The sequence below is a fragment of the Pseudothermotoga hypogea DSM 11164 = NBRC 106472 genome (assembly GCF_000816145.1).
GTDB lineage: Bacteria > Thermotogota > Thermotogae > Thermotogales > DSM-5069 > Pseudothermotoga_A > Pseudothermotoga_A hypogea.
Genome location: NZ_CP007141.1, coordinates 1,843,698 through 1,959,040, shown reverse-complemented (window position 1 = coordinate 1,959,040; position 115,343 = coordinate 1,843,698). Strand labels below are relative to the sequence as shown.

Genomic DNA, 115,343 nt, shown 5'->3' with positions numbered 1-115,343 from the left:
CTTGCTCGCAAGGGCTGTAGCTGGTGAGGCAAACGTACCGTTTTTCCACATAAGTGGTTCAGATTTTGTGGAGCTGTTCGTTGGCGTCGGCGCCGCACGTGTCAGAGATCTCTTCGCCCAGGCGAAAGCGAACGCACCCTGCATCGTTTTCATCGACGAAATCGATGCCGTCGGACGACACAGGGGTGCAGGTCTTGGTGGTGGGCACGACGAGCGAGAACAGACACTGAACCAACTTCTCGTCGAGATGGACGGATTCGACATCAACCAGGGCATCGTGGTGATGGCTGCCACGAACAGGCCCGACATACTCGATCCCGCGCTCCTCAGGCCCGGTAGATTCGACAAGAAAGTGGTTTTGGACGTACCAGACGTGAAGGGAAGAGAAGCGATACTGAAGATACATACGAGGAACAAACCCATCGCCGAAGATGTTGACCTGAAAGTCCTCGCACAGCGCACCACAGGGTTCGTGGGAGCGGATCTGGAAAATCTGGTGAACGAGGCGGCGCTTCTTGCGGCGAGGGCTGGAAGAGACAAGATCACGATGGCCGATTTTGAAGAAGCGATAGACAGGGTCATCGCCGGACCTGCGAGAAAGTCCCGTGTGATCAGTCCAAGGGAGAAAAGGATCGTGGCTTACCACGAAGTAGGACACGCCATCGTTTCAAGCTTGTTGCCAAATGCTGATCCGGTTCACAGGATCTCCATCATACCTCGAGGTTACCGCGCCTTAGGCTACACTCTGCAGTTGCCGGCTGAAGACAGATACATTGTCACAAAGAACGAGTTGCTCGACCAGATAACGGCTCTGCTCGGCGGACGCGCCGCGGAAGAGATAGTTTTCAACGAGATCTCGACCGGCGCTGCGTCCGACATCGAGAGGGCCACAGAACTTGCCAGAAAGATGGTTTGTCAGCTTGGAATGAGCGATAAGCTTGGACCTTTGGTGTGGGGTAAGACCGAACAAGAGATTTTTTTGGGCAAAGAACTCACAAGGATGAGGAACTACAGCGAAGAGGTCGCGAGTGAGATAGACGAGGAAGTGAAACATATAGTGACCGAGTGCTACGAGAGAGCGAAACAGCTACTTCTTGAGCACAAAAAGCAGCTCGACGAGCTGGCGGAACTTCTGCTCGAAAGAGAAGTCATAGAGGGCGAAGAATTGAGAAAGGTGTTGCGTAAAGAGCTGACAGAGGAAGTGATGAATGGTGAAAAACTTGGAACGGTTGCTCGGAACGAGCAAAACAGTTGATTTCACCATTGATGAAAACTTGGCGTGGCGTGAGGATCGAGAGATGGAGATTCTCGAACTTGCGAGTACGTCTGGACTCTGCGCTCAAGTTTTTCATGTGGGTTATGATTTGATACAACCGTATCTTGACGAAGAAGAAATTTCGGTGGTTGTAGAAGCAAACGTCAGGCACCTTTTGCCAATCAGAGTTGGCGAAGCCGTCGCGGTGGGTGTCAAAGTCATCGGAGTGGTTGAAAACAAGATCAAACTGCGTGGAGTCGTCATGAAAGGTGAGAAGAAAATTCTCGAGATGGAGTTTGTAAGGGCGGTCATCTCAAGAAATTATCTCAGGAGGACGGCCCTTGAGAAGACCACGTGATGCGAGAGATCTCAAGGAACAGAACCTCGTTGCGCGTTCGAAAGCGGGCGAGAGGTACGTTGAGAAGATAGAAACGAAGGGCGACCTGATGGTCGCCCTTGTTTATCCGAACGGTTACGAACTCGCCGCCTCGAACCTTGGCTTCAACCTCGTTTGGAAGTATTTGAATCAGCTGGAAAGGGTCCGCTGTGAACGCTTCTTTTTCGATGAGAGCTTTGAAAGGTTTTACTCCATTGACAGTCTAACGCCCATCGACCAGTTCGCTATTTGGGCTTTTTCTTTCCATTTTGAAAACGACATCGTGAACATCATGAAATTGCTCTTGCGAAAATCCGTGCCACTGAGAAACGTCGATCGTTCACAGTCACATCCGATCATACTGTTCGGTGGCGCACTCTGTTATACTGAGCTTCCCTTGCTCAACGTCCTTGCAGACGTGATACTCCACGGAGACATTGAATCCATGTTGCCTCAACTCAACGAAGTGCTCCATCCCACTGGCAGATCAGAGCTGCTGCGAGCCTTCGCTGGTCTTCCTTTCGCCAGCGTACCTATACTTGGGAAGAAATGCGAAAGTGTCTCCCACTGTGCCGATCTGGATTTCTTTGTTCCTGTGTCGCCATTGATCTGCAGACTTGGCGAGTTCGCGCACAAACTTCTTGTCGAAATAGAGAGAGGCTGCATTCACAGATGTGCTTACTGTATGACGGGGAAACTGAAAAAACCTGCGAGATTTTTGAGTCTCGAGAGAATCGCCAGCGTCTCACAGAAGCACGATTCGGTTGGTTTGATTGCTTCCAACGTGACGGATTATCCCTGGTTGGATGAACTCATTGATTTACTTGAAGAAAGCAAAGTTTCCGTCTCGGTTTCATCTCTCAGAATGGACCGGCTGAGTGAGCGTTTCTTGAGGTTCTTGAGGAAACACCAAAAAAGTTTCACAGTTGCTTTAGAGAGTCCAAGCGAAAGAATCAGAGCCATCATGAAAAAAGATTTGACAGAAGAACAGGTCGAGAAAGCGTTTCAGTTGGCGAAAAAAGCGGGCTTTGAGGAAATCAAAGTCTACTTCATGTTCGGTTTTGAGGAAGAATCCGAACAGGATCTGATGGCCATCGGGGACATGGCAAAGCACCTGCTCGAACTTGGTTTTAAAACAGTCAAACTCTCGATAAACCCTCTCGTACCAAAGCGTGGCACAGAGTTCGAGAAACGCGCCATGCAGGATGAAAAGATCCTGAGACAAAAAATGAAGATCATATCTTCATCCCTGCCAGTGAGAGCGAAAGTACATTTTGAAAGTCTCAGACACAGCAGAATTCAGTTTTTCATAAACAGTATGGACGAAGATATAGCAGAGGAACTCTTGATGAAAGTTCAGCAAGCTGATTCACCGGAGCGAGTCATCAACGATGTGGCGAGAGCGGTATAATCCAATGTGAAAACTGATTCATCAAGCAGGGGGAAGGACCTTGAGAAGGGACCCAAAGCGATCCGATGGAAAGAAGACTTTCTCAGATCTGCTCAGATCCGCCCTGGAACTCTTTGCTACGCGTGGCTATCACGGCGTTTCTATCCCGATGATCTCCAGAAGGGCCAACGTCAAGCCGTCCACGTTCTACCAGTATTTCAGCAGCAAGGATGCAGTCTATGAAAAGTTGATAGAAGAAGCCTTTGAACTGTTCTCCGATGGTATGAACAACATCGACGACAGCGATTCGTACAGGATCGTGGAAAGCTTCATCAGATCGTATGCCAAATTCTTTTCCAACCACTTTCTGCATTTTCGGATATTGCACGAAGCCGTCTATCTGAAAAGGAACCTGAGAAGAAAACTGGAACAGATACTGAGATCGAGAGTCATTGAGAAACTCTTACCGAACGCAGATGAAAAAGAAGTGAGGGTAGCTGGTTGGTTCGTCACCGGTCCGATCAGGTTCGCGGGCATCTTCAAGTCGCTCTCAGGTGAAAGAGTGATCGAAGAATCCACGGTGAGAGACTTCACCGAATTCATCGTGAACGGTGTGGATCCAAACGATCACGTGCTGGACGAACGAGTTTTCAACGTCGATGTGAAACCGTTGGCGGTCGAGACCAGCTCGACGAAAGCGAAGTTGCTCCAAGCAGCGGAGAGACTCTTTGGGAAGTACGGCTATCGAAATACGATGATAAGTGATATCACCAAATCTGCCGGTGTCGCTGCGGGTACTTTCTATGTGTACTTCGAGAGCAAAGAGTCGATCCTCGAAGAACTCGTGATGTCCACAAACAGAAATCTGAGGCTCACGATAGCGAGCGTGATAAAGAACTTCACTGACAGACGTGATGCCGAAATAGCAGGTTACAACGCATTCTTAAGGTTTTTCTTGAATCATTCGAACATGTACTTGGTTGTCAGACAGGCTGAGTTCTTCAATCCGAACATTTCACGTAACTATTACGACAAGATCTTCGCCAGTTACCTTCCTCCGTTGAACAGGGCGATCGAGTTGAAGATGATAAAGCCCCTCAAGCCTGAGAACCTTGCCATCGGACTCATGGGTATTGGCCACTTCATGGGCGAAGACCTCGTTGTCTACAGCAAAACCTCTCCGGACCAGATCAAAGATTATCTTTCACTCCTCAGTGAGTATCTCCTCAAAGGAATACAAAAAAAAGGAGAAAAAGAAAGCAACAGAAAGAAATAGAGAGTACGGCGAAGATATCGGAGCCTATTTCGAAACTGCCGCCAGCCACAAATTGGCAACATCATTAAAGGACTTTTCCGAGTGTTGCATTTTTGTTTCACAATCTGGTATCATACATGATGAATCATGTATCAGATTGAATGGTGGTTCAGTTTACAGGAGGGACCAAAATGCAAGATCACGTAGGTATAGCCGGTATCGGGACCTATCTTCCAAAGCGCTATATGACGGCCAAGGAGCTGGCCTCGCTCACTGGAATCGACGAAGCAGTCATCGTTGAGAAATTCGGTGTTAAGGGCAAATACGTTCCAGGCGAAGAAGACACGACGAGCCATATGGGTGTTATGGCTGCGAGAGAGGCCATAAAGAACGCAGGGGTCGATCCAAGCGAGATCGACGTGGTCATCTGGAACGGTGCGCAGCACAAAGATTATCCCTGCTGGCTTGCGTGCACGAAGGTCGCTCACGAGATCAACGCGACGAGGGCGTGGGCTTTCGACATGGAAGCCATGTGCGGTTCGATGATCGTTGGGCTTCAGGTGGCCAGATCGCTTATGCTCAGCGAGAAGAACGTGAACACGGTCTTGCTCGTGAGCGGGTATCGCAACGTCGATCTGGTCAACCACAAGTACAAACCGACTTCTTTCATGTTCGACATAGGCGCCAGTGGAGCGGCACTGGTGCTGAAAAAGAACCACGGTGCGAACGTTGTGCTGGGTGTTTCGAGCATCGTCGATGGATCGTTCGCCGAAGACTGTATCGTGCCGGTGGGGGGAACCAAGAGGTGGCCAATCAAGACAGAAGACCTCAATGAATACTATTTCCACCTGGTCGATCCTGAAGCTTTCAAAGAAAAGCTGAACAGGGTCACTCTGAACAACTTCTACTTCGTGATCGACGATGCTCTGAGAAAGAGTGGTCTTTCAAGGAAAGACATATCCTACCTCGCCATACTGCACTTCAAGAGATCGGCACACTTGGAAGTTCTAACGCAACTGGGTTTGAGGGAGGATCAATCTTTCTACCTCGAAGACTACGGTCACATGGGTCAGAACGATCAGGTCTTTTCTCTCCAGGAAGGTCTCAAGCTTGGTAGGATCAAAGACGGTGATGTGGTCGTTCTCGTGGGGGCGGGCGTGGGCTGGACCTGGAACGCCGCCGTCGTGAGGTGGGGAAGGATCAGAGAACCCATAAGTTGGTGAGGAGGAATGGTTGTGAAGTGGGAAGAAGTTTACAAAAAGAAGTTGGTGGACATCGATAAGGTTCTGGAACTTGTTCAGAGTAACTCAACGATCGTCGTCGGTATGACTCCGATGGAACCCAAGCTCTTTCTGAGGAACCTTCACAGAGTCGCTGACAGAGTCGAGAACGTAACCGTGTTCACGTGTTTGAACATGGAGAGTTATCCCTTCTACATGAGAGAAGAATACAGCAAGAGCTTTCAAAACGCTTCTTGGTACTTCGGTGCCTCGAACAGGGAAGCTGTGAAGAACAGGTATGGAACGGTGAGTTACGTTCCGAACAATCTGCACCAGGCGGGAACGAATTTGTTAGACAGCAGAGACGTTGACATCTTCGTTGGTGTCGCTTCACCCATGGACAAAAACGGTTTCCTTACACTGTCTGCTTCTGTTGTTTACGAGAAGGACGTGATCGAGAAGGCAAAGAAAGTCGTGCTCGAAGTCAATCCGAAAGCCCCAAGAACGCATGGCGATACCCACGTGCACATCAGCGAGGTCGACTACTTGATCGAGGTTGACTACGATCTACCGGAAGCCGAGCTGGTTGAACCAGCGGATGTCGAGTCGAAGATCGCGCAGTACGTTAGCGAACTTATAGAGGATGGATCCACGATACAGATCGGAATAGGTGGTATCCCAAACGCCGTCGCAAAGCTTTTACACAGCAAGAAGGATCTCGGTGTGCATACAGAGATGTTCACCGAGTCCATGATCGATCTCTTTGAAATGGGGGTGATAACGAACAAGAAGAAAACTCTGTGGAAAGGCAAGTTCGTCTGTACGTTCGCCTTTGGAACCAAGAGACTCTACAGCTTCATCGACGATAACCCTTCGATCATGTTCCTTCGGGGCAAGTACGTGAACGATCCTTATGTGGTAGCCCAGAACGAGAAGATGGTCAGTATAAACACCGCGCTCATGGTAGACTTGACGGGTAACGTTTGTTCGGAAGCTTTGGGCACACAGCATTACAGTGGCACCGGTGGGCAGCTGGACACGCACCGTGGTGCTGTGAAAAGCAAAGGTGGTAAAGGTATCATCGCACTCAGGTCCACCGCTAAGAACGGAACAGTATCGACCATTGTGCCTCTACTACCACTCGGTTCTCCCGTGACAGTACCCAGACAGGAACTCGATTACGTTGTCACAGAGTGGGGCGTGGCGCACGTGAGGGGTAAAACCATCAGGGAGAGGACACTCCAGTTGATATCCATAGCTCATCCAGATTTCAGAGACGTGTTAACTTCGGAAGCGAGAAAGATGGGTCTAATCTGATGAAAGGAGTGAGAGTATGAAGAGGTTGTTCGTGGCGTTCGCGGTTGTGGTCGTGGCATTAGGCTTCGCATCAACCATCAAAATAGGTGCGGTTTTGCCTCTATCTGACATCACGGGCAGACAGGCGGCCAACGCCATGAAACTGGCCGTCAAGGAAATCAACGCAGCGGGCGGAGTTCTCGGTATGCCCGTGGAATTGTTCATCGTCGATGATGAGATGAAGCCGGAGAAAGGTGCCGCCGCGATCGACCGACTCGCGACCGTTGAAAAAGTGGACTTCTTCGTCGGTGGGATGTCCAGCGGTGTGCACCTGGCACAGATACCCATATTGAAGAAGTACCAGAAGATCACGGTATGGATTGGAGCGGCGTCGTACAGATGTGAAGAAGCGGTCGGTCCGGACGCAGACTGGTACTTCCATTTGCATCCTTGGGACTATCTGCAGGGAGAAAGCTACGCACACGGTTGGAGGGCGATCACTCAGAAGTATCCGCAGGTGAAGATCGAGAAGATATTCATAGCTTACGAGGAAGGTGCCTTTGGAACAAGTTCCTTCAAATCCTACCAAGACGAGTTCGAGCTCGCGAAGAAAGGTACCGGAGTCTGGGCTGGACTGATGAAAGACCTCAGGGGTGCCCCCTTCAAGAGTGTTGCACTCGGAGGCGGTGATTACAGAGCAGTCTTGATGCAGGCCAAGCAGTACAATCCAGATTTGTTCATATGGGCTGGCTACGACGCCGATGCGATACCCATCCTCATTCAAGCGAAGGAGATAGGTTTCGCTCCAAAACTCTTCGTCGGTGCACCTCCGGGATGGCCTGCCGATTTCGGTAAGAATCCTTTGTCACACGGTGTCATACTCTACGGTATGTGGGCACCGGCATTGAAAGATGTCAGCGCGATCGCGAAGCACTTCTGGGACGCGTACGTGAAAGAGTTCAACGAGGAACCTGCGACGTACTTTGCTCCGCTCGGCTACACGAATATCATGTTCTTGGTTGAGGGAATCAAGAAGGCTGGCTCACTCGACAAGGACGCCATCATCAAAGCTCTGAGGGAGATCGAATATGAATCTCCTGTAGGAGGCGTGCTCAAGATCTCCCCAAGCAGGATCATAAAGAACCAAGGATTCAGGGCTCAGAAGATACTGCAGTGGCAGAACGGGGTACAGCACGTCATCTGGCCGTTCGAATATCAAACGGCCGAGCTGATCTATCCATTCCCGGGTTGGACGGGCAAATGAACGATGCGGCTGGGCCGAACGCCCAGCCGTTCATTTGTTTCAAGAAGAGGTGAAAGCGCGTGAAGAAAAATTTCGTTGGATACGCAGTTCTCGCCATAGCACTTTTTCTCATCGCCTTGCTCAGACCGTACGCTTTCTTCTACGGTGTACAGAGAGGTAGCTTGTACGGTTTGGTCGCCCTTCCACTCGCACTCATACTCGGTATAGTGGGTCTCTTGAACCTGGCTCACGGTGAGTTCTTGACGTTGTCGCTCTACATGACGTACCTTCTGTTCAACGAGTGGGGGATGGATCCTCTGTCTTCTCCCGTGCTTACAGTACCACTTCTCTTGGTGGTTGGTCTTTTGATCTACAAGCTTGTGATAGAGAGATCTTTGAAAACTCATCATCTCAACCTCCTGTTGCTCACCTTCGGAGTCTCCATAGTCATGGTTGAATCTTTCAACATATGGTGGACTTCCAGACCGAGAAACATCTACGTGCCTTACGCATCGACCTCGGTCAACATCTTCGGTGTGTACGTCGGTGGCTATGAGTTCATATACACAATCGTAGTGGTGCTCGTGCTCGCAGGATTGTTGTTGTTCTTGAAGAAGACGCGGCTCGGGCAGGCGACTTACGCAGTTGGACAAAACCCCAAGGGTGCAGCGATTGTGGGCATCAACGTCAAATTCGTCTACGCTTTTGTGTTCAGCCTCGCAGCTGGGTTGGTTGCGCTGGCTGGTGCACTGTTGTCCGTCAGGAGTTCAATCTTTCCGCACGTTGGTGGTCCATTTACGATGAAATCTTTCAGCTTGACGGCGATGGCGGGTTTGGGAAACTTACCAGGCATAGTTCTCGCAGGGATAGTACTCGGCATCGCTGAAGAGTTCGTCAAGTCCATACCGGGTTACACGGGATGGGCAGACTTGGTCTTCTTCGTAGTCCTCATAGCAGCGATCGTGTTCAGGGCCTTCGGGAGGCGAGAAGGATGAAGTACTTCATGATATTGGCTGTTTGTGTTCTCTGCTTTCTTTTGCCTTTCTTCGTGGGTGCGTACCTGATTCACGTGCTCACTTCGATAATGATTTTTCTGTCTTTGGCTCTCAGTTGGGACATGATGCTCCGCACAGGACAGCTTTCGTTCGGGATCGCTGGTTTCTTCGGACTCGGTGCTTACGCTTCGATCATTGCCGTCGATGACTTTTCTATCGATCCGTTGTGGAGTATTCTCGTTGCTGCGGTGTTCGCTGCTCTCGTTGCTTTGGCACTCGGTTGGATCGTACTGAGACTGAGAGAGATCTACTTCGCCATAACGACGCTTGCGCTCTCCAGCGTTTTCATGATCTTCGCGAGAAACCTGAGCGATCTCACCGGTGGTTCAGCGGGGAAAGTCCTCTACGAGTCGATCTTCAAAGGAGATTCGATCAAGATCTATTGGCTGGTTCTCTCGGTGGCGCTCACAGTGATCCTCATTTCTGAGCTTTTTCAAAGGACAAGAATTCGCTTTGCGATCAATGCCATAAGGGACGATGAGATCGCCGCAAAGTGTTCTGGAGTGAACATCTTCAAGTACCTTCTGTTCGTCTTCGTGCTTACATCGGCGATTCAGGGCGCTGTCGGAGCACTCTACGCACAGCAGTATGCTTTCGTTGAACCTGAAAGCACTTTCTCAGCCAACTTTCTGCTCCTTCCGATGTCAATGGCCCTCGTTGGAGGAATCTACTCTACCCTCGGTCCAATAATAGGGGCCGTGGTGCTCGGCTTGGCGTCAGAATATCTCAAACTCATCATGCCGTACGGGCATCTGATAATTTATGGTTTGATTCTCATCTTCACGATCATGTTCTTGCCAAGGGGTATATACGGAACCATCGCCAACAAGATTGTGGTGAAGCGATAGGAGGTTCTGTGCCGTGCTTTTGAGAACGGAGAAACTGACGAAGAGCTTCGGGGGTTTGGTAGCCGTCAAATCCGTGGATTTGAACGTGAACCAAGGTGAGATACTCGGTATAATAGGTCCCAACGGGGCCGGTAAGACGACGTTGACCAACCTCATATCTGGTGTTTTATACCCCACCGAGGGGCGCATTCGTTTCGAAGATAAAGACATCACCTTCGTCCCCGCACACTTGCGCGCACGCATGGGCATAGCGAGGACCTTTCAGCTCGTGAGACCTTTGAGGGATTTCACCGCATTCGAAAACGTCGTGGTATCGTGCCTCTTCGCCAGAGGTGAGTCGTTGCGTGAGGCGCGCAAGTCTGCACGCAAGATATGTGAGCTCGTAGAGCTCGACCAACCTGAAAGGCGCTTGGACAGGCTCACGGTTTTCGAGCTGAAGAAGCTCGAGATCGCAAGGGCGCTTGGTTGTCAACCGAAACTCTTGATACTCGATGAGGTCATGGCAGGGTTGAACTCCGAAGAGATGCAGAGGATTATCCAGTTGGTGAGATCCCTCAGAGAAAAGCAGATCACAATTTGTGTGATCGAACACGTCATGAGCGTGATAAGCCAGTTGACCGACCGCGTCATCGTTCTGGATCGTGGTGAGATCATTGCGGAAGGACCGTACGAAAAGGTTGCACACGATCCTAAGGTCATCACTGCCTATCTTGGGGAGGAAGCATGATGTTGAGGATAGATGGTTTGAACGCAGCTTATGGAAGGATAAAAGTCCTCTGGGACCTTTCGTTGAGCGTTGGTTCAGGTGAGGCGGTTGGTCTGTTTGGACCGAACGGAGCGGGCAAGACCACACTCGTCAACTGTGTGATCGGCTTCTTGAAGCCCATCTCTGGGAAGGTACTCTTTCAAGACAAAGACATAACTGGCATGGAACCGCACGAAATCGTCAAGCTCGGCATAGCGTTAGTACCGCAGGAACGCGAACTGTTCCCCAACATGACCGTCGAAGAGAACCTCAGGGCAGGCGCGAACTATGTACCACACGCACGTGAAAGAATGCTTGAAGCCTTCGATTTGGTCTTCACACTGTTTCCCATACTGAAAGAACGGCTGAAGCAGAAGGTCGGCACGATGAGTGGAGGTCAACAGAGGATGGTTGCGGTCGCGAGGGCGCTGATGTCCTTCCCAAAACTTCTGATGTTGGACGAACCATCCGTAGGACTGCAACCTTCGATCGTATCAGAGTTGTTCTCGAAATTGAGGGAAATAAAGAATCAGGGTGTGTCAATACTGTTGATAGAGCAGAACGTTAAACAGGGATTGAAAGTTGTTGAGAGGGGGTACGTGATCGAAAACGGTAGAATAGTGTTGGAAGATTCTTCAACGAATCTCATGAACAACGAGCACATCAAGAAGGCATATCTCGGCTTGTAGAAAGGGGAGGTTACGTATGAGATTGCAAGGGAAGGTGTGCATCATCACGGGTGCAGCGAGTGGCATCGGTAGGGCAGCGAGCTTACTGTTCGCCAAGGAAGGGGCCGTCGTGTGTGCATGCGACGTCTCACAGCAGGCTCTCGACAAACTCGTCGAAGAGGCGAAGGATTTACCTGGTTCGATCGATCCTTACGTCTTGGATGTGACGAACAGAGAACAGGTGTTCAAAACAGTGGATGAAATCGCGAACAAGTATGGAAAAATCGATGTGCTTGTGAACAACGCTGGAATAACGAGAGACGCCCTGCTCGTCAAGATGAGCGAGCAAGACTGGAATGCGGTGATCAACGTGAATTTGACCGGCGTTTTCAACATGACGCAGGCTGTCGCTCCGCACATGATGAAGACACAGAAGGGTTCGATCATCAACACATCTTCCGTCGTTGGAATCTACGGTAACATCGGCCAAACCAACTATGCCGCAACGAAGGGTGGAGTCATAGCTATGACCAAGACGTGGGCCAAAGAACTCGCGCGCAAAGGTGCACAGATAAGGGTGAACGCGGTTGCACCGGGTTTCATACGAACTCCGATGACCGAGAAAGTCCCCGAAAAGGTCATAGAAGCCGTTTTGAGCAGAACGCCGCTCGCGCGCATGGGCGAACCGGAGGAGGTCGCGTACGTTTATCTGTTCCTTGCGAGCGACGAATCTTCTTACATCACAGGTCAAGTGATCGGTGTGGATGGTGGTCTGACGTTCTGAAATCTTCCCTGAGGGGGATGTACGGTGAAGAAACTGTTGGTGGTTCTGGTACTGTCGGTCGCGCTCTTCGTCTTCGCAGAGGTCGGTGTTTATCCAGACAAGATCGTGGTTGGAACGTTCCAAGCACTGTCGGGACCTTATGCGGTGATCGGTCAAGAGATGTCGAAAGGAATGCTGGCGTACTTCAACTGGATCAACAAGAACAACGGAGTCTACGGAAGGAAGATCGAACTGATCATAGCGGACGATCAGCTCAATCCAACCAAGACAGTCGTCGAGGTCAAAAGATTAGTGGAATCTGACAAAGTCTTCGCGATCGTCGGTGGACTGGGCACCTACGGTTGTCTCGCGGTGATGGATTATCTGGAGCAGAACAAGGTACCCTTCGTCTATCAAGGTGCAGGAACGAGCCTGCTCGTGGTGCCACCAAAACGTTACATCTTCGGAGTTCAACCCGACTACACACTTGAAGGTCAGTTGATCGCAAAGTTCTTCGTTGAAAACTTGAAAAAGAAGAAGATAGGCGTCATCTACATGGCCAACGATGTCGGTAAAGAAGGTTTAGCGGCGGTGAAGATGCGGCTCGAGAAGTACGGTATGAAACCCGCGCTCGAGATCGCTTACAACCCGCTCGAAACAGACTACAGTGCGCTCGCGGTGGATGTTTTGAAGGTATCTCCGGATGCCATCGTCATCTACGGTTTTCTCACCGACACGGTCAGGTGGATCAAAACGTTGAAGGATTATGGGGTGGACGCTGACATCGTGACAACCTATGCCAACGCTGACCCCAGTTTCATAAACCTCGCAGGTAAGTATGCCGAAGGCGTTTATCTGACGGGCTGGGTTCCGTTGGCAACCCCGGACAGACCGGAGTTCCTGAGGGACTATCAAAGGGCGGTGGCGATATTCCAAGAGAGCTATCCGAACCAGATCATGTCCTCGTACGCGGTGGCTGGATTCATCGCTGCCGAAGTGTTCGTTGAAGGTCTCGTCAGAGCCGGGCCAGATCTGACGAGAGAGAAACTCGTTGAGGCGCTCGAGACGTTCAATCACTGGGACGGAATCTTGGCCAAGGATATCACCTGGGGTCCAGGTCTCAGGCGCGGTAAATCGACGATGTACTTCATGAAGATCGAGAACGGCATCTTCACACCTGTAACGGATTTGATAGGACTCGATTGAGGAGGGGACCTTCCCCTCCTCTTTGTCTGGGGGCGTGAAACTTGGCACTCTTAAACATCGATTCACTGATTGTTCGCTTCGGTGGTCTTGTGGCTGTGGATAACTTCTCGATGAGAGTGGAAAAAGGAGAAATTCATTCTCTCATAGGTCCAAACGGTGCCGGAAAGACGACCGTCTTCAACGCGATAACGCGGGTGGTCAAGATTCACTCTGGAACCATCGTGCTCGATGGGGTTGAACTGACGCACGTTGCCCCGCACCAGGTGATTTCATACGGTGTTGCAAGAACGTTCCAGAACGTCGTCGTTTTCAAGTACTTGACGGTGCTCGAGAATTTCTACGTGGGGTACCATCACAGGATCGCTGGAGGATTGATGAAAGACTTGATTGTGACTAAGCGAAGGTCACTTGAAAACTACGAAATGTACAGAGAGGCTCTCAACGTGGCGGACTTTCTTGGTCTGAAGAGCAGGTTGTTGAGCTACGCGGGCAGTATCCCTTATTTTCACCAAAAACTCGTCGAGATAGGCCGCGCGTTGATGGCGAAACCCAAGATTTTGTTGCTCGACGAACCCGCGGCTGGACTCAACGAAGCGGAGACGAACCAGCTCGTGAGCATCGTACGGCGAATAAGAGATGAAATGGGTATAACGGTGTTGTTGATAGAGCACGATATGCGTGTGGTGATGGACATCTCCGATGTTGTGACCGTGATGGACTTTGGAAAGAAGATCAGTGAGGGTAAGCCCGAAGAGGTGCGAAAAGATCCAAAAGTGATCAGTGCCTATTTGGGAGAGGTCAACAGTGCTTGAACTCAGAAACGTGACGGTCAGTTACGGCCCCGTGGTGGCCGTGAAAGATGTTTCTTTGAAGGTCGAGAAAAGTTCCATAACGACGATCCTCGGAGCGAACGGATCAGGAAAGACGTCGCTTCTGCATGCCATCGTGGGATTGAACAAAATCGTGGCTGGTGAAATACTTTTCGAAGGCGAGAGAATAGACAAACTCGAGGCGCACGAGATCGTTCGACGCGGTTTGGTCCTGTGTCCCGACAATAGGATGGTCTTTCAAAAGATGACGGTCCTGGAGAATCTGCAGGCCGGAGCGTATTTGAGAAGAGAAGACCTATCCAAGGATTTCGACCTCGTTTTTACTCTCTTCCCAAGGCTCAAAGAGAGACTGAAACAGAGGGCGGGCACACTTTCGGGTGGAGAACGGCAGATGCTCGCCATTGCGAGGTCGCTGATGGCCAAACCCAAGTTGCTCATGCTCGACGAACCTTCGACGGGCTTGGCACCAAACCTTGTGAGCGAGATCATGAGGGCTATAAAGAAGATAAACGAATCAGGTGTAACGATTCTCCTGGTTGAACAGAGCGCCTACGCTGCCCTAAAGATTTCACATTACGGTTATGTTCTTCAAACTGGGAGACTCGTCATGGAAGGCCCTTCTGAACGACTCATGAAAGACAGCTCCGTGGTTGAAAGCTATCTGGGGGGAAGATGAGTGTTTCTGAACAGGTTGATCCTCGGTCTCTCAACGGGAAGTTTTTATTCTCTCGCAGCCATGGGTATAGTGCTCATATTCAAAGTAACGGGGTTGATGAATTTCGCGTACGGTAACATGGCAATGTTCATGGCGTACGTCACCTACACCTTCGTTTCTCTGGGTCTGGGAGCTTGGTCGGCCCTCGTTCTGACTCTGCTTGTGAGCATGCTGTTCGGATACGCTGTGGAACGGTTCACCCTGAGGCCCCTGCGCAAGCTTTCCCATGGATCGATGTTGATAGTGACCTTTGGTTTGCTCATGATCTTAGAGGGGTTGGCGACACAGATATGGGGAACGCAGTACAAATCGTTGCCCGAATTGATATCTGGCAGGCCCCTCATCTTCAGAGGTGATTTCGGCATAGTCGTTTTCAGAAGACAGGACTTGCTCTTGTTCGCCGTGCTCGCCGCCGTGTCTTTTCTAATGTTTCTGCTCTACAGGTTCACCAAAGTTGGTATAGCGATTCGCGCCGTCTCTGAGAACGAAAAGGCTGCCCAGCTGATGGGTATCGACCCCAACAAGGTGATCTCTTGGTCTTGGATGGTTGGAACTGCTATCGGAACGATGGTCGCCGTTCTCGGCGCTCCGAGGACGTACGTTTCTCCGACGATGATGATCTACTATCAAATACAGGGTTTCACAGCTGCGGTGCTCGGAGGGTTCGACAGCCTTTTTGGTGCACTGTGTGGTGGTCTTGCGCTGGGTGTGATAGAGAATCTCATCGGTGGTTACATCAGCAACGAGCTGAAAACGACGCTCTCTCTGGCCATCATCGTTGGCATACTGTTGGTGAGACCACAGGGACTGTTCGGCAGCGAAGAAATCAGGAGAGTGTGAGTGATGAGATGGCTCTTGCTTTTGATTCTGTTCTCGGTACCTTTCTTGCCGTCAGTTAGTGGTTTCGTCCTGACTCTGCTGAACCTGACTTTCATCTACTCGATCGCTGCGATGGGTTTGAACGTGATCATGGGTTATGCCGGGCAGATTTCGATAGGCCATGCGGCGTTCATGAGTGTTGGTGCGTACACTTCCGCGATCTTGGTACAACGTTTCTCTGTGCCCATACCGATTTCCGTACTGATCGCCATCGTTTTCGGCGCCGTTGTCGGCATGGCTCTGGGTTTTCCCGCTTTGAGACTCAAAGGCTTTTATCTGGCCATAGTGACGATGGGTTTCGTCGTCGCCATCGAGCAGTTGTTCGGGGCCTGGCAAGCGTTGACAGGTGGACACATAGGCTTGAGGAACATCAAGCTGTTCGGAAGCGACACAACGAGTTACTACGTGAACCTTTTGCTTTTGCTGGTATGTTTCTACTTTTTCCGTCTCCTCGTAAGAGGTAAGACCGGAAGGGCGCTTGCGGCCATGAGGGAGAACGAACTGGTAGCACGCATTTTTGGCGTGCATCTAACTTACCACAAGGTCATCGCGTTCAGCTTTGGATCGGCCTTAGCAGCGCTTGCTGGAGCACTCTATGCCCACACGATCGGCTACATAGCCCCGAGCCTGTTCGGGCTGGGTAAATCTTTGGACCTGCTCGCCATGGTGGTCATCGGGGGTCTGGCTTTGGAGATCGGACCCTTCTTTGGTGCGACGCTTTACACCATCCTTCCTTTCTTCTTCAGCAGGAGTGGCTTTTCTCTTTCGATCATCTTTGGAGCGATACTCATTCTCACGGTCTTGTTCATGCCGCGTGGCATCGCCTACCATGCGATGAACTTCTGGTTGAGGTGGGCAGAATTACCCATCGTCTGGCTCAAGAGAAGGATCGGAAAACCTGAGGGTAAGTTCGTCCAAACATCCCTTGCACGTTTGCACTACGTCGAATCGGGAGAGGGAAAACCATTGATACTCATCCATGGAAACTTTGGCTCTTTCAGATGGTTCAAGCCGATCCTCGGCAGAATCTCGAATTTCAAAACGATCGCACTCGATCTTCCCAATTTCGGTTTTTCCGACAGGACCATTCCAACGCTGGACAACTATGTAAAGGCCGTAGAAGAGTTCATCGAAAAGCTCCAGCTGAAAGATATCATCGTCCTTGCACACTCACTCGGTGGAGCGATAGGTATGAAACTGGCTTTGAAACGTCCAGACTTGCTCAAGGGTTTGATCTTGGTCGATCCGTGCCCGATCGATGGTCTACCCACACCCGCGGAGAATTTACCCTATCTTGAGCTGTACAAAAGGAACAGATCCGTGCTGAGAAGATCGCTGTACGGTTTGCTCAGGAATGTGAAAGACAGAAAATTCGTCGAGCAACTGGTGGACGATGCATTGAAGATGAATCCAAAAGCAATCTACGCACACGCTGAAGAACTCGGTAAATTTGACCTTACCGGTCAAACAGAGAATTACCGTGTGAAGACGCTACTGGTGTGGGGCGACATGGACCCGTTGCTCACGCATGAGCAGATGGAAAAAACTCGAAGAGCGTTGAAAGCCCAGCTCGTTATTCTCAACAACGTTGGCCACACGCCGTTCGTCGAAGCGACTGAGGATTTTTTGAGGAGGATAGAACCTTTTCTGAAGGAGGTTGGAACATGAAGTACGCAAAGATAATCTCTTCTGGTCTCTACGCTCCGAGCAAGATCATGACGAATCAAGAGTTCGAAAGACTCGTCCATTTCACCATCGATCCCTACTTCACAGAACAGATCGGTATCAACCATCGACGCCTCTCGAATGAAGAAGAAACCCCGACCTACATGGCTGCCGAAGCCGCCAAGCGCGCACTGGCGAGGATCAACATGAAACCTGAAGAGATCGACCTGATCATAGTGGGCACGGACACACCCGAAGCCATTTCACCACCCGATGCGGCGAGAGTACAGTATCTGATCGGTGCGCACAAAGCCGAACCTCTGGCGTTCAACGTTAACGCCTCCTGTGCAAACGGCGCATTGCTCTTGGACATCGCATCCCGTTACATAGCGCTCGGCGATTATAAAAATGTGCTCGTGATCGGAGTGTACGCGATGACGAAGTTCTTGAGCTGGAAGTACTCCTGGGAAGCGCTGTTTTCGGACGGTGCCGGTGCACTCATCCTGACGGCCTCAGATGAACCGGGTTATCTCGGCAGCGTCGCAAGGTGCGATGGTAGCTGGTGGTACAACTGGGGCATCTACATGGGAGCAGGCACGATGAATCTTCAAGGTTTTGAAAGAGGACTTCACAAGCTCGATCTGCGCGCGGCGTACCCAGCGACCGTGAACGAAGAAGGCTGGCCCTTGTTGCTCAACCGGCTCATGGAGAAATGCAACTTCTCGAAAGACGAAATAGGCATGATCTTTTTCACTCAGGTTCGAAAGAAGACCATACAGAAAGTCATGGAAACGATGGGCTTAGCAGAGGAAAAAGCGCACATGATCATGCATAAATACGGTTACACCGGATCTGCCTGCGTTTATATGGCGTACGACGATGCTTTCGATGAGGGAAAACTCAACGACCTCGAGGGCAAAGTTATCATCTTCCTCACCTCGGGTGTTGGTTATCAACAGGTGGCTGTGGCGTTCAGAGTGTGAGGTGAAGGGCATGTTCAAAACTTCGGATGGTGTCGAGATCGATTACGAATTTCACCCGGGTCGAGGAAGCGTTGTCGCACTCCTAAACGGTATTTTCATGAATATGAAAAGCTGGGACTCCTTGTTGAAAGATCTTAAAGATCGATATTCAGTGCTCCTTCACAACTTCAGGTGCCAGTGGACGTCTTCAAATGCGGAATGTTCTTTCGAAAAGCACGTTCAAGATTTGAAGGAGTTGTGTGACGCTCTGAAAATAAACAAACTGCACCTCGTTGGCACATCTTACGGCGGAGAAGTTGGAATGCTCTTCGCCGCCGAGCATCCCGAGATGGTCGAAAGCCTCGTGATCATAACCGCCACCGCGCGCGTGACACCGTACATCCGAAATCATGCTTTACTCTGGAGAATGGGCGCAGAGACGAAGGATCCTACCAAGTTCGTTCTGAGTTGGCTGACCGACGTGTACAGCGAGGCTTTCTTGGACGCGCATCCGGATCTGTTGAACACAATCGTCTCGAGGATGCAGAATTTCAACTACGACGGGGCCGTGATGCTGCTCGATTCTTTCCTCCAGATGGAACAAAAACCTCTGGTCGAGAAACTTCCATCGATCAATTGTCCCACACTCGTTGTGTGTGCCGAGCACGATCGAATCAAGCCACCACGTTTCTCACACGAGATCGCTGCGTCCATAAAGGCTGCGAACCTCGTTTGCGTTCCAGATTCAGGTCATGCCGTGGTGGTCGAGAAACCGAGAACGATCTTGAACCTCGTGATGGCTCATCTAAGTTTGCTGGGATGAAATGGTCGAAACGAGCCAGCTGAGATACTGCGTGTCAACTTTTTTCGCTTCGATTGAGATGATCGCCGGTGTCGTGTACGGATGAAGCTTTTTCAAAGCTTCGAAGACTTCGTCCTCTTTGAACTTGTCGGTCTTAAGGATCGCTGCCCACTCCTGATCTTCCACGATCTTGTCCTGCCACCAGTATCCAGATTGAATCTGGAAAGCGTTGAAACATGCGATCTTTCTTTCTTCGAGTAGTTGCTTGCAAACCCTCAGGCAGTCATCCTTGGTCGGGAACGTGGTGTAGATCAAAACCATGCATTCACCTCCAGAATTATTCTGCCCCAAGGATGATGTTGTCGGTGAAGGTTTGAAAATTCTTAACCTTTGCGATGTCGTTCATTGATCCACTTGAACCGTCGAGATCTTTGTGCTAAAATTGAATCGGTGTGGTAGAGACCTGGAGAAAGCCACATCCCTTTTGGGGTGTGGCTTTTTCTTTTGGAGGGATCGTCTTGCGCGTCGCTGTGATAGGTGCCGGTGTCGTCGGTTCACTCATCGCGAGAGAACTCTGCAAATACGATGTCGAGGTGTTGCTGATAGAAAAGAATCTGGACGTCGGCTGGGGTGTGACGAAGGCCAACTCCGCGATACTGCACGCTGGTTACGACGATCCGGTCGGAAGCGTTCGGGCCAGATTTTGCAGCGTCGGCAACGCTATGTACACCGAACTTTCTCGCGAGCTCGATTTTGAAATCAAAAGAACGGGTTCCTACGTGCTCGCTTTCAACGATGAAGAAACCGCCGTGCTTCACAAACTTCTCGTTCAAGGCGAGAAGAACGGCGTTCCAAACTTGAGCATACACGATCGTGAAACGATCCTCTCGAGAGAACCGAGGATCAATCCCGAAGTGAAGATGGGACTCTGGGCACCCACCGCGGGGATAACGGAACCCTGGATGGTCGCAATAGCTGCGGTGGAAAATGCGCTCGAGAACGGCCTGAAGCTTTTCCTGAACGAAGAAGTGGTTGATTTCGAAAAACAGGGAAACAGGATCGTCGGTGTCATCACGAACAAACAAGTTCACCGAGTCGATGTGGTGATCAACGCCGCGGGCCTGTTCGCCGATGAGGTCGCCAAGCTTGCAGGTGCCGAGTACGTGCCTCTGCATCCGAGGAAGGGTCAGTACATCCTGCTCGACAAGAAACTCGGTAACAGCGTGAGATCCGTTATCTTTCCCACTCCCACTGAGAAGTCCAAGGGTATACTCGTTCTGCCCACGATAGATGGTGGTTTGCTCCTCGGCCCCACAGCAGAGGATCTTCCGAGCGACAGGAAGAACGACTTGACGACCACCAACGAAGGGATTCAGTCCGTGAAGGACTTCGTGCTGAAACTGGTCCCAGAGATCGACTTCTCTTTGGTGGTGAAGACCTTCGCGGGATTGAGACCAGAAAGTCCGCAGAAGGACTTCTTCATCGGTAAAAGCGAGATCGTCCCCAACTTTGTCAACGCAATGGCGATGAGATCTCCCGGTCTCACCGCCGCACCCGCGATAGCAAAATACATCGCCGAAGAAGTGTTGCAACAGCAGATGAGAATCAATCTCACCACTAAGAAAGGTTTCAAACCAGAGAGAAAGGGCATAAGGAAATACGCTGAGCTGAGCCTTGAGGAATGGCAGAGGGCTGTGAAAGAGAATCCATCTGCGGGTCGAATGATCTGTTTCTGCAACGAGGTGACCGAGGCGGAGATAGTGGAAGCGATAAGAAGGGGAGCCAGGACGCTGGATGGGGTGAAGTTCAGAACACGCGCTATGTTCGGTCGCTGTCAGGGTGACTTTTGCATGAGCAAGATACTGAAGATCCTTGAGCGAGAACTCAAAACAGACGCTTCACAGATCGTTCTCAAGTCCCCCAACAGCTGGGTTGTCGATGGGAAGGTGAGAGAATGAAGACGGACGTGCTCGTGATCGGTGCGGGAGCTGCAGGTATGGCTGCGGCGATTGCGGCGGCGAAGAGGAACTTGAAGGTAGTCATCGCCGAACGAGACGAGATCACTGGTGGCATTTTGAATCAGTGCATTCACAACGGCTTCGGGCTGCATTATTTCAGAGAGGAACTGACAGGACCTGAATACGCGGAGCGCTTTCGAGAGCAACTGAGCAGATACGCTGGTGCGATAGATGTGTTGAACGACTGCCACGTACTGAGGCTCAACAGGGACAGAACGGCCCTGCTCGTCTCACCGAAGAACGTGTTCGAGCTCGAAGCGAAGGTGGTCGTGTACGCTGCTGGGGCACGTGAACGTCCCTTCGGTTCTCTGATGATTCCCGGCGATAGACCTTCTGGCATCTTCACCGCGGGTGTGGCACAAAGATTGATGAACATAGACAACAGAAAGGTCGGAAGGAAAGCTTTGATCGTTGGCTCCGGAGACATCGGCATGATCATGGCCAGGAGGTTGACGCTCGAAGGCATCGAAGTCGTGGGAGTCGTTGAGAGATTACCTTATCCGGGAGGATTGCTGAGGAACGTGATACAGTGCTTGAAGGACTTCAACATACCGTTGTACCTCTCCAGCACCGTGGTCGAAGTCAAAGGAAGCGAAAGACTCGAAGAAGTCGTCGTCGCAAGCGTGGATGAACAGTTCAGGCCAATTCCAGGTACTGAAAAGAGTTTCAAAGTGGACACGCTCGTTCTTTCGGTCGGACTCATCCCTCAGGTAGAGATGCTGAACGGTCTGGTCACGCTCGACAAAAGAACCAGGGGAATCGCCTGCTCCAACACGGGTCAATCCTCGAACGAATGGATCTTCGCCGCAGGCAACTGCACGGCGGTCTTTGATCTTGTTGACTACGTCACCAAAGAGGGAGAGCGTGCAGGCGAGTACGCCTCGAGGTACGTCAATGGAGAAAGATTCTCACTCGGTGTTCCCATTGTTCCCGGAGAGAACGTGATGCTCACCTTCCCCAACTACTACAACGATGTCGATGATCTCACGCTCTATCTCAGGTGCAAGAAGCCCATGGAGAAGGCGTTATTGAAGGTGGGTGGCTTTGAAAAGACTTTTGAGGACCTCATCCCAAGTGAGATGATCGTTGTGAAGATTCCGAAGCAGAAACTCTCGAACCTTGACAGGATTGAAGTCAAGCTCGAGGAGGTGTGAACATGGAGAAGATAGTTTGCGTCCTATGCCCAATGGGATGCAAAATAAAATACAGTGTTGAGGATGGAAAGATAGTTTCAGTCGAGGGCAACCGCTGTCCAAGGGGTCTTTCTTACCTCGAGGACGAGCTGAAAGAACCCAAGAGGATCGTTCCCACCAGTGTGAAGGTTGTTAATGGTGAACTTCCCCTTGCGTCGGTGAAGACATCCAAGCCCATACCCAAACGTTTGATACCGGAATTCATGGAGTTGGTCAAACAGGTCCAAATCGAAGCCCCCGTGAAGGTGGGCGATGTGATCCTGAAGAACGTCCTCGAAACGGGAGCGGACGTCGTAGCTACGCGTACTGTGAAAAGAGTCAACTCAGCTTAGCTTTAAATTCCACAAACTCTCCTCACTCGTCGAGACTGCCATCGCACCTTTCTTGAGCGCCTCCATCGCCTGCTGTACAGTTTTGATCAAGCCTCCCGTTATCACCGATATACCGGTTTCCTGAACTATCTGCTGGATCAGATCCGGGATCAAGCCAGGCAACACTTCTATGTAATCCGGTCGGTGCGATTTTATCTGTGCGATGCCTGTCGTGAGCGATTGTGAATCGAGAAGGAAGATCCTCTGTATGGGTACCAAACCTACCTTTTTTGCGACGGTTATCAAATTTCCCTTTGTGGTTATCATGCCATCAGCTAAGATCTGCGTCTTGAGGTATTCAACTGCACTCTCGTCCTTACCCAAACCTTTGATCAGATCCAGATGAACGAAGACTCTTTTGCCATGATCGTGCAGGTACTTTACCACATTCTTCAGACTCATCAGATCACCGTAGAGAAGAAAGACCGAGGTTGCCATGCTCTCGGCCGCTTTTTGTAGTTGTTCTTCACTTCTCAGTGCTGGCACAACGGGATGTGCGAAGTATTTTTCGTCCCTCACGTTTTCATCCACCCTTTCGCTCGTTCCACTGCTTTTTTCCAACCCTTGTACAGTTCTTCTCTCTCCTTCTCATCCATGTTCGGAACGAACTTCCTATCGAGTTGCCACTGTGACTCTATCTGTTCCATGCTTCCCCAATAACCCACCGCCAGACCTGCGAGGTACGCCGCACCCAAAGCCGTCGTCTCGTTCACCTTCGGTCTCTCCACTGGAACGTTCAAAATGTCCGCCTGAAACTGCATCAAGAAGTTATTCTTCGACGCACCCCCATCTACCCTCAAAGTCTTCAGCTCCGTCCGACACTCTTCGCACATCACCTCGACGACGTCCCTGGTCTGGTACGCAATCGATTCCAGAACTGCCCTGACTATGTGTTCCTTCTTCGAACCTCTCGTGAGTCCGAAGATCGCACCCCTCGCGTACATGTCCCAGTGGGGTGCGCCAAGGCCCACGAACGCCGGAACGACGTAAACACCGGCCGAGCTCGGAACACTCAGCGCCATCTGCTCAGTCTCAGCCGCACTTTCGACCATTCTCAGCTCGTCCCTGAGCCACTGTACCGCGGCTCCTGCTATGAAAACACTTCCTTCGAGCGCATAGGAAACCTCATCCTTCAACTTCCAGGCGACAGTTGTCAGCAGCCCGGAGCGTGAGAAGATAGGTCTATCACCGATGTTCATGAGTATGAAACAGCCCGTACCGTAAGTGTTTTTGACCATGCCCGCTCGGATGCACATCTGTCCAAACAGTGCTGCCTGCTGATCTCCAATGTCCGCCGCAATGGGTATCTCAACGCCGAAGATATCCTTGTCCGTCACACCGTACACGTAGCTTGAAGGAAAGACTTGAGGCAACATCGAACGAGGTACACCGAAGATATCCAAAAGCTCCTGATCCCAGCACAGATCGCTTATGTTAAACAGCATCGTCCTCGAAGCGTTGGACACGTCTGTGGCGTGAACCTTTCCGCCCGTCAAGTTCCATATGAGCCAGCTGTCCACGGTACCGAAGGCAACATCTCCTCTCTTTGCTTTCTCCAACACATCGGGCACGTTCTTCAAGATCCACTGAACTTTCGTGGCAGAGAAATACGCGTCGATCACCAGACCTGTCTTGCGTTGTATATAGTCGGCGAGGCCCTGTGCTTTGAGCTCATCGCAGATGTTCGCCGTTCTTCTGCACTGCCAGACTATCGCGTTATAAACAGGTTTTCCCGTTTTTTTGTCCCACACGATGGTCGTTTCTCTTTGGTTTGTAATACCTATTGCGGCTATCTGGTTGGGCTCGACGTCGAATGTGCGAAGAAGCTTCTTAGCTACACTGACTTGAGATTCCAGGATGTCGTAAGGATCGTGTTCCACCCATCCGGGTTTCGGATAGATCTGTGGAAACTCCTGATTCACCATACCAACGACATTTCCGCTCGAATCGAAGAGTATGGCGCGAGAACTCGTCGTGCCCTGATCCAGCGCGAGAACGTAACGTTCCTTCATTCATGCGCACCCCCAACAAAGAATCAAAAAAGACCACACCCAACTTGGGACGTGGTCTTCTCCTCTTCTCCTCCACGCACTCATATTTTACAACAAAACCTTTTTCGTTTGATTTTTCGAGATCGACTCGGCGGATTCGCCTGACTTAACGTTACTCTTGAAGCAGGAAAATATTAACGCATCCTGCATCCGTTTCACGACGGAAGCTCGGTATAATAGAAGCGGAGTCCTGGAGATCCTTTCTTACAAGGAGTGTTAGCGATGGGGTGGATAGTTGGCAAGAAAGAGCTTGAAATCGTGAATCTCGTGCGTGAGCACCTCGAAAAGGTTAGCACGACGCTGGTGAGTTTGAAGAACCTGCTTGAAGCCTATCTGTCCCAGCAGTTTGATCGTATTACAGAACTCGCCGAGGAGGTTCGTGAGTTCGAACACGAGGCAGACGTTGTGAGAAGAAAGGTTGAAAACATCATGTACAGCGGTGCATTCTTGCCCAACTTCAGAGGTGATCTGCTCGGGATCATCGAGGCGGCCGACAAAGTCGCGAACAAGGCTGAATACGTGGCCGATCTTCTCGAGATCGAAAGACCCTATATTCCAGATTCCCTGAACGAGGAAATCAAGGCGTTGCTCGACAGGTCCATCGAGACTTACGATGCTCTCAAACAGGCGATAGAGTATCTTTTTATCGATTTGAACCGTGTCATGGAGTTTGTCGATGCGACGGAAGTGAAAGAGCACCAGGTGGACGGCATCGAAAGAGATCTGCTGAGAAAGATATTCTCCCTGCAGGATATCTCCCACGGTCAAAAAATGCATCTCAAGGATCTGATAAGAAGTCTGGCGGATATCGCAGACAGGGCGGAGGACTGTTCAGACAGGGTCCAGATCGTCTCACTCAAGAGGAGGGTGTAGTTTGGGAATCCTGGGTGAAGAATTCGAAAAGTTGGTTCAGATCATGGAAACACTGCGCTCCAAACGTGGATGCGAGTGGGATCGCAGTCAGACACACGAATCTCTGAAGCCCTATCTGATCGAAGAAGCTTACGAACTACTGGACGCAATCGACGAAAAGAACGACGCAAGGATGATCGAGGAACTGGGAGATGTGTTGCTTCAGGTCATCTTTCATGCACAGGTCGCTAAGGAAAGGGACGCGTTCGACATTTTGGACGTGTTGAGAACGCTCAGCGAAAAGCTCGTAAGACGTCATCCACACGTTTTTGGTGACAGTCCAGGCTATTCTTACGAGCAGTGGGAGCGAATCAAATCCCAGGAGAAAGGAACAAGCAAGTCTTCAGCGATTGGCAGTCTGAACAAAGCGCTACCTGCTCTGAGCCTTGCAAGGAGGATTCAGGAGAACGCAGCAGCGGTCGGTTTCGATTGGCCAGATGTCTCGGGAGCTATGGAAAAGGTCAGAGAAGAAGTGAGGGAGCTCGAGCAGGCTATCCAGCGGGGGGATCCAGGATCAATGGAGGAAGAGCTTGGGGATTTGCTCTTCGCCGTTGTCAACGTGGCGAGGTTTTCGAGCGTCGATCCTGAGGTTGCGTTGCGCAGGGCGACTGAGAAGTTCGCCAATAGGTTCGCAATGGTTGAGGATTTTGCAAAGAAGCGTGGGCTCGAGTTGAAGAAAATGACTCTCGAACAACTCGATGCTCTCTGGGAAGAAGTGAAGGGAGGAGAGTGAAGTGAAGAAATTTCTCATCATTGTCATCATGGTGTTCTTGGCATTGAACCTTTTTGCTCAGGAAACGACGAGCAGTGCGACACCCAGCACGGTTGTTGTCGCAGAGGTGAACGGCAGACAAGTCACACAGGAAGAGCTCGACAGAGAAGCAAACCTGAACAGACTCTTGTTGCAGTTGCAGTCTCTCGACGAGAGGTTCTACCAGGTGCTCACAAGCACGCCCGAAGGTTTGGCACTCCTTCAACGCTACAAGAGGGAAGTGCTGAACAACCTGATCGATCAGATCTTGATCGTCCAGATCGGTGAGAAGATGGGTATCGTCGTTCCGAAGGAAACGATAGAGAAGCTCGTCGCGGATGAGTTGAACAAAACTCTTTCTCAGTACAACATGACAGAAACCGATCTGGATTGGTATCTCAAGAGTGCAAACCTCGGAGATCTGGAAACGTTCAAAAACAGGCTCAGATGGATCTTCACGGTCCAACAGACGCTTCAGCAGATATACCAAAAAGTAACGGAGAGTTCGGCGATCAGCGACGAAGAAGTGAAGAGATTCTATGAGGAAAACAAGGAGTTCTTCACCGTCGAAGAATCCGCGAAGCTTTTGAGAATCATCGTCGAGACGCAGGAACAGGCAAACAAGGTTTTGGAGAGGATCAGAAAGGGTGAGGATTTCTCCCAGATCGCGAGTGAAGTCTCGATCGATCCGTTGACGAAGGATAAGGCGGGCGAGCTGGGATGGGTCGAACGCTACAGTGGTCTACTGAATCAGGAAGTCGAAGAAAAAGTCTTCGCGAGCCCAGTCGGTGCGATCGTTGGTCCGTTGAAGACGAGTGGTGGATGGGAGATCTACCGTGTTCTGGAGAAGAAGCCCAAAGGTTATCAAGAGCTGGAGGAAGTCGCGGGCGATATAAGGGACTATTTGGCGCAGTCCAAGGCGAGCGAACTGTGGCAGAAATGGGTCCAAGAAGAGTTCCTAAAGTTCAAGCAGTCGAGCGACATCAAGGTTTATCTCCTGAGTGGAACTGAAACTGAAGGGGGATCGCAGCAGTAATGATGCTCAAAACCATAACGATGCAATGGACGGGAGACTCACTCATCCTCATAGATCAGAGAAAGCTTCCGCACGTCGTGGAAAACGTCGTGTGTAAGAGTTATGAAGAAGTGGCTCAGGCGATAAAAGACATGGTCGTTCGCGGCGCACCAGCCATAGGCGCCGCGGCGGCCTTTGGTTACGTGCTCGGCGCAAAGCAGTTCTCACACTTGAAAGGTGAACATCTCTCGAAGGCGATGCAACAAGTCCACGATGCGATCGCTCGGACGAGGCCCACGGCTGTGAACCTCTTCTGGGCCCTGAAAAGAATGCACGAGAAGTTCCTCGCGGCCAAAGACCAAGACTTCGTCAAAGCTCTCGAAGAAGAGGCCATGAAGATAGCGCGAGAGGACATAGAGACGAACAGATCCATAGGCCGACACGGTCAGACGTTGCTGAAGGATGGCGATACGATCTTAACCCATTGCAACGCTGGTGCCTTAGCTACGGTCGATTACGGCACGGCGTTGGGAGTCATACGTGCCGCCGTGGAGAACGGTAAAAGATTGAGAGTGTACGTGGATGAGACGAGGCCTTACTTACAGGGCGCGCGATTGACGGCTTGGGAATTGGTTCAGCTCGGTCTCGAAACGATCTTGATCTGTGACAACATGGCAGGTTGGGTCATGAAACAAGGCAAGGTGAACGCTGTCATAGTGGGGGCGGACAGGATCGCTGCCAACGGGGATGTTGCCAACAAGATAGGTACCTATACGCTCGCAGTTCTCGCCAAGAGACACGGTGTACCTTTCTACGTTGCGGCTCCCATATCGACGATAGATTTGAACGTCAAGGATGGCTCACAGATACCCATCGAAGAGCGTTCTCACAAGGAAGTCACGCACGTTGGCGACCTGAGGATCGCTGCCGAAGGTGTGAAGGTGTACAATCCAGCCTTCGATGTCACAGAACACGATCTCGTCACCGCGATAATCACTGAGAGAGGAATAGTGAGGCCTCCCTACGAAGTCAATCTGAAACGCATCATGGGGGTTGAACCTTGAGGATAAATCCTCTGGAAGATGGCAACATGAAGAGCCATCAGATCAAGAGCAAAAAGGTTTCGAAGAGTAAACTTTCGGCTCGGGCCAGTCAGGAAACCGGCTTTTTGGACGTGCTCGAAGAGGTCGAAGAAGAAACCTACAATCAGCTCTTGGAGAAAGCCATAAGGTCCGTGGTCGAGACGGGCAACGATTTGATTCGTTCGCCGACCGAGGACAACTTCAAGAAGTACAGAGAAAGTGTCAAGCAATTCTTGAAACTCGTCGAGAAGAAGCTCTACAAGATCGAAAGAGAGCGTGGAATAGATCTTCACGTGGTCGCGAGTCAGGTGAACGAAAAACTGAACGAGATAGCCGACGCCTTGCTTCAAGCTGAAAGCGGAGCCATCAAACTGTCGGCGAAGGTCGAAGAAATCTATGGCTTACTGATAAACATCTACAGGTGAGAGCTGTGAAAGAGATCTTAGAACGTCTCAAGAGTTTCCTTCAGACGAACGTGGGAAGTTCCTTGTGTGTCAGATCGCGTGAACAGAGCCTTTTGAAACGCGTGCGGAGAGTTGTTGCAGAACTCACGAAGGAGTATTTGATATTCACAGAACCTTCCATAGATGAGGTGCGCCAAGCGGAGGAATTCCTCTACACGGCTTCTGGTGATGGCATGAAGATCGTGGTGCTTGAGAAGTTCGAACGCTCCTCGATCGAGGCAATGAACGCGTTCTTGAAGACGTTGGAGGAGCCTCCCTCACACAGTTTGGTTGTGCTCACTTCAATCAAGTTTCGTGAATTGCCACAGACTGTTCGAAGCAGGGTCAAGGTGTTCGACCTCTTCGTTCCGAGAAGTTTCTACGAGGATCTGAAGCGTAAGATCTCGCTCGAACCAGAGCTTTTGCTCAAGCTTTGCAAAGCGGATTTCGATGTGACCGAGTACGTCAGCGAAGCTTCTGGCGAGATAGAAGCAGTTCATTTTGAGCCTTCTTCGTTCCTATCTCTTTTCAAGAGCGAAGAGGTAAAACCACAAGACAAGGTTCATGCGCTGCTCGCACTGAATGATCTTTTCACGCGCTTTCAAGCTGGACAGATCGACGATCGTAGTTTCGTCGAACTATACGTGGCGCTGGTTGAGCAATCTAAAAAGCTCGAACTGAACAAGTTGATCTTTGAACTCTCTTGGCTCTGCGAGATCGTTCTTGAACATCACGGGGTGAACGATTTGTCTGTTTATAGATGGTTCGACTCGATTCTTAGAAACAAACTTTTGAACTTCAACGCTCAGCTGACATTCGCGAACCTCTTGATCAAATTCAGACGCTCTGCAAGGAGGTGATACTGTGGACATGGTCGCTGTAGTCTATGCGGTGGAACTTCTACCGAAAGGCAAGTTACATTACTATGCAGACAATGGTGAAGACATAAAGCCGAACGATCTGGTGCTGGTCATGAGTGAGTTCGGACTCGACGTGGGTCGGGTCATGTTCGGCCCAAAGGAATTGAGCATAGAACAGATCGGTGCGGAACTCAAACCTATAATCAGAAAGCTCACCGACGAAGATCTAAAGCAGCACGAACAGAACCTGAAAGATGCCGTGGAGGCACACGAGATATGCAGACAGAAGATCAAGGAGCACAATCTACCCATGAAACTGCTCTACACCAGGTACATGTTCGATCGATCGAGGCTGGTGTTCTACTTCAGTTCCGAAACGCGCGTTGATTTTAGAGAACTCGTGAAGGACCTCGCGCGCATATTCAAAACCCGCATCGAGTTGAGGCAGGTAGGTGTACGCGACGAGCTCAAGTTCATGGGTGGTATAGGTTTGTGCGGCCTTCCAGTTTGTTGCAGTAGGTTTCTTCGCGAGTTCGACAGCGTGACACTGAAGCACGCGAAAGCCCAGCAGCTCATGATTAACACCGCGAAGATTTCCGGTTCTTGCAGAAGATTACTCTGCTGTCTCACTTACGAGTACGATTTTTACAAGGAAATGTTAGAAGGCATTCCCGACGAGGGTGAAACCTTCGTGTATGAAGGTAAAACTTGCGTGGTGCAAGCCATAGATGTGTTCAAGCAGAGGGTGCTCGCCATTTCTCAGGCAGAGGATGCCATGTTCTACGTGCCTTTCTCATTCTTCCGGGGAGGCGGTGAGAATGGTAGCGTTAGCTAAATTCCTCATCTTCATAGGTATTGTGCTACTGGTAACCGGGATGGTACTCTATGTTATAGGCAGGTTCACACCGCTTGGAAGACTACCCGGAGACATCGTGATAAAACGCGAAAGGTTCGTGTTCTACTTTCCCATAATGACGAGTTTGCTTTTGAGCTTGGTACTGACATTCTTATTTTTCGTAATTTCAAGGATCGGAAGATGAGACATCGGGAGGTGTACACATGGTCAAGAAATTCGACAAAGAAACAGTGAGAAGGTTGAAAGAGTTGGCACGCATATGTCGTGGCGATGTGTTGAAGATGACCTACGTTGCCAATTCCGGACATCCCGGAGGCTCCATGTCTTCGATGGAAATCTTTCTGAGCATCTACAGCTTTGCGAACGTCGATCCGAAGAATCCTTTCGATCCTTTGCGCGACAGAATCGTGATCAGCCACGGACACACCTCACCCGGAGTTTACTCCGTGCTCGGCAGATTGGGTTTCGTTGACATAGATCAGGTCATCGCGGGCTTTCGTCACCACTCGAGCATTTTCGAAGGCCACGTAACTCGTGGAATTCCAGGGATCGATTGGTCCACTGGGAACTTAGGTCAGGGCCTTGCTGCGGGTGTTGGTTTCGCGCTCGCGTCGAAGATCAAAGAACAAGATTATCACGTCTTTGTCGCGATGAGCGATGCCGAACAGGCGAAGGGTCAGGTTGCAGAGGCTCGCAGGATCGCCAAGAAGTACGGTCTTTCAAATGTCACAGTTGTGATAGACTACAACGATGCGCAGATCTCCGGCAGGGCTCGCGATATAATGGCTGTCAACATAAAGGAAAACTACCTCTCGGACGGTTGGAGAGTCATTGAAGTCGATGGTCACGACATAGAACAACTTTTGTACGCACTGAAAGAAGCCGTTGAAGACAAGGTCAATCCGGTAGCCATCCTTGCGCATACCGTCATGGGTAAGGGTGTTTCGTTCATGGAAAACAATGTCTCATACCATGGAAAGCCCCTCACAAAGGAAGAACTCGAAAAGGCGCTCGCGGAACTCGGTATCGAGAATGACGTTGACAAGTACATCGAGATGAGAAAACATTTACCGCTTGTCAAACACGAGCCTTTAAAACTCGGGTACGAGGTCAAGATAAACGTCCCCACAGCCAGAACTTACACGGAAAAGACTGACAATCGAAGTGCTTTCGGCAAGGCTCTTCTCGACATTGTGAAGGCCAACAAGAACAGCGAGACGCCTGTGGTCGTTGTGGATTGTGACCTTGCCTCTTCTGTAAAAACCGACCTTGTCATGAAAGAGGTTCCTGAAAGGTTCGTTCAGATAGGTGTGCAGGAACACGCCGCGGCAACGGTCTCTGGTGCCATGTCGGCAGACGGAATCGTAACGTTCTTTGCCGACTTCGGTGTCTTTGGTGTGAGTGAAACGTACAACCAGCACAGGCTGAACGCGATAAATCACACGAATTTGAAGGTCGTCGTAACACACTGTGGTTTGAACGTTGGAGAAGATGGTAAGACGCACCATGGACTCGATTACGTCTCCGCACCGGCGAACTGGCTCGGCTACAAGGTCATAGTTCCGGCCGATCCGAACCAGACGGACCGTGTTGTGAGGTATACCGCGTCGGTCTATGGGAACTTCTTGATCGCCATGGGCAGGGCGAAGCAATCTATCATAAAGCGCGAAGATGGGAAACCCTTCTTCGGTGACGATTACACCTTCGAGTACGGCAAGATCGATGTGCTCAGGGAGGGTGCAGAAGTGACACTCTTGGGTTGCGGTGCCATCGTCGAGAACTTGGTGGCTGCGGCAGACAACTTCAAAGGCAGAGTCTCTGTGCTGAACGTTGCTTGTCCGCTCGATCTCGACGAAGCAACGTTGAGAAAGTACTGCGATGGTAAGAAAGTACTCGTCGTCGAAGATCATGCCGCGCCACTCGGCTTGGCAGCGTTGCTCGCGAAGTTCATGATGCAAAAGAAGATCTTTCCTTCGCACTTCGAGCAAATCGCGATCGAAGAACACGTTGTCTCAGGTCCTTACGAGGCACTGTACGAACTCTACGGGCTCAGCGCGAAAAAGATCGCTGAGAAGGTGGCAGCGCTTCTGTCATGAGGGAAGAAGAGATCAAAAATCTCATCGATTTCATGAAACAACTCGGATACAACTTCTGTGATCCAAAGCTGCTGTTCACCGCGTTGTGTCACTCTTCTTATGCGCACGAAGAGAGACAGCGCGGAAGAAAGGACGTCGAATCCAACGAGAGACTGGAATTCTTGGGCGACGCAGTCGTAGATTTCTTGATCGCGGAACACCTCTACAAAAACTATCCTCAATCTCCAGAAGGTGTCATGTCCAAGATCAAGGCTGCAGCGGCGAGTGAAGATGCGTTGGCGCTCATAGCTAAAGACATCGGTTTGAACCGTCACATCTTTCTCGGTCACGGTGAAGAGCTGAACAACGGTCGGGAGAGAGAATCGATACTCTCGGGCGCGTTGGAGGCTTTGGCGGCCGCGCTCTATTTGGACGGGGGAATGAAGCCTGTAAAGGAGATCCTCGTTCCCCATATGGTTCGCTACATCGAACAGATTGCGGCAGGAAACATCGTTTTCGATCACAAAACGGCGTTGCAAGAGCTTGCCCAAGAGAAGTACAAGACCTTGCCGGAATACGTTCTCGTTCGTGAAGAAGGACCCGCGCACATGAAGAAGTTCTTCGTCGAGGTCAGACTGAAAGGTCGTTCACTCGCAACGGGCGAGGGTTCTTCGATAAAGGACGCCGAGAAGAACGCCGCGAGATTGGCACTGGAAAGACTGAAGGAGATGGAAGATTGAAGATACTACCCGTTTTTCTCCCGCAGAGAGGTTGTAAAAACAGATGCACCTTCTGTTCTCAGTGGGCCGTGACGGGCTTCGAAAGACCTTTGAGCTTCGATGAGCTCGATGAGCTCGTACAAAATTATTTGAAGACGACCCACAGCTTCGAAATCGCCTTCTACGGAGGCACATTCACGGCGTTGGACGAATCTGAACAGCTCAGTTATCTTTGCTGGGCGAGCCGGTACGTGCAGACTGGCATCTGTAGTGGGATAAGACTCTCCACCAGGCCGGACGAGATCGACGAACCAAGGGTGCGTTTCTTGAAAGAACACGGCGTCAAGTTCGTCGAGCTGGGTGTGCAGTCCTTTGACGACGAAGTGTTGCGGCTGAACGGTCGTGGTTACACTCAAAGCGATGTTTTGAAGGCGTGCGAGATTCTCAAAGAGTTTGAGATAGATTTCGGCATCCACCTCATGGTCGGTCTGTTGGGCGACGAGGCAATGAAGGACATTCTGAGTGCTTGGCAAACCACGAAGGTGAAAGCCAAGAGCTGTCGTATCCATCCGACGCTCGTGTTGAAAGGCTCGATCCTCGAGTCCATTTACCGGCGCGGTGAGTATGTTCCGATAGCTCTGCACACGGCGATAGATATCTGCAGTGACATGACCGCGGTGTTGGAGAGCCATGGCGTGCGTGTCATCAGGCTCGGTCTCTACGTGCCAACAGAGCTTTTGAAGAACGTCGTGGCTGGACCTTACCATCCGAGATTTGGCGAACTCGTCAGAACCAGGCTGGTTGAAAAGCTGTACAGCTTCTTGAACGCCAGCTCGATCGTTCACACCGAGAGGGAGTCGAGCTGGGTCTCGAAGCTCAACGTTCCCAAATCGAAGGGCAAATCGTTCGGTTTCCTCGCACAGGGAGAGTTTGTTCCTTGGCAAGACGCGCTCGAAAGCTACGCTGAAGAAATCTCGAAAGAGGTGGTACTATGTTCGAAGAGATGAAGGAAAATGTCTTGAAACAGATCAACGACGCGCAGGATATCGCTCAACTCGAAAGGATCAGGGTCAACTATCTTGGAAAGAAAGGCATCTTGACGGAACAGATGAGATCGATTGGGAAGCTTCCACCCGAGGAACGACCGAAGGTGGGTCAGGTGCTCAACGAGTTGAAACAAACCATAGAGCAGGCACTCGAAGAACGAAAGAAAGTCCTCGAAGCGAGGGAACAGGAAAAGAGCCTTCAAAAACTCTGGATCGACGTCACATTACCTGGCGCGATCAGAAAGGTGGGACATCCCCACCCGATATCGAAGGTTCTTGAAGAGATAGAGACCATATTCGTTTCCATGGGTTTCAAGGTCGTGGAGGGGCCAGAAATAGAGGACAGTTGGCACAACTTTGATGCTCTCAACACACCAGAATGGCATCCCGCAAGAGACATGCACGATTCTTTCTATCTGCAGGACAAACTCTTGAGGACGCACACTTCACCCGTTCAGATAAGAACCATGCTTTCAGAACAACCACCCATCGCGATCATTTCCCCCGGAAGAGTGTACAGGAGAGACTACGACGCAACGCATCTACCAATGTTCACGCAGGTGGAAGGACTGTACGTGGACGAGCACGTCAGCGTGGCGCATCTCAAATACACGCTCGAAATCTTCGCAAAACGAATCTTCGGTCCTGAAAGAAAGATAAGGCTCAGACCGAGCTACTTTCCATTCACAGAACCCAGCTTCGAGGTCGACGTCTCCTGTGGCATATGCGGGGGGAAGGGTTGTCCTTCTTGCAAGTACACCGGCTGGCTCGAAATTCTTGGCGCCGGTATGGTGCATCCGAACGTGTTCAGAAACGTTGGTTACGATCCAGAGAAGTACACTGGTTTCGCCTTCGGAATGGGAGTCGAACGCATAGCCATGTTGAAGCACGGTATAAAAGATATCCGAGACTTCGTGAGAAACGACGAGAGATTTCTCGAATGTTTCTGAAAGGGTGATCGACAATGCAGGTGCCTGTGGAATGGCTAAAAGAGCTGGTCGATATAGATGTTTCCGTTGAAGAACTCGCTCACAGACTCACCATGGCAGGAGTGAGCGTCGAGAGGATTTTCAATCCCTTCGCCTCGGGAAAGATCGTTTCCGCGATCGTCGTTGAGACTCGTCCACATCCCAACGCCGAGAAACTGAAGGTTTGCAAAGTCTTCGATGGCTCAGCCTACCACACGACGATCACTTCGGACATGAACGTGAAAGAGAATTGTCTCGTTGCGATAGCCTATCCCGGCACGAGGTTCGCCGATGGCACCGAGGTTCGTCAGACTAAGATCAGAGAAGTGCTCTCAGAAGTGGTCATGTGCTCTCTTCAAGAGCTTGGTCTGGAAGAAAAATCCGACCACGTTTACCTCATAGATGAAGATCTCGAAGTGGGGGTCGATCTGGTCCGACACTGGAAATTGGATGAGTCCGTTCTGGATCTCGACATCACTCCGAACAGACCGGACTGTCTCGGAGTCATTGGTGTTGCGAGAGAAGTCGCCGTCCTGCTCAACAAGAAATTGAAGCTGCCTGAGCCGAAAGTTGAAATCTTTGACGAACCTGTGGAAAAGTTCGTTTCGGTCCAGATAGAAGATGTTGAAGGTTGTCCCAGATACTGTGTAGCTTATGTCCGTTCTTCGAAAGTGAAGGACAGTCCACTGTGGATGAAGAGACGTCTCATGGCTTGCGGTGTCAGACCCATAAACAACATTGTCGATGCCTCAAACTACGTCATGTTGCTCACGGGACATCCAGTTCACGTTTTCGACTATTCGAAGGTCAAAGACGGGAGAATCGTCGTCAGATGCTCCAAGAAGGACGAAGAGGTGGTTCTGCTCGACGAGAGAACGTACAGATTGACAGGCATCGAGACGCTCATCACGGATGGTGAGAACATCCTTGCGGTTGGAGGCGTCATGGGCGCGCAGGATTCTGGCGTGGCGCAAAGCACCGAAGAATTGCTCCTCGAAGTGGCCTACTTCGATCCGGTGAGGATAAGAAGAACTTGTAGAGCACTGAACATAAAATCAGACGCGTCACACAGGTTCGAAAGGGGAGTCGATCCCAACGACGCGGACTACGTGATGAATCTATTGATCCACACGATCCAGCAGGTCGCAGGCGGTGTGAGCGCGAGAGGCTTAGTCGATGTCTATCCACGAAGGATCGAAAGAAAGTCTGTGACGTTGAGAAGAGAGAAACTGAGAAAGGTCCTTGGTATCGACGTGCCAAACGGTGAAGTTTTCCGCATACTCGAATCACTCGGTATGGAAGTTCGAACCACACAGGATAGTTGGACCGTGCTCGTTCCCACTCACAGACCCGATATATCGATCGAGGAGGATCTCATCGAGGAAGTCGGTAGAATCTTCGGCTATGACAAAGTTCAAAGTGAAGCTCCACGCATCCTTGCCTCAGCCGGGGGTTGGAGCGATTATCAGAAGTTCAGACGAAATATCAAACAGCTGGTACGATCCTGCGGGTTCAACGAAGTCGTGAACCTCTCCTTCTGTAAATCCTCCGTCGTCAAAGAATTGACCAAACAAGAACCTCTCATGCTGAACAATCCTATGGTCGAGGACATGGACAGTCTAAGGCCTTCTCTGCTCTTTGGATTGATCGACTGTGTTGCGTACAACATCAGAAGGCAGAACAGGGACGTCAAGTTCTTCGAGATCGCGAAGATCTATGGTCTCAAAGATGGTTCCATCTTCGAACGTGAAAAACTCGGCATGATCGCCTCGGGAAAGCTCGAAGAAGACGATTACACCGACACAAGATCCGTATCTTTGCTCTGGTTGAAAGGTGTGATCGAGGAGATTGGAAGGCATTTGAATTTGAACTTCGAATTCGAACCTGCGACCATCGATTGGCTCACGCCCGGCCGTCGAGCCTTCATCTACGTGAACAACCAACAAGTGGGTTGTCTTGGCATGTTGACTCGATCCTTCAACGAAGTTTACGACTTCAAAGGTGAGGTCTACTTCGCCGAACTGGACCTACAGACCCTGTACGAGAACTTCAATCCAGCCCGTGGGATCGTTACTCCTGCACCATTTCCGTACGTGAGAAGGGACGTTTCCTTGTTGCTTCCGGTGGGAAGCAGGGCCGGTGACATACTCAAGTTCTTGAGAACGTCACACGAGTTCGTCGAAAGCGTGGGTGTGAGCGACGTGTACACGGGCAAGGGTTTGGCTGAAAACACGATCAGCGTAACTTTCTACGTGATCTATCGTGCCCCGGACAGATCTCTCACCGACGAAGAAGTCAACGAGCTGTTCGAAAACACGATCAGGAAGGTTGAAGAAACCTTCAACGTGAGGCGAAGGTTCTGAAATGCTTCCATTCGAGTACGACAAGCACAAAGCCTTGAACGTTCAGAAGAAGTCGTTCATGAACTTCAATTTGATCTCCTTCGACGCAGTGTACGAACCACATATCGAAGAAAGCAAGCGCGTGTACGTCTACGAATTCCTCGCAAATGAGCCGAAGCTCGATTTGATTTTTGTGCACGGCATAGGAAACAGAAACATCTCTTACCTTCTCTGGTTCGCCGAGAACTTCAAAAAGCACGGTATCAACACCTACTTCGTGATACTTCCATACCATTGGTTCCGCGCGCCCAGCTCATGGCGTGGTGGTGAACCGTTCTTCTCGACTTCTCCAAAACACTGCAGTGTGATGTTCCACCAATCTGTGAAGGACGTTCGAAGGACCTTGGACTACGTTGAACAAAGTTCCCATCTTCCAAAGGCCATCATGGGTTTCAGCTTCGGAGGTATGATCGCGACGATGGCTCTCGCGATCGATGAAAGACTTAAAAAAGGCATTTTGGCCTTCACTGGTGGAGATTGGCGTTGGATCAACTGGTACGCACCCCACACGGAACAACTCAGAAAAGATTACATGGAGAAGAGCAATGAATACAACTGCCGTGACGAAGCAACGTGCGTGAAGAACAGATCCAACGCTTTCGAAAAGCTTGGCCAACTCGAGAAAATAGAAGACATATTCCAGCTCGAACCCGCGTGTTTCCACTACGATCCTATCTCTTACGCGAAGTTCGTCAGACAACCTGTGCTCTTCTTCAAAGGCTTGTTCGACAGGGTGATCATTTCCAGAAGCTCAGACGAACTGATCAAGCGTCTGTCCGATGTTCGTAAAATCTCGCTTCCATGTGGTCACAGATCCTCGTACTTCTTCAGACGTCTCATTCTGAGAAGATCGCTGAAATTCTTACTGGAGGATGAAAAACTTGATCATCGTTCGCTACGGTGAGATAGCGCTGAAAGGGAAGAACAGGAAGACGTTCGAGAACAAGTTGATCGAGAACATAAAAAAGACGCTCGCAAGAAAAGGTGTCGACGCGAAAGTTCGTTCCACTCAAGGTAGATTGATCGTCGATGCTTCACACGAGTTCTCCGAGATCATCAGGAAGGTCCCAGGCGTTGTTTCCGTTTCCCCAGCGTGGAAGATGGAGTACGAAGAGATTCCAGAGTTTCTTTCCACACATCTTCGCAACATGAATCCCGCTTCGTTCAAGATCGATGCGCGCAGGATCAACAAGGCTTTCCACAAGACTTCTCAACAGATCAACGAAGAGATAGGTGCCTTCGTCGTGCAACGCTTCGGTTGGAAGGTGAACTTGAATCAACCCGAACTCGCGATAGGCATCGAGATGATAGAAGGTCAGGCTTACGTGTTCTTTGAAACTAAGAAAGGCGTCGGAGGTCTACCGTCGAGCACTCAAGGAAGACTTGTTCTGCTCATGAGCGTTGGCATAGATTCACCCGTCGCAGGCTTCTTGATGCTCAAAAGGGGCGTCAGCCTGACGGCTTTGCATTTCGATCAAGGTCACGCGGACCTTGCACGACAAATGATCGACGTGCTGAACCAGTACAGTTCAGAACCGATCGAACTGATCGTTGTGAATCATTTGGAATACTTTCAACCTTACGTCACGGAACTCGAGCGAATGGGAAAAAGAGAATGGACATGTGTCATCTGCAAGGTGCTCATGCTCAAAAAAGCTGAGGAAATCGCCAAGGAAAGATCTGCACTCGGTATAGTCACAGGCGATTCGCTCGGTCAAGTTGCATCACAAACTTTGGAGAATCTGTTTCTCGAAAGCAGCGTTGTGAAAATGCCTATCTACAGACCACTCATAGGCATGGACAAGGACGAAACTGTGAGAATCGCCAGACAGATTGGGACTTTCGAAATCTTCGTCGAAGCCGCAAGGCACTCTTGCCCTTTCAGACCATCTTCTGTTGTAACCAGAGGTTCAACGTATGGGCTGAACAAAATACTCGAACATTTCAAGTCAAAATCTCTCTGGCAAGGCTGAGACCTTTAGAAGCTCACGGAGCAACTGTTGCCACCCTTCTTTTTACTCTCGTACTGCAATTCGTCGGAGCGTTTGAGTATCTCATCCACGTCTGTGCGTTCTTTCACAACGATACCGCCTATCGAGACGGTCACACGAACGATCTGATCGTTCTCGGCAATGTAAGAAGCGGCTATCAGATTTTTCAGTCTTTCTGCTATCTCCTCTATTTCCTTCTGTTCCTTCAATTCCACGACCGCGACGAACTCGTCACCACCGTACCTGGCCACCAGATCGCTGACTCTCAAATTCTTTTTCAATGTACCAGCGACGAACCGCAAGACCTTGTCCCCAACGTGGTGTCCAAAACGATCGTTGATCGACTTGAAATCGTCCACGTCGATGAACAGCACACCTATGATCCTCTCGAACCTCTCAACCTCGCTCAGCTTCATCTTGAGATAGTATTCCAAACCTCTTCTGTTCAAAACCTGCGTCAGCTCGTCCACGAACGCGAGTTTTCTCAGTTGCTTTATTTCGTTTTCAAGAAAGCTCTTTTCAACCTTTTCTCTGAACAACTCGATGGCTCCCACGACATCTCCAGACTCATTCACCACAGGTATACCCACAACGATCACAGGCACTCTGTAACCTTCCCTGTGGTGCAGGAATACTTCCGCAGTCTGAACAGTTGCTTCCTCCATCGCTTTCACTAATGGACACTTTTCCAAACAGAGCTCTGTGCCTTTGTCATCCACGTGTTTGAGGATGTTGTCTTGACAACGCGTTCCCAAGACTTCTTTCGCTTCGTACCCAGTTATCTCTTCACTCTTCTTGCTCCAGTACAGGATTTTCCTTTCGCGGTCAATGCAGTAGACACCGTCTGAAACGTTTTCGAAGATTTTCAAAAGCAGTGAGTCTTTCAAAATCTCGTCCACCGTGAATCCTCCTTGTTCTTTTCTCAAAAACGATTTTACAACAACGTCTCACACAACACATTTTTCCCTCAGCTTGAACTCTTCAATGATCTCTCTGACTTTGTCCAGTAGACTTCCTTTCAGTGGCTGAAGCGGTGGCCTCGGATCTCCCGCGGGCATTCCTAAAAGTTTCATCATCGCCTTGATCCCGACGGGGTTGACCAGAAGGTACGCCGCTTCCATCACGGGTTTGTACTTGAAAAAGAGTTCCCTGCACCTGACGGCATCCTCCCAACTCCCCCAAGGCTTCGACATCAATGCGAACTCTTTCGGTAAGACGTTACCCGTTACGTTCGCAGTGCCGTGTCCTCCCATCGCCATCAAAGGCAAGATCAAACCGAACTTTGGTGAATCGCAACACAGCACGTTCAACCTTCCTGACGACACCTCGATGTCTCCCATCAACTGCGTCAAACTCGGCGACGCTTCCTTGATCGCAACGATGTTACCTATGTCCAAGAGTTTCGCTATGGTTGAAGGATCGATGTTCGCCACGACTCTGGATGGATTGTTGTAGATCGTCACGGCTATGTTCACAGATCTTGCCACCGTTGCGATGAACTCGAAGATCGCTTCCTGTGGAGGCACTATATAAGGAGGAACCACGAGTTGAATTCCGTCCGCGCCGCACGCTTCAGCGAACTGCGAGAGTTCCACGGTGTCTTTCGTCGTTGAGCAACTCGTTCCGAAGAAGGCTTTGATCTTTCCTTTGCAATACTTCGCCATCTCTTGGATGATCAACTTCCTCTCTTCCATCGACAACGAAGTCGCTTCTCCCGTTGAACCCATGAATATCAACCCGTCCGTCTCATTCGCTACATGAAAATCCACCAGCTTCTTGAAACCATCGATGTCGACTTCGTCTCTCTCGGTGAATGGTGTCACGAGCGCGACCCAAGAACCCGAAGGCCTGACGAGCTGTTCCATACCGTTCGCCTCCTCGAGATCTTTTGTATTCAAATCCTACCACCTTGAAGCTGTTATCCCACCTGCGCCAACAAGATCATCCCTTTTCACGGGACCGTCCTTCGATGTTCATAATTTTGTTTCGAATTCTCAATGTTTATGCCCGTATACATATCAATGGGGGCGCTCCAGAGGAAAGATCATCCGGCCGGAAGTGGGAACCTACATTGGTTTCATTCTAATTCGTCTGGTCCTGCGAGTTATATCCTTAAAAGATATCCAGCGCTCCCGAGTGAAATCGACATTCCAACCAGCCTTTATCAACATGGGCTCAAATTTCCAAATAAAGCTGTTTCACCGACGAAAGTTTTTCTTCGAGTCAAGTTCTTCCAACCAGCACCGAACTTCGAACTGTACATAGAGTTTCAAGGTCCCCAACGATGGGACCTTTATTTTTTCTTCTTTCACCGTAGAGAAAATTCTTCTCCATCGATACACGCTCACGACCATTCCTCTAAAATCCTCCTTCGTCTTGCCGATATAACTAATGAAAACCAACGGGCCCGTTGGTGGAAGAATCCACCGCCAGGGAGGCGGTGAGAAGAACAGGGAGGTGCGGATATGCGTATCAACCACAACATCAACGCATTGAACGCTTGGAGGAGCATGAGTGAGACACAGTACTCGATGAGCAAAACGCTCGAGAAACTCTCCTCTGGTCTGAGGATCAACAGAGCGGGAGACGATGCAGCTGGTCTTGCGATAAGCGAAAAGATGAGAGGCCAGATCAGAGGTTTGAACATGGCAGTCAAGAACGCACAGGACGCCATATCGTTGATCCAAACAGCAGAAGGAGCACTGACAGAGGTCCATTCGATCCTTCAGAGGATGAGAGAGCTCGCAGTTCAAGCCGCATCCGACACCAACACCAACGTTGATAGGAACCAGATCCAAGCCGAGCTCGACCAACTCAGAGAAGAGATCGACAGGATCGCCAGAACGACCGAGTTCAACACGATGAAGCTTTTGGATGGGAAGATAGAAAGCTTCAGGCACAATCCAGACGTGAAAGTGGTGACCGGTGGTAACTTCGATCTGAAAGCTTCGCAGTCTGCCAACCTAAGAGGGATCGAACTTGCAAGCGGTTCCAATGTTACTGGCAGTGGAGTGATTAGCTTTAACATTGCTGGCAGATCTTTGGGAGCATTGTCAATACAAATCTCAGGTGCAACCGTGTCTTTACTCGCTGGCGGGGCAACCGTGGCTTCGTTCACTGTGTCTAATGAGGCAAACTTTGTGTCATATGCAACGACAGTCGGTGGTCTCAGATTCGAATTCGTTGTTTCTGATGCCAGCATAGGCATCAATACGGTAACTGCCGTTGTGAATTCGTTCAGAGTCACGCTTGCAACATCGCTCATCTTAGCTTTTGAAGATGTGAACGAAGGTTCCTACGTCGTTGAGGTGGGCCAGTTTGCTGGAGCCGCCACGAGCCTTCTGGACGTGAGAATCAACTACTTCAGCGAGACAGGCCTTGCGACCCCACCCATAGTTGATTTCAGCGATGGTCTGGCTATCTATGGGACAGTCTCAGGATCCATTAGCTACAATACTACCGATCAATCATTCAACATAAACATTGCAGCTGGTCCCAGGGGTATTATCTTCACTTGGCTAACTAATGTTTACAACATCAACTCCTTCGGTGGAGCCTTGCCATTGGAAGAAGTGATAGACAGCGGTGTTGTGAGGGCGGAAAGAAGGTGGTATGAAGACACTTCGTTGATCTTCCAGATAGGAGCGAACGAAGGACACAACATGATAGCTGGATTGGACGACATGAGAGCAGCCGCGCTTGGACTTACGGAAGACTCTTTGCGCGTCACGGATCAGAACAGTGCGGAAAGAACTATAATGGTCATAGACGCAGCGATCCACAAAGTCAGCACTGCACGCGCAAGACTTGGAGCAGTGCAGAACAGGCTAGAACACACGATAAGCAACCTTGGAGTAGCTGCAGAGAACTTGACCGCTGCAGAGTCTCGAATCAGAGATGCGGACATGGCCAAAGAAATGATGGAGTTCACCAAACAACAGATCCTGATGCAATCCAGCATGGCAATGTTGGCACAGTCCAACGCATTGCCACAGACGGTGCTGCAGCTGTTGCGATAACACTTCCAAGGACACAAAAGGCGGGCTCACGCCCGCCTTTTGTTTTTGAAGGAAAGTTCTTCGCCGGGATAGAAAATTGATGTGTGAGGTGTGAAGATGGAAGAACTGTTTAGAGAGATCGAAAGGTGTGTCAGTTTGAAAGATTTTTCCAAGGCAAAGGAGCTCGCCCAAAAGATCGAACCCGAGTCGATGAGGCACAACATGCTTGGAGTTCTTTTCTACCAAGAAAATGAGTTGGACAAAGCTTTGGAACACTTTCAAAAAGCTTTGAAGCTCGATCCGACCAACGACGATGTGCTTTTCAATCTTTCGAAGGTCTTGTTCGAGAAGAAGAATTTCTTCGAATCTTGGCGCTATCTGACGAGGATCAAAGACAAAACTTGGGAAGTGTACGATCTTTTGGGAGACACACAACTCGCACAGAACAACGTTCCCATGGCGTTGCATTATTATTCGAAAGCCGCACAATTGAGCGACCTACCACAGATGAAGGAGAAGTTCGAGCAAGCAAAGATAAAATTCAAAAGGCCTGAGAAAATCGCGATCTTTTGCTTGCCAGGTTTGGACAACTTCATAAAGGACATCGCACAGGTGCTCTCGAACGTTTTTGAAGTGAAATTGATCGTGACGACAGATGGAAATCAGATAGTTCAAGCCTACAAGTGGGCCGACATCGTCTGGCTCGAATGGGCGAACGAGCTGGCGGTGGAGATCACGAACAAGTTGGAGAAGATGGGGAAACGGATTCTGTGCAGACTTCATGGTTATGAATCTCTCAGACCGGATTTTCTCAGATCTATAAAATGGGAAAAAATTGACGAAGTGATCTTTGTTGCTCAAAACGTTTTAGAGACGGCCATTCAGAATTGTGATCATTTAAAACGAAAAGAAAGGACTTTAATCCATAATGGCTTGGATTTGAACAAGTACACTTTTAAGCAAAGATCCAAGGGACCAAATCTCGCTTTTGCAGGACATTTCAATTATAAAAAGAATCCAGTTTTAGCTGTGCAAATTCTGAAAAAACTTGTCTCACTGGACGAACGGTACAACCTTCAATGGGCTGGCACCATTCAAGATGAGCGTATGTACAGGTATATTGGATACATCCTTGAGAGGATGGGAATAAGAGAAAAGTTTCATTTTGTCGGGTGGAAAGACGACATCAATTCGTTTCTGGAAAATAAAAACTTCTTTCTCTCGACCAGTATACACGAAGGCTATGGAGTAGCTATTATGGAAGCCATGGCGAAAGGTATAAAACCAGTCATCCACAACTTTTATGTGGCAGAGGAATTCTATCCGAAAGACTGGATCTTCAACACAGTTGATGAAGCCGTCGAGATGATAACGTCCAATGATTATGATTCTGAAAGGTATAGAAGATTCATTGAGGATGTTTGTTCCCTAGAAAAACAAATCTCCGAGATTTTCAGAGTCTTGCTTCAACGTGTATCCGTATCCTCCAACACAGTTTCGGAAATCAATTGTGAAATCAGGAAGAGCTATAGAATCTTTAATCCTCTCGAGTATGGTATCAAAGTGAACATCAGCAACTATGAAGATGAACTTGAGATGAAACTCAACCAAGCTAAGGCTTTCATTAATCAGGTTCCGACGGATCTCCTCATCAACAACGTTGTGCCTTTGATCATCGATTTCTTGGAGGAGTTCATTGGAAAAGGGATACCATATCAGAAAACCGTTTACTACGCATTTCTCAAGGATCTCCATGAAAAGGGATACTACAAGCAGCCACCAGAACCGATCATTTCGAAGTTTCTCGAAGTTTTTGAGTCGATCAAACGCACAGGAAAAATATTGAAACCCATAGTCGCTTTTCACAACGATGGAAACCTGATGGTTTTTGATCCTTTGAAGCGACAACAAGTTAGAATCCCTGATAGCGTTTCTCTTTTAGTTGCTAGTGGCCACCACAGAGTCGCAATCGCAAAGTTTCTGGGTATGAGAACAGTTCCAACGTACGTTGTATCAAATCAGTTCGTCGGCGACGAAGGTGCTCTAGGAATCTTGATAACGTATTGGCAACCTTATTTGCAAGAAGCTTTGCCGGTTTACGTGAAATATATCCAGGAGGCGTATGTCGGAGCGTTTGATGGAAGCTATCAAAGCACCATCGATCAGGCGAAAAAAGAAATTGTCGAAAAGTTTGTTCTCAGAGTGAAACCTAAAACTCTCATAGACATAGGTTGCAACAGAGGTGAGCTTTCCTATCGTTTTCTAATGTATGGTGTGGACGTTCTGGGTGTAGATATCTCACCAAGGGAGAAGCTCAACCTACCCCCTGACTACAAATTCATACAGTTGGACGTAGTTAAGCAAGATCTCCCACAGATAGCCGATGTGATACTTTTCCTGAGCGTTTATCACCACATACTTTACAACCATGGTAAAGACAAGGCAGATGAGGTTTTCCACAGGCTCTTCAAACAGTGTCGCTTTCTTGTTTTCGACTCGGGGCACCCTGAGGAATCTGGACTTTACAGGCAGGGTTGGATAAAGGAAATGCAGAAGCACTTCAAAACGGAGAAAGAATTGTTCGATCACTTCGGTCTGAATTACTTTGTGTTAGGTAAATGGCGAACCACCCAGGGAGACGAGAGAACGATCGTTGTCTTCGAGAACAAAGACTTCAGCTGAACTCGCTCCGAATGAATTTTCAGTTGTAACCCTTGTGACATCTGGCGATCATCGCTGAATCGTCAACACTCATGCTCTGTCCGTTGTGAATTCGCAAGCCGAATTGGATAGAATGAACTTGGGGGTGATCTAATGCGAAAGATCTTTTCGATCATACTTGCTCTTTACGTGACCGTCCTCTTTTCAGCCACCACGATCGTTGTTCACTACCACAGGTTCGATGGAAACTACGAAGGTTGGAACCTCTGGATCTGGCCCGTTGAGCCGATAGGACAAGAAGGGAAAGCCTACCAATTCACCGAGGCCGACGATTTTGGCCTCAAAGCTACGGTCGTTCTGGACATGGACTTGACAAAGGTCGGAATCATCGTCAGACTCAAAGAGTGGGAAGCCAAAGATGTCGCAAAGGACAGGTTCATAGAGATCGAGAATAACTTCGCTGAAGTCTGGATCCTGCAGGGGGTGGAGGAGATTTTCAAACAAAGGCCGGACACGAGTCCAAGAATTTTCTTTGCAAGACTCAAAGACTTTTCGACGATAGAAGCCTACGCCACCAATCCGATCGAAACGAAAACCTATCTCGACAGGGTGAAGCTCTTCGTCGATGAAAGAGAGGTGAAACTTGCAAGTTTAGAAAAAGCCGATCCAACCGATATAACCAGAACCAGACACTTCTTGGTGAATCTGGCAGAACCACTCAGTGAAGAAGACCTCTCGAGGGACATCTTCTTGCACGTGGAAGGTTTCAAGCCTGCGAGGGTGTACGCGATCGAGGTTTTGGACCAACTCTACTACGACGGTCCGTTGGGTTGTTTCTACACACCTCAGTTCAGCGAGTTTTACGTTTGGTCACCCGTGAGCAAATGGGTGAAGCTTTTGCTCTACAAGGATGAAAAGGAAGAGCCAGACTTGATCGTGGACATGCAGAGACTCGAAAAAGGCTCTTGGTATGCCAAGCTGGAGGGAGACCTCGAAGGCTGGCTCTACAGATACAGATACTTCAATTACGGCAAAGAAAGAGAATCGGTCGATCCGTATTCAAAAGCTGTTTCTGTGAAGAGTCGCTACAGCGCGATCGTAGACTTTCAAAAGACTAATCCTTCTGATTGGGAGAAAGACACTTGGGTGAAGCTCGATTCGTACGTGGATGCGATCATCTACGAGATACACGTAGCCGACATGACAGGTTCTCCAACGAGTGGTGTGAAAAACAAATGCAGTTACCTCGGTTTGATAGAGGAAGGCACGAGAGGTCCAAACGGCGTCACCACTGGGTTGGATCACATCAAAGAACTCGGTGTGACGCACGTTCACATCCTGCCTGTGAACGATTTCTACACTGGAGATGAGATCAACAGAGACTTCGAAAACCACTACAACTGGGGTTATGATCCGTACCTCTACATGGCAGTGGAAGGCATGTACAGTTTGAATCCGTTCGATCCAGCTGAGCGAATAAAAGAGTTCAAAAGGATGGTTCAGGCCTTCCACAGGAACAACATCGGCGTGATCTTGGACGTGGTATTCCCGCACACCTACGGTGTAGGTGACCTTTCACCGCTGGATCAGGCCGTGCCTTACTATTACTACCGCGTGGACAAAACGGGACAGTACGTCAACGAGAGTGGCGTTGGAAACACCACGGCGAGCGAAAGGTTGATGATGAGAAGACTCATAGTCGACACGGTGGTCTATTGGACGAAGGAATTCCACGTGGATGGTTTTCGCTTCGACCAGATGGGTTTGATAGACAAGCAGACGATGCTTTTGGTCGAAAAAACTCTGAGAGAGATCAATCCAAACGTGATCATCTACGGTGAGCCTTGGGGTGGCTGGGGTACACAGCCGAGGTTTGGAAAACATCATCTTGGAGATGCGAAAATCGCAGTGTTCAACGATTCCATCAGAGATGCGATCCGTGGTTCTGTGTTCAATCCAACGGTGAAAGGCTTCGTGCTTGGAACGATCGGTGCCGAGACGAGATTGAAGCGCGGTGTCGTGGGAAGTATAGATTACGGTGGAACGATCAAAGACTTCGCATCTTCACCCGAGCAGACCATAAACTACGCTGAATGTCACGACAACCACACGCTTTGGGACAAAAATTACCTTGCCGCGAAGGCCGACAGAACGAGGACTTGGACGGAAGAAGAGCTCAAGAACGCGCAAGAACTCGCCGGAGTCATCCTTCTGACGAGCCAAGGCGTTCCGTTCCTCCACGCGGGTCAAGACTTCTGCAGAACGAAGAACTTCAACGACAACTCTTACAACGCCCCGATCTCTTTGAACGCGCTCGATTACGGAAGGAAGGCGCAGTTCATAGACGTGTTCGAATACCATAAAGGTTTGATAGAACTCAGAAGAACACATCCCGCCTTCAGAATGAGAGATGCAGAGCAGATCAAAAAGCATCTGGTTTTTTTGGACGCACCAAGGCGCGTCGTTGCGTTCATGTTGAAAGATCATGCAAACGACGATCCTTGGAAAGAGATCTTGGTGATCTACAACGGCAACGTGCAACCGGTGGAATTCGAACTGCCGGAAGGAGAATGGAACGTCGCGGTGGACGATGAAAGCGCGGGTGTGGAAGCTCTGTACAAGCTCGCTGGAAAGATCGAGCTCAAACCGATCAGCGCGCTGGTGATGTTCAAGGAGTGAAGTGATTGAACCAGTGCAACGAGAAGTTCTGATTCATAAGCCTTTCGCTTTGAAGTTTAACTGAACTTTTGATGACGCAACAAGAAGATAAAAGGAGAAAACAGAAGAAAAACGTCGATCGTTCATGTTAATCACCGACGACAGTCAGCGAGTGGTAAGAACGAGTCGACAGTACTGACGACTCGACTTGACAGTGTGTCTTTCGCAGTTTAACATTGTGTTAGTAAAGTCGCTTAACAAACCAAATCTCGATGGAGTTCTGCAAATCTCGCACTCTGAGTACCACCTAATCCAAAGGGAGGTGGCGTTGTGAAGAGGTCTCTGCTGGCGGCTCTCGTGGTAATCCTCATTCTGTCGGTTTCAGTCTTTGGCAAAGTGAAGATCGTCTACTGGCAGTACTACTTCGAAACGAAAGTCAAAGCCATCGACGAGCTCATCAAGGAATTTCAGAAACTCTATCCAGACATCGAGGTCGAACACGTGACGTTCCCTTACGAAGCCTTCAACGAAAAGGTGGCGGCATCTGTCCCGGCTGGTACCGGACCAGATGTCGTGAATCTCTACTACGGATGGATACCGAAGTACGTCACGTCAGGTTATCTGCAACCACTTCCAGAAAACGAGTTCTCCGATGAATACTTCCAGAAAAACTTCTTCCCGTTCGTGGCAAAAGGTGTCGAGTTCATGGGTAAAAGATACGCCATACCCATAGCCGTGAGAAGCCTCGCGTTGTTCTGGAACAAAGATCTCTTCAAGGAAGCCAAACTCGATCCTGAAAAGCCACCAAGGACCTTGCAAGAACTGGTAGAAATGGCGAAGAAGCTCACCAAGTACGACAAACAGGGCAACATAGTTCAAGCCGGTCTGGCGACCCAGCCATCCGGGCAGGGCCATCATTGGATAAGGGAAGTCCTCGTCAGGCAGTTTGGAGGAGCACCTTACAACCAAGACTACACAAAGGTAACGTACTACGAAGTATCACAAGCATTGAAGTTCTACACCGACCTCATAACTGTTCACAAGGTCGGTTATCCAGGATTCATGAACGACGATATAACTGCCTTCACGTCACAAGCGGCAGCCATGAACATCGATGGATCGTTCAGAATCTCGGCACTCAAGAAAGCTGGTATAAACTTCGGTGTAGCTGAACTGCCCGAACACAACGGTATCAGATCGAACTTTGCTTCCTTCTGGGCGAACGGGATCACGAAGAACTGCACCGGAGAGAAACTGGATGCTGCAATTAAGTTCTTGAAGTTCCTCGCGAGCGAAAAGGTCATGGAGATGTGGCTTGAGAAAGTTGGAGAACTTCCCGCTAACCCTGCCGTGGCTCAGAAATACTACAACGACCCGATATACGGCCCGTTCTTGAGAGGACTCGAGTACGCACATGCGACCTTCTTCGTGGACGAAACGGCTCAAAGAAAAGTCATGATGGACGCCGTCGACAAAGTGTGGCTCAAGGGTGTATCTCCCGAGCAAGCCTTCAGGGAGGCCGCACAGGAGGAGCAAGTGATTCTCGACAAGTTCTGGAAGTCGGTTGGTAAGTGAAACGTGGGCGCGACTCGGTCGCGCCCCTTTGGGGTGAGATCGTGAAGTTGAGGCATAAGAAAGTGCTGACCGCGTACCTTTTTCTCTCGATACCCCTTTTGTTTTTCGCCTTCATACGGTTCTATCCGATGATTTCCGCATTTTACATGAGCTTCACCAACTGGAACATCATATCTCCCGTCAGGAAACTCGTTGGGTTATCGAACTATGTGGGTATATTCAAGGACCCGGTATTCATGATCAGTCTTTTCAACACGCTCAAGTACGTTCTTTATGGTGTTCCAAGCGTGATAGTGCTCTCGTTGGCACTTGCGCTGTTGTTGAACAACGTGACAAAGTTTCAAAGTTTCTACAGGCTAATCTACGTTATGCCGTACATAACGCCGATCGTTGCCACGAGTTGGGTTTGGCGTTGGATGTACCAAAAGCCACCGACCGGCGTCATAAACAACTTTCTCAGCTTCCTAGGATTACCAGCGAGAAATTTTCTTATGAGTACGACGGAAGCATTGCCATCCATAGTGGCGACGACAGTGTGGGTCGAGATCGGATATTGTGTGATCATCTTTCTTGCGGGGCTTCAAAACATACCAAAAGAATACCTCGAGGCCGCAAGGGTGGACGGCGCAAATCGAAGACAGTTGTTGTTCAAGATAACGATTCCCTTGCTGAACCCAGTGATAGTGTTTTTGTCTGTGATGGAGACTATAATGTTTCTGAGAATATTCACACAGGTATACAACATGACCGATCAAGGCTCGGGCGGACCGCTCAACTCGACACTACCCTTAGTCCTCTACATCTACCAAAAGGCTTTCAAATCCTTCGACATGGGCACAGCGGCAGCTGCGACTGTCGTGCTCTTCCTCATGATACTCAGTATCACTGTACTACAGCTCAAAGTACTGAACAGAAGAGTTCAATATTGAGGTGGTGACATGGCCAGATCCGACAGAATGGTAAAGTTGGTCAGTTACATCGTTTTGACTGCTCTGGCGATAGTGATGATCTTCCCTTTCTTCTGGATGGTTCTGTCGTCTTTGAAACCGTTCAGGGAGATCTACAGGCCCTATCTGTTTCCAAAGTCTCCCACCTTGGCTAACTACCAGAAGATAATGAGCGCTTCATTGTTTCCGAGATGGTTTCTCAACAGTTTGATTGTCGCGCTGTCGACCACCTTTTCTGTGATGTTCTTCGATTCTTTGGTTGGCTACACGATAGCCAAGTACAGCTTTCCAGGACGAAACATCATCTTTCTGTTCATCCTGAGCACATTGATGATCCCCACCGAGATGCTGATAATACCGTGGTACGTGATGTCGTCCAGGCTCGGTTGGATAGATACCTACTGGGGTATCATGTTCCCTGGTATGATCACCGCCTTCGGGATTTTTCTCATGAAACAGTTCATGGAGACGATACCAGACGATCTTTTGGACGCCGCCAGGATCGACGGAGTATCTGAATTTGGAATTTTCTGGAGAGTAGCCCTTCCACTCGTCAAACCTGCTCTGGCTTCACTTGCAATTTTGAATTTCATAGGCAACTGGAACGCGTTCCTATGGCCTTTGATAGTTGTTTCAAAGCCCAGGATGTACACCTTACCTGTTGGCTTGGCAACCTTTTCGAGTGAAAATCTGATGCACTGGGAGCTGATCATGACCGGAGCGACAGTTTCAACGATCCCGTTGATAATCGTCTTTTTGATCTTCCAGAAGCAAATCATCAGGGGCATAATGCTGTCTGGTCTGAAAGGATGATATCGATGAGACTGATCGATTCACACGTTCATTTCCCGCTGGATTTCGTCAGAGAGTCCGAAGACGATCCATGGTTGAAAAGAAACAAGGAAAAATGGTTGAAAGCGTGGAATTTCCCCAAGCCACAACGGATAGACGATTTCGACGAACTCTGTAGACTGTGGTACTCGGAAGCGCAGAAGTACAACATAGAAAAGATCGTCTTCGTGACAGCGAACGGTAACGAGAACATGATAAGACTCGTCGCGAGTCATCCAGACAGGTTCGTTGGTTATGCTCATCACGATCCGTCAAATGAAGGTGCTGCGGAAGAGCTCGAAAGGTGCATCGAAAAAGGGCTCAAGGGGTACAAAATCTTGGGACCCAAGGTCAACACGCCTCTGAACGACAGGTCGCTGTGTCCCGTTTGGGAGGTTGCCAACGCGCACGAGATACCCGTTTTGATTCACTTCGGTATCTTGGGTGCAGCCGGTGGGATCGCGTACCACGTTAACATAAATCCGTTGATCATACACGACGTTGCGAAGCAGTTCAAGAGGATCAAATTCATCGTGCCACACTTCGGGTGTGGTTACGTGTTCGAAACGCTCAACCTCTGTTGGGCGTGTCCGAACGTGTATATCGATACGAGCGGCTCGAACCAGTGGATGAGATGGATGCCTTACGAGGTCACTTTGCAGACGCTCTTCAGGAAATTCAGAGAAACCATTGGTGCAGACAGAATCATCTTCGGTACCGATTCGAGTTGGTTCCCACGGGGATTTGCGAAGGTCTATCTGGAAGAACAGCTGAGGGCGATGATCGAGGTCGGTTACAGTGACGAGGAGATAGAAAAAGTCCTATACAAGAATATGAATACCATCTTGGAGATGGTCAAGTGAGTTTTTCGAGAGTTTACAAAGAAACGGTCCTGGACAGCTCTTTCGAAAACTGGAAGAAGCTCTTGAACCATTACTTTCGAATCAACGAGGCTCACCTGCTCATGCTGGCGAAAACTGAGATTCTACCGAAATCGCTTGTCGTAGAGATTGCACAGGCGCTTTCAGAGCTCGAAAATGAAAAGATCGATGAGAAATTACCAGATGGCGTAGAGGACCTCGTTTTTCTGATTGAGCGAAAGTTATCGCAGAAGATAGGTATTGAAAAGGCTGGTTTCCTCCACACTGCGCGCAGCAGGAACGACATAGATGCAACCATTTTCAGAATGTGCGTTCGCGAAAAGCTCCTGGAGATCGCGGCTGAATTGATCGATCTGGTGGAAAGGCTATCAAAAAAGGCCGAACAAAACGTTCGAACATTCCTGCTCATGTACACGCATGGTCAACCCGCCCAACCTTCGACCTTAGCACATTATTTGCTCTCTCTGGCCTTCGATTCTCTGGAGGTTCTGGAAGGATTGATCTTGGCCACACGTGTTGTGAACCTCTGTCCCATGGGATCTGCCGCCATAACGACGACAGGTTTCAGAATCGACAGAGAGATCGTGAGTGATTATCTCGGTTTCTTCGAGCCTATCGAAAATTCCTACAGGGCGATCGTCACATCGAACTGGATCAACATGGCTCTTGATCCACTCAAAGTTCTTGCGATCGATCTGGCGAGGTTTGCTCAAGACGTTCTTCATAAAGCTTCCTGTGAGGTTGGTATCTTCAGCTTTCCTGACGAACTGGTACAGATCAGCAGTATAATGCCACAGAAGAGGAATCCTGTTATCCTTGAACATTTGAGGATAAGATCGAGTGTTTCTTTTGGATTCTTCAATGCCGTGGAGGTTGCTTTTCTCAACACGCCGTACCAGGACGTTAACGAGAACGGAGATTTTGTCTTGTTCAAGTTTTTGGATGGAGCCGAGGTCTTGAAGCAAGCCTTGAAACTGACGAAGGAGATCATCGAGAAGATGACCGTGAACGAAGACAGAGTCAAAGAACTCTCACTCTCCACAGGTTCCACAGCGACGGAACTCGCCGATCATCTCGTGAGAGAGTTTCGAATCAGTTTTCGCCAAGCGCACCAGATAGTCTCCGAGTACATCAAGAGTGGCATGCGGTACGGTTCATTGGTGGAGAATTTTGAAAGGCTCACGGGGAAGAGATTCACAATGAGCCCCTCGAAGGTCGCTGAGGTGCTTTCGGTGGAGAACTTTGTGCGAGTCAGGCAGGTGATGGGTGGGCCGGGTGAAAAAAGTATCGAAGAGATGCTTGAAAAACTGCGAGAACGCATTCGAAGGGGTGAACGCGTGATCGAGGAGACGAAGATTTTCATAGAAGAGAGTCTGAAAAAGCTGTGGAACGATTTTGCGTCACTCGTTGCAGGAGGTTGAAAGATCAAAGATTTCTGGTGGCCAAAGCGGCTGAAAGAAACATCTTTGTTTCCTTCGTGAGGTTCCCCCGTTTATACTGAATTCAGCGTGATGAAAAAGATGTTCTGCGAAGATCTCAGTTCTTGTAACGTTTGCACGAGCGTGGTTGACCTTCGTGATGGACGTGGTGATATAATTTGGTTAACAGATGAAGGAGAGGTGAGAGCGTGAAACAAGTGAAGGTGTTTCTAAGTGTGCTTCTTCTGATTTCGTTCGTACTCTTCGCCAGAACCGTCACCGTGGGAACGAGTGCAGACTTTCCACCCTTCGAGTACATCGAGAACGGACAGTTCGTCGGCTTCGATATGGACCTCATGCGCGAGATAGCCAAGATCGCAGGCTTCGAACTGAAGTTCGTGGACATGAGCTTTGATTCACTCATACCAGCTCTGAGGGCAGGCCAAATCGATGTTGCTGCCGCGGCAATGACGATAACGGAAGAAAGGAAAAAGGTCGTGGATTTCTCGATGCCTTACTGGTCTGCAGATCAGAGCATAATCGTGAAGGCAGATTCGGATTTCACGATCACAGTGCTGTTTGGAAAGTACAGAATAGGTGTTCAAACAGGTACGACGGGTGATCTGTGGTGCACGGAGAACTTGGTCCAGAAAGGACTTTTACCTGAGCGAAACTTGAAGAGGTACGACACCTTCATTCTTGCTCTCAGCGATCTTTTGAACGGTAACATCGACGCGATAGTTTTGGATTCACCGGTTGCGAACAGATTCGCCGCGACGAAGCCTGTGAAGGTCGTGGGCATCATTGTAACGGGAGAACAGTACGGTATAGCCGTCAGAAAGGGTAACAAGGAGCTTTTGGACAAGATCAATCAAGCTTTGAAAACTCTGATCGAAACGGGCAAGATCAACGAGTTGATCGACAAATACTTTTGAGGAGTGCGTGGGGGGTTAAGGGATAGACAGCTTGATATTGATCGTCGAGTCTTTACCGATACTCCTGAAGGGTACGTTGGTGACGATCCAGCTGACGTTGGCGGGGTTGGCGCTCGGGCTCGTCATAGCCATCCCGGTGAGTTTCTTTCAGGTCTATGGGGCGCGTGTACCGCGCCTCGTTTGTTCCATATATGAAAAGACCTTCAGGAGCATCCCATTGTTGGTCCTCTTGATGCTCATCTTTTACGGTTTAGCTGAAGTTGGTGTGAGGCTCGATCCTTTCGTGGCTTGCGTTCTGGGACTGGGGTTGAGGAGTTCTGCCTATCAGTCCCAAATCTTTCGTGGGGCAATCCTTTCCGTGGGCAAGGGCCAGACCGTTGCGGCCCTCTCAATAGGCATGACGCGCTTTCAGACCTTTCGATACATCGTCTTTCCACAAGCGCTTCGCTTCTCCATCGCTCCTTGGACCAACGAACTCACGGTTGTCTTGAAAGACTCCTCCATGGCCTACGCGCTCGGAGTGGTTGAGCTGTTGAGACAGGGAAGCTACATCATCGCGCGAACCTACGAACCCATGGTGATATTCCTCCTCTGCGCCGGGATATACCTTGCATTAACGGTCTTTGCAAACAGAATCTTGACCTTCGTTGAGAAGAAGTTGAGAATACCTGGATTCGAGACGAGGGAGGTTGTGCATTGAATCAGGAACCAGTCCTCATGGTTGTGGATCTGAGGAAAAAGTATGGAGCAACAGAGATCTTGAAGGGTGTGTCGCTCGAGTTGAAGAAAGGAGAAACCAAGGTGATAATCGGCCCGAGTGGCACTGGAAAGAGCACGCTCTTGTTGTGCATAAACAGGTTGGTCGAACCAGACTCTGGGAAAGTCTTTCTGGAAGGAGAGGAGATAACATCTAAGAACGCCCACAGGATGAGACAGAAGATCGGTTTCGTCTTTCAGGATTTCAACCTGTTCAATCACTTGACGGCCCTCGACAACGTGAGGATAGGATTGATCAAGGTTCAAAAACTTCCGAAAGACGAAGCGACTCAGATAGCCTTGGAACAGTTGAGAAAGGTGGGTTTGGCAGATAAAGCACACCTTTATCCGTCGCAACTTTCTGGTGGTCAAAAACAGCGCGTCGCCATAGCGAGGGCTTTGGCGATGAGACCGAAGTTGATACTCTTCGATGAACCAACGTCCGCATTGGATCCAGAGTTGATAGGCGAGGTGCTCTCGGTCATGATAGACCTTGCAAAGAGTGGCATGACGATGCTCGTGGTCACTCACGAGCTTGGATTTGCAAGGAGCGTGGCGGACGAGATCGTGTTCATGGAGAACGGTGTGATCGTCGAACAGGGACCTCCGTCTGAGATCTTCACGAATCCCAAGGTTGAAAGGACTAGACAGTTTCTCAGAAGGCTCACAGAGCTTTACGGTGAGGAGAGAAGATGAGTTTTGCCGAGGTGTTCGTTCAAGCGATCCCAAAGCTTTTGAACGGTCTGATCGTCACATTCTACATGACCGCCTTCGCGGCGATCTTCGGACTTCTGTTTGGAACGCTCCTGTGTGTCTGGCGTGTTTACGCCAACAAAGTGGTGAGCTTTCTCAGCGCAACGTTCATAGAACTCATAAGAGGTACTCCTATGCTTGTTCAGCTCTTCATCCTCTACTACGGTCTTCCAGTCTATGGGATAAGGTTTTCCCCGCTGGTTGCGGCTCTCATCGGCTTCACAATGAACAGTGCAGCTTATCAAGCTGAGTACATAAGGGGTGCGATACAGTCGATAGGTTCAGGACAGATGAGGGCAGCTCTGTCCATCGGGATGAGCAAGTGGCAAGCGGTGAGGTTGATCATCCTACCGCAAGCGTTGAGACGCGTCATTCCAGCTTGGACGAACGAGTTCATATACCTGCTCAAGTACACCTCCATGGCTTACATCATAGGCGCACCCGAGATGATGGCACAAGCCAAGTTCATCGCGAGCAGGAACTTCGAGTTCTTCAAAGTTTATCTGATCACCGCTCTGATCTATCTGACAGTCGTTTGGATCTCATCTTTCTTCTTCGCGTGGTTGGAGAGAAAGCTCAGAATACCTGGAACGGTCGTTGGGGAGAGATGATAGGACTCGACGTGGCATAATTTATATCGAGGAGGAAGATTTCTCATGATCCAGAACAGCTTACTCTTCGACAACGGAACTCACAAATTCTACTTTCTTGGGTGGGAAGAGAAGGAAGAAGAGATCGTTCAGACGAACCAGTACTTGATAGTCGACGGAAACGAAGCTGTTTTGCTCGATCCAGGTGGTGCCCACGTGTTTCCAAGAGTGCTGGCGAACGTTTCCGAAGTGGTGGATCCCTCGAGAATAACCCACATCTTTTACACCCACCAAGATCCCGACGTGACGAGTGGTATCATCCTGTGGCTCTCGATCGCCGAGAACAGCAAAGTCTACATCTCGAACCTCTGGATCCGCTTTTTGCCACACTTCGGGGTGTTCGATCAAAGAAGGGTGGTCGCCATACCAGATCATGGGGATGTTATCAGGCTCAAGAGTGGAAATGTACTCGAGTTGATACCATCGCACTATTTGCATTCAACTGGGAATTTCACGTTGTACGATCCGACTGCCAAGATACTCTTCTCAGGTGACATCGGTACTTGTGTTTTTCCGGCTGGAAAGAGGTATCGAGAGACCGAAGATTTCGAATCGCACGTGAAGAACATGGAACTGTTCCACAGAAGGTACATGACGAGCAGCGTCGCATGCAGAAAATGGGTAGAGATCGTTTCGAAGAAGCAGATTCAACAGATTGCACCACAGCATGGCGCAGTGATGAAAGGCGCTTGTGTTCGAAAATTCTTCGATTGGCTCAGGGATCTCAAATGTGGAGTTGACTTGATAGATCAATTCTACGGGAAGTGATAGCTTGGACAAGAAGACCTTTGACAAAATTTCTTCTGCGTTCTTTGCGGAAAACTTGATGACCAGTTTCATGAATCAGCTGGACGAAGCGCTCGTCTCGAGGGTTCTCGATCTTCAAAGGCAGATCGGTTCGGTGATGGAGAAATTTTCCAAGATGAGCGGAGAGCTGTCGGAACTGCAAACGAAGTTCTCCAGAGACAGTGAGGCGCTCGAGTCGGCTTTCGAGGCCATAAAGAAAGTCGGTAGCCAGATGGAATCTCAGCTGTCCCAGTCTGGTGCCAGCTTGGAACAGGCGAGCGAGAAGTTCGAAAGTGCACTGGAACAAACTTCTATGACGATCGAGAGCTTCAGGGAAGCTCAAACGATGGTTGAGAAGATCAACACCATCGCGAAACAGACCAAGTTGTTGGCACTGAACGCTTCGATTGAGGCTGCGAGGGCTGGTGAGTTCGGTAGAGGCTTTGCCGTGGTGGCAGCAGAGATACAGAAGCTCGCCACCGAGTCGGGTGTTGCTGCGCAGGAGATAACGAAGAAGGTCCAACAGCTCAGTGAGATGATAGAGAAGTCCATCGAGGGTCTGAGAGTGGTTGGTCAAATCTTTGAGGTCTTCAAGAATTCCACCGCGCAGATGCTGTCTTTCTTGAGGCAAAACGCTGATGTGATCGTTCAGACCAGTGAAACGTTCAAAGAGGCACAAGAGAATTTCGAAAGACAAGGTGAGTCCATTGAAGAGACCTACCGAGTCTTGCAGAATGCCAACGAGAAGTTCAACGCCATGCTCAGGGTCATAAGCTCAGTGGTGAAGGCGCAACAGAAGCTCAAAGATGTGAAGCTCTGAGTTCAGCGTGATTTTTTGGACTTGTCGATGATCTGCACGTGTGGGCAGAAATCTGAAACCAGCTCAACGACTTCCTGTCTCTTTTCCAAAGTTGAAAACATCACACTGCGCGAACCTTTCTTGAACACGAACGTGGCTGAGTAGCGGCCTTTACTTTGCATTCTTGGTAGTATTATCTTTTCAAGTTCCTGCGCGTTGAATTTTCTTCTTCCAACGCCTGGAAGGACCAATTCGAAATCACTGATGAAGATCCCTTTCGCGTAAGCGAAGTACTGTAAAGTCTCGAAAATGTTCGTCAGAGCGATGATGGGCAAAAAGAAAACCAACACGAACCACGTTACGCCAGCGAAGTACATTACAGCGAGGAAGACAAACGAAAAGATCCATTGCATTATCATGGAAACGAGGAGCGATCTGATCAACCCTTCATCGTAGATCCACATGTTCTCACCGAATGGATTTTACCAGAGGAACGGGCGAAAAAGGCATCGTTGTATCCGTTCAAAGTCCAATCTTCGCAAAGTTGTATTGCCTCCGAATGAAGACTTTTTGATTCTGTTCGGGGTGTGCTATCTTTCTGTTAGAAAGCTTGCCAAACTTTGCGAAAGGAGAATGCTTGTGCAGATCGAGTACGTAGACAGAAGTCATTCTAACTGTGTCAAGTATGATGCCATCAGGGCCAAGTACGGTGATGACGTCTTACCGGCATGGATCGCGGACATGGACGTGAAGGTGTGCCCCAACATGCTCGAGGCGTTCCGTAAGAGAGTCGAACACGCGGTCTTCGGCTACACGTTCAGACCGAGCGAATACTACGAAGCGATCGCTCAGTGGTACGAGAAGAGGCATGGTTTCTCCGTGGAAAAGAGTTGGATCGTAGACGGCCCCAATGTTATGCCCATGATGGCGTTGTTCATCAACGTTCTCACAGAACCCAACGATGAGATCGTCATTCAACCACCTGTGTACCCACCTTTCTTCAACGTGATCAGAAGAAACAAGCGACGGATCGTGGAGAACAGACTGAAAAGAGTGAACGATAGATACGTCATGGACCTTGAGGATCTCGAAGGCACTTTGTCCAGAAGGAAGATCAAGTTGATCATCCTTTCAAACCCACACAATCCTGTTGGAAGGGCGTGGATGTACGAGGAGTTGAAGGAACTTGCTCAACTTTGTTCGAGGTATGGGACCATCATCATCAGCGACGAGATACACGCAGACATCGTGTACGAACCGTTCCGATTCACGACGATCCTCAAGGCTGGTCTTGAAAACGTGATCGTTTTGAACTCCGCTGGCAAGAGCTTCAACGTGCCTGGCTTGACGAACGGGTATGGAATAGTGCCGAACGAGAAGTTGAGAAAGCTTTACAACGAAGCTTTGGAAGCTTTTGAACTGACAACACCGAACATCTTCGGAGCTTTGGCTTTGCAAATCGCCTACACGGAATGTGAAGAATGGCTCAGAGCTTTGCTACAGAAACTTCGTCAAAACAGAGATTTCGCGTACAGTTTCATAAAACAAAACATGCCGCTGATCGACGTTCCCTTGCCAGAAGCGACTTTCTTGATGTGGCTGGATTGTTCGAACCTCGGATTAGAGAATCCGCAGAAGTTCTTTTTGGAAAAAGCTAAGGTCTATCTGAACAACGGTGCGGATTTTGGTGAACCCAAGGGTGTAAGATTGAACTTCGCGTGTTGTCCTGAGAATCTGAAGAAGATCCTCGAATCGTTGAAGAGAGCTTACGATCTATTAACTCGATTTGGCCGCGATTTCGAGTGCTAAACTCCTCACTAAAAAAGCGGCATCCTCAGAGGGATGCCGCCGTCTTGATCGTTCATTTGGAATTCGTTTAGAGTTCCGCTGTCAGAAATCAAAGAGTCTGGCGCATCTAACCGATCTAGTGGGGCAGAAACGTCGGACTCGGATAAAGAGTTGGTTGCTCATTGTCTAAATATACCGTGAAAAAGTAAGCTTTGTTCTGAACGTTTTTGATCGTGATCATGGGAATCTCTGTTGCCACTTTCGTAGCTGAGTAGGTCAGTGCGATGTTGATCATGTAGACCTTTTCAACGAAGTCCGGTGCACCACTCACTTGATAAAACTTGTAGTTCGTATACTCAACGACGTTGGTGACCTCTATCTTGGTGGGAGTGGCTGTACCGCCAAACTTTAGAAATTGTCGAAACCAATAAACGACGCTGCTGGCGTAGTCCGACATTTCGGAGTCATCGGGTTCGACGTAGACCAACTCTGTTGCGCTGGCTGTAAATACGATGTCCAAAAGATCCTTTGCCAATTGTGTTGGTGATTTCCCGAACAGATCGAGCATGGTACACCCAGCCAAGATCAGCGTAACTGTGACGACACTGACAAACACCAACCTACCGTACCTCACATGCATCCCCCTTCGAGCGTGATTTACTGAAGCAATTATACTACAAGACTATCGAAAGTTGTATCACTCTGAACAGTTCGAGTGATGATTTTCATACCCTGTTCTCTCTGAGGATCCTCTCGAGAACTTGGTCGGTGATTCTGTAACGATCTTGGAATTTTTCTACGAGAGACAGCTTTTGAAGCGTTTCGAGCACGGAGAAAAGTCTTGAATCGCTCACGAAGTCTCCCCTGGCGTGGAGCACGTTCTTCAATCCTGTCCACGTGTTGATGCCAATGGCGATCGATTTCAAAACTGTCATGTAACGTGGACTTCTTTTGGTGATCTCTGAAAGTTCTTTTTCGAACAACACGCTCATCGTTGAGAAGACTTCCTGAAGGGCCTTATCCTTGTTCTTCATCGTCATGTACTTGAGTCCGAACAGAACCAGATAGCCCACAATGCCGTCTAACTGTTTCACAACCTCGGAGAGATCGAAATCGATTTTTTCTTCGAGTTCTTCGAAACCTTTCCTGAGGAACTCCAGTGACAGTTCAAAGCTGAAAGGCTTCACTGTGAGGAACCCCATGGCTCTGCCGTACAAAGGCGAATCGGGATCTTCGAACTTCAAGAAATCGTGAAGCATACCAACTTCCGAACCTGTGAAGATAAACCTCACGTGGGGCAGATTGTCGTAGCTGTACGCCAACAACATCCGTATCTCTTCCCCGCCCCTTGCGCCGTAGAATTTCAAATACTGGGCTTCATCGAAGAAGACGATGAAATTCTTGTTGTTTTTCGCGGCGAAGGCTTCGAGCTTTTCGAACATGTCGGAAAGTTCGAACTGTTTCGCATCGATTTCCACTGAGCTCCCATGGATACTGATTCCTCGAATCTTTCTCAAGAACGACGAGAGTTTCTCGATTTTCGAAATCTTGTTCAGCTCTTCACCGACCAGCCTCGTCAGATGCAGCGATGAGATGTTCCCAAAAGACATCTCGTACAGCTTTCTCACGTCGATCGACATGAAGTAATTCTCATGCTCGTTGAGATAGACCCTTATCAAGGAAGACTTTCCGACCCTGCGAAGGCCAGTGACCACCACGATGGGATAGATGTTCAAAAGCTTTTCGAGCTCAGAGAGTTCTTCCTCTCTGTCGAAAAGTTCTTCTCTGGTCGCTTTTGGTGTAGAAGAGAACAACATTGAACCACCCCGATGGTATTGTATCACTTTCGGGGGCGGAAGTTACTAACGCCTGCGGAAGTAGTTTTCTTCTCGACGAATTTCAAACAAAAACCCGCCTCACGGCGGGTTTGGTGCCGAGGGCGGGAGTCGAACCCGCACGAGGGGGTCAACCCTCAACTGATTTTGAGTCAGTCGCGTCTGCCAGTTCCGCCACCTCGGCGTACACACAAATTTTATCACACACAGTGCAACCGATCAAGTGCTTTTGACTTCATCTCACAACCATGAGTATGAGAACGGGCAGACTGATCATCGACAAAGCGGTGGAAAGCACCACACCTTGGGCCGCGAGTTTGTAGTCCTTGTCGAACATCCTCGCGAAGATGGCCGTGTTCACACCCGAAGGCATTCCCGCCATCACGACGGGCAAGACTTTCACGATCGTTGGCAGGTCTGTGTACGACATGACCAGATACACCAAAGCTGGTGCGACGACCAGTTTCAATATGGAGGCGAGGTACAGATCTATCTCTGCGACGAAGTCTTTCAAATGTGCCTCCGCCAAGAAAGCCCCCACCAAGAACATCGCGAGCGGTGTCGTCATCGACCCGACGCTGTCGAGAACGGACTTGACCAGCGTGGGCAATCTCAACGGTGTCAGAAAAATGAATAGACCGAAGAGTGTCGACAACAAACCTGGGTTGATCAATATCCTTCTGAAATTGAGCCTGCCACGCGCCATGATGCTCACGCCGATCGTCCAAGTGAGAATGTTGAACCAGATGTTGAAGACCGCCGAGTAAAAGACGCCTATCTCTCCATAGAGAACGTTCATTATGGGATAACCCAGATAACCAACGTTTCCGAAGATGACCATGTACATGTAAACCCCGCGCTGCGTTTCTTCGTACTTTCTGAAGCGAACGAGCAAGATCGCGAGCAAGATCGTGAAGCCGTACATTATTGCTCCGGTGAGGAAGACTTGCAACGAGGTCGTTGCAACGTCTTTTGAGAACTCCCTGTCCATGGAATTTATTATCATCGCCGGCAGTGTCACATAAACGATGAGATCCGAACTGCTCTTGGTGAATCCATCGTTCAGGAGATTTATCTTCTTCAAAACGAACCCGAAAGCCGTCAAAAGGAAGATCGCCAGAACTTGGTTCAGCACCACGTGCGTCATCCCAATCCTCCGAAAATGATGATAAACTATGGTCGAGCCTGTGAATCACTCTGTTCAAGTAAAGATACAACATCTTCATATCAGGAGGTCGCTATGAAGGTATCACTGCTACGTTGCGACTCGTACGAATACGCCATGGAGCAATTGCGAAGTTCTCTGAAAAGCTTCTCGCACCTGTTCACACCGGGAGATTCGGTCTTGGTCAAGCCCAACATGCTTTCAGCGAGAAGACCGGAAGAGGCCGTAACAACGCATCCAGCAATATTGAAAGCCGTTCTGATTTTTCTCAAAGATCTGAAGTGCCACGCGATGGTCGCAGACAGTCCCGCTTCGGGCAGTTTTCAAAGGGTAGCCGAGAAGACGGGCATAAAAGATGTGTGTGAGGAAATGAACGTACCGATTTTCGAACTGGATCAACCCATCACGGTCGCTGGACAAATCTATAAGAAGATAAACTTGGACAGAAGGATCTTCGAGGTTGACAAGATCATCAACGTGGCCAAGTTGAAAACGCATTCTCAAATGATCCTCACGCTCGCTGTGAAGAACACCTTCGGTTGTGTCCCAGGCTTGGAGAAATCTGGTTGGCACATGCGCTGTGGCACGAACGAGAATTTTGCTGCTTTCTTGGTTGATTTGCACAGGTTGGTGAACCCCACTCTGAACATCGTCGACGGAGTCGTGGGCATGGAGGGTAACGGACCAGCCAACGGCAAGACAAAGCGATTCGGAGTGATAGCGCTGAGCACCAACGGTTTCGTGCTCGATTTTGTGCTTTGTAAGAGATTGAACGTCGATCCACTGCTCATCTACACCGTGCGTGAGTCGCTGCTGAGAAATCTCATCGTCGAACATGATGTTGAAGGGGATTGGACGGGTCAAATACAGCTTCCAATCACGACACCCGTGCTGCCAGTACCGGAGGCTCTCAGAATGCTCGCGAGGAGGTTGGCACGTTCACCGAGGATATCTAAAACCAAGTGTGTTCGCTGTAAAATATGTGAAGAGAGATGTCCCGCAAAAGCGATAAACATAGACCAGATGAAGATCAACTACGAAAAGTGCATAAAGTGCTACGTTTGTCATGAAGTTTGTCCGCAGGGAGCTATAAGCCTGGTCAGACGAATTTTCTGAAAGGAGTGAAGATCTTTGAAGTCGGGTCATGTGAAAATCGATTGGGTTTACAGGTTCATGCCGTTGCTCAAATCCATAGAAGAAGAGTACGGTCCTCAGAAGCCTTTGAAGGAACTTCGCATAGGCATGTCGATCCATCTCGAAGCCAAGACTGCGAGGCTCGCGCTGCTGCTGAGAGATCTTGGAGCAGAGGTGATAGTGACTGGAAGCAATCCTTTGAGTACGCAAGACGATGTTGCAGAAGCGTTGAGAGAAAGAGGTTTAACGGTCTATGCGAAGCGCACCGAAGACGAAAGAGTGTACATGGACAACATAAAAAAGGTTTTGACAACTCAGCCTCACTTGATCCTCGATGACGGAGCAGACCTGACCGTGACCGCGCATACAGAGTACCAAGAAGCTTTGAAGAATCTGAGAGGCGTTACCGAGGAGACCACGACGGGGCTCAGAAGGTTTCGTGCGCTTCACAAGAAAGGTTTACTCAAAGTACCGGTGATCGCGGTGAACGATGCCTTCACAAAACATCTGTTCGACAATCGTTACGGCACAGGTCAATCGACATGGGACAGCATCATGAGGAACACGAATCTGAACGTTGCGGGTAAGATCGCCGTGGTGTGTGGTTATGGTTGGTGTGGTAAGGGCATCGCGATGCGTGCGAGGGGGCTCGGTGCGAGAGTCATCGTCACCGAGGTCGATCCCGTGAAGGCGCTGGAAGCGGTCATGGATGGTTTTGAGGTTATGAAGATTTCGCAAGCTGCAAAATTGGGCGATTTCTTCATCACAGCGACGGGGAACACGAAAGTGATAAGCGAGAAAGAATTCCTTGAAATGAAGGATGGGGCGATACTGGCGAACGCGGGACACTTCGATGTCGAGGTGGACGTGAGAGCCTTGGAAAGAATCTGTGTGGAGAAGTACGAAGCCAGACCGAACGTGACAGCGTACAGGCTTGCGAATGGCAAAGTGCTGTATTTATTGGCTCAGGGAAGATTGGTGAATCTGGCGGCTGCAGATGGACATCCCGTGGAGATAATGGATCTTTCCTTCGCCGTCCAAGCTCTGTCTCTGATCCACCTTGCAAAAACCAACCTCGAACCTGGTGTGTATCCTGTGCCTTCCCACATCGACGAAAAGATAGCACGAATGAAACTCGCAAGTATGAAAATAGAGATAGATGAGTTGAGTGAAGAGCAGAGAAGCTATCTTGAAAACTACTGAGGTGAGAACGTGATATTCGAAATGCTCAACAGTGTTCGCTCGCGAGGAAGAATGGATTATTGCTTGCCTCGAGTCTGGCTTGAAGGTTGGTACGATGGACCTTCGAAAGAAGATGGTGAGAGGATCTTCGTTGATCCTGCCATCGTCTATTCAAAGCTTCGAGAATGGTTGCAGTGCAACAGAAACTTCGATGCGAAGGTCGGAGCGTCTCTGGCCCTTCAGAAGGGTGAGCCAGACAGAAGTTGGATCAAGAAGGCTGTGCTTTACAGCAGCTTGGTGCGCACCAACAGTGCCTACAACCACAAGGGTTTTGGTAGATTCGAGCAGGACGATGTGCTGGGTTATCGCGAGGGTGGCACGTTCTTGAAGATGACTCTTTTGCTTCCACACTTTAAGAAGCTCGGAGTCAACGTGCTTTACTTGCTGCCGATCACCCAATCGAGCAACATGTTCAAAAAAGGAGAGATCGGTTCACCGTACGCGGTGAAGGATTTTTTGAAGATAGATGAAAGCTACCACGATCCACTGCTCGATGGCTGGAACGTTGCGGACGAGTTCGCCGCGTTCGTTCAAGCGTGCCACATGTTGGAAATCAGAGTGGTGCTCGATTTCATTCCACGCACCGCAGCACGGGACTGTAATCTCATACTGAAGCACCCAGACTGGTTCTACTGGGTGAAACTCGAAAAGCTTTCAGGCTATGCACCACCGAGGGTTGAACATTTGGGGTTCTGTCAACCGAGTTTCGAGCAGATGTGTGAGTTGTACGATCTAACGGCTGTTCGTGAACATTTGAAGAAGTTCTCGCCAGATCCTTCCAGGCTCGATCCAGAAAAGTGGGACAATTTCGTGAAAAACTGCGATGAAGAGAACTTCATGTACGAGATCGCGAAGACCTTTGGGATCATCACCGCACCGGGTTTTTCTGACTGGCTCAACGATCCACAACCAACCTGGGACGATGTGACGTTTTTGAGATTGTATCTAGACCATCCGATCACAGCTAAGGGAAAAGTGGGGGAAGATCAGCCACCTTACGTGTTGTTCGACGTGATCAAGGCGAGTCGTTTTCCCGGTGAAAAAAAGAATTCTCAGCTCTGGGAATACATCGCGTCCGTGTTGCCAGAATTCCAACGAAAGTATGGCATAGACGGCGTGAGGTTGGATATGGGACACGCACTTCCCAACGAGTTGCAGGGAATGATCATGAACAATGCCAGATCGATCGATCCAGCTTTCGTGTTCATCGCAGAAGAGCTCGAACCACACAGGGTGATCGAGGCGGCACGAGCTGGGTACGACGTCGTCGTTGGAAACAGCTGGTGGATGCTTCCAAGATTTCCCGAAAAGACCTACGAATTCTTTCAGAACCTCTCATGCAACATGCAGCTTCCATTCTTGGCGGCCTCAGAGACTCCCGATACACCCAGAACGATTGCGAGGAACGAAGGCCAAAGACTCAAAAAACTTCTTCCGTTCCTGTGCGCCTTTGCGAAGAACGGCGTTCTCACGCTGAACTGTGGCCAAGAGATAGAGGAAACACAGCCGATGAACCTCGGTCTCGACAGCGATGCGTGTGGTAGGTTCACCCTGACTTGCGACGATGAGTTTCAGGGTAAGCTCGCCTTCTTCGACCATTACGTTCTCCACTGGAGAAGGACGGAGCTCATCGACTTCCTTGCGAAGCTCACGGCTGTGAGAAACCAGTTTTTGAATGTGTTGCTGAAGGGAGAATACAGGCCGGTCTATCTGAGCTGGCAGGATGGTACGATATGCAACGCTTCCTATTGGACGTCGGACACGGCCGTCATCGCACTCGCAAATCTGAAAATGAGTGAGTGTACCGTGAGCGTTCTTCTGGATCGAACCGTGAACGATGCCATCGAGGTGATGGAACTGCAAAGCTGGGACGAATCTGGTTGGAGGGTAGAAAAGGTTTCGAACGTCATCGATTGCACCCTTTCGCCACTCGGTTTCAAACTCTACGCTCTCAAGTTCAGGTGGGTGAGGAATCGTTGAAGAAGGCGTATCTTTCGAATCTGAAGCTCTACGATTCTCCCGATGCTCGTTTCCCGCTCGATTTTCATCAGGTGTTGGGGAAAAAGAAAGCGATATTCGTGGAGTTTCTGAGTCTGGATGCACGAGAACTTCTCGCTTGGAATCTCTTCGGTGACCTTGCGATGCCACAGCAGATCGAGCAGATCCTATCGCTCGTTCCAGCCGACAAGACGCTCCGATTGAGAGAAGAGAACGTCTCGCTGGAGCATCTCACACTCCCTTCCAACGTATCCGTCTTGGAAGTACACGATTCTGAGTTCGATAAGTTCTCTTCAAATCCTGTGGAAGTGGAGAAACCTCTTTTCTGCGTGAAGGAGGACGAGCTGAGTGTTTTCATTGAGAGCTCGGTGAGAGGTTGTAAACCTGTCCTGAGGGAAAGTTTCTCAACATTTGAAGATGGGCAGGTTTTATACACGATCGAACCGCTTTCGGAGGACAAGATCGAAGAATTTGCGAAGATACACTTCCACGTCTTGAACTCCTATCGTGTCCCCAAGAACGATCTTGAGAGAAGGCTCTTGGGAAGGATTCCAGAAAAGTTCAGAGCTTTGTTCGTGGAGATATTGGACCTACAGGGGTGAGATGAAGCGGTGCAGATACGAAAACTGAAAATCGAAGGCTTTGGTAAACTCAAGCGTCTTGAAATTTCATTCAATGAGGGTTTGAACGTCATTTACGGTCCCAACGAGTCTGGGAAAACGACGCTGTACAACTTCGTTCGCTCGTGCCTCTGCAACCTGGACGAATCGGAACTGAAAAAGTATGAACCATGGGACGGTGAAGAGTTTGGCGGTGAGATCTCCATCTACAGGGATAAAGAAGAGGTCGTGCTTTCGAGCTTTTCCGCAGAAAAACCCTTCGAGAGAAGCTTCGCCGACAGTTTGATGTTCTTGAGCGATGAGGAGGACGTGGAACTAAGGAAGGCCGAGGATTCCCTCGTTGCGAGGATGAGGAACAACCTCCAACGCGTCGAAGAGGCACAACTTTTGAGACTCGCCTTGGCCAAGGCTGCGAGCTACGGTGAAAAGCTCCTGTCGGAGAAGAGACAGCTGGAGCTCAAACTGAAGCAGATAGAGAACGAACTTCAGGAATTTCAGAGAGCGAGACAGGAAAGCTTCGTGAGGTCTGCAGAAGCTTCGAAGTTGGCGCAAAAGATTTCGACGTTGCGTGGAGAGCAAGCCAAGCTTAAGGCTCAAATTGAACGATTGAACCAGAAGATAGAGGAATCTTTGAAGCAGTTGGGACGTGAGCTGGAGCGAGAGTTGAAAGAACTCGAGGATCGCTTAGAACAGGAGAAAAAATATACGATCATCGATGAACCGCAGCGTGAACGTATTTGCCACGCGAAGGAACAACTGGACGAAGCGATTATGCTCTTTGAGGAACGTTCAATGAAGCTGGAAGAAGTGTCGAAATTGCTCCAAGAGACCATCAAGGAACGTGAGGAATTGTTGAACTCTTTGGGACACAGGGACATAGAAACGTTCAAGCTCAAGCTGAAGAACCTTCGCCTCACTTACAAGCTTTTGGAGGCCAAGTTTCAGCAGATTCGTGAGTTCGAATCGAGTTATCGAGAGAGCTGGAAATACTTTGAAAAGTTCGGCGAAAACTTCTTGGATGAACTGACAAACGAGAAGATGCGCGTTCAAGATCAAGAAGAGGCACAGCTGAGGAGCAAGTTGAAGGTCTTGGAAGAAAACGTGTCGAAAGACAAAAGAAAGATTGGAAAGTTGCGTTTGACAGCGATAATCCTGCTCTTGGTGGCCGCGGTCTCGGTGGTCCTTGGTTTCAGCATAGCTCGCTGGTGGTTTGCCTTTTCGGCAGTGCTCGGTCTCGGTGCGCTCATCTCTATGTTGAGCGCTCGAAGTTTGGACAAGCGTGTGTCCCACTTCGAAGAAGAGATGTTGAAATGCCAGTTGGAGTTGCGAATGATTGAGAAGAAAAGGGCGACGACCGTGCAAAAGTTTCTTGAATCGTTTGGGGTAAAGGATGCCACACAGTTGAGGCAGATCTACGAAGAATACAGAGATTGGTCGAAAGAGAAAGAAAGATTCGAGCGCATGAAGTCAGAACTGCAAAGAGAGGTTGAAGATCTACTGAGAGAACTCAGACAGCACGGGGCGCACGAGTTTTCCGACGTTCCCACCGTGATACTGCGACTCGAAGAAAAGGTTTCGCTCTTCGACGAAAAAACCCTCAAGATCGCACAGCTGAGAGAAACGATCGAGCATCTTAGGAGCGAATTGAACGCTCTGGATCGGGAAAGACAACTGAGGGAGATCGAATTCGAGCGGCTGCTGCACAGTTTTGGCTTGGAGAGTTACGACGAAGCGCAGGAGGCACATGAGCGGTACCATCGTGTCGAAAATTTGACGGCTGAGAAGGAGAAGCTCGAACGTGTGAAGAACTGTTTGGAGAAGCTTGACTTGGAGTGTCTGTCGAAGCAATACGCAGCCTTGTCGAACTTGTTGGGCGAGAAAACCAAACTCGAAAGCCTTCTGAAGAAAGTTGATGGAGACCTTTTTGATCTGCAATCCCAACTCGCCGAACTGGAAAAACACATTGACGACGAGTCGATACTTCAAAGAACGGTGGAACTGTTGAGGGAACGATCCTTAATTGAGCTTCTAATCTCCACGCTGAACATGAAGCTGGAAAGATTGCCTTCTTTCTCACAGTTTTTGAGCTCTGAGCTTGAGAACCTCACAGGTTCCTACGTGAAGAGTTTCGCGAACCTCTTTGTGGGTACTTTCAGGAGGTTTTCAAAACTGGCCAACAATGTCATCGTGGACAGAGATCTTTCCGTGAAGATCGCGGTGGGCACCGATCTGCAAAGAACAGAAAGTGTACTGAGCAGGGCCACGCTCGATCAGATGGTTCTTTGTTACAAGCTCGCCCTACACGATGTCCTCGAACTCTCCGAACCGCTCCCTCTAATCGTTGACAACTTCATGATAAGGTTCGACGAGGAGCGTCTGAGGACCGTCGCTGAGCTCTTGCAGGAGCTTTCCCAAAGGCGCCAAGTGGTACTTCTGACGAGCGACAGACAGCTGGTGGATTTCTTGAAGGTACAACCTGTGGCCTATCTGTCGTGATCTAAAGGATCATGAGCCTGTCTTTCCCCGACATCTTGGCAATTTGGAGCGCCTGAGTCGCAATCTTGATGAGTTCTTGCGTGGTTCGCCCGTGCTCGGGGAACATTGCGATACCGGCGCTCAAAGATACTCTCACGTTGAACTCGATCCTGCGCACTTCCTCGAGCAACCTGTCGGTGATCTCTATGGCCTTGGACTTGGTGACGTTCCTCAAGAGCAACGCGAACTCTTCTCCCCCAAACCTCGCCGCAACGTCGGTCTTTCTCGTTCTGTTGCGAAGGATGTCGGAGATCTTTTCCAGCAGTTGATCGCCAGCTTCGTGCCCGAAACGCGCGTTTATGCTTGAGAGATCGTCCACGTCGAGTATCACGACCGCGAAGCGATTCCCCCTTTCAATTTCAGCTTCCAGCACACCAAGAAAGGCTGAGTGTGTCAACAAGAGCGTGTGCGGATCGTAAGAAACTCTCGTGACGATATCGTGGTACAGCTGTGATCGTTCCAAAAGCTTATACACTTGATCGGCCACTAACTCGATGATCTGTATGTCTTCCAGCCTGGGTCTTTTCCCGCTCTGTGGCGCATCCACCGAGATGTAACCCACCATTTCGTTCATCGGGCTGCGTATGGGAACGATCAGCATATCGTTCGGTCGCCACGCCTCGGGCTCGTCCTCCATTGGTCCATTCAACAGAATCGCGACGTATTCTGCGGGCAATTCGATCGCACCTTCGGGTATAAAAAACGAGTTGCTTATTCTGAAACGTTCTTGGGTGAACCGTAGCACGTATTCGATCGGTGGAGGATTCTGTCTCAGTCTTGTGAACTCCTCCTCGCTCATACCATGATACGCCACGCGCTGGATCACGCCAAGGTCCCTGTTCAAAACGTTGATCAGCACGTGCTTGAAACCCGTCAAGTCGCTGATCGCTTCGGCGAGCTTGTTCAAACTCTCATAGATGGAAGAACTCTGTGATGTGCTGTCTACCATTTCCACCAGTTTTGCGAGTTTCTTCCTGAAATCTCTGTAATTGGATTCGAAGTTTGAGAGTTCTTTAGTCTTCATCTTGTAGTGGAGCAACCACCTGTAGACGACGAAGTTCAGTGCGAAGGCGATCAAGATCCACCAACTTTGTGCATATTGACCGATGATGTGGAGGCATGCCAAACACGAGACAAAGACTGCGTCTTCCACGAAGAACCACTTGCACTTGTTGAATTGAATCGAGAACATCAGTGAGAAAGGAAGAAAGCTTAACAAAAGCGATTTCCACACGGGATCCGTTGCCCGAACGAAGAACACGACAGTCAACGCGTAAACGCAGTAATATTTGAGAAACTCGCTCAACCTCTTTCTGAAGGCGGTTTTATCCATTCGCATCGATGCACCGAGTGCAACGATCAGGGGAACCAAACTTTCAGATCCAAACAAGGCGTGTGGCAAAGCAACGAACAAGCCGAGTGAAGCGGTCCTGTCAGATCTCCTTATGCTGAAGACAGCGATGCTGTACAGAAGAAAAGCGAGGTCCAGAGTCGTTAAACTGAAGGGCCTCAAAAAGTAAGTGAGCAACGTCGCTGGAACAATTAGAAGGAGCGTTTTTTTCAACTCTTCCACTCCTTCATGTCCAGGGTCGAGAACTCGAACGGAAACTCCACCCACTTCTTCTCCAGAGAGGATCTGTATATTGCCAGAACGATCTCGACTGCTTTTGAGGCCGATTGTGCATCTATGTACGGTTTTCTGTCTTCCAAAATTGCACGACAAAAATCTTCGTAAAGTGGAACGTGACCGTGCCCGTACACAGTTTCTGGATCTGGCAAGTTCATAAAAGGATGAGCTTCTTCATTTGGAAAACGCCACACCAAAATCTTGTTCACGGCAAGCCCTCCGACTTTTACCGTTCCCCTCTCACCGAAAATCGTGAGCACCTCTTCCAGGTTTCTGTCGAAAACGTTCGAAGTTGTCTCTATGATACCAACGCAACCCGATTCGAATTCCACTATCCCGATCCCAAGATCCTCCACCGGAATGTAAGGATGATTCATATTCTTGATCAATCCCAGTACGCGTTTCGGTTTTTCACCGAGCATCCACTGCAACAGATCTATTCCGTGGATCGACTGGTTCATGAGCACACCACCGTCGTGTTCCCACGTTCCACGCCAAGCGTCCTGCTTGTAGTAGCTCTCGTTCCTGTTCCAGCGCACCGAAACGGTGCCATGGAACAACCTTCCAAAAGAGCCGTCTTCTATCTTCTTACGAAGCTCTTGAATCGGGGGGTTGAACCTGTTCTGGTGGCACACTCCAACTTTCAACTTTTTGCGCTTCGAGGTTTCGACGATCTCCTTCAAATGCCTTGTATCGAGCGCGAGAGGTTTTTCGACCAAGACATGTTTGCCGAACTCCAGTGCTTGCATCGTCATCTCATAATGAAGACCGCTCGGTGTGGCTATGGAGACGAAGTCTACGTCAGTCCGACGCAAAACATCGACGTACGAGGTAAAAACCTCTGGCCGCCTGCCAAGCTTCTTTTCGATGACGTCCGCAGTCTTTTGTGCCCTCTCTTCGATAATGTCACACACCGCCACTGGCTCGAGCATACGAGAATTTTTCTCGATCGCCTCGACATGTTTGGAAGAAATTCTACCACAACCTACCAGAGCCATTCTCAGCTTCACTGTGAAACACCTCTCACGATGCGCCAGATTCGCTCAGAAGTTTTCCCATCACCAAAGGGATTTTCCGCAGTATCGAGTTTCGTCTCGCTCGCTGAAACCATAGCCTCGTGTATCGAGTTCTCCTCGGTCCCCGCAAGTATTCCAAATCCCGACTCTATGAGTTCAGGTCTTTCCGTCGTGCGCCTGGCGACCACAACGAACTTACCGAACGACGGTGCTTCTTCCTGGACCCCACCGGAATCGGTGACCACAAACCAGCAGCCTTCCAATAGCGCGAGGAAGGAAACGTAATCAACAGGTTCGATCAATTTGAAGTGTGGATTAGACCCCACGGTGTCGAAAACGATTCGTCTGACATTGGGATTCTTGTGCACAGGCAACACAACGTGGATGTTTCTCTCTTCGGCAAATTTCGCGACAGCCGAGAGTATCGACACCATCCTCTCGCCTATGTTCTCCCGCCTGTGCAAAGTCAACAGAATATATCTTTCGAAAGGAACGATCCGGGATCTCATCTGTGGTAGATCGAAGCTGTTTGTTATCATCTTCAAAGCGTCAACCACGGTGTTACCAACCGTGTAGATGCGATCCTCTGCTATACCTTCTTTGATCAGGTTATCTCTCGCTTTCTCCGTCGGCGCGAACAGATAAGTGCTGACAACATCGATGACTCTCCTGTTCATCTCCTCAGGAAACGGATCGTAGAGATCATGGCTTCTCAAGCCTGCCTCGATGTGCGCCACCTGAACTTTCGAATGAAATGCACAGATCGCACAACTCATCGCGGTCGTCGTATCTCCCTGAACAAACAGAATATCTGGTCTTTCTCGTTGCAGAATTGGTGGCAGTCTTTGCATGATGCTTGCAACAACGCTGTCGAGCGTTTGATCGTGCGTCATCACGTTAAGATCGTACTTTGCTTCTATGCCAAACACGTTCATCATCGTGTCCATCATCTCTCTGTGCTGTGCCGTTGCCACGATGAACGCTTCTTCGTTCTTTTCGATGAAAAACTTGTACACGGGTGCGACCTTTATCACCTCTGGCCTGGTACCGAACACAAAGCAGTACTTCATTTTCGAACCTCCAATGACGTTTTGTTTCCTTTGCTGTCTATCGCCACGCGCATCACGAGTCGTTCCACTTCGACCTCGTACACGGCATCCTGATCGAGGTCTGAGTATGCGAGAATTCTCTCAGAGATTGGACGAATCTCGGACTCCGGGACGAAGAGTACTCGAGAGAACCTCCTGAACGTGGTCTCGTTCAAATTCGTGTCGAATGCTATCACAGACACTGCACCATACAGAAATGCCTTTTCCAGGAACTGCTCACAGCTCTTTGAAGGAATCGGTTTCACAAAACTTTGCTCGATGCGGCCAAGACAGATGAGTTCATTCTTGATGAAATCCGGTATCAATCCCTCGGCACGCTCGTAGTTGATGATCCGTTGAAAGGCTGCTTCACCCAAGATGACGAACCTTCCCGTGAAAACGATCTGATCTGACGCTTTCAGTTTTCTGACCACATTCAGTGACACTGGATACTTGATGAACAACATCATTTACTGCTCCTTTCAACCTGTGAAGATGATCGTCAGTTTTTCAATGAACTTCACGAACGGATTCATGATCAACGGCATGATCCACAGAAAAAGCAATGCCAGCATGAAGAGAACACCGTAAACTTCGTACTTCAAGTACCATTCGGTGTAACTCTCAGGCAACAGTGCACCGAGTATTCTCGAACCGTCTAAGGGTGGTATGGGAAAGAGGGAAAACAGTGCATAGGTCAGACTGAACCTCGCAGCTTTGCTGAGCGTCTCGAAGACCAACTCGGAATTGTTCAAGAATCTTGCAAAAACACCATACAGGAGAAAACAAACCATTCCTATCGCCGGGCCAGTTAAGGACACCAGAAGGAAATGCTTTCTTCTCTTTCTCAAATTCCATGGTCTAACCGGAACAGGGCGGGACCAACCAAAGTTGAGAAAGATGAAGGCCAGAGTACCGATCGGATCGAGATGAACAAAAGGATTCAAGCTGGTGCGTCCAACCTTCGCAGGCGTTTGATCACCCAGCCTGACCGCCAGCCTCGCCTTGAAATACTCGCGTGGTACGATCGTCAAAACCACGGCCAAGAATCCTGTCACGATCTGTCTGAAAAGCGTCTCCAGATTCACCGAAGCACCTCGACTTAGATTCTATCACGTTGACTACTTGACACTCCCAATCCCCTGAAGGAGATGGGATTCTTAGCAGCTCATTAGGCTGCCTTCCACGGAGCGTTTGATACTCCATGGCCACAGAGGTGTGGTTTGAACCTTACACCTCTGACGGGTGCCAATCCCGCTACTACTTGGAACTTCTTCCCAAGATACCTCTGCCAGATGTTTATCGCTCCTACTCCGTCCCTGTGATACCTAAATCCACAACTTTTACACTCATAGTTGCGACCAACCGCATGATTCTTGCTACCACATACAGGACAGACCTGAATCCCCAGTAGCTGTGCTTTGTAGGTTATCATGTCCACCATCTTTCTGAAACACCACTGATGAACTTTTTGATTAAAGTTATCGTTCCCTTCTACACGCTCTCGAATGTTTGTGACATCGCCAATCATGATGGTTGCAATCTTTCTTTGTGCACATATGCCAAGAAAGTTGCTGGTTATCTTGTGCAGTATGTCCGTTATTTGATGCTTTGTTCGTTTCAGCATTCGCTGCTTTGCTTTCAACAGTTTTCTATACCTCTTGGAACCTTTCTTGCATTTGCTTAACGTTTGCTGAAAGTCTGCCAACTTCTTATTGCGATATCTGATTAGACTGTTGAGAATACCACCGTGATACGAGACCACTTCAGAGCCATCAAAGCAAGTTATTGGACGGAGTATGCCAAGGTCTACAGACATAACTTCAACAGACTGTTTCTCCTCATGCTCATTCTTCACCTCTATTGCAAGGTGAAGATAATATTTCTCAGCCTCATACACAAGTCTTACTTGCCTAATTGTTGTACCGGCTGGCAGTGTCGTTTGTATCAAAATTGGCTTTTGACTACTACCCATTGAAAGTTTCAGAACCCCTTCTGGTGAAAGTTTTATAGCAGTATCTTTCCAGATGAACGGCATAAACCTTTTCTTCTTATGTGGTGGTCTCAACTGTGGGTTTGTCTTGCCTGCAGTAAAGTAACTGTTAAGCGCCTGAAAGTATTGCTGAACTATAGCCTGTTTGGAATGGGTATGGATATTGATAGTGCTACTCCAACGCAGGATATATTTTTGTGCTGCTCCTGGTGAAAGCCAGAAACCTTTCTTGCTTTTTACTTTCTTGACCAGCGACATGGTTTTGTTGTAGATTCGACCAGCGAGCCTGTTCAGCTCAGAACACAGAGGATACAATTCTCTCGGAACAGGCACTTTGTAAGTTCTGACTATATATCTTGACATTGTTTCGCCCTATACAATTTATAACACATGCTAATAACGAACAAGCTCCTTACCCATCCCCTGAAGGAGAAGGGCTTGCGGAACACTATTTTCTGTCATTGTAGTTTCAGAAAGATCCTTTTATCTCTGAAATCGATCGCACCGGGCTCTGGATACTGTTCTTTCACTGTACCCACGCCTTCGTACCTGATGTCTTCTTTTCTGATTCCTATTTGCTCCAGTATCAGCAAGGCGTCACGTAACGTCAGACCTCTCAGATCTGGCATAACAGTCGCCACAACTTTCAAAGGATGTTCCTTTCTGATCTGAAGTATTCTCTTCACTATCGCCGCGAACACCGGGGCGGCGACTTCCCCTGCCAGATATGCACCTGCCGAGGGTTCGTCTATGTAGACCAGAATCGTGTAGAGAGGATCTTCGGCCGGAAAGTAACCCACGAAAATGGAGAAGTACCTGTCTTTGTCCTTTCCACCCACGAGCTTCTGTGCGGTTCCCGTTTTACCTGCCACGCTCACCTCGAACACGTCAGCACGCTTACCGGTCCCTTCGAGAACAACGCGATGCAAAGCTTTGCGGATGAAATCACTCGTTCTCTCGCTGATGACACGTTTTTCCTCCACTGATCCACCCTCGACGATCGTTGGTTTGACGTATTTTCCAGAGTTTGCCAGCACGTTGAACGCCGCTAAGAACTGCACAGGTGGTGTTCCTATACCCTGACCAATGCTCACCATCGCGAAATCTATCTTTGACCACTGGCTTGGTTTTCTGAGCACCCCGGGTATTTCCCCAGCTATCTCGATGTTGGTTTTCTCACCAAATCCGAACCTTTTGAGCCACTCGTAGTACACTTCGTCGCCCAGTTGCTCTTTAATGCGTTTGGCGATCATTATCGTCGCACTGTTGCAAGAATGAATCAACGCCTCACTCACGCTCACGACGCCATGCACGTCGATGTCTCGCACGACTACGTCAACTTCCGGGACGGGCTTTATCTGCCCGGTGCAGTTGAAAGTCTCTTCACCGCTAATCACACCGCTCTCTAACGCAATCGCGTAAACGATGGGTTTTAAAGACGAGCCAGGTTCAAAATAACCAAGTACCGCGTCGTTCCAGCTTCTCGTCGTTACCATGGCCCTGATTCTTCCAGTTTTTGTTTCCATGACTATGGCCCCAACACTGACCGCTTGGTTCTGTTCCCTCGCCTTGAGAATCTCTTCGTAACATGTACGCTGAAACTCCATATCTATCGTCAATCGAATGTCCTTTCCGTCTATTGGTTCTCTGAGCGATTCCAGTTTGGGTGAGAGTGTTACGAATCCAGAAAAGCGCAAGAAAGCCCTACCATCTTTCTTGCCCCGTAGCTGTGAATCCAGTGCTTCCTCCACGCCACCTACTCCACGATTGCCGATGACCGTGCCCAAGATCTTATCGATGCCGAAATCGGTGAATCTCTTTCTTCGCGGTTCAAGTTCGATCGATACGTAGGGAAGCAACTCTGTGGGTATCAACCTTAGGATCTCATCTCGGGATGTCGCTTCGCCGAGTCTGAGAAATCTCTGCCGGCTCGCAAAAACGTCCTGGGCCGTTTTGCCAACGTTGAAATTTTTCAACAAAAGTTCCAGATGCGGTTTGAGTCGATCCAGATTTGCACTCTTCAGATAATCGATGTCCAGATATGCTACGCTGACGAACCCGTCGTACGCGCAGAGCCTACCCTGAGCGTCAAGAATCTTACCCCTCGAGGCGGGAATTCGGATCGTCCAGACTGGTCCAACACGAAAATGTGAACTTCTCAGCGAGAGCAACACAAAAGAACCCACCGAGAAGAAGAGGAAGGTGAAGATCAAGAATTTCAATCGGTTTGATACTAACTTATTGCCCATCAGATCTCGGACTGATCACCTCTCGTGAGGACATCAGCAGTATCAGTTCAGCCTGTAACTGGTTCAACTGCTGCTCACGTTCAAGGATGCGCATCTGTAGAACTCTGTTTTCCCTGGACAAGTTTGCCACGGTGTGCGTCAATCTCACCATCGGAAGTGTGGCCACAAGTATAATCGCAAGGAAGGCACCTATCAAGACGAGCCTCACGAGGTACAGAGACAAAGTGCGTTCAACCGCGCGACTCCTCCGCTTCGCTATTGATCTTGCAGGGGTCAAACCTCCCCCCTCCTCTCACACCCGCTCCGCTACTCTCAACTTGGCACTCCTGGCTCTTGGGTTCAACGCTATCTCGGATTCACTTGGTGTTATCGGCCTCTTCGTCAGTTGTTTTAACTTCGGCTCGTTCCTGAAGAACTCTTTGACGATCCTGTCTTCCAAAGAGTGGAACGACACGATCGCAATCCTACCGCCCGGTCTCAAAAGCTCTGGAGCCTGAGCGAGAAATTTCTTCAAATTCTCAAGCTCAAAGTTCACAGCTATTCTTATCGCTTGAAACACTCTGGTCGCGAAATGTCTTTTTCTACTGTGTTTGTTCGGAATGGCTCTGGCAAGAACTTCAACCAATTGCTTCGTTGTCTGTATGGGTCTGTTGCGAACTATGAACCTTGCGATACGTCGTGCGTATCTCTTTTCTTCGCCGTACTCGAATATGATCCTGCTCAGGTCCTCTTCATCCCACGAGTTCACTATCTCGTACGCCGTCAGACTCTGTCGTTTGTCCATTCTCATGTCGAGCGGTCCATCTCTGTTGAACGAGAAACCTCGCTCCGCTTTTTCCAGTTGCATTGACGAAACTCCGAGATCCATCAAAATGGCATCAACATGATCAAAACCAAGATTCTTCAGAACCTCTACCGCATCCACATACGAGCTCTTGAACAGTTTGACACGCCCCGCGAGTACGAATCGCTCGAGCCTCTTCTTTGCCAGATCCAAAGCTTCTTCATCCACGTCCAATCCCACAACGACACTGTTGGGAATCTTGCTCAATATCGCCTCGGCATGTCCACCCAAACCCACGGTACAATCAAGGAACACACCTTCGATGTTTTTGAAAAACTCAAGGACCTCTTTCACCAAAACAGGAACATGAACGATATCCATCCAATCCGCTCCGCTGACTTTCTTTTGTATTATATAGCTAAACTCTTTAGAAAAGCAAGTCGACCCTTTCATCATTAACATGACGAAAAACCTCCTCAGTTGTGGAATTTATGTCCCTGCGAGAAAGGTAATCTCATGTTTACAATTTTTATCCCGAGTGGTCGGTGCATTCACAACGGCGAGTAATCTTTAAAAACCTTTCGTTTCGAACGAACGTGAGAAGAAAAGTCCTCACTTTGTTGAATCAAAAATTTCGGACAATGCCCGAATCACTGTACATTTTGTCTTTCGCGATTCTAAGTTGTACAATATTCTTGGTTCAAATCATTCGTGGGAGGTGAGGGCATGAAGAAATGGCTGGTGGCACTCTTACTGGCAGCACTGGCACTGCTTGTCTTCTCTAAGACCACGATCACACTGTGGCATGCGATGAGTGGTCAGAACCTCAAGGCTCTCGAAGATATCGTGAAAGCCTTCAACGAGACCCACCCGGACATCGAAGTCGTACCCGTGTTCACTGGAAGTTATGCCGAAACGCTCACCAAAGCCATAGCAGCTTACAGGAACAACACGCACCCACATATCGTTCAGGTCTACGAAGTGGGACTTCAGACCATGCTCGACAGTGGCGCGATTGTTCCGGTCCATGAACTTGCCGAACCGAATTTTGACTGGGGGGACATTGTTGTCCCGATACTCAATTACTACTCTGTGGATGGAAAACTCTACTCAATGCCGTTCAACTCATCAACAGCGATGCTTTACTACAACAAGGACATTTTCGAGAAAGCAGGCTTAGATCCCAACAAACCGCCCACGACTTTCGACGAGGTCTTCGAGTACGGTAAGAAAATAGTTCAGTCTGGTGCGGCACCTGGTGGTATCGCTTTTGGTTGGCCGGCGTGGGTGTTCGAACAGATGCACGCGTTGCACGCTCAGTTCTATGCGAACAACGAAAATGGAAGGAAGGCCAAGGCCACGGAGGTTTACTTCAACAGAGAATTCGGTGTCAAGGTGTTCAGCGAATGGATCAAATGGGCGCAGAACGGTGTCCTTATTTACGGTGGCAGGGAGTACAACGCCAACAACGCTTTCATTGCAGGTCAGGTAGCAATGTTGATTCAGTCCACATCTTCACTCGGATCGATCGAAGCAAAAGCGAATTTCAAAGTTGGCACAACTTTCCTCCCAAGAATTCCGGGCTATCCTCGTGGCAACTCCGTCATCGGTGGTGCTACGCTTTGGGTGATGAAGGGTAAACCCAAAGAAGATTACAAGGCCGTTTGGGAATTTCTCAAGTTCGTGGCAAGACCGGATGTCTCGCAGAAGTGGCACAAGTCGACAGGCTATTTCCCAACGAGCAACAGTGCGTTGAAAGGTTTACTTGACGAAGGTTGGTTCTCCGAACATCCAAACTATCTCACGGCATTCCTGCAGATACTGAGTGGTATCAACAGACCGGAATCGCAAGGAGTGAGACTGGGCAATTTCGTTGCGATAAGGGATGTCGTCGATTCCGCATTCGAAAAAGCATTGCAGTACAAAGGCCCAGACATCGAAAAGACTGCCAAAGCGATTCTGGACGAGGCAGCAAAACAGTGCAACCAGATACTGAAGGACTACGTTTCACTGTACGGTAAATGATGCGAAGGGGGCTTTCGCCCCCTTCCTCATCTTTCGAGTTTTGGAGGCTGATTCGATGCATGCTCAGAGTAGGTTCCCAAACAAATTGCTTCCGTACATTCTTTTGTCGCCTTCCATAGTTGTGATCGCTGTGTTCTTCATTATCCCAACCGTGAAGTCGATCTACCAAAGTTTCTTCAGAGTTTCCCCGTTCGGTGACAGACGAATTTTCGTGGGATTCGACAACTTCGTTAGGCTTTTCAATTCCCCAGCCTACGTCCAGAGCTTGCTCAGAACGTTGATATTCGCGACAGCCGTTGTCTTGATTGGACTATCGTTCTGCATGATTGTGGCTGTGCTGTTGAATCAGAGAATAAGAGGCATGTCTGTTTTCAGAACCTTCTTCATATGGACCTACGCAATATCACCAGCGATCGCTGGCACCATTTGGGCGTTGATGTTCAATCCGGCTACCGGTCCTGTTGTCTACCTCGTGAAATTGTTGTCGGGGAAATCCATCAACTGGATGAACGACGGAAGGCTTGCCCTCGCCATTGTAATCGTGGCAGCTGTTTGGAAGATGCTCGGTTACAATGTGATATTCTACCTTGCAGGTTTGCAGGCGATTCCAACCGAGTTACTGGAGGCAGCATCCATAGATGGGGCGAACGGCATCAAGCGTTTCTTCAGAGTGACCTTTCCACTCCTGTCACCAACGACGTTCTTCCTGCTGATCATGAACATGCTGTACGCATTCTTTGAAGTGTTCGGTCTCATAGATATCATGACCAAAGGTGGACCAGGGAACGCAACGGAAGTGCTGGTCTACAAGCTTTACAAGGACGGTTTCATATCGATCGACATAGGTTTCGCTTCAGCTCAGTCTGTGGTTCTCTTTGTCTTCGTCACAGTCTTGACCATCTTGCAGTTCCGTTACACTCAGCAGAAAGTCTTCTATGGTTAGGTGATGGGAAATGAAGGTGTACAAAAGGCAGAAGATCCAAGTCTACGTCGTTCTTTCGATATTGTTGGTCGTCGTCATGTTTCCCGTTTATTATGCGTTCGTCATGGCGACACTCAATGACAAGGATTCTTACAGTTTTCCACCGAAATTCCTACCGAGTTTCCACCTGATCCAGAACATGAGAGAGGCCTGGAAGTCAGCCAAGATGGGAAGGCTCATGTTCAACAGTGCTTTCATTGCGATTGTGGTCGCTCTCGCGAAGATACTTTTTTCTATTCTCGCCGCGTTCGCTTTCACCTACTTTGGTGATTTCAAAGGAAAGTATCTCTTCTTTTCTCTAATACTCATTACTCACATGTTACCCCTACCGGTGAGACTCTTGCCAACCTACGATCTCATGAAAGCTTTCAAGTGGGTCAACACCTATTACGCGCTCACGGTACCGTTCTTTGCGAGCGCCACGGGTACCTTGCTGTTCAGACAACTGTTCTTGACTGTCCCTGGTTCCTTAGCTGATGCGGCGAGGATAGACGGTGCTGGCCCGATGAGATTCCTGTGGCACGTGTTGTTACCACTGTCGAAGACGAACATGGGTGCACTATTCTTGATAGAGTTCAACTACATATGGAACGAATATCTTTGGCCGCTCATCATCACGACGACCCCAGAGATGCGTGTCGTTCAGATAGGGATAAAGATGCTGCTCGCTTCGGAGGCTCAAGCGGCCGATTGGAACGTCATCATGGCTGGCACGATTATGGCGATGTTACCACCTCTCGTGATGCTACTCATATTCCAAAAGACTTTCATGGAAGGTTTCAGCATGAAGGAGGAAAAGTGAACTACATATGGCTGAAAAGTTGAAGCTCTTCATATTCGATGTTGGAGGCGTTCTGTGTGACGGTACCTCAGTTGTCCTTCCGATTGCTGGGCACCTCGGCCTGAGCGAACGAGAGTTTCTCACACTGGCTCAGAAGGCGGGCCTCAGAGAGCTTCAAATTGGAAAGATCTCCGCCAAAGATTTTTGGAAAAACTTCTCCAAATTTTTCGGCCGAACGATCGAACGAGATCTCTGGGCTGAGTTCTTCAAGCCTGTTCTCAAACCAGACACAGTGCGACTGATAGAAGAGTTGAAAACGAAGTACAGAGTCGTCGCCGGGACAAACACAATAGAGTCACACTATCTGATCCATTCACAGCAGGGACATTACGACGTGTTCGACCGAGTCTACGCGTCTCACCAGATCGGCCTGATGAAACCACAGAAAGAATTCTTCTTGTACATATTGGAGAGCGAATCGGCAAAACCTGAAGAAACGTTCTTCGTGGACGATACGATCGAGAACGTTGCGGCGGCCAGAGAAATAAACATACGTTCGTTGCTGTTCACGAGCGCCGAGAAGTTGAAGCAAGAGCTGGCCTCACTTGGGATTGATTGAGAAAACGCACAGCTTTTGATTCATGTTTGTCTGGCGAATCCCCTCTGGAGAAGCCTTGGGATCACCTCGTTGTTCACAACATATTTCGGTATCTTACCGCTGAAGAAATCCACAATGGACTCGGCAGCTATCATGTTCATGCGAAGTATAGCTTCGTACGTGTGTGCCCCAACGTGTGGAGTCATTATCACGTTGGGACAGTCAAAGAAAGGTGAGTCTGCTGGAAGCGGTTCTGCGTTGAACACGTCCAGCGCCGCACCAGCGATCTGACCGTTCTTGAGGGCTTCAATGATGGCTTCCTCGTCGACAACACCACCACGCGCGGTGTTTATGAGATACGCCGTTTTCTTCATCAGAGAAAGTTTCTCACGATCGATCAGATGTCTCGTGCTTTCGTTCAAAGGCACGTGCAGACTGACGAAATCGCTCTGCCTCAGTAATTGATCGAGCTCCACCTTTTCAAAGCCCAGTTCTCTCAGAACGCTTTCCTCTACGTAGGGATCGTACACGAGCACGCGCATACCGAGGCACAGCGCCCTCTTGGCGACTTCTTTTCCAATCGAACCAAATCCGACGACGCCCAAAGTCTTGCCGTGGAGTTCCAAACCAACGCTCGAGACAAACTGACGCTTCTGATAGAGCGTGTTGTGCAGATCGATGAGTTTCTTACTTAAAGCGAAAATGAACCCTATCGTTAGCTCAGCCACAGAAACTGCGTTCGCGTTGGGTGTCACAGTCACGGGGATTCCAAGCTCGGTGGCGGCCTCGAGATCTATGTTGTCGACTCCTACCCCATGTTTTGCAATGATCTTGACGGAAGAATTCTGCATCATCTCACGTGTTATCTTCTGAACACCCACTATCACGGCGTCGAAGCCTTTGAGACCATCGGCATCCACATTTTCTCTTCTCTCGACTTCAAAACCGTTGTCCTGCAACAACTTCAAAGGTTCGTTAGAGTACTTTCCAAAAGTTCTGGCCAGAACCAAGACTCTCTTCACCGACATCGCCTCCGTCTCAGTACTTCAACTCGGATATTGCCAGTCTGCTCTTTTTAAGATTTTCTATCGACGAAGGATCTTTCACGGCAAGCAACGTGTAGATCGTGTCCAAAATGACCAACTGTACTATACGGGAGGTCATGGCATCGGTCCGGATCTTCGTTTCTTTCGTGTTCGTCACGAGCACCACCGTGGCCAACTTTGCCAAACTGGACTTGCCGTTTCCCGTAATTGCGACCACTGGTATACCCATCTCGATGGCCTTCTTCGACAGAGCAACTATCGATTTGGTTTCGCCAGTGTGCGAAATTGCCACAACGAGATCGTCTTTTGCCGCGTTCGCAAGGAGTGTGACCATGATGTGTTCGTCGTTCGAGAACAAGCAGTGCTTTCCAAGACGAGAGAACTTGTGAAACGCATCGAACGCGACGGCCGCCGAGGCGGCAAAGCCGAAGAAGAAGACTCTCTTGGCCTTCAGAAAGAGTTCCGTCGCTTTCTCCAAGCTCGTCGCGTCGATCGTGTCGAGTGTGTCAAGTATCGCTCTCACAGTGGCTTTAAAAATCTTCTGAGTGATCGTTATAGTGTCGTCACCCTCGGTAATGTCCTCGTAGACTATCTCCAAAGGTGCTTTCGACAGTTCCTGGGCCAAGAGGACCTTGAACTGTTGAAAACTCGTCAGACCTATTTTTCTGTAGAACTTGACTACGGACGCCTCGCTCTTCACACCCGATATTTGGCTTAACTCGCTTATCGAACACTCCAAGACTGCCCTCGGATTCTGAAGAATCGTATCCGCGATCTGACGCTCCGCCTTCGTCAACGTCCTATAGTTCTCCCTTATCGCTTGAAGTACGTTCATACATCGCCCCCCAGTTTCAAGCCGTCGTTGCACCTCCGTCGATCACGATGTAACTACCGGTCATGAAAGCAGCTTCGTCACACGCTGCGAATAGTATAGCAAAGGCGATCTCCTCCTCCTTTGCCAGCCTTCCGACGGGCTGTCTTGCGATCATCTCTGCGAGCACTGCGTCCGGATCCTTAGACGCTCTGACTCTTTCTGCAAGACCCTGAGAATAGGTGGTGCCAGGACACACGGCGTTCACTCTGATGTTGTCTTTCACATAGTCGATGGCCAACGACTTGGTCAACCCCAGCAGTGCTGCCTTCGAGACGCTGTAAACGCACCTATTCGGTATCCCTTTGAGTGCCGCCACAGAGGAAACGTTCACTATCACACCCCCACCCACCTTTTTCATCTCCGCAACGGCGTATTTGGCAAGGAACATGGGCCCTTTGACGTTGATGGCCATCGTTCTCTCGAAATCTTCCTCGGTGAGATCTTCTACTTTTCCAGATGGGACTATGCCCGCGTTGTTCACGAGTATGTCCAGCCGATTGAATTCATTAACGGTCTGCTTCACTATTTTCTCCGCTTCCGAAACCTTGGACACATCTCCGTGGACGAAGATCGCTACTCCTCCATTCTTCTTGATCATCTCGACAGTTTCATTGCCCCTCTCAGCGGATATATCGTTAACTGCGACCTTTGCACCCCTCTCCGCGAACATGATCGCAGCCTTCCTGCCTATGCCAGAACCTGCACCGGTGATGAGAACCACTTTCCCCTCAAAGTTCATTCTGAACACCTCCTCAACCGAATATGAGTTTCGGTATCAACAGTGAAAGTTGTGGGAAGAAAATGACGAGAAGTATTACGATGATCGTGGCTATCAAGAACGGCCAGGACGCCTTCGTGTACTCTTCCAAGGTGGCTCCCAGGACGCTGCAGCCTGCGTACATCGAAGCGCCAACGGGTGGGGTCTGGTTACCCATCGCCGCGGAGAGTATGAAGACCAGACCAAAGTGCACTGGATCTATTTCCAACCTTCGCGCCACGGGCAGAAGCACTGCGGTGGTCATCAGGATCAGAGCTGTGGCATCGATGAAGAGGCCAGCGAAGATCAAGAACAACATGATGATTATCATCAGTACGTAAGGATTGTTCGATATACCGAGCAGGAAACTGGCTAACGTTTCGGGCACCCTCTCCCACACCATGCCGTAACTGAAGATGTTCGACATCGCTAAGATCGCCAGGACTGCGCCAATGTCCCCGATTGAGTTCTCGAGTGTCTCGCTGAAGAACTGTTTCAGGTTCATCTCTCTGTGTATCAAAAATCCGACGATCAAGCCGTAAATCACTGCGAAGGAACCGACTTCTGATGGTGTGAAGATGCCCGTTCTCAGACCCAGTATCAACAACACGGGGAATATCAAAGCCCAAATGCTCTCCGACAAAGCTCGCGCGATTTCTTTCCTCGAAGCTCGCTTCTCCCTCTCAGGTTGAAGCCCAAGTCGTTTCGCAACCAAGTGGATAACGAACATGTAGATCATCATGAGCAACAAACCCGGTATGATACCTGCCGCAAACAACCTTCCGATAGAAACTTGACCGATCGTACCATACAGAATGAATGCTATACCGGGCGGTATTATCGGCACGATTAAGCTCGTCCAGACGTTGACAGCCACAGCGAAACCTCGAGGATAGCCTCTCTTCAACATCTCCGGACCAAGCATCCTTGTCTCCATCGCTGCATCGGCGATGCTTGAACCCGACACGCCGCCCATCAAGGTTGACAAGACGGCTGAAACCTGTCCCAATCCACCTCTCATGTGTCCCACGAGTGAGGACGCAAAATCCAGCAAACGTTTCGTCACACCCGCCGAATTCATCACACTGCCTGCGATGATGAACATCGGAATGGCGAGCAACGTGAAATTGATGATCTGTGAAAGCGCCAACTGAATTGGGATGGTGATCGGAAGGTATGGATGTTGCAAGAACCATATGAAGCCCGCAATACCTATGGCGAACGCAATGGGCATACCCAAGAGCATGAAAACCAGAAACGCTACAAGCATCCAGAGCATGTCATTTTGCCTCCTTGACAACTTTATTGCTGAACTCCTTGATTATCTTTTGCACCGTTGATCTGGCCAACAGAGCCGCGCCAACAGGAACTGCCATCGTGACCCATGCATAGCTGAAGTTCGGCATCCCCTGGAACTTTCTGAACCTCTGTGTCCAGGTCAGTTGAGCACCCCAGATGATCATGTAGACACAGAAGGCAAGAATTATTAAGAGCATGACGATCCTGATCACTCTCTGAACCTTTGCTGGTAGCCTCTTAACGAACAGGTCGACCGACATCATTTTGTTTTCGCGCCAGGCAATATCCATTGCGAAAAAACAAGCCCACGCAAACAGGAAGGAGCTGAAATCAACCGCCCAGTTCATGGAGTTCTTCAGAAACCTTGCCACACCTGAAGAAAACACCATGACGATCATAACGATCAGCAACAACTTCGCCGCAGTCTTTTCGAATCTCACCAGATACTCGTCGAACTTCTTCACGATCTCTCACCTCGTAAAAGAGTATAAAAAACCCAGCCCCCTGGGGGACTGGGTTCAACTCACTCGCCTCTGACTTCCTTGATGAGTTGCTGCAACGCGTCCATTATGCCGAGTTTGATGTAAGCCTGTTTCGCCGCCTCCATGAACGCTGCCTTGTCAACGTCGCTGATCACTATGATGCCCTTTTCGATGCATTTCTGCTTGAACTGCTCGCTGAGTTCCGTCATGATCTTCATCGAGACTTCAATACCAGCCTTGTCGCACTCTTCTTCGATGATCTTCTGATATTCGGGTGGCAGGCTTCTGAACCACTTGGCACTGACAACTTCGAAGTTGATCAGTAGTATGTGCCCCGTCTCAGAGGCATACTTTACGACCTCGTACAGCGAGCCATTGTAAACGTTTGCATATGTCAGCTCGGCACCATCGCAAGCCTTCGTTTGAATCGCCGTGTAGATCTCGCCGAAGGCTATGGCTACAGGTTGTGCTCCAAGTGCCCTGATGGACTCCTGCCAAGCTGGCGACGGTGGTGTTCTGATCCTCAATCCAGACAGATCTGCAGGTTGCCTGACAGGCTTGTTCGTGAAGAAGTGTCTGTAGCCCTGCACCCAGAAGAAAGAGAGGACTTTGAAGCCGTACTTGTTCTCGAGTTCGTCGAGCCACTTCTTCATGGAGGGTGACTCTTTCACTTTCTGCAGAGCCTGAATGACTTCTTCTGGTGTTTTCGCACCCATGAAGTCGATGAAGTAAGCGATGTTCATAACACCAATTGGGGGAACGTACATGCCCATTCGTGCCGAGTCCGTGTTCTGTCCCACCGGTGCACCGGCCCTGATCTGTTCGAGTATGTCTTCCTCCACGCCGAGCTGTGCGCTGTGGAACACCTCGATCTTCACATCTCCGTTGGTTCTTTCCTCCACAGCTTTGGCCCACTTCAAGAACGCTTCGTGGTAAGGTTCTGTGGCCGCGAGAACATGGTTGAACCTGAGTACGTACTTGGGTGCCGCGAGCAATGTGCTGACAACGATTGCCACGATGGTCAAGACCAGCAGCTTTCTCATAACTACTCCCCCTTTGAGAAAAATATTTTGACAAACTCCCACAAAGTAGTGGGATGTCAAAAAAATTATATATGAAAAAGGGACCCCTTGCAACAGGGGTCATCTGTTAACGTTTCTCAAAGGTTTCCAATCCAGCTGTAAAAGCGTTATGAAGTGCTTACCGGAAACGCTTTTGCGTTCGTTTCTGTTGACAGGTCTCATGGTGCAAGCCCAGTCAGCGTGATGCAGAATCATCGATCTCGCGATTGCACTGAATTTTTTCTACACCATGGTGTCTGACTATCAAAGAAGCGAAGATATAAGGATAAGGATATCTCGCTGGACCGCGTGGACTCTTCTATGTTAGTTTTGACTCTTATTTGGGGGATTTTGCATGTTGCTTTGAATCATAGGAAACCCTGGAAACGAGTCCCATGCGCGGTTTTCAGGTCGACTTCTTGCTTTTCTTCAAAACAGTTGCTCTAAATCTACCACTCTGTAAGGCAGTGTTACTGTATCACCTGCGTATCGGTCAATTTCTTCTCGAGCAAGAAACTCGAAATCGGTAGAAGTAATTTATGCGATGTACCTGTTTGTCGGTTCCGACGCATGCAGAAACACAACACTCATGGAAACACTCGCATCGCTTGTCTGGATGTTTTCTCAGCCCAGGTCTTGCCGCACTGGTTGGCTTGGTGTAACATAGCCGTGTGGAGGTGTCGCAGGTGGGAATATACGTCGGTGTAGACATAGGTACGACTGCTGTGAAGGTGATCCTCTACGATTCTGAAGCGTTGAAGGTTTTGCTTGACGTCAGCGAACCTTACGATGTGTTCAGTGTTGGTCCCTCTATGTTCGAGCAGGACCCTTTCCAGATCGAGAACGCCGTGTTCAGAGCGTTGAAGAGAGTGGGAGAGGAGTTTCACCACGTTGATGGTATCGTTCTCGACAGCATGCTGCATTCTCTGCTCTTTCTCGATAAGAACTTTGAGCCCATGGGTAACGTCGTTCCTTGGGTAGATGAACGGTCCATACCCCAGGTGTTCCAGGTGAAGAAGGATAGAGAACTCACAAAGTTCCTCCAAAACACGGCAGGTTGCGCAAGCAACTTCGCGTATCCTCTCTTCAAACTCATGTGGTTCGCACAGAACCAACCCGAAAAGATCGAAAGAGCGTGTAAGATCGTCTCGATCAAGGATTACATATTCTACAGACTCACCGGAACTCTGGTCAGTGATATTTCCGTTGCTTCTGGAACAGGATTCTTGGACATTCACAGAAAAGTTTGGTTGACCGACGTTCTCAAAGCGTTGGCAAACGTCGATGAAACCAAGTTGCCGGAGCTCGTCTCGCCACGTTTCGCAAGAGAGATGATCAAGGAAGCGTGTGAAAGAACGGGATTCTCCAAAGGCACGATCGTTTTTGCGGGTATCTCGGACGCCGCAGCTTCGAGCATAGGTTCCGGCGCAGGTGTGGACGATTCGGTGACCATCTCTTCGAGCAGCAGTGCGGCGATAAGGTCCATCGTGAGTGAGCCACCGAAGGATTATCCATCACCTGGTGTGTGGTGTTACGTTGTGGACGAAGACCATTACATCGATGGAGTGGCGACGAGCAACGGTGGGATTGTCTTCGACTGGTACGTGAAACTGTTCTCCAGACACGACCATGTACAGATCATAAAATCGATCGAAGAGAACTTCCACAACGTGGACATCTCGCGCGCTGTTCTGTTCTATCCGTTCGTGTTCAGCGAGAGATTTCCGGAACTGGATCCAAGACTCAGCGCAAAATTCTTGAATCTTCGCGGTGATACGACAGAATGGATGGTGGCACGAAGCGTTTTGGAGGGCATCATCCTGAATCTTAGAAGGATCTTTGATGTGGTGAAACTTCTACCCAAGCAGTGTGATCGGATCTACTCGACCGGTGGCCTGACCAGAGCCGACGTGTGGACCAAGATGCTCGCGACTGTCATCAATCAGAGGGTTATCGTACAGAGCAAGAGACAGGGAACCGCCTTAGGAGCGATCTGGCACCTGCTTGGTGAAGATCACAGAAAAAAGGCTATGGAAGCACTGAAAGGTGAGCTCGAGGTCTACGAACCGGACGAGAAGCTCGTGCCTTATTATCAGAAACTGTACGAGTTGTGGGCAGAGAAGCTTTGAGAATCACGAGGCGAACTGAATTTGATAAAGTTGATAGTACACGCCCTGTCGTGCCAGTAGCTGTGCGTGCTTGCCTTCTTCAACTATCTTACCGTTATGCACGACCAGTATTCTGTCCGCGTTCTTCACGGTGGAAAGTCTGTGTGCGATCATGATCATGGTCTTTTCTTTGGAAAGTTCTCTTATCGCTGCCTCTATTCTTGTTTCAGTTTCCACATCGATGTTGCTCGTGGCTTCGTCGAGTATGAGGATCTTGGCGTCGAACAAAACGGCACGCGCGAGAGCGATGAGCTGTCTCTCACCGGCGGAGAGCGTGTAACCTCTTTCGACGATCTTGGTGTGGATTCCATCAGTCAGGTGAGACACGATGTCGTAAGCGTGGACCTTCTTGAGGGCCTCGACGACCTGTTCTTCGCTGTAGGATTCGTCGAACAATCTCACGTTGTCAAGAATCGTTCCTGTGAACAGAATCACATCCTGGGGAACTGCTGCTATTTGCTTCCTGATTCTCGTCAGATCGTACTCGAACATGTCTTTCCCATCGATGAGGATCCGTCCCTTCTGTGGTACGTAAAGTCCGTTGATAAGGTTCATCAAGGACGTCTTTCCCGCACCCGTTTCGCCAACAATTGCGGTCAGTTCTCCGGGATTGAAAACGACATTGATCCCCTTCAAGATCCACCTTTCTGAATCGTAACTGAACCAGACATCTTCGAATTCCAGCTTGCCCTTTTCAATCCTCAGATCGCTGTTTTTCTTTCCGCTCGGTTCTGGTTGTTCGTCCATAAGGGAGAATATCTTTTCGCACGAGGCCGTGGTGTTCTGGATTATGTCGTATTTTTCGGAAATATCTTCCAACGGTCTCATGAAGGTGTCTATATAGGAAATGAAGGCGTAGAGTTCACCGAATCTGATGCTCTGCTGCAAGATCATTCTCGCTCCAAAGTAAATGATCGCACTCGTGGCCATGTGCCTCACAAAGCTTATGAAAGGTCGAAAGATGCCGAACACGTAAAGCTGTTTGAGCTGAGATCTATAGAGTTCCGAGTTCACCGAGTCAAATTCTTTTCTTTTATAATCCTCAGCGAGGAAAAGTTTTATCACGCTCATCCCGCTGATGTGCTCCGCAAGGTAAGCATTCACTTTCGCTAAGTTGGTCCGCACTTCTCTGTAGACTTTCAGATCGAAGTATCTGAACAGGATCATCGCAACCGCTATGATGGGGAAAATGAAGCTGCTCGTTGCGAACAGTCTCGGGCTGAGACGAACCAGGAAGTATATCGTACCTGCGAGGAGAAACACATCCTTCACCATCGCCGTGATGACGCTCGTGAAGAACTCTTGTATGTTCTGGGTATCGTTGACGATCCTGGTGGTGATCCTACCCGATGGGTTTCTGTCAAAGAAGGACATGGGCAAGCGAAGAACCTTTCTAAAAAGCTCCGTACGCACATCGTGAACGATCCTGTTGCCTAAGTACGACGTGATAAAAGTGCTGAGATAGCCAAACAAGAATTGTGCCGCGAACACACCCACCACTGCGAAACCAAGCCTGGAGATCCCAGAGAGTCTCTCAGACTCGGACAAAGCCTCGTTGTTCAAATAACCGTCTATGATCGTTCTGATCAGCTGTGGTGGCAACAGATCCACCACGGCTGAGACGAGCACCACGAATATCGCAAGCACAAAAAACCACGCGTAGGGCTTTGCGTACTTGAGTAACCTTTTCAAGGTGATCACCCCAAAAGTTAGTTCCACGAATTATTCTATCATGCAACGTCGAGTCTGAAGAACCTCGTTCTGTTAAACTGGTCCTTAAAGAAAGTGATCGTTCCAAGATCTTTGAGCAAAGCCCTCAATGGATCTTCCTGTTCTGGTGACATCTCCATGATGATCGTTTTTCGAGTGAGGAGGGAAGGATCGGAAAAGAAATTTCGGTAGAACTCGAGTCCATCTTCACCGGCAAAGAGTGCCTCGTGTGGTTCTCTTAAAACGTCGAGTGGTAGTTTGGCACCTGTTGGAACGTACGGCGGATTCGAAACGATGAGTTGAACATCACTGAGGACAGGCAGCAAGGGAGTCAAATATGCACCCTTCAGAAGCTGGACACGTGCTCTGTACCGTTCAACGTTACGCTTGGCAACCTCGAGGGCTTTTTCACTCACATCCGTTGCGAAAACTTCGCCTTCACTTCTGAGCGCGATCGCTATAGCTATGCAGCCCGTACCGGTGCCTATGTCCGCCACCACCTTGAAACGCCTTTCTTCGATGAGTTCCAAAGCCAAGTCGACCAGGATTTCCGTCTCGATGCGTGGCACGAACACCCCTTCGCACACGTGGAGTTCCAAGCCGTAAAAATAACATCGTTCTGTTATGTACTGTAGTGGATAGCCACTCGCGCGTTTCTTCGCGAGTGAGATCGCCACTTGACACACTTTCTCGGGAATTTCTTCTTCGAAGTTCATCAGCAACCTTTCGCGGGTCTGGGAGGTAACTTTGCTGAGTATGGACAAAGCCTCCGAACCTGGCGATTCGGAGGCCTCTTTCAGGACGTCTTTGAGAATCGTGTAAAGCTCTCTCAGTTTCATATCCCAAACTTTTTTCTTATCTCCTCGCTCATTCTGTCGGGTGTCCAGGGTGGATCGAATGTCAGGTTGATCTTGACATCTTTCACGCCTTCGATCTGCCTGACCTTGTCTTCAGCATCCTGCAAGATGAGCCCAGCCAGAGGACACGCTGGTGTTGTCATCGTCATCGTGACCGTCACGTTGTTTTCGTTGTCTATGGCCACATCGTACACGAGCCCGAGGTTCACGATGTCCAAACCTATCTCGAAATCAATGACTTGTTTCAAAGCTTCAAGTACCTTTTCCTTCGTGATCAAGCTAACATCCCCTCAAGAAAGTTTTTCGAGAAGATCGCTGAGTATTGTTACATGAGACATCTCTTCACGAACTATCAGACCGATCTTGTCCCTACCGAGTCCCTGTGGAATCATTTCTTTCAGGCCCAGGTAGAAGATTATCGAATCTTTTTCAACGTCGATCGCTATTCTCAGCACTTCCGAGAGCGATCTGACCTGGTTGAATCTCGTTGTTGGATCGAGCTTTGCGTCGAACACCTTACCACTCACCATCGCTCTCAGATAAGCTGCAGCCTCGCCTTGAGGATCGAGGAACTGAGAGATCTCTCTTTCCTTGTTAGCGAGATCGAGTCTCATCTGATGAAACCTCTTCTCGTGTTCTTTTTCCATCTCTGCAAGCTTCAAAAAGATGTTCTTTTTGGTGTATTCTGGAAACATCTCAGCAGCTTTATTGTAGAAAACAACGCCGTTTCTTTCGATCTGCTCGGCCATTTCGAAAATCTCATCGATGTTGAACATGAAGATCACTCCCTCTTTGCTAATTGTGCATCAAGCATTATTATACCAGCAAAGCTATCTTTTATACGCTCGAGCAAAGACAAAATCTTCTGGGCATTTGCCTCTTCTTCAATCTGCTCGTTAACGAACCAGTTCAAAAAGACAAGGGAAGCGCTGTCGTTCAACTTTCTTGCAAGATCAACGAGGTTGTTTATGCTTGCCGTAACTTTTTGCTCGTGCTCGTAAGTGTGTTTGAAGACTTCCAACGGCGAAGACCAATCTTTCCTTGGTTCGTCCAGTGCGTACAACTCCACCCTTCCACCACGCTCGTTGATGTGCTCGAAAAATTTCATCGCGTGACCAACTTCTTCCTGGGCTTGTTTCTTCATCCAGTGGGCCATTCCTTCGAGATTTTCGTGTTCAAAGTATGCGGCCATTGAAAGATAGAGATAAGCCGAATCGAGTTCCTTCTTGATCTGCTCGTTGAAAGCCTTTTCGATCTCCTTGGGGATCATGACTCAACACCTCCTAACAGAATTATATGAAAAAGGCCCCAGCGGGGCCTCGATCTCATATTTTTTTGTGGCAGAACCACCAATCGAAGCACTTGTACTGTTCTTTCCTCTTGGCAGCTTCTTCAACGCTCGTCGCTGGTGGAACGATGACTTCATCACCGATCAGTTCGTTGTTCGGCCAGTCCGCCGGTATAGCAACCTTGTTTTCGTCGGCAACCTTGAAGGCCTTGACGATCCTTACTATCTCGTCCATGTTTCTTCCAACTTCCTGGGGGTAATACAGTATCGCACGTATGACACCATTTGGATCGACAAAGAACACGGCCCTGACGGTGTTGCTTCCCTTTGCTGGATGAATCATTCCAAGCATCTCAGCAACTTTTCCGGTGTCTGCAATGATTGGAAATTCGATCTCCACGCCAATGTTCTCCTTGATCCACTCAACCCACTTGATGTGCGAAAACACTTGATCCACGCTCAGTCCAATCAGCTCTGCACCGAGTTCTCTGAACTGGTTGTACCTCTTTTGGAATGCCACGAACTCGGTCGTGCACACAGGTGTGAAATCTGCAGGATGACTGAACAGAACGAACCATTTACCTTTGAAAGCATCTGGAAGCTTCATCTTGCCGTGTGTCGTGACCACCTCGATCTCTGGAAACTTTTCACCTATCAACGGAATCGCCATAAGGACACCTCCCTGTTTTGCTTTGCAGTTATATTATACCCCACGGTATGGAGGTGATTCATATTGTATACATAACAACACTCAACGTTTACTCTCATACCAAAAAGTAAAGATCCCACGCCCAAAAAATGCAAGGGCAGGTCAAAGCCTGCGCTCTCTATCTTTACCAAATGGACGATGACAACACTTTCGGCAGGAATTTTCGAACAGTAGCGAGTGCAACGCCTTCTTCCCAGTTCGCGTGAGCGAGCTGGAAATCCACATCGCCTATGAACTCCGCGTTGAATTTTTCCTCAACACATCGTTTTAACAACCTCACCATATCGTCGTTCACGATGCCTTCTCCCAGAAACACGACAGAGCTCGGTTTGAGCACCATGATCAGATTTCCAAGAACCAGAGACAACCTCCTGAAGGGTTCAATGTAATGAATTTCCATGGACTTGAAATTCGATCGGGCCTTCGCCCTGATTTCCTCAACGATGGATCTGTACTTTTCTTCCTCGTTCATAGCAAAATCTTCGAAATCTATGTCTTTTCCAAGGTAAGATTTGATCACGGCGTATTCAGAAGAATGATATTCGAGACAACCAGTTTGCCCACAGTAGCATTTTCCTTCGCTCGCGACGATCGCATGTCCTATCTCAAAGTGTTTTGCGTGTCCGTTGTTCCAAAAACTTGCACCTATTCCCGTTCCGTAACTGACCGCGAGGAAGTCGTTTTTTTCGTGGTTGGACAAAAAATATGCGAGTGCGTCGACGTCGTTCATCAAGACAACGTTGCCGATGTCCAAAGAAGTCTCGAGAAGTTTTTTGATATCGAGCCTTCTCACGTTCATGAGGTGCGAAACGACGATCTCGCCACCTGAAACTATACCGGACGAACAGATCCCAACACCGAGCAACCTTTCGCTCTTGAGCTCTTTAACAATTCCTAAAACTGCGGAAGCATAACCTTCGTTGTTTCTCATGTGCGAAAAGATGCGAATCGAGCTTTTCCTTACAGGACGCATCGCTGCGTCGAAGAGAACTCCTCGCACCTCTTCTCGTCCTACCTTGATACCAATGACAGACCAGCGAGAAGCATCGATGCGGAGCAACTGCGAAGGTCTTCCCCTGCTCGGTTCGGTCTCTGCGACGTCGATGAAACCTTCGTTCAAAAGTTCTCGAACGATGTAACTCAGTGTGCTTGCCGAAAGGCCTGTCAGGCTCGAAAGCTCCGCTCGTGACATGGGCCCATGCTCAAACAAGCACTTCAACACGCGCAACTTGTTCTCTTTTCTCAGAGCTGGGGCCGGCAACTTCTCACCCCAAAACTTCGAGAAACGTCTTCAAGTAATTCATGAGGTTCGCCGTCGTGATGAACTTCTCCAGCACGATTTTTCTTCCCTGTTCACCCATTCTTCCTCTCAAATTCTCGTCTTTCATCAGTTCGAGTATATATCCCGCAAGTTCATCTTTCTCCCACGTTAGATAACCGTTCTCACCGTGTTTGATTTGGATCTTCACACCTCCGACGGGTCTCGCCACCACGGGCACTCTCTTGTACAAAGCTTCACTGATAACCAGTCCGAAGCCTTCCCTGGTGGCTGTGTGCAACGCAACTGTGCTGCTCCTTTGTATCGAGTTCACTTCTTTGCTTCCAACCCCTTTCAGGTTCGTGCAAAACTTTATGTCCTCATCTGTTCCGGCGTAGCGTAGGACTTTCTCGAAAAAGATCCAGCCTTCAGGATCGTCCGAAGCCATTGCAGAAACGATCGCAAGCTGGACGGAGGGAACCTCACGTTTGACGAGTCTGTAAACATCTATAGCCGAAAAAAGGTCTTTCCACGGATCAAACCTGGCCACAACAGTTATCAGAGGTCTTTGTGGATCTATCTCGAGTTTTTTCAAGACCTCTCTGACAAAATTCTCGTTCAGCTCGATGTTCTTCTCACTGAGAGGATCTATGCTCGGTGGAAAGGCCCGACATTTTTCTTTCACGTTGCTCGGGAAGTACTCTTCCAGATGGAAGATCATTCTGTTGTAATCGCTCACGTACGAGGAAAACCTATTCCACACCGTTTGATTCGGTGTTGAAAGATCTATGTGACAGCGCCAGATCCACTTCGTACTGGCTTTCGCTTTTGCGAAGGACCTGATCGCGGCCGGTTGAGGATCGTGGATCACCACGATGTCTTCATCCCCGTCGATCAGTTCAGCGTTGGCCCTGCACACATCCTCGTAGAGTTTCCATTCTTCTTCCGTGATGGGAATCTCCGCTCCCTGCAGGGTGTTGTGGAACTTCTTGGTGACGTTGAAGAATTCTCCGGGCGCTTCTATAACCCGCCATTCCGTTTTCAGACCGACCGAGTTCATCAACGGCACCAGGCTCTGCAGTATCTCAGCCACGCCACCGCCGTAAGCTGTTGCGTTGATGTGAACCACTTTCAAACCCTTGAGAGATGTGGCAAGCTGTTTGATCTCTTCCACCTGTTGTTCAACCAAGCCTCGGTACTCCTCTATGGATTTCTCTGCGACTTTGACTCTCATGGACTTCCTCCTCTCATTTGAGGGACCAGCCAACCATACCTTTGATGTAGTAACGCTGCAAGACCAGATAGACCACAATGGGAACGACCATAACTAAAATGGCAGCAGACGAAAGCAAGCCCCAATCCACATGGTACACGCCTCTCATCAGTGGGATACGCTGTGTGGCGAGAAGTTTGTCAGGTGAGTATATCAAGATCAGCGCGAGGAAGAAATCACTCCAGACCCAGGTGAACTGCAACGCGAAGGCCGAACCTATGGCAGGCATCGCGAGCGGTAACACCACCTTGAAGAAGATGGTTATGTCACTCGCACCGTCTATCCTCGCAGCTTCTTCCATAGCTTTTGGAATCGTGGTGAAAAAATTTCTCATGAAGAATGCAATCCAAGGAATACCCCAGGCGGTGTGAACGATGATCAATCCAAGGTAAGTGTCCACGAGGTTCAACGCGTTCATCATCTGAAATATAGGAACGGCGATCGTTTGTTGTGGCAGGGCGAGCGCAATGATCACGAGTGCGAGCAGAGGAGTCCTCAGTTTGAATCTGTACCTCGAAAGCCCATAGCCCGCCATCGTTGCCAGAAAAAGCGGTAAGAGCGTTGCGGGAATCGCAACAATCAAGGAGTTCAGCATGCCTCTCGAAAGGGCTGCGGTCGGGTGATTCCAGGCGCCTGAAAAGTTGTTGATGGTTGGCCGGAACGTTGCGAAATTCCACCAGCCGTTGAGAAGCTCGTCCAGTGGTCTGATCGCCGTCATGAGAACGCCCATGAACGGCAGGATCCAAACGAGTGCAACAAGCCATCCTAACAAGGAAACGAACATGCTTCTTGGTTTCATGATTGATCATCCCTCAACGTTCTGAGCAGAGGTAGACTAACAAGCAAGGTTGACATCATCAAAAGCACCGCAACCACCGCAGATCTATTGAAATCCATAGCCCTGAAAGCGTACGTGTACATCTGCAAAGCCAGCACGTTGGAAGCTCCACCAGGTCCTCCCATCGTGGCCACGTAAACGATGTCGAAAACCTTGAGTTCCCAAAGCAAGGTCATAGTGACAACGACGATTGTTATGGGTCTAAGCATGGGAATCGTTATCTTCGTGAAGATCTTCAAAGCAGAAGCACCATCGAGCTGTGCCGCTTCGTAGAGATCCTTTGGGATCGTCTCAAGACCAGCCGAATACAGAACGGTGGAGAAGCCAACCCAGAGCCATACCGAGCCAAAAATCAGTGCGAGCAGCGCGGTGTCTGGATAGGCAGTCCAGCTCTTTGCTGGTATTCCGAAAATTTTCAGGAAAGCATTGAAAATACCCAGATTTCTATCGAACATGAAGTTGATCATCACACCTCCAACGATCATTGGCATGACCATTCCGAGAAAAATGATGGACTTGATCACGGCACCTCCACGCACATTCCTCAGCAAAACTGCCAGGACAAGTCCCAACGCGAGCGTCAGTGGAAGGTGTATGGCTATCCACAACAAGTTGTGAACGAGGGCCCCCAGGGGAAAGCCCCTCGAGAGGCCCTCAAGATTGATAATTTCCCTACTCGACAATACCCTTATGTAGTTCTCCAGACCAACGAATTTGCCATCCGAATCGAGAAAGCTCAGAACCACAGTCCTTGCGACAGGATAGACGACAAAGATCCCCACCAGCGCGAAAGCTGGTACGACAAAGAAGGCCACGTACTTTGCCCTGTTTCTCATGAAATCACTTCTTTGGAGCTTTCTCCTGAAGCGTTCTGATCACGTCGTTCAGTCTGTCTGGTGCCACCCAGAGCAGTTTCAGCTGATCCCAGAACGTGGGTTGGAACTCTCCACCGATCGAGTCGTCCAGGTCCGGCAGTGCGGTGACGCCCTGTATGATCTTTGCGACTTCTCTATCAACGGGCGGATAGCTCGACAGGTCTATACCGACAGCCGTGGCGACGTGTCCGCCCTGTTTGACCTGTAACGCCTGACCTTCCGGACCACAGAGCCAGGCGATGAGCTTCTTTGCTTCTTCAGGATACTGAGTGTACTTGGGCACGAACGCATAATCAGCGCCGAACACGACACCGTTCGCTCCAGGCAGTGCGAAAACGCCAAGATCATTCGGATCTTCTACCATGCCTGTGATCCAGCTTCCCATGAAGTAGAGTGCGTAGTCGCCATTCCACCATTGCTTCAAAACGAGCGTCCATTCGGTTGGCTCACCGAAGTACTTGTTCTTGAGCAACGAAACCAGTTTGTTCATGCCCTTCATGACCAGATTGCTGTCCCATCTGACTTTACCTTCGATGAGATCGAGTTGCAACTCGGGTCCACCGAAACTGATCAAGAAGTGCTCCGTTACGTCAGACAAAGGCCAACCAACCCCATCTCCACTCGCAATTGGAGCCTTGATTCCTGGTATTTTCTTGATCTTCTCGAGTAGTTCAACGAATTGGTCCCATGTGGTTGGTGGCGTGAGTCCATGCTTTGCGAAGAAGGACTTTCTGTACCAGAAACCGGGTTTTACTTTTCCAGTGTACGCTGCTCCGTAAAGCTTGTCGTCAACTTTTACCGCATCCAGTGCTCCGGGCAGGAACTTCGTTTCGTCGAGAACACCGTTTAACGTTAGAATGTGACCTTTCTGTCCGTACTCTCTGATGAAGCTCGCCCACATGAATATGACGTCTCCCGGAGCCTTTTTGGCTGCAAACTGTGCCGGCAAAAGGTTCGCCAGGTCTTCGGCCCTGTAGATCTTGTACTCGATCTTTATGCCCGTCTGCTTTTCAAACTCCTGAAGCACAGGCATGAATTTTTCCATTTCTGGGCCGGCCCAAGGACCTATGACGGTGAGTGTTACAGCACTCAGGACGGTGGCAAGGAGCAGAACTGCTACTACCAACAACCTTGACATACCAGCACACCCCCTCGGTTTGAGATACTTTTTTCGTAACATGAATTAAGTCTACAGAAATAATACCACCGTACTCGTAACTTGTCAAGGGTCAAAATTTGCCCGTCTTTAACTTCGTCTCCGGCTCAAGAAGCGATGATTCCGTTTCTTCTTTCCAGAAGTTCCCAACCAGTTCTATAAATGCTTACGCTCAGACTCATCTCAGTCGTTTTGGAGGGTGTAAAATACTGTCGCAACGGGGGGGATGTTCATGAGCAGATCCGGTTGGCTCGTCAACCTCCTGTTCATAGCTGGAATCTTCGCGGCGTTCCTTGTTTCGGCGACGTACCGCAAGCGCGACGAAGATGTTCTCTGGTCTCGTTTCGTTGGAAAAACCGGCAGGGATATCGCCTACGATCTTGCACGTGTGGATGATGGAATCGTGATTGTCGGCTGGACTTCCTCGCGAAAAATACCATCCGATCAAAATGTTATGATGCTGAAACTCTCAAAGAGCGGAAAACTTCTTTGGAACAAGGAGCTTGGCTCAACGGGCACAGAAGGAGCAAACTGCGTTGAGAGAACTCAAGACGGTGGATTCATTGTTGCCGCGATCAGCAGTTCCAACGATGGTGAGATTTCTGCACAATTCGGAGGTCAGGACGTGTGGCTTCTGAAATACGATGCTCACGGAAACTTGCAGTGGAAAAGTTGTTACGGCACCCAGGCTTACGAGTCGGCACTCGATCTGCTCGAGGATGATGGATATGTCTTTGTTGGTTACACGACGAAAGCAGGCAACGAGGATGTCTGGGCGGTGAAAGTTGATGAGGACGGAAATATCGTCTGGGAAAGGAGTTTCGGCTCGAGCGGCTGGGACTCTGCCATCGGCGTTGACAGAGCAACCGATGGATACTACATCGTCGGGCTGACCAAACCCGCTGAAAACGGTTCTACCGACATGTGGGTCCTCAAGGTTTCGAAAAGTGGTGATCTCGTCTGGCAGAAAAGACTCGGTGGTGACGACTGGGATCAAGCGAGCGACGTTCTGACAACAGATGATGGAGGATGTCTCGTGCTCGGAACGAGCTGGTCGAAAGAAATGAGTCTCTTTGGTAAGGCAGATTTTGTATTGATCAAGCTCGATGCCAGCGGGGAGATCGAATTTCAAAAGGCCTACGGTGGTGCTCGTGACGACATAGCTCAGAAAATCATCAAAGTTGAAGACGGCTATCTTTTGGTGGGAACCACATGGTCTGACACTGTGCACGGTGTAGAGAAACAGGGTGGTGGCGATTATTTAGTATTGAAGATTGATGAAAATGGTGAACCCATGTGGGTTAAGTGTCTTGGGGCGTTGCTGGACGACGTCGCCTACGCGGTTTTTTCCGATGGAGAAAGTTATTACCTCGCGGGTGTTTCGTATTCACGCTCATTCGCTCTGAGATCTCGCTCGCATGGTGAGGGAGACGCACTGGTTTTGAGAGTCAGGTTGAAGTGAAGGAGAAAGAGGCCCAGCGTGCTGGGCCTCTGTTTCAAACCTTGGTCACGTTGAATTTCACAGGCGTTGGATTCGCTATGTTGTCCGAAACGGGGCATCTGCTTTCGACGGTTTCAATCCATTTCTTCAGGACATCGTCTGGTGCATTTGTTTTCGCTCTGATCGTCACATTGATTTCTTTGTAACCCGCCCTTTCTGCGTCGGACTTTCCTTGGAACTTCGCGGGGTTGAGAATACCCTCGATGTCTATCGTGAGCCCGTCCAGTTTGATGTTCATCTCTTCGGCCACCATGTGACCGACCACGTTCAAACAACCAGCCAGCGCTGCGAGCATATACTCAACTGGGTTCGCTCCTTTGTCTTCCCCACCAAGTTGTGGGGGTTCATCCACGTACATCGTGAAATTTCTCGCTTTTACCTGTGTCCTGGTTGGAGTTTCAGACGTTGCACTGATCGAGAATTTGAGATCCATAAATTCACCTCCGCATCTTGATGATACCGATCTGATATTAGGACCACGTTGCTCGGAATTTTCCATACGTTGTCGGAGATCTGATGGGAAGCGAGCACAAGTCTCAGATCGAGCTTTCAGAAGCTATAGATAGAAAAAGAGAGAATAGTGCACCTTTTCAAGCGCAATCTTGAAGAATCAGTCATCATGGACATTATCCAGCGTTTATCCTGCTTGAACTTAACAAGGGCTTCACGTAAAATTAGTTATGTAAACTTTCTAACCTACTTTACCCAAGGGAGGGGTTCACATGAGGAAGGTCTTTGTGGTTATTCTCACCATGGTGATCGTGAGTTTGTTCGCCGAGACTATCGAGCTCAACACCATCTTCGGTCCTGAAGATCTTAGCTATTACATCGAGCGAAACCAGAAATTCTACGATCAAACAGGTGTTCGTGTGAACATCACTGTGGTTCCGTACGGACGCGATCAGAACATCAAACTCATTGCTTCCATGCTGGCCGGTGGTGAGCAGTACGACATTTTCATTATCGACTGTGTCGAAGTACCGCTGTACGTTGAGAACGGTTGGGTCCTGCCCATTGATGAATGGCTGACAGAAGATCTCAAGCAAGATGCGATACCCTTTGCGCTCGATGGCATGGCCTATCAGGGAAGATGGTATGGTCTGCCGTGGGTTTCCGAGTGGAAGTCGTTCGTCTACAACAGAGAAATGATCAAAAAAGCGGGTTACGACGAATTCCCCAAGACATGGGATGGAGTGGTGGAACTGGCCAAGAAGCTTCAGGACGCCGGAATCGTGAAGTACGCTTCGGCCTGGTCGTGGGCGCAGAAGGAGTCCTTGGTGTGCGACTTTGTGGCGATTCTATCGAGCTTCGGCGGTAGGTTCTTCGATGAGAATCTGAATCCCGTTTTCAACGATGAAAGAGGTGTTCAGGCTCTCCAGTTTATGATCGACATGATCTACAAGCATCAGATCGTGAACCCAGCATCGCTCGGTTGGACCGAAACCGAAGTTTACAAAGCTATCTTCAACAACGATATCGCCTTCGGTATGATGTGGGGAATACCTTTGGTGGACCTCGACAATCCCGAGATCTCCAAAGGCGTCGGTCAGTGGGAGATAGGTCTGATGCCGTCTGTGGATGGCGAACATCCTTACACTGTTTCCGGTCCCATGGGCTGGGCGATATCTTACGGAACGAAGCACCCGAAGGAAGCCTTCGAGTACATAAAGTTCCTGGCAGGACCGGAGGGTGCCCTTGACGCTGCTTTGAAGGCGGGTATCGTGCCAGGATGGAAATCCGTCTGGGAGAATCCTGAGTTCAAGAACACTGTCAGAGGATTGGACAAAATGTACGAGCAAGCCATGTACATAGTCCACAGACCCAGGGTGCCATGGTATTTGGAATTTTCCAACGCTTTACAGGAGGAACTCCACAAGGCACTGACACGGCAAAAATCTCCAAAAGCGGCACTCGATGCTGCTGCACAGGCTGCACTAAAGATAAAAGCTGAATACGAAAAAGGAAGGAAGAAATGAACAACTGGGAGGGTGGGGCCGGCAGGCCCCACCCTTTAGATTCTTGAGAAGAGAGTGAGAGAGCCTTGGAAAAACGCAAAAGAGTAATTGGCTATCTCTTGATGTCACCGTCCTTAGTGATACTCTTCGTGGTCCTTGCCTTTCCACTGGCACACGCGTTCTATCTGAGTTTGTTTAACGTTCGTTTCTTTGCCGGAAGGATTATCACAAGTTTCGTCGGATTCGACAATTACCTATCGATTCTTCGAGATGAATCCTGGTGGAGATCTTTTCTAAACACTGTGTACTTCGTGCTTGCCGATATCACCGCGGGGATGTTTCTGGGTTTCATAACTGCGCTTGCACTCAACCGCAAGTTCCGACTCAGATCTTTAGTCATAGGAGCGATCTTGCTCCCGTACGTCTTGCCCCCGATCGTCCACGCTTTGATTTGGAAGTGGGCATTCAACGCCGATTATGGTTTCATAAATCAAACGCTCCTCAGTCTCGGGATCATAAAAAAGAACGCCTACTGGTTGACCGACCCGAAGCTCGTCCTGTGGGCTCTTATACTCGCAAATTTGTGGCAAGGAACTGCTTTTGCCACGATCATCTATCTGGGTGGAATGAAGTCCATACCCGATGAACTGTACGAGGCGGCAAAGATAGACGGTGCTACTCGGACGCAGCAAGTTTTACACATAACATGGCCTCTGTTGAAACCTTTCACGCAGCTTTTGCTGGTGATGAAAACGATTCTCACCTTCAAGCTCTTTGAACTGATCTATGCCGTGACCGGTGGTGGACCAGCCGGAAGAACACGTGTTGTTTCTTACGAAATATACAGAACCGCTTTCGAATCCTACAAGTTCGGGCGTGCCACGGCGATGTCCTACATACTCCTGGGTATAGTTGCTCTCATCGTACTCGTCTTCAGACGAGCCTTTGCGACAGAGGCAGGTGAGGAGTGACATGAACGCGAAACTTCACAGAGCTTTGATTCTGATCGTGATCATCTGCGCCGTCGGAGCTTCCGTGATCCCCATTTACTGGACTTTTGTGACCAGCCTTTCTCTCGACGTCGATCTGATGCAAACATCTCGCACTTGGTTTCCCCCGAGACCGACATTGAAGAATTACAGAGAGGCCCTGGGATTAGGACAGGGCGCCTATGGTGTGGCCTCGCAGATCAGAGTCACACTTTTCAACAGCCTGACGATCGGTGTCAGCGTCACAATCGTAACGCTCCTTTTGGCGATCCTCGCCGCCTACGCAATAGAGAGATTAAGGGTGCCGTTGAGAAAATATATAAGCTTTTTCGTGCTCTTGACACAGATGTTACCGCCCGTCATTCTTGTGATACCCATCTACCTCTCACTGGCCCGGCTTGGTATGCTCGATAGCAAAACGTCCCTCGCTGTGATATACACCGCGTTGAACCTGCCTTTTGCCATATGGATCATGAGTTCTTACTTCAGAAGGTTACCCGTATCGGTCGAAGAAGCCGCAATAATAGATGGTTGTGGATACGTGAAGGTTCTCTGGAAAATATTGATTCCCATGTCCAGACCCGCCCTCTTCACTTCAGGTATATTTGTCTTTCTCTCAGCCTGGAACGAATTCATAATTGCTCTGGTTCTGACTTCGAGCTTGAAAGCTAAGACTCTGCCCATAAGCATTTCTGAATTCATGGGTCGTTTTTACACAAATTATCCGCTCATGTGCGCTGCGGGTATCGTTTCGATGGTTCCACCTATAATCTTTGCCCTTCTGTTCCAGAACTTCTTGATCGAAGGGCTCGCCAAAGGAGCGGTGAAAGAATGATGAAAGCCAGACTGGTCCTGAAAAATTCCGAAGCCAAAGTTCTCGAGTGCATAAGGCAGTTCCGACCGATATCGAGAGCGCACATAGCGGTCAAAACGGGTTTGAGTAAGCCCGTCGTTTCACAAGCCGTGGAGAGACTGATCAGAGAAGGCATCGTGAGGGAATCGAAAAAGGGCAAAAGCACGCTGAGGGGTGGAAAGCGTCCTACGTTGCTCGAGTTCAACCCAAACTGGAAATTCCTCGTGGGTATTGACGTTGGTGGCAGCAAGATACGCGCAGCGATAACAGATTTGGACGGTAACATGAAACATGAGATCGAGCGAAAGATTCACAGAATCCGATCCGTCGATGATCTTGTAGATCAAATTTCGAGCTTACTCACGGATATGAAGTGTCACAATTACGAGTTGCTCGGTATCGGTGTGGGTGTACCAGGTACTTGTGATCGCAATACGGGAAAAGTTAGATACATCCCAGCTTTCGATTTGAGAGACGTTCCACTCAAGAAGATACTTGAAACAAAATTCAACGTACCCGTCTTTGTCGAAAACGATGTTACTCTGAACGCCCTTGGCGAGATGTGGAAGGGAGCCGCCAAAGGTTTGAGGAATGTCCTTCTTGTGGCGCTCGGCACAGGGACTGGGGCGGGTCTGATTCTGAATGGAACCCTCTACACGGGTGCGAGAGGCATGGCGGGTGAGATAGGCTATCTCGTGACGGATTGGTCTGCAGAAAAAGACGTTGAATACCGGTTTGGTAGGCTTGAAAGGTGGTTCTCCGGATACACGTTCGAGCAGTTCCTCAAGGAGAGAAGAATTCGATCCACGTTGAATCAGGTTTTCGAAAAACTCGAGTCACACACAGATTTCAACGAATTCTTCGACGTTGCCTGTGAACATTTAGCACTCGCGATAGCGAACGCACTGTGTTTGCTTGATCCAGACGTCGTCGTTTTGTCTGGTGGCATCGGTTACAACCAATATGACAAGATCTTGGCAAAGATCGAACCCATCGTTTCCAAAACGGTCCCTGCGGAAATACTCGAACACGTTCAGTTCAAGAGAGCAGAACTTGCAGAGCTCGGTGTAGTGATGGGTGCGGTGTGCTACGTTCAAAAGGAACTCTTCGTGATCTGAACTCAAACTTTCAAGTCGAGCTGGTGGATCGTTCTCACACGACCATCTTCCGTTAGATAGACGCCACTGGAGCTGAGTTTGCCCAGGAGTCCTTCATCATCGTAAAGGCTGAAAAATGTTCTCACAGAACCCAGGTAAATGGCTCCCACGTTTGCTTCGAGCAAAGACACCAGTTCGACTCTCTCCTGGTTCGTCTTTAAAACCCTCAATTTTACGAAGATGCCGTCGGATTCATCGATCCAGCCGTTTTTGTCTTCGTCGTACAAGGCCAGTTCTTTGAAGCCGTTTCCTGTCAAAGGCCCGAACAACTCGTGAGCGTCGTCCAACCGACCATTCTCGTTTGAATCTAACACCAACAGTACGGCATTCTTCGGCAAACGAACATTGTCAAGTACACCATCCAGGTCAAGATCCAGCGTCAGTTTTTTGTCCGAAAATTCCAGCGGTGCGTCGTCGAGTTTTAAGATCAATGGATCCTGTAGATTTCCACTCATAAACCTGAACATCTCGCTTCTTTCGAACGTTCTGCTGGCATGAAAGCTGATTTCAAACTCGATCCTCCGACCATCCTTCGTCTCGACGTAACCTTTCGCAGCGAAAGTGGTCGACTCACTTTGTCTCTCATATTCGCTCCGTTCGTAAATCACGCCGACTTGAGTTCTCGTGGCGCCCGGTTCCGCCGTGTCAGAACCTCCTGATTCGGCGAGCTCCAGCAAAAACAATCTCACCTTGCGACCTGTGAGTTTCTCCAGGATCGCCTTGATTAACTTGAGTTTCGCCTTATCCTTTTCGCTGAGTTTAATTTCGATCTTTGCCGGTTCTACCTTCGCTGGCTCCTGCTGAACGATGCGAATCATCCGGAATCGCTCGTGTCTCTGTACCAAATGCTCATGTCTGTTCAGCGAGGTCATCGTCACGTGATAGCTTCCTATTTTCATCCTGAATTGCCTCCCATTTCTTATCGGTAACATCACAAAAAAATTTGGCGGCATCGCCGCCAAAAACAAAACGTTGCTATCGATCAAGCATTCTTTGCCAAACGCATCCTTGCTCTCTGCAGCAAAAACGCGACCGCGATCAGTCCCAAACCGATCAGATCAGTAAAACCACTCGGTTCAACGAGCAAAATACCGCCGATACCGTACAGCGCTCTTTCCCACACAGTAAGATTGCCAAACAAATAAGCTGCCAGAGCTCCCGAAAGTGAGAACAGTCCCAAGGCACATGTGAACAATGGCCAGATCACCTGTATCGGGTTGGAAACGTTCACCAGCAGCAGCTGTGGTGAAAGAACGAACGCGTAAGGTACGAGAAACGCAGCGATTGCGAGTCTCGAAGCTGTCAGACCTGTCCTCATCGGATTCGCCCTTGCTACACCTGCGCCAGCCATTGCAGCGAGTGCGACGGGAGGGGTCACATCCGCGATGATGCCAAAATAAAAGGCAAACATATGGGCAGCGAGGACCGGTACTCCCAACCTGAGTAGCGCAGGTGCTGCGATCGTTGAAGTGATGACGTAGTTCGCCGTTGTGGGCACTCCCATTCCAAGCACGAGCGAGGTGAGCATGGTGAAAAACAGTGTTATCAAGAGATTTCCACGTGCCAGGTCAACCAGCGCAGTACCCAGTTTCAAGCCTATACCCGTGAGTGTCACGACGCCGATGATTATTCCAGCGCAAGCAGTTGCCGCAACAACGCTCAGCGCGCCTCTCGCTCCCGCTTCGAGTGCTGCGGGAACGTCCGACAGTTTTATTCTCGTACTCTTCCTGATGAGCGATGAGGCTACAGAAAAAACTATCGCGTACAGTGCGGCCTTCATGGGGGTAAAACCCGTCACCAGCAAATAGATGATCGCAACCAGCGGGAACAGAAGATGGCCTCTCTCGAGCAGGACCTTCTTCATCTTGGGAAGCTCTTCCTTTGAAAGACCTCTGAGGCCCAGCTTCTTTGCCTCCCAGTGTACTCCCATCCAGACGCCGAAATAGTAGAGAGCTGCCGGGATGGCGGCAGAGATTATTATCTTCGAATAGGCGATACCTGTGAACTCTGCCATCAGAAAGGCTGCGGCACCCATGATCGGTGGCATCAGCTGTCCACCCGTCGATGCGGTTGCCTCCACTGCACCGGCGAATTCAGGCTTGTAACCGAGTTTTTTCATCATGGGTATGGTGAAGGTACCGGTTCCAACGACGTTTGCAACACTGCTGCCACTTATCATGCCCATCATCCCACTTGAGAAGACTGCGACCTTCGCCGGACCGCCTGTAGCCCATCCCGCAAGCGCGTTCGCAATGTCTATGAAGAGCTGTCCGAGTCCTGTTCTCTCGAGAAACGCGCCCAGCAGGATGAACAGAAAGACGAAGGTGGAAGAAACGCCAAGTGGGATTCCAAAGATACCTTCCGTTGTGTAAAACAGATGTCCGACAAGCCTCTGGAGTGAAACACCCCTGTGAGCCATTATGCCGGGAATGTATCTTCCATAAAGTGCGTACAGGATGAAACACAGAGCGACTATCACTATCGGTAAACCTACGATTCTGCGCGTCGCCTCGAGAACGAGTACGATTCCTAAAATCCCAACTACGAAGTCCAGCCTGGTAACCGTGCCTGATCTCAGAACCAGTTCCTTGTAGTTCACAACGATGTATATGGTCGTCAAAGGTGCAACTATCGCTAACAGTAGATCGAACCAGTGCAATCTGTCCCTCGGCCATTTCTTGCTCGTCGGATAAAGCAGGAAGATCAAGCAGGAACCGAACGCCAGATGAATCGAGCGCTGTATCATTGCGTCCAGCACACCAAAGGCGGCCGTGTAAATCTGGAACACCGAAAAGGTTATCGCTATGGCTGCCACAATCTTGGCCATGAAACCTCTAAAACTTCTGTAGCGCGCCTCTCTGTCGTACTTTTCGAGTATCTCCTTCGCCTGATCGGTTGTACCTTTCTCGTTGCTCACGATGATTCCTCCTCAAAAGATTTTCAACTTCAGAGAAGGTAGAACCTTCACATAAATAGTCAACGCATCGTTAACGTTCGCTATGTCTTTAAACCAAATCGTCCTATCACAGAATACCATACCGTGGCCTTCAATATGCGAAACGCGGAGGACGATCCGCTCGAATCTTCTGTGAAGTTTCAAAACAAATTTTCCCTCTTCGACAGCGAATCCTTCCTCCGCGTCAGAAGGTAAACCTGCCCCGTAAGAACTGTACCGAGTCTCAAACAAAAGCAAGGAACCATCGGGTTCAACTTTGAAACGCTCTTCGACCAACGTGCGTTCCACCGAATGAACAAATACGACGGCAAACCAATCTTCATTCAGAACTTTCTGAAAGATCACCTGACCTTGCTTCTCAACGACCAAAACGTATCGAAATGATAGAAGACTCAGCAAGGCACAGAGCAAGGACGCCCTCACCGTTTAGAGTCCCATCTCCTTGAAGAACTTTTCCGCTCCCGGATGCAGCGGTATGGACATACCTTCCTTACCAGTTTCCGGTATTATGAGTTCACCCTTCGCATGGGCTTCGATCAGTCTCTTCTGGTTTGCGTACATGGTCTTGAGCAGTTGGTAAGCGAGATCTTCTGGCATTTCCGCTCTGACCGCGAGCATCGCCTTGACAGCGACTGTGATGACATCTACATCGACTCCCTTGTAAGTACCGGCCGGGACGACGATCTTGACGTAGAACGGATAATCCTTCTGCAGAGATGCGATGATCTCATCCGGGACCGGAACGAGCACGATCTTTCTGACCGCCGCAAGATCAACGATGGCTGCTGTTGGATGTCCCGCGGTGACAAACGCGGCATCGATGTTTCCATCTTTGAGGTTGTTCGCTGCTTCTGCGAAACTCAAATACTGCACCTTGATGTCGTTGTAAGTGATTCCAGCCGCGGCCAAGATCTGCCTTGCGTTGACCTCAGTACCGCTTCCAGCAGCACCCACGGCGACCCTCTTGCCCTTCAGATCGTAGACACTATTTATTCCTCTGTCGGCGAGCGCAACGATTTGGACCGTCTCGGGATAGAGCGTCGCCAGACCCCTCAACTGTGGGAACGGTTCTTTGAACATTTCTACTCCGTTGTAGGCGTAGAAGGCCACGTCGTTTTGGACGAATATGAGGTCTACTTCCTTGTTCTTGAGCAAGTTGACGTTTGCGACCGACGCGCCGGTGGACTGTACCATCGCGTTCATACCCTTGATGTTTTTGTTCCAGATATCTGCCATGCCTGCACCGAGAGGATAGTAAGTTCCCGCTGTGCCGCCGGTGGCGATGGTCAAGAACGTGGCAGCCTGTACTACAATGACCAAAAGCGCAATCGCAGCAACCAGTAACCTCTTCATTTGGCATACCCCCTTTAGAATAGACTAACCATTATTCTAACACACATTTGACACTCCCAATCCCCTGAAGGGGATGGGATTCTTAGCAGCTCTTTAGGCTGCCTTCCATGGAGCATTTGATACTCCATGGCCACAGAGGTGTGGTTTGAACCTTACACCTCTGACGGGTGCCAATCCCGCTACTACTTGGGACTTCTTCCCAAGATACCTCTGCCAGATGTTTATCGCTCCTACTCCGTCCCTGTGATAACTAAATCCACAACTTTTACACTCATAGTTGCGACCAACCGCATGGTTCTTGCTACCACATACAGGACAGATCTGACTCGTATATTCTTCTGAAGCAAGTTTCACTTCAATCCCCAGTAGCTGTGCTTTGTAGGTTATCATGTCCACCATCTTTCTGAAACACCACTGATGAACTTTTTGATTAAAGTTATCGTTCCCTTCTACACGCTCTCGAATATTTGTGATATCACCAATTACAATAGTCCCATACCCTTTCTGTAAACACATCTTAAGAAAGTTGCTGGTTATCTTGTGCAGTATGTCCGTTATTTGATGTTTTGTTCGTTTCAGCATTCGCTGCTTTGCTTTCAACAGTTTTCTATACCTCTTGGAACCTTTCTTGCATTTGCTTAACGTTCGCTGAAAGTCTGCCAACTTCTTGTTGCGATATCTGATTAGACTGTTGAGAATACCACCGTGATACGAAATCACTTCAGAGCCATCAAAGCAAGTTATTGGACGAAGTATGCCAAGGTCTACAGACATAACTTCAACAGACTGTTTCTTCTTATGCTCATTCTTCACCTCTATTGCAAGGTGAAGATAATATTTCTCAGCCTCATACACAAGTCTTACTTGCCTAATTGTTGTACCGGCTGGCAGTGTCGTTTGTATCAAAATTGGCTCCTGACTACTACCCATTGAAAGTCTCAGAACCCCTTCTGGTGAAAGTTTTATAGCAGTATCTTTCCAGATGAACGGCATAAACCTTTTCTTCTTATGTGGTGGTTTCAACTGTGGGTTTGTCTTGACTGCAGTAAAGTAACTGTTAAGCGCCTGAAAGTATTGCTGAACTATAGCCTGTTTGGAATGGGTATGGATATTGATAGTGCTACTCCAACGCAGGATATATTTTTGTGTTGCTCCTGGTGAAAGCCAGAAACCTTTCTTGCTTTTTACTTTCTTGACCAGCGACATGGTTTTGTTGTAGATTCGACCAGCGAGCCTGTTCAGCTCAGAACACAGAGGATACAATTCTCTCGGAACAGGCACTTTGTAAGTTCTGACTATATATCTTGACATTCTTCGATGTACCTCCTGATAGTCTCTTCTGAAACCGTTCCTGCTGAGCCAACATAATATGTTCTGCTCCATAATCCTTCCTTTGTTCTTAGATGTGGAAACTTCTCAAGAAGTTTTTTAGAAGACACTCCTTTAAACAAATTGGCTATTTGAGCTGGGGATAAGCGCGGTGGTGCTGAAACAAAAAGATGGACATGGTCTGGCTGAACTGATAGAGATAGGACTTCAATCCCATGTTTTTTGGCGATTTCAAAAATAAGTTTCTCGAGCTCTTGCCTAACGCTATCTACCAGAATCTTTTTGCGGTATTTAGGTATCCACACAAAATGATAGTTCAAATTATAAAGACTCCATCTTGTTTTTCTTAATTGCATAGTTTTCACCCTATACAATTATAACACATGCTAATAACGAACAAGCTCCTTACCCATCCCCTGAAGAAGAAGGGCTTGCAGAACACTATTTTCTGTCAAAAAGATCAACATCACTCTGAGAGAGTCTGTCGACAGCATACTGTACGATCTGATCTACAACTTAGCCAGGGCGCTCGAGGCTGAAAGAGAGATCGCAAGGGAAGCGAAGC

General features: G+C 49.3%; 110 protein-coding genes and 1 tRNA gene (2 of these 111 cut by a window edge). 68 read left to right on the top strand and 43 right to left on the bottom strand.

Going from position 1 to position 115,343, the window contains the following annotated elements; genetic code table 11:
* The 19 genes from ftsH to AJ81_RS09495 all read left to right on the top strand — a co-directional run.
* Window positions 1-1,255: the 3' portion of an ATP-dependent zinc metalloprotease FtsH gene (ftsH, locus tag AJ81_RS09585; RefSeq protein ID WP_031502528.1), read on the top strand. The gene continues 626 nt to the left of window position 1, outside the view; the window shows 1,255 of its 1,881 coding nt (coding positions 627-1,881); the start codon falls outside the window, past its left edge; the stop codon is at window positions 1,253-1,255.
* Entirely contained in the window at window positions 1,209-1,613 is a 405-nt protein-coding gene (locus tag AJ81_RS09580) for a thioesterase family protein (RefSeq protein ID WP_031502527.1), read from the top strand. The genes ftsH and AJ81_RS09580 overlap by 47 nt, the downstream gene beginning before the upstream one ends.
* Window positions 1,597-3,042: a B12-binding domain-containing radical SAM protein gene (locus AJ81_RS09575; RefSeq protein ID WP_031502526.1), complete on the top strand. Its 1,446-nt coding sequence runs from the start codon at window positions 1,597-1,599 to the stop codon at window positions 3,040-3,042. The genes AJ81_RS09580 and AJ81_RS09575 overlap by 17 nt, the downstream gene beginning before the upstream one ends.
* Window positions 3,043-3,082: 40 nt before the next feature.
* On the top strand, window positions 3,083-4,297 hold the full coding sequence (locus AJ81_RS09570; protein WP_031502524.1) for a TetR/AcrR family transcriptional regulator: 1,215 nt from the start codon (window positions 3,083-3,085) through the stop codon (window positions 4,295-4,297).
* 170 nt (window positions 4,298-4,467) lie between these two features.
* Window positions 4,468-5,499: a 3-oxoacyl-ACP synthase gene (locus AJ81_RS09565; protein WP_031502523.1), complete on the top strand. Its 1,032-nt coding sequence runs from the start codon at window positions 4,468-4,470 to the stop codon at window positions 5,497-5,499.
* A gap of 6 nt (window positions 5,500-5,505) precedes the next feature.
* Complete coding sequence (locus AJ81_RS09560; protein WP_231845436.1) at window positions 5,506-6,813, top strand: acetyl-CoA hydrolase/transferase family protein; 1,308 nt, start codon at window positions 5,506-5,508, stop codon at window positions 6,811-6,813.
* Window positions 6,814-6,829: 16 nt separating this feature from the next.
* Window positions 6,830-8,056 carry an ABC transporter substrate-binding protein gene (locus tag AJ81_RS09555; RefSeq protein ID WP_031502519.1) on the top strand — a complete coding sequence of 409 codons (1,227 nt, stop codon included), beginning with the start codon at window positions 6,830-6,832 and terminating at the stop codon, window positions 8,054-8,056.
* A 59-nt stretch (window positions 8,057-8,115) separates the two neighbouring features.
* The gene (locus AJ81_RS09550; RefSeq protein WP_031502517.1) at window positions 8,116-9,030 is read left to right on the top strand and encodes a branched-chain amino acid ABC transporter permease; all 915 of its coding nucleotides are present in this window, start codon (window positions 8,116-8,118) and stop codon (window positions 9,028-9,030) included.
* Window positions 9,027-9,938: a branched-chain amino acid ABC transporter permease gene (locus AJ81_RS09545; RefSeq protein WP_031502515.1), complete on the top strand. Its 912-nt coding sequence runs from the start codon at window positions 9,027-9,029 to the stop codon at window positions 9,936-9,938. Before AJ81_RS09550 ends, AJ81_RS09545 begins: the two co-directional genes overlap by 4 nt.
* A gap of 13 nt (window positions 9,939-9,951) precedes the next feature.
* Window positions 9,952-10,665 (top strand): ABC transporter ATP-binding protein, encoded by a 714-nt coding sequence (locus AJ81_RS09540; RefSeq protein WP_031502513.1) that lies wholly within the window; start codon window positions 9,952-9,954, stop codon window positions 10,663-10,665.
* Window positions 10,665-11,372, top strand: a complete 708-nt coding sequence (locus tag AJ81_RS09535; RefSeq protein ID WP_031502511.1) for an ABC transporter ATP-binding protein — start codon at window positions 10,665-10,667, stop codon at window positions 11,370-11,372. The genes AJ81_RS09540 and AJ81_RS09535 overlap by 1 nt, the downstream gene beginning before the upstream one ends.
* 16 nt (window positions 11,373-11,388) lie before the next feature.
* The gene (gene fabG / locus AJ81_RS09530) at window positions 11,389-12,135 is read left to right on the top strand and encodes a 3-oxoacyl-[acyl-carrier-protein] reductase (RefSeq protein WP_031502509.1); all 747 of its coding nucleotides are present in this window, start codon (window positions 11,389-11,391) and stop codon (window positions 12,133-12,135) included.
* 24 nt (window positions 12,136-12,159) lie between these two features.
* The gene (locus tag AJ81_RS09525; protein ID WP_031502507.1) at window positions 12,160-13,320 is read left to right on the top strand and encodes an ABC transporter substrate-binding protein; all 1,161 of its coding nucleotides are present in this window, start codon (window positions 12,160-12,162) and stop codon (window positions 13,318-13,320) included.
* 41 nt (window positions 13,321-13,361) lie between these two features.
* Complete coding sequence (locus AJ81_RS09520) at window positions 13,362-14,132, top strand: ABC transporter ATP-binding protein (RefSeq protein ID WP_031502506.1); 771 nt, start codon at window positions 13,362-13,364, stop codon at window positions 14,130-14,132.
* Window positions 14,125-14,826 (top strand): ABC transporter ATP-binding protein, encoded by a 702-nt coding sequence (locus AJ81_RS09515; RefSeq protein WP_031502503.1) that lies wholly within the window; start codon window positions 14,125-14,127, stop codon window positions 14,824-14,826. Before AJ81_RS09520 ends, AJ81_RS09515 begins: the two co-directional genes overlap by 8 nt.
* Window positions 14,827-15,705, top strand: a complete 879-nt coding sequence (locus AJ81_RS09510; protein WP_031502501.1) for a branched-chain amino acid ABC transporter permease — start codon at window positions 14,827-14,829, stop codon at window positions 15,703-15,705.
* Between the two features lie 3 nt (window positions 15,706-15,708).
* A complete protein-coding gene (locus AJ81_RS09505) occupies window positions 15,709-17,412 on the top strand; it encodes an alpha/beta fold hydrolase (RefSeq protein WP_031502500.1) in 1,704 nt (567 codons plus the stop codon).
* Window positions 17,409-18,392, top strand: a complete 984-nt coding sequence (locus tag AJ81_RS09500) for a 3-oxoacyl-ACP synthase III family protein (protein WP_031502499.1) — start codon at window positions 17,409-17,411, stop codon at window positions 18,390-18,392. Before AJ81_RS09505 ends, AJ81_RS09500 begins: the two co-directional genes overlap by 4 nt.
* 10 nt (window positions 18,393-18,402) lie before the next feature.
* Window positions 18,403-19,194 carry an alpha/beta fold hydrolase gene (locus tag AJ81_RS09495; protein WP_031502497.1) on the top strand — a complete coding sequence of 264 codons (792 nt, stop codon included), beginning with the start codon at window positions 18,403-18,405 and terminating at the stop codon, window positions 19,192-19,194.
* On the opposite strand, the gene cutA is transcribed toward AJ81_RS09495, so the two are convergent.
* The gene (gene cutA, locus AJ81_RS09490; RefSeq protein WP_031502495.1) at window positions 19,177-19,494 is read right to left on the bottom strand and encodes a divalent-cation tolerance protein CutA; all 318 of its coding nucleotides are present in this window, start codon (window positions 19,492-19,494) and stop codon (window positions 19,177-19,179) included. The genes AJ81_RS09495 and cutA overlap by 18 nt on opposite strands.
* 197 nt (window positions 19,495-19,691) lie before the next feature.
* Between cutA and AJ81_RS09485 the strand changes: the two genes are divergently transcribed.
* The 3 genes from AJ81_RS09485 to AJ81_RS09475 are packed head-to-tail and all read left to right on the top strand — an operon-like array spanning window position 19,692 to window position 22,716.
* Entirely contained in the window at window positions 19,692-21,131 is a 1,440-nt protein-coding gene (locus tag AJ81_RS09485) for an NAD(P)/FAD-dependent oxidoreductase (RefSeq protein WP_031502493.1), read from the top strand.
* Window positions 21,128-22,345: an NAD(P)/FAD-dependent oxidoreductase gene (locus tag AJ81_RS09480; protein ID WP_031502490.1), complete on the top strand. Its 1,218-nt coding sequence runs from the start codon at window positions 21,128-21,130 to the stop codon at window positions 22,343-22,345. Before AJ81_RS09485 ends, AJ81_RS09480 begins: the two co-directional genes overlap by 4 nt.
* Window positions 22,346-22,347: 2 nt before the next feature.
* Window positions 22,348-22,716 (top strand): DUF1667 domain-containing protein, encoded by a 369-nt coding sequence (locus AJ81_RS09475; protein WP_031502487.1) that lies wholly within the window; start codon window positions 22,348-22,350, stop codon window positions 22,714-22,716.
* Here the strand turns inward: AJ81_RS09475 and AJ81_RS09470 are convergent.
* Together AJ81_RS09470 and glpK are read right to left on the bottom strand one after the other, a co-directional pair.
* Complete coding sequence (locus AJ81_RS09470) at window positions 22,708-23,274, bottom strand: glycerol-3-phosphate responsive antiterminator (RefSeq protein ID WP_031502485.1); 567 nt, start codon at window positions 23,272-23,274, stop codon at window positions 22,708-22,710. The two genes, AJ81_RS09475 and AJ81_RS09470, sit on opposite strands and share 9 nt — an antisense overlap.
* Window positions 23,271-24,767 carry a glycerol kinase GlpK gene (gene glpK, locus AJ81_RS09465; protein WP_031502483.1) on the bottom strand — a complete coding sequence of 499 codons (1,497 nt, stop codon included), beginning with the start codon at window positions 24,765-24,767 and terminating at the stop codon, window positions 23,271-23,273. Before glpK ends, AJ81_RS09470 begins: the two co-directional genes overlap by 4 nt.
* A gap of 261 nt (window positions 24,768-25,028) precedes the next feature.
* On the opposite strand from glpK, the gene AJ81_RS09460 reads away from it, so the two are divergent.
* From AJ81_RS09460 to thiI, 15 genes are read left to right on the top strand one after another with little or no spacing between them, the layout of a single operon-like run.
* Window positions 25,029-25,679, top strand: coding sequence for a TIGR00153 family protein (locus tag AJ81_RS09460; protein ID WP_031502482.1), 651 nt, complete (start codon window positions 25,029-25,031; stop codon window positions 25,677-25,679).
* 1 nt (window position 25,680) lies between these two features.
* Window positions 25,681-26,451: a nucleoside triphosphate pyrophosphohydrolase gene (gene mazG / locus AJ81_RS09455; RefSeq protein ID WP_038059552.1), complete on the top strand. Its 771-nt coding sequence runs from the start codon at window positions 25,681-25,683 to the stop codon at window positions 26,449-26,451.
* Between the two features lies 1 nt (window position 26,452).
* A complete protein-coding gene (locus AJ81_RS09450; protein WP_031502479.1) occupies window positions 26,453-27,505 on the top strand; it encodes a peptidyl-prolyl cis-trans isomerase in 1,053 nt (350 codons plus the stop codon).
* Window positions 27,505-28,548 (top strand): S-methyl-5-thioribose-1-phosphate isomerase, encoded by a 1,044-nt coding sequence (gene mtnA, locus AJ81_RS09445; protein WP_031502477.1) that lies wholly within the window; start codon window positions 27,505-27,507, stop codon window positions 28,546-28,548. Before AJ81_RS09450 ends, mtnA begins: the two co-directional genes overlap by 1 nt.
* Window positions 28,545-28,991, top strand: a complete 447-nt coding sequence (locus AJ81_RS09440) for a YaaR family protein (RefSeq protein WP_031502475.1) — start codon at window positions 28,545-28,547, stop codon at window positions 28,989-28,991. The genes mtnA and AJ81_RS09440 overlap by 4 nt, the downstream gene beginning before the upstream one ends.
* A gap of 5 nt (window positions 28,992-28,996) precedes the next feature.
* Window positions 28,997-29,869 carry a hypothetical protein gene (locus AJ81_RS09435; protein WP_031502474.1) on the top strand — a complete coding sequence of 291 codons (873 nt, stop codon included), beginning with the start codon at window positions 28,997-28,999 and terminating at the stop codon, window positions 29,867-29,869.
* Window positions 29,870-29,879: 10 nt separating this feature from the next.
* On the top strand, window positions 29,880-30,704 hold the full coding sequence (locus AJ81_RS09430) for a PSP1 domain-containing protein (protein ID WP_096325216.1): 825 nt from the start codon (window positions 29,880-29,882) through the stop codon (window positions 30,702-30,704).
* Complete coding sequence (locus tag AJ81_RS09425) at window positions 30,688-30,909, top strand: DUF2905 domain-containing protein (protein ID WP_031502470.1); 222 nt, start codon at window positions 30,688-30,690, stop codon at window positions 30,907-30,909. Before AJ81_RS09430 ends, AJ81_RS09425 begins: the two co-directional genes overlap by 17 nt.
* Window positions 30,910-30,928: 19 nt before the next feature.
* Entirely contained in the window at window positions 30,929-32,821 is a 1,893-nt protein-coding gene (locus AJ81_RS09420; RefSeq protein ID WP_031502468.1) for a transketolase, read from the top strand.
* A complete protein-coding gene (rnc, locus tag AJ81_RS09415; protein WP_031502466.1) occupies window positions 32,818-33,540 on the top strand; it encodes a ribonuclease III in 723 nt (240 codons plus the stop codon). The genes AJ81_RS09420 and rnc overlap by 4 nt, the downstream gene beginning before the upstream one ends.
* The gene (locus tag AJ81_RS09410; protein ID WP_051368926.1) at window positions 33,537-34,526 is read left to right on the top strand and encodes an elongator complex protein 3; all 990 of its coding nucleotides are present in this window, start codon (window positions 33,537-33,539) and stop codon (window positions 34,524-34,526) included. Before rnc ends, AJ81_RS09410 begins: the two co-directional genes overlap by 4 nt.
* A complete protein-coding gene (gene pheS / locus AJ81_RS09405; protein WP_031502463.1) occupies window positions 34,511-35,515 on the top strand; it encodes a phenylalanine--tRNA ligase subunit alpha in 1,005 nt (334 codons plus the stop codon). The genes AJ81_RS09410 and pheS overlap by 16 nt, the downstream gene beginning before the upstream one ends.
* 14 nt (window positions 35,516-35,529) lie before the next feature.
* Window positions 35,530-37,896 carry a phenylalanine--tRNA ligase subunit beta gene (gene pheT / locus AJ81_RS09400; RefSeq protein ID WP_031502461.1) on the top strand — a complete coding sequence of 789 codons (2,367 nt, stop codon included), beginning with the start codon at window positions 35,530-35,532 and terminating at the stop codon, window positions 37,894-37,896.
* Between the two features lies 1 nt (window position 37,897).
* Window positions 37,898-38,839, top strand: coding sequence for an alpha/beta hydrolase (locus tag AJ81_RS09395; RefSeq protein ID WP_031502459.1), 942 nt, complete (start codon window positions 37,898-37,900; stop codon window positions 38,837-38,839).
* Window positions 38,817-39,908 carry a tRNA uracil 4-sulfurtransferase ThiI gene (gene thiI, locus AJ81_RS09390; RefSeq protein WP_031502457.1) on the top strand — a complete coding sequence of 364 codons (1,092 nt, stop codon included), beginning with the start codon at window positions 38,817-38,819 and terminating at the stop codon, window positions 39,906-39,908. Before AJ81_RS09395 ends, thiI begins: the two co-directional genes overlap by 23 nt.
* Window positions 39,909-39,913: 5 nt before the next feature.
* Here the strand turns inward: thiI and AJ81_RS09385 are convergent, their stop codons facing one another.
* Both AJ81_RS09385 and dapA read right to left on the bottom strand, forming a co-directional pair.
* Window positions 39,914-40,825 carry a sensor domain-containing diguanylate cyclase gene (locus tag AJ81_RS09385; RefSeq protein WP_197536849.1) on the bottom strand — a complete coding sequence of 304 codons (912 nt, stop codon included), beginning with the start codon at window positions 40,823-40,825 and terminating at the stop codon, window positions 39,914-39,916.
* A 48-nt stretch (window positions 40,826-40,873) separates the two neighbouring features.
* The gene (gene dapA / locus AJ81_RS09380; RefSeq protein ID WP_031502454.1) at window positions 40,874-41,791 is read right to left on the bottom strand and encodes a 4-hydroxy-tetrahydrodipicolinate synthase; all 918 of its coding nucleotides are present in this window, start codon (window positions 41,789-41,791) and stop codon (window positions 40,874-40,876) included.
* 600 nt (window positions 41,792-42,391) lie between these two features.
* Here dapA and AJ81_RS11055 point away from each other — a divergent pair.
* The 14 genes from AJ81_RS11055 (at window position 42,392) to AJ81_RS09310 (ending at window position 59,595) form a co-directional block, all read left to right on the top strand.
* Window positions 42,392-43,945 (top strand): flagellin N-terminal helical domain-containing protein, encoded by a 1,554-nt coding sequence (locus AJ81_RS11055; RefSeq protein ID WP_031502453.1) that lies wholly within the window; start codon window positions 42,392-42,394, stop codon window positions 43,943-43,945.
* A 96-nt stretch (window positions 43,946-44,041) separates the two neighbouring features.
* Entirely contained in the window at window positions 44,042-46,606 is a 2,565-nt protein-coding gene (locus tag AJ81_RS09370) for a glycosyltransferase (protein ID WP_064462348.1), read from the top strand.
* Between the two features lie 132 nt (window positions 46,607-46,738).
* Complete coding sequence (pulA, locus tag AJ81_RS09365; RefSeq protein WP_031502450.1) at window positions 46,739-49,264, top strand: type I pullulanase; 2,526 nt, start codon at window positions 46,739-46,741, stop codon at window positions 49,262-49,264.
* A gap of 309 nt (window positions 49,265-49,573) precedes the next feature.
* The gene (locus AJ81_RS09360) at window positions 49,574-50,818 is read left to right on the top strand and encodes an extracellular solute-binding protein (RefSeq protein ID WP_031502447.1); all 1,245 of its coding nucleotides are present in this window, start codon (window positions 49,574-49,576) and stop codon (window positions 50,816-50,818) included.
* A 41-nt stretch (window positions 50,819-50,859) separates the two neighbouring features.
* The gene (locus AJ81_RS09355) at window positions 50,860-51,747 is read left to right on the top strand and encodes a carbohydrate ABC transporter permease (protein ID WP_051368929.1); all 888 of its coding nucleotides are present in this window, start codon (window positions 50,860-50,862) and stop codon (window positions 51,745-51,747) included.
* Between the two features lie 9 nt (window positions 51,748-51,756).
* Window positions 51,757-52,578 carry a carbohydrate ABC transporter permease gene (locus AJ81_RS09350; RefSeq protein ID WP_031502443.1) on the top strand — a complete coding sequence of 274 codons (822 nt, stop codon included), beginning with the start codon at window positions 51,757-51,759 and terminating at the stop codon, window positions 52,576-52,578.
* 5 nt (window positions 52,579-52,583) lie between these two features.
* On the top strand, window positions 52,584-53,459 hold the full coding sequence (locus tag AJ81_RS09345; RefSeq protein WP_038059585.1) for an amidohydrolase family protein: 876 nt from the start codon (window positions 52,584-52,586) through the stop codon (window positions 53,457-53,459).
* Window positions 53,456-54,898, top strand: coding sequence for an argininosuccinate lyase (gene argH, locus AJ81_RS09340; protein WP_051368930.1), 1,443 nt, complete (start codon window positions 53,456-53,458; stop codon window positions 54,896-54,898). Before AJ81_RS09345 ends, argH begins: the two co-directional genes overlap by 4 nt.
* Before the next feature lie 206 nt (window positions 54,899-55,104).
* Entirely contained in the window at window positions 55,105-55,830 is a 726-nt protein-coding gene (locus AJ81_RS09335; RefSeq protein ID WP_031502437.1) for a basic amino acid ABC transporter substrate-binding protein, read from the top strand.
* A 31-nt stretch (window positions 55,831-55,861) separates the two neighbouring features.
* Entirely contained in the window at window positions 55,862-56,530 is a 669-nt protein-coding gene (locus tag AJ81_RS09330; RefSeq protein WP_231845437.1) for an amino acid ABC transporter permease, read from the top strand.
* 17 nt (window positions 56,531-56,547) lie between these two features.
* A complete protein-coding gene (locus AJ81_RS09325) occupies window positions 56,548-57,282 on the top strand; it encodes an amino acid ABC transporter ATP-binding protein (protein WP_038059584.1) in 735 nt (244 codons plus the stop codon).
* Window positions 57,279-57,950, top strand: a complete 672-nt coding sequence (locus tag AJ81_RS09320; RefSeq protein WP_031502432.1) for an amino acid ABC transporter permease — start codon at window positions 57,279-57,281, stop codon at window positions 57,948-57,950. Before AJ81_RS09325 ends, AJ81_RS09320 begins: the two co-directional genes overlap by 4 nt.
* A gap of 45 nt (window positions 57,951-57,995) precedes the next feature.
* Window positions 57,996-58,757 carry an oxygen-binding di-iron domain-containing protein gene (locus AJ81_RS09315; RefSeq protein ID WP_031502430.1) on the top strand — a complete coding sequence of 254 codons (762 nt, stop codon included), beginning with the start codon at window positions 57,996-57,998 and terminating at the stop codon, window positions 58,755-58,757.
* 4 nt (window positions 58,758-58,761) lie between these two features.
* The gene (locus tag AJ81_RS09310) at window positions 58,762-59,595 is read left to right on the top strand and encodes a methyl-accepting chemotaxis protein (protein WP_031502428.1); all 834 of its coding nucleotides are present in this window, start codon (window positions 58,762-58,764) and stop codon (window positions 59,593-59,595) included.
* Between the two features lie 2 nt (window positions 59,596-59,597).
* On the opposite strand, the gene AJ81_RS09305 is transcribed toward AJ81_RS09310, so the two are convergent.
* Window positions 59,598-60,017, bottom strand: a complete 420-nt coding sequence (locus tag AJ81_RS09305; protein ID WP_154655772.1) for a hypothetical protein — start codon at window positions 60,015-60,017, stop codon at window positions 59,598-59,600.
* A gap of 127 nt (window positions 60,018-60,144) precedes the next feature.
* On the opposite strand from AJ81_RS09305, the gene AJ81_RS09300 reads away from it, so the two are divergent.
* Window positions 60,145-61,383 carry a MalY/PatB family protein gene (locus tag AJ81_RS09300; RefSeq protein ID WP_231845438.1) on the top strand — a complete coding sequence of 413 codons (1,239 nt, stop codon included), beginning with the start codon at window positions 60,145-60,147 and terminating at the stop codon, window positions 61,381-61,383.
* A gap of 115 nt (window positions 61,384-61,498) precedes the next feature.
* Here AJ81_RS09300 and AJ81_RS09295 read toward each other — a convergent pair whose 3' ends face one another.
* From AJ81_RS09295 to AJ81_RS09280, 4 genes are all read right to left on the bottom strand, one after another.
* On the bottom strand, window positions 61,499-61,996 hold the full coding sequence (locus tag AJ81_RS09295; RefSeq protein WP_031502422.1) for a hypothetical protein: 498 nt from the start codon (window positions 61,994-61,996) through the stop codon (window positions 61,499-61,501).
* Window positions 61,997-62,087: 91 nt separating this feature from the next.
* Window positions 62,088-63,179 carry an AAA family ATPase gene (locus AJ81_RS09290; protein WP_031502420.1) on the bottom strand — a complete coding sequence of 364 codons (1,092 nt, stop codon included), beginning with the start codon at window positions 63,177-63,179 and terminating at the stop codon, window positions 62,088-62,090.
* Window positions 63,180-63,290: 111 nt separating this feature from the next.
* Window positions 63,291-63,381 (bottom strand) — tRNA-Leu (locus AJ81_RS09285).
* Window positions 63,382-63,432: 51 nt separating this feature from the next.
* A complete protein-coding gene (locus AJ81_RS09280) occupies window positions 63,433-64,344 on the bottom strand; it encodes an AEC family transporter (RefSeq protein WP_031502418.1) in 912 nt (303 codons plus the stop codon).
* Window positions 64,345-64,437: 93 nt separating this feature from the next.
* On the opposite strand from AJ81_RS09280, the gene AJ81_RS09275 reads away from it, so the two are divergent.
* The 5 genes from AJ81_RS09275 to AJ81_RS09255 are packed head-to-tail and all read left to right on the top strand — an operon-like array spanning window position 64,438 to window position 71,852.
* Window positions 64,438-65,478, top strand: coding sequence for a DUF362 domain-containing protein (locus AJ81_RS09275; RefSeq protein ID WP_031502416.1), 1,041 nt, complete (start codon window positions 64,438-64,440; stop codon window positions 65,476-65,478).
* Window positions 65,479-65,493: 15 nt separating this feature from the next.
* Window positions 65,494-66,699, top strand: a complete 1,206-nt coding sequence (locus AJ81_RS09270) for an adenosylhomocysteinase (RefSeq protein WP_031502415.1) — start codon at window positions 65,494-65,496, stop codon at window positions 66,697-66,699.
* Between the two features lie 9 nt (window positions 66,700-66,708).
* Complete coding sequence (locus AJ81_RS09265; protein ID WP_031502412.1) at window positions 66,709-68,718, top strand: alpha-amylase family glycosyl hydrolase; 2,010 nt, start codon at window positions 66,709-66,711, stop codon at window positions 68,716-68,718.
* The gene (locus AJ81_RS09260; RefSeq protein ID WP_031502411.1) at window positions 68,715-69,338 is read left to right on the top strand and encodes a hypothetical protein; all 624 of its coding nucleotides are present in this window, start codon (window positions 68,715-68,717) and stop codon (window positions 69,336-69,338) included. Before AJ81_RS09265 ends, AJ81_RS09260 begins: the two co-directional genes overlap by 4 nt.
* A 9-nt stretch (window positions 69,339-69,347) precedes the next feature.
* Complete coding sequence (locus AJ81_RS09255; protein WP_031502410.1) at window positions 69,348-71,852, top strand: ATP-binding protein; 2,505 nt, start codon at window positions 69,348-69,350, stop codon at window positions 71,850-71,852.
* 1 nt (window position 71,853) lies between these two features.
* Here AJ81_RS09255 and AJ81_RS09250 read toward each other — a convergent pair whose 3' ends face one another.
* From AJ81_RS09250 to rsmH, 9 genes are all read right to left on the bottom strand, one after another.
* Window positions 71,854-73,455: a sensor domain-containing diguanylate cyclase gene (locus AJ81_RS09250; protein WP_041425812.1), complete on the bottom strand. Its 1,602-nt coding sequence runs from the start codon at window positions 73,453-73,455 to the stop codon at window positions 71,854-71,856.
* Window positions 73,452-74,528: a Gfo/Idh/MocA family protein gene (locus AJ81_RS09245; RefSeq protein WP_031502407.1), complete on the bottom strand. Its 1,077-nt coding sequence runs from the start codon at window positions 74,526-74,528 to the stop codon at window positions 73,452-73,454. The genes AJ81_RS09250 and AJ81_RS09245 overlap by 4 nt, the downstream gene beginning before the upstream one ends.
* Window positions 74,525-75,604, bottom strand: coding sequence for a non-hydrolyzing UDP-N-acetylglucosamine 2-epimerase (gene wecB, locus AJ81_RS09240; protein ID WP_031502405.1), 1,080 nt, complete (start codon window positions 75,602-75,604; stop codon window positions 74,525-74,527). The genes AJ81_RS09245 and wecB overlap by 4 nt, the downstream gene beginning before the upstream one ends.
* On the bottom strand, window positions 75,601-76,089 hold the full coding sequence (locus tag AJ81_RS09235; RefSeq protein WP_031502403.1) for a hypothetical protein: 489 nt from the start codon (window positions 76,087-76,089) through the stop codon (window positions 75,601-75,603). The genes wecB and AJ81_RS09235 overlap by 4 nt, the downstream gene beginning before the upstream one ends.
* 15 nt (window positions 76,090-76,104) lie before the next feature.
* On the bottom strand, window positions 76,105-76,710 hold the full coding sequence (locus AJ81_RS09230) for a site-2 protease family protein (RefSeq protein ID WP_031502401.1): 606 nt from the start codon (window positions 76,708-76,710) through the stop codon (window positions 76,105-76,107).
* Between the two features lie 83 nt (window positions 76,711-76,793).
* Window positions 76,794-77,978 (bottom strand): RNA-guided endonuclease InsQ/TnpB family protein, encoded by a 1,185-nt coding sequence (locus tag AJ81_RS09225; RefSeq protein WP_039658587.1) that lies wholly within the window; start codon window positions 77,976-77,978, stop codon window positions 76,794-76,796.
* Between the two features lie 95 nt (window positions 77,979-78,073).
* Window positions 78,074-79,789: a penicillin-binding protein gene (locus tag AJ81_RS09220; RefSeq protein ID WP_231845468.1), complete on the bottom strand. Its 1,716-nt coding sequence runs from the start codon at window positions 79,787-79,789 to the stop codon at window positions 78,074-78,076.
* Window positions 79,790-79,853: 64 nt separating this feature from the next.
* Complete coding sequence (locus AJ81_RS09215; RefSeq protein ID WP_031502337.1) at window positions 79,854-80,141, bottom strand: hypothetical protein; 288 nt, start codon at window positions 80,139-80,141, stop codon at window positions 79,854-79,856.
* Window positions 80,142-80,156: 15 nt separating this feature from the next.
* The gene (gene rsmH, locus AJ81_RS09210; RefSeq protein ID WP_031502338.1) at window positions 80,157-81,029 is read right to left on the bottom strand and encodes a 16S rRNA (cytosine(1402)-N(4))-methyltransferase RsmH; all 873 of its coding nucleotides are present in this window, start codon (window positions 81,027-81,029) and stop codon (window positions 80,157-80,159) included.
* 345 nt (window positions 81,030-81,374) lie between these two features.
* Here rsmH and AJ81_RS09205 point away from each other — a divergent pair, with 345 nt between their 5' ends.
* The 4 genes from AJ81_RS09205 to AJ81_RS09190 are packed head-to-tail and all read left to right on the top strand — an operon-like array spanning window position 81,375 to window position 85,055.
* On the top strand, window positions 81,375-82,673 hold the full coding sequence (locus AJ81_RS09205) for an ABC transporter substrate-binding protein (RefSeq protein ID WP_031502341.1): 1,299 nt from the start codon (window positions 81,375-81,377) through the stop codon (window positions 82,671-82,673).
* A 55-nt stretch (window positions 82,674-82,728) separates the two neighbouring features.
* Window positions 82,729-83,616 (top strand): carbohydrate ABC transporter permease, encoded by an 888-nt coding sequence (locus tag AJ81_RS09200; RefSeq protein WP_031502342.1) that lies wholly within the window; start codon window positions 82,729-82,731, stop codon window positions 83,614-83,616.
* 10 nt (window positions 83,617-83,626) lie between these two features.
* Complete coding sequence (locus tag AJ81_RS09195; RefSeq protein ID WP_031502345.1) at window positions 83,627-84,457, top strand: ABC transporter permease subunit; 831 nt, start codon at window positions 83,627-83,629, stop codon at window positions 84,455-84,457.
* 7 nt (window positions 84,458-84,464) lie between these two features.
* Window positions 84,465-85,055, top strand: a complete 591-nt coding sequence (locus AJ81_RS09190) for an HAD family hydrolase (RefSeq protein WP_031502347.1) — start codon at window positions 84,465-84,467, stop codon at window positions 85,053-85,055.
* A gap of 20 nt (window positions 85,056-85,075) precedes the next feature.
* On the opposite strand, the gene AJ81_RS09185 is transcribed toward AJ81_RS09190, so the two are convergent.
* From AJ81_RS09185 to AJ81_RS09160, 6 genes are read right to left on the bottom strand one after another with little or no spacing between them, the layout of a single operon-like run.
* Window positions 85,076-86,056, bottom strand: coding sequence for a phosphoglycerate dehydrogenase (locus AJ81_RS09185; protein ID WP_031502349.1), 981 nt, complete (start codon window positions 86,054-86,056; stop codon window positions 85,076-85,078).
* Window positions 86,057-86,072: 16 nt separating this feature from the next.
* Entirely contained in the window at window positions 86,073-86,915 is an 843-nt protein-coding gene (locus AJ81_RS09180) for a MurR/RpiR family transcriptional regulator (protein WP_031502351.1), read from the bottom strand.
* 16 nt (window positions 86,916-86,931) lie between these two features.
* Window positions 86,932-87,693 carry an SDR family NAD(P)-dependent oxidoreductase gene (locus tag AJ81_RS09175; RefSeq protein WP_031502352.1) on the bottom strand — a complete coding sequence of 254 codons (762 nt, stop codon included), beginning with the start codon at window positions 87,691-87,693 and terminating at the stop codon, window positions 86,932-86,934.
* Window positions 87,694-87,706: 13 nt separating this feature from the next.
* Window positions 87,707-88,990, bottom strand: coding sequence for a TRAP transporter large permease (locus AJ81_RS09170; RefSeq protein ID WP_031502354.1), 1,284 nt, complete (start codon window positions 88,988-88,990; stop codon window positions 87,707-87,709).
* 1 nt (window position 88,991) lies between these two features.
* Entirely contained in the window at window positions 88,992-89,474 is a 483-nt protein-coding gene (locus tag AJ81_RS09165) for a TRAP transporter small permease (RefSeq protein ID WP_031502356.1), read from the bottom strand.
* 59 nt (window positions 89,475-89,533) lie between these two features.
* Window positions 89,534-90,535 (bottom strand): C4-dicarboxylate TRAP transporter substrate-binding protein, encoded by a 1,002-nt coding sequence (locus AJ81_RS09160; protein ID WP_031502358.1) that lies wholly within the window; start codon window positions 90,533-90,535, stop codon window positions 89,534-89,536.
* A gap of 704 nt (window positions 90,536-91,239) precedes the next feature.
* Here AJ81_RS09160 and AJ81_RS09155 point away from each other — a divergent pair.
* The gene (locus AJ81_RS09155; protein WP_031502360.1) at window positions 91,240-92,682 is read left to right on the top strand and encodes a gluconokinase; all 1,443 of its coding nucleotides are present in this window, start codon (window positions 91,240-91,242) and stop codon (window positions 92,680-92,682) included.
* A 3-nt stretch (window positions 92,683-92,685) separates the two neighbouring features.
* On the opposite strand, the gene AJ81_RS09150 is transcribed toward AJ81_RS09155, so the two are convergent.
* From AJ81_RS09150 to AJ81_RS09100, 11 genes are all read right to left on the bottom strand, one after another.
* Window positions 92,686-94,422 carry an ABC transporter ATP-binding protein gene (locus AJ81_RS09150; RefSeq protein WP_051368974.1) on the bottom strand — a complete coding sequence of 579 codons (1,737 nt, stop codon included), beginning with the start codon at window positions 94,420-94,422 and terminating at the stop codon, window positions 92,686-92,688.
* Between the two features lie 29 nt (window positions 94,423-94,451).
* On the bottom strand, window positions 94,452-95,270 hold the full coding sequence (gene prmC / locus AJ81_RS09145) for a peptide chain release factor N(5)-glutamine methyltransferase (protein ID WP_051368763.1): 819 nt from the start codon (window positions 95,268-95,270) through the stop codon (window positions 94,452-94,454).
* On the bottom strand, window positions 95,267-95,566 hold the full coding sequence (locus AJ81_RS09140; RefSeq protein WP_031502364.1) for a metal-sulfur cluster assembly factor: 300 nt from the start codon (window positions 95,564-95,566) through the stop codon (window positions 95,267-95,269). Before AJ81_RS09140 ends, prmC begins: the two co-directional genes overlap by 4 nt.
* A gap of 12 nt (window positions 95,567-95,578) precedes the next feature.
* Complete coding sequence (locus tag AJ81_RS09135) at window positions 95,579-96,064, bottom strand: ferritin family protein (protein ID WP_031502365.1); 486 nt, start codon at window positions 96,062-96,064, stop codon at window positions 95,579-95,581.
* A 5-nt stretch (window positions 96,065-96,069) separates the two neighbouring features.
* Window positions 96,070-96,558 carry a ferritin gene (locus tag AJ81_RS09130; RefSeq protein ID WP_031502367.1) on the bottom strand — a complete coding sequence of 163 codons (489 nt, stop codon included), beginning with the start codon at window positions 96,556-96,558 and terminating at the stop codon, window positions 96,070-96,072.
* Window positions 96,559-96,613: 55 nt separating this feature from the next.
* Entirely contained in the window at window positions 96,614-97,246 is a 633-nt protein-coding gene (locus tag AJ81_RS09125; protein ID WP_031502370.1) for a peroxiredoxin, read from the bottom strand.
* A gap of 163 nt (window positions 97,247-97,409) precedes the next feature.
* A complete protein-coding gene (locus AJ81_RS09120) occupies window positions 97,410-98,513 on the bottom strand; it encodes an ROK family transcriptional regulator (RefSeq protein ID WP_257008779.1) in 1,104 nt (367 codons plus the stop codon).
* Window positions 98,514-98,550: 37 nt separating this feature from the next.
* The gene (locus AJ81_RS09115; protein WP_031502373.1) at window positions 98,551-99,777 is read right to left on the bottom strand and encodes a glycosyltransferase; all 1,227 of its coding nucleotides are present in this window, start codon (window positions 99,775-99,777) and stop codon (window positions 98,551-98,553) included.
* 13 nt (window positions 99,778-99,790) lie between these two features.
* Window positions 99,791-100,615, bottom strand: a complete 825-nt coding sequence (locus tag AJ81_RS09110; protein WP_031502375.1) for a carbohydrate ABC transporter permease — start codon at window positions 100,613-100,615, stop codon at window positions 99,791-99,793.
* Window positions 100,612-101,490 (bottom strand): carbohydrate ABC transporter permease, encoded by an 879-nt coding sequence (locus AJ81_RS09105; RefSeq protein WP_031502377.1) that lies wholly within the window; start codon window positions 101,488-101,490, stop codon window positions 100,612-100,614. Before AJ81_RS09105 ends, AJ81_RS09110 begins: the two co-directional genes overlap by 4 nt.
* Window positions 101,491-101,494: 4 nt before the next feature.
* Window positions 101,495-102,667: an ABC transporter substrate-binding protein gene (locus tag AJ81_RS09100; protein WP_031502379.1), complete on the bottom strand. Its 1,173-nt coding sequence runs from the start codon at window positions 102,665-102,667 to the stop codon at window positions 101,495-101,497.
* A 250-nt stretch (window positions 102,668-102,917) separates the two neighbouring features.
* Between AJ81_RS09100 and AJ81_RS09095 the strand changes: the two genes are divergently transcribed.
* A complete protein-coding gene (locus tag AJ81_RS09095) occupies window positions 102,918-104,147 on the top strand; it encodes a PQQ-binding-like beta-propeller repeat protein (protein ID WP_031502381.1) in 1,230 nt (409 codons plus the stop codon).
* Window positions 104,148-104,181: 34 nt separating this feature from the next.
* On the opposite strand, the gene AJ81_RS09090 is transcribed toward AJ81_RS09095, so the two are convergent.
* Window positions 104,182-104,619 carry an OsmC family protein gene (locus tag AJ81_RS09090; protein WP_031502382.1) on the bottom strand — a complete coding sequence of 146 codons (438 nt, stop codon included), beginning with the start codon at window positions 104,617-104,619 and terminating at the stop codon, window positions 104,182-104,184.
* Window positions 104,620-104,908: 289 nt separating this feature from the next.
* Between AJ81_RS09090 and AJ81_RS09085 the strand changes: the two genes are divergently transcribed.
* From AJ81_RS09085 to AJ81_RS09070, 4 genes are all read left to right on the top strand, one after another.
* Window positions 104,909-106,162: an extracellular solute-binding protein gene (locus tag AJ81_RS09085; protein ID WP_031502383.1), complete on the top strand. Its 1,254-nt coding sequence runs from the start codon at window positions 104,909-104,911 to the stop codon at window positions 106,160-106,162.
* Window positions 106,163-106,227: 65 nt separating this feature from the next.
* Entirely contained in the window at window positions 106,228-107,112 is an 885-nt protein-coding gene (locus AJ81_RS09080) for a carbohydrate ABC transporter permease (RefSeq protein ID WP_051368764.1), read from the top strand.
* Window position 107,113: 1 nt separating this feature from the next.
* Window positions 107,114-107,965, top strand: a complete 852-nt coding sequence (locus AJ81_RS09075) for a carbohydrate ABC transporter permease (RefSeq protein WP_031502387.1) — start codon at window positions 107,114-107,116, stop codon at window positions 107,963-107,965.
* Complete coding sequence (locus tag AJ81_RS09070; protein WP_031502389.1) at window positions 107,965-109,101, top strand: ROK family transcriptional regulator; 1,137 nt, start codon at window positions 107,965-107,967, stop codon at window positions 109,099-109,101. The genes AJ81_RS09075 and AJ81_RS09070 overlap by 1 nt, the downstream gene beginning before the upstream one ends.
* 2 nt (window positions 109,102-109,103) lie before the next feature.
* On the opposite strand, the gene AJ81_RS09065 is transcribed toward AJ81_RS09070, so the two are convergent.
* The 6 genes from AJ81_RS09065 to tnpA form a co-directional block, all read right to left on the bottom strand.
* The gene (locus AJ81_RS09065) at window positions 109,104-110,039 is read right to left on the bottom strand and encodes a hypothetical protein (RefSeq protein WP_051368766.1); all 936 of its coding nucleotides are present in this window, start codon (window positions 110,037-110,039) and stop codon (window positions 109,104-109,106) included.
* A gap of 83 nt (window positions 110,040-110,122) precedes the next feature.
* Window positions 110,123-112,057: a TRAP transporter permease gene (locus tag AJ81_RS09060; protein WP_031502393.1), complete on the bottom strand. Its 1,935-nt coding sequence runs from the start codon at window positions 112,055-112,057 to the stop codon at window positions 110,123-110,125.
* Window positions 112,058-112,069: 12 nt separating this feature from the next.
* On the bottom strand, window positions 112,070-112,519 hold the full coding sequence (locus tag AJ81_RS09055) for a DUF1850 domain-containing protein (protein ID WP_081708864.1): 450 nt from the start codon (window positions 112,517-112,519) through the stop codon (window positions 112,070-112,072).
* A gap of 3 nt (window positions 112,520-112,522) precedes the next feature.
* The gene (locus AJ81_RS09050; RefSeq protein ID WP_031502397.1) at window positions 112,523-113,449 is read right to left on the bottom strand and encodes a TAXI family TRAP transporter solute-binding subunit; all 927 of its coding nucleotides are present in this window, start codon (window positions 113,447-113,449) and stop codon (window positions 112,523-112,525) included.
* A gap of 93 nt (window positions 113,450-113,542) precedes the next feature.
* Window positions 113,543-114,760: an RNA-guided endonuclease InsQ/TnpB family protein gene (locus tag AJ81_RS09045; protein WP_039658586.1), complete on the bottom strand. Its 1,218-nt coding sequence runs from the start codon at window positions 114,758-114,760 to the stop codon at window positions 113,543-113,545.
* On the bottom strand, window positions 114,745-115,134 hold the full coding sequence (gene tnpA, locus AJ81_RS09040; protein ID WP_039658585.1) for an IS200/IS605 family transposase: 390 nt from the start codon (window positions 115,132-115,134) through the stop codon (window positions 114,745-114,747). The genes AJ81_RS09045 and tnpA overlap by 16 nt, the downstream gene beginning before the upstream one ends.
* 103 nt (window positions 115,135-115,237) lie before the next feature.
* Between tnpA and AJ81_RS09035 the strand changes: the two genes are divergently transcribed.
* Window positions 115,238-115,343 carry the beginning of a P-loop NTPase fold protein gene (locus tag AJ81_RS09035; RefSeq protein ID WP_407636280.1) on the top strand. Its footprint extends 854 nt past the window's final position, so the window shows 106 of its 960 coding nt (coding positions 1-106); its start codon is at window positions 115,238-115,240; the stop codon falls past the right edge of the window.

Bases quoted from the DNA above. Each gene is read 5' to 3' on its own strand.
- mtnA (WP_031502477.1), top strand. From the start codon at position 27,505: ATGATGCTCAAAACCATAACGATGCAATGGACGGGAGACTCACTCATC.
- AJ81_RS09395 (WP_031502459.1), top strand. From the start codon at position 37,898: ATGCTTCCATTCGAGTACGACAAGCACAAAGCCTTGAACGTTCAGAAG.
- AJ81_RS09065 (WP_051368766.1), bottom strand. From the start codon at position 110,039: ATGAAAATAGGAAGCTATCACGTGACGATGACCTCGCTGAACAGACAT.
- AJ81_RS09175 (WP_031502352.1), bottom strand. From the start codon at position 87,693: ATGAACTTTGAGGGGAAAGTGGTTCTCATCACCGGTGCAGGTTCTGGC.
- AJ81_RS09275 (WP_031502416.1), top strand. From the start codon at position 64,438: ATGAAGGTATCACTGCTACGTTGCGACTCGTACGAATACGCCATGGAG.
- glpK (WP_031502483.1), bottom strand. From the start codon at position 24,767: ATGAAGGAACGTTACGTTCTCGCGCTGGATCAGGGCACGACGAGTTCT.
- AJ81_RS09115 (WP_031502373.1), bottom strand. From the start codon at position 99,777: ATGAGAGTCAAAGTCGCAGAGAAATCCATAGAGGAGTACCGAGGCTTG.
- AJ81_RS09425 (WP_031502470.1), top strand. From the start codon at position 30,688: ATGGTAGCGTTAGCTAAATTCCTCATCTTCATAGGTATTGTGCTACTG.
- AJ81_RS09125 (WP_031502370.1), bottom strand. From the start codon at position 97,246: ATGGCGATTCCGTTGATAGGTGAAAAGTTTCCAGAGATCGAGGTGGTC.
- AJ81_RS09480 (WP_031502490.1), top strand. From the start codon at position 21,128: ATGAAGACGGACGTGCTCGTGATCGGTGCGGGAGCTGCAGGTATGGCT.
- AJ81_RS09225 (WP_039658587.1), bottom strand. From the start codon at position 77,978: ATGTCAAGATATATAGTCAGAACTTACAAAGTGCCTGTTCCGAGAGAA.
- AJ81_RS09205 (WP_031502341.1), top strand. From the start codon at position 81,375: ATGAAGAAATGGCTGGTGGCACTCTTACTGGCAGCACTGGCACTGCTT.
- AJ81_RS09085 (WP_031502383.1), top strand. From the start codon at position 104,909: ATGAGGAAGGTCTTTGTGGTTATTCTCACCATGGTGATCGTGAGTTTG.
- AJ81_RS09495 (WP_031502497.1), top strand. From the start codon at position 18,403: ATGTTCAAAACTTCGGATGGTGTCGAGATCGATTACGAATTTCACCCG.
- AJ81_RS09350 (WP_031502443.1), top strand. From the start codon at position 51,757: ATGGCCAGATCCGACAGAATGGTAAAGTTGGTCAGTTACATCGTTTTG.
- AJ81_RS11055 (WP_031502453.1), top strand. From the start codon at position 42,392: ATGCGTATCAACCACAACATCAACGCATTGAACGCTTGGAGGAGCATG.
- pheS (WP_031502463.1), top strand. From the start codon at position 34,511: ATGTTCGAAGAGATGAAGGAAAATGTCTTGAAACAGATCAACGACGCG.
- AJ81_RS09190 (WP_031502347.1), top strand. From the start codon at position 84,465: ATGGCTGAAAAGTTGAAGCTCTTCATATTCGATGTTGGAGGCGTTCTG.
- AJ81_RS09045 (WP_039658586.1), bottom strand. From the start codon at position 114,760: ATGTCAAGATATATAGTCAGAACTTACAAAGTGCCTGTTCCGAGAGAA.
- AJ81_RS09545 (WP_031502515.1), top strand. From the start codon at position 9,027: ATGAAGTACTTCATGATATTGGCTGTTTGTGTTCTCTGCTTTCTTTTG.
- AJ81_RS09565 (WP_031502523.1), top strand. From the start codon at position 4,468: ATGCAAGATCACGTAGGTATAGCCGGTATCGGGACCTATCTTCCAAAG.
- AJ81_RS09200 (WP_031502342.1), top strand. From the start codon at position 82,729: ATGCATGCTCAGAGTAGGTTCCCAAACAAATTGCTTCCGTACATTCTT.
- AJ81_RS09105 (WP_031502377.1), bottom strand. From the start codon at position 101,490: ATGAGAAACAGGGCAAAGTACGTGGCCTTCTTTGTCGTACCAGCTTTC.
- AJ81_RS09500 (WP_031502499.1), top strand. From the start codon at position 17,409: ATGAAGTACGCAAAGATAATCTCTTCTGGTCTCTACGCTCCGAGCAAG.
- AJ81_RS09280 (WP_031502418.1), bottom strand. From the start codon at position 64,344: ATGACGCACGTGGTGCTGAACCAAGTTCTGGCGATCTTCCTTTTGACG.
- cutA (WP_031502495.1), bottom strand. From the start codon at position 19,494: ATGGTTTTGATCTACACCACGTTCCCGACCAAGGATGACTGCCTGAGG.
- AJ81_RS09180 (WP_031502351.1), bottom strand. From the start codon at position 86,915: ATGAACGTACTTCAAGCGATAAGGGAGAACTATAGGACGTTGACGAAG.
- AJ81_RS09430 (WP_096325216.1), top strand. From the start codon at position 29,880: ATGGTCGCTGTAGTCTATGCGGTGGAACTTCTACCGAAAGGCAAGTTA.
- AJ81_RS09110 (WP_031502375.1), bottom strand. From the start codon at position 100,615: ATGAAACCAAGAAGCATGTTCGTTTCCTTGTTAGGATGGCTTGTTGCA.
- AJ81_RS09095 (WP_031502381.1), top strand. From the start codon at position 102,918: ATGAGCAGATCCGGTTGGCTCGTCAACCTCCTGTTCATAGCTGGAATC.
- AJ81_RS09420 (WP_031502468.1), top strand. From the start codon at position 30,929: ATGGTCAAGAAATTCGACAAAGAAACAGTGAGAAGGTTGAAAGAGTTG.
- AJ81_RS09170 (WP_031502354.1), bottom strand. From the start codon at position 88,990: ATGCTCTGGATGCTTGTAGCGTTTCTGGTTTTCATGCTCTTGGGTATG.
- wecB (WP_031502405.1), bottom strand. From the start codon at position 75,604: ATGAAGTACTGCTTTGTGTTCGGTACCAGGCCAGAGGTGATAAAGGTC.
- AJ81_RS09320 (WP_031502432.1), top strand. From the start codon at position 57,279: ATGAGTTTTGCCGAGGTGTTCGTTCAAGCGATCCCAAAGCTTTTGAAC.
- AJ81_RS09075 (WP_031502387.1), top strand. From the start codon at position 107,114: ATGAACGCGAAACTTCACAGAGCTTTGATTCTGATCGTGATCATCTGC.
- AJ81_RS09555 (WP_031502519.1), top strand. From the start codon at position 6,830: ATGAAGAGGTTGTTCGTGGCGTTCGCGGTTGTGGTCGTGGCATTAGGC.
- prmC (WP_051368763.1), bottom strand. From the start codon at position 95,270: ATGAAACTGAGAGAGCTTTACACGATTCTCAAAGACGTCCTGAAAGAG.
- AJ81_RS09560 (WP_231845436.1), top strand. From the start codon at position 5,506: ATGGTTGTGAAGTGGGAAGAAGTTTACAAAAAGAAGTTGGTGGACATC.
- pheT (WP_031502461.1), top strand. From the start codon at position 35,530: ATGCAGGTGCCTGTGGAATGGCTAAAAGAGCTGGTCGATATAGATGTT.
- AJ81_RS09535 (WP_031502511.1), top strand. From the start codon at position 10,665: ATGTTGAGGATAGATGGTTTGAACGCAGCTTATGGAAGGATAAAAGTC.
- AJ81_RS09580 (WP_031502527.1), top strand. From the start codon at position 1,209: ATGGTGAAAAACTTGGAACGGTTGCTCGGAACGAGCAAAACAGTTGAT.
- AJ81_RS09475 (WP_031502487.1), top strand. From the start codon at position 22,348: ATGGAGAAGATAGTTTGCGTCCTATGCCCAATGGGATGCAAAATAAAA.
- AJ81_RS09460 (WP_031502482.1), top strand. From the start codon at position 25,029: ATGGGGTGGATAGTTGGCAAGAAAGAGCTTGAAATCGTGAATCTCGTG.
- AJ81_RS09370 (WP_064462348.1), top strand. From the start codon at position 44,042: ATGGAAGAACTGTTTAGAGAGATCGAAAGGTGTGTCAGTTTGAAAGAT.
- pulA (WP_031502450.1), top strand. From the start codon at position 46,739: ATGCGAAAGATCTTTTCGATCATACTTGCTCTTTACGTGACCGTCCTC.
- AJ81_RS09505 (WP_031502500.1), top strand. From the start codon at position 15,709: ATGAGATGGCTCTTGCTTTTGATTCTGTTCTCGGTACCTTTCTTGCCG.
- fabG (WP_031502509.1), top strand. From the start codon at position 11,389: ATGAGATTGCAAGGGAAGGTGTGCATCATCACGGGTGCAGCGAGTGGC.
- rsmH (WP_031502338.1), bottom strand. From the start codon at position 81,029: ATGGATATCGTTCATGTTCCTGTTTTGGTGAAAGAGGTCCTTGAGTTT.
- AJ81_RS09345 (WP_038059585.1), top strand. From the start codon at position 52,584: ATGAGACTGATCGATTCACACGTTCATTTCCCGCTGGATTTCGTCAGA.
- AJ81_RS09090 (WP_031502382.1), bottom strand. From the start codon at position 104,619: ATGGATCTCAAATTCTCGATCAGTGCAACGTCTGAAACTCCAACCAGG.
- AJ81_RS09235 (WP_031502403.1), bottom strand. From the start codon at position 76,089: ATGTTGTTCATCAAGTATCCAGTGTCACTGAATGTGGTCAGAAAACTG.
- AJ81_RS09100 (WP_031502379.1), bottom strand. From the start codon at position 102,667: ATGTCAAGGTTGTTGGTAGTAGCAGTTCTGCTCCTTGCCACCGTCCTG.
- AJ81_RS09325 (WP_038059584.1), top strand. From the start codon at position 56,548: ATGGTTGTGGATCTGAGGAAAAAGTATGGAGCAACAGAGATCTTGAAG.
- AJ81_RS09160 (WP_031502358.1), bottom strand. From the start codon at position 90,535: ATGAGAAAGCTGCTGGTCTTGACCATCGTGGCAATCGTTGTCAGCACA.
- AJ81_RS09130 (WP_031502367.1), bottom strand. From the start codon at position 96,558: ATGATCCCCAAGGAGATCGAAAAGGCTTTCAACGAGCAGATCAAGAAG.
- AJ81_RS09290 (WP_031502420.1), bottom strand. From the start codon at position 63,179: ATGTTGTTCTCTTCTACACCAAAAGCGACCAGAGAAGAACTTTTCGAC.
- AJ81_RS09315 (WP_031502430.1), top strand. From the start codon at position 57,996: ATGATCCAGAACAGCTTACTCTTCGACAACGGAACTCACAAATTCTAC.
- AJ81_RS09070 (WP_031502389.1), top strand. From the start codon at position 107,965: ATGAAAGCCAGACTGGTCCTGAAAAATTCCGAAGCCAAAGTTCTCGAG.
- AJ81_RS09050 (WP_031502397.1), bottom strand. From the start codon at position 113,449: ATGAAGAGGTTACTGGTTGCTGCGATTGCGCTTTTGGTCATTGTAGTA.
- rnc (WP_031502466.1), top strand. From the start codon at position 32,818: ATGAGGGAAGAAGAGATCAAAAATCTCATCGATTTCATGAAACAACTC.
- AJ81_RS09195 (WP_031502345.1), top strand. From the start codon at position 83,627: ATGAAGGTGTACAAAAGGCAGAAGATCCAAGTCTACGTCGTTCTTTCG.
- AJ81_RS09135 (WP_031502365.1), bottom strand. From the start codon at position 96,064: ATGTTCAACATCGATGAGATTTTCGAAATGGCCGAGCAGATCGAAAGA.
- dapA (WP_031502454.1), bottom strand. From the start codon at position 41,791: ATGGAACAGCTCGTCAGGCCTTCGGGTTCTTGGGTCGCGCTCGTGACA.
- tnpA (WP_039658585.1), bottom strand. From the start codon at position 115,134: ATGCAATTAAGAAAAACAAGATGGAGTCTTTATAATTTGAACTATCAT.